The sequence below is a fragment of the Curtobacterium sp. PhB190 genome, assembly GCF_004365385.1.
Classification (GTDB): Bacteria; Actinomycetota; Actinomycetes; order Actinomycetales; family Microbacteriaceae; genus Curtobacterium.
In genome coordinates this window covers 1-114,359 of sequence record NZ_SODN01000011.1, presented here as the reverse complement: position 1 = coordinate 114,359, position 114,359 = coordinate 1, and the positions used below count along the sequence as shown (strand labels likewise).

100 protein-coding genes, 3 tRNA genes, 1 other RNA gene and 1 pseudogene are annotated in these 114,359 nt (G+C 71.1%); 37 read left to right on the top strand and 68 right to left on the bottom strand.

The features are described from left to right. Together EDF47_RS17100 and EDF47_RS17095 are read right to left on the bottom strand one after the other, a co-directional pair. Positions 1 to 382, bottom strand: a 382-nt coding sequence (locus tag EDF47_RS17100) for a response regulator transcription factor (RefSeq protein WP_133985720.1), incomplete at its 3' end; no start/stop codon positions are given. Positions 383 to 513: 131 nt separating this feature from the next. Continuing rightward, positions 514 to 1,773: a TRAM domain-containing protein gene (locus EDF47_RS17095; RefSeq protein WP_133938402.1), complete on the bottom strand. Its 1,260-nt coding sequence runs from the start codon at positions 1,771 to 1,773 to the stop codon at positions 514 to 516. Positions 1,774 to 1,787: 14 nt separating this feature from the next. On the opposite strand from EDF47_RS17095, the gene EDF47_RS17090 reads away from it, so the two are divergent. Then, positions 1,788 to 2,582 (top strand): Maf family protein, encoded by a 795-nt coding sequence (locus EDF47_RS17090; protein WP_133938404.1) that lies wholly within the window; start codon positions 1,788 to 1,790, stop codon positions 2,580 to 2,582. 79 nt (positions 2,583 to 2,661) lie between these two features. Beyond that, positions 2,662 to 4,446 (top strand): biotin carboxylase N-terminal domain-containing protein, encoded by a 1,785-nt coding sequence (locus tag EDF47_RS17085; RefSeq protein WP_133938406.1) that lies wholly within the window; start codon positions 2,662 to 2,664, stop codon positions 4,444 to 4,446. Positions 4,447 to 4,528: 82 nt separating this feature from the next. On the opposite strand, the gene EDF47_RS17080 is transcribed toward EDF47_RS17085, so the two are convergent. The 13 genes from EDF47_RS17080 to EDF47_RS17020 form a co-directional block, all read right to left on the bottom strand. Then, a complete protein-coding gene (locus tag EDF47_RS17080) occupies positions 4,529 to 5,497 on the bottom strand; it encodes a hypothetical protein (RefSeq protein WP_133938408.1) in 969 nt (322 codons plus the stop codon). A gap of 183 nt (positions 5,498 to 5,680) precedes the next feature. Further along, entirely contained in the window at positions 5,681 to 7,357 is a 1,677-nt protein-coding gene (locus tag EDF47_RS17075; protein WP_133938410.1) for a phospho-sugar mutase, read from the bottom strand. Further along, the gene (locus tag EDF47_RS17070; RefSeq protein ID WP_123292190.1) at positions 7,354 to 8,196 is read right to left on the bottom strand and encodes a purine-nucleoside phosphorylase; all 843 of its coding nucleotides are present in this window, start codon (positions 8,194 to 8,196) and stop codon (positions 7,354 to 7,356) included. Before EDF47_RS17070 ends, EDF47_RS17075 begins: the two co-directional genes overlap by 4 nt. 29 nt (positions 8,197 to 8,225) lie before the next feature. Beyond that, entirely contained in the window at positions 8,226 to 8,504 is a 279-nt protein-coding gene (locus tag EDF47_RS17065) for a PTS sugar transporter subunit IIB (protein ID WP_123292189.1), read from the bottom strand. Next, on the bottom strand, positions 8,501 to 8,947 hold the full coding sequence (locus tag EDF47_RS17060; RefSeq protein WP_133938412.1) for a PTS sugar transporter subunit IIA: 447 nt from the start codon (positions 8,945 to 8,947) through the stop codon (positions 8,501 to 8,503). The genes EDF47_RS17065 and EDF47_RS17060 overlap by 4 nt, the downstream gene beginning before the upstream one ends. 3 nt (positions 8,948 to 8,950) lie before the next feature. After that, positions 8,951 to 10,063, bottom strand: a complete 1,113-nt coding sequence (locus tag EDF47_RS17055) for an adenosine deaminase (RefSeq protein WP_131922382.1) — start codon at positions 10,061 to 10,063, stop codon at positions 8,951 to 8,953. A gap of 120 nt (positions 10,064 to 10,183) precedes the next feature. Beyond that, on the bottom strand, positions 10,184 to 11,482 hold the full coding sequence (locus tag EDF47_RS17050; RefSeq protein ID WP_133938414.1) for a thymidine phosphorylase: 1,299 nt from the start codon (positions 11,480 to 11,482) through the stop codon (positions 10,184 to 10,186). A 5-nt stretch (positions 11,483 to 11,487) separates the two neighbouring features. Further along, positions 11,488 to 11,886 (bottom strand): cytidine deaminase, encoded by a 399-nt coding sequence (locus EDF47_RS17045; protein ID WP_123339066.1) that lies wholly within the window; start codon positions 11,884 to 11,886, stop codon positions 11,488 to 11,490. 166 nt (positions 11,887 to 12,052) lie between these two features. Next, positions 12,053 to 13,342, bottom strand: coding sequence for an ABC transporter permease (locus tag EDF47_RS17040; RefSeq protein ID WP_123338926.1), 1,290 nt, complete (start codon positions 13,340 to 13,342; stop codon positions 12,053 to 12,055). After that, on the bottom strand, positions 13,339 to 14,700 hold the full coding sequence (locus EDF47_RS17035; protein ID WP_208320989.1) for an ABC transporter permease: 1,362 nt from the start codon (positions 14,698 to 14,700) through the stop codon (positions 13,339 to 13,341). Before EDF47_RS17035 ends, EDF47_RS17040 begins: the two co-directional genes overlap by 4 nt. Before the next feature lie 55 nt (positions 14,701 to 14,755). Beyond that, positions 14,756 to 16,276, bottom strand: a complete 1,521-nt coding sequence (locus EDF47_RS17030; protein ID WP_123292184.1) for an ABC transporter ATP-binding protein — start codon at positions 16,274 to 16,276, stop codon at positions 14,756 to 14,758. 138 nt (positions 16,277 to 16,414) lie between these two features. Beyond that, on the bottom strand, positions 16,415 to 17,479 hold the full coding sequence (locus EDF47_RS17025; protein WP_111086622.1) for a BMP family ABC transporter substrate-binding protein: 1,065 nt from the start codon (positions 17,477 to 17,479) through the stop codon (positions 16,415 to 16,417). A 198-nt stretch (positions 17,480 to 17,677) separates the two neighbouring features. Continuing rightward, a complete protein-coding gene (locus EDF47_RS17020) occupies positions 17,678 to 18,793 on the bottom strand; it encodes a mannose-1-phosphate guanylyltransferase (protein WP_123672266.1) in 1,116 nt (371 codons plus the stop codon). Between the two features lie 187 nt (positions 18,794 to 18,980). Here EDF47_RS17020 and EDF47_RS17015 point away from each other — a divergent pair, with 187 nt between their 5' ends. From EDF47_RS17015 to EDF47_RS16990, 6 genes are all read left to right on the top strand, one after another. Further along, entirely contained in the window at positions 18,981 to 20,216 is a 1,236-nt protein-coding gene (locus EDF47_RS17015) for a glycosyltransferase family 1 protein (RefSeq protein ID WP_243692439.1), read from the top strand. Between the two features lie 78 nt (positions 20,217 to 20,294). Further along, positions 20,295 to 20,744 (top strand): succinate dehydrogenase, cytochrome b556 subunit, encoded by a 450-nt coding sequence (gene sdhC / locus EDF47_RS17010; protein ID WP_123672267.1) that lies wholly within the window; start codon positions 20,295 to 20,297, stop codon positions 20,742 to 20,744. An 11-nt stretch (positions 20,745 to 20,755) separates the two neighbouring features. After that, entirely contained in the window at positions 20,756 to 21,202 is a 447-nt protein-coding gene (sdhD, locus tag EDF47_RS17005) for a succinate dehydrogenase, hydrophobic membrane anchor protein (RefSeq protein WP_111086628.1), read from the top strand. Positions 21,203 to 21,251: 49 nt separating this feature from the next. After that, positions 21,252 to 23,045: a succinate dehydrogenase flavoprotein subunit gene (gene sdhA, locus EDF47_RS17000; RefSeq protein WP_123338916.1), complete on the top strand. Its 1,794-nt coding sequence runs from the start codon at positions 21,252 to 21,254 to the stop codon at positions 23,043 to 23,045. Position 23,046: 1 nt separating this feature from the next. Continuing rightward, on the top strand, positions 23,047 to 23,817 hold the full coding sequence (locus tag EDF47_RS16995; protein ID WP_123292177.1) for a succinate dehydrogenase iron-sulfur subunit: 771 nt from the start codon (positions 23,047 to 23,049) through the stop codon (positions 23,815 to 23,817). Between the two features lie 52 nt (positions 23,818 to 23,869). Then, a complete protein-coding gene (locus tag EDF47_RS16990) occupies positions 23,870 to 24,514 on the top strand; it encodes a TNT domain-containing protein (RefSeq protein WP_111086631.1) in 645 nt (214 codons plus the stop codon). A 70-nt stretch (positions 24,515 to 24,584) separates the two neighbouring features. Here EDF47_RS16990 and EDF47_RS16985 read toward each other — a convergent pair whose 3' ends face one another. The 5 genes from EDF47_RS16985 to EDF47_RS16965 form a co-directional block, all read right to left on the bottom strand. Next, positions 24,585 to 25,310: a DUF805 domain-containing protein gene (locus tag EDF47_RS16985; RefSeq protein WP_208320990.1), complete on the bottom strand. Its 726-nt coding sequence runs from the start codon at positions 25,308 to 25,310 to the stop codon at positions 24,585 to 24,587. Then, entirely contained in the window at positions 25,307 to 25,885 is a 579-nt protein-coding gene (locus tag EDF47_RS16980) for a DUF805 domain-containing protein (RefSeq protein ID WP_123292176.1), read from the bottom strand. The genes EDF47_RS16985 and EDF47_RS16980 overlap by 4 nt, the downstream gene beginning before the upstream one ends. A 70-nt stretch (positions 25,886 to 25,955) precedes the next feature. Continuing rightward, complete coding sequence (locus tag EDF47_RS16975; RefSeq protein ID WP_133938416.1) at positions 25,956 to 26,501, bottom strand: DUF805 domain-containing protein; 546 nt, start codon at positions 26,499 to 26,501, stop codon at positions 25,956 to 25,958. Between the two features lie 132 nt (positions 26,502 to 26,633). Next, positions 26,634 to 27,566, bottom strand: coding sequence for an NADP-dependent oxidoreductase (locus EDF47_RS16970; RefSeq protein WP_133938418.1), 933 nt, complete (start codon positions 27,564 to 27,566; stop codon positions 26,634 to 26,636). A 10-nt stretch (positions 27,567 to 27,576) separates the two neighbouring features. After that, complete coding sequence (locus tag EDF47_RS16965; RefSeq protein WP_166673256.1) at positions 27,577 to 28,842, bottom strand: ice-binding family protein; 1,266 nt, start codon at positions 28,840 to 28,842, stop codon at positions 27,577 to 27,579. A gap of 186 nt (positions 28,843 to 29,028) precedes the next feature. Between EDF47_RS16965 and EDF47_RS16960 the strand changes: the two genes are divergently transcribed. Continuing rightward, positions 29,029 to 29,988, top strand: coding sequence for a diacylglycerol kinase family protein (locus tag EDF47_RS16960; protein ID WP_133938422.1), 960 nt, complete (start codon positions 29,029 to 29,031; stop codon positions 29,986 to 29,988). Positions 29,989 to 30,060: 72 nt separating this feature from the next. Here the strand turns inward: EDF47_RS16960 and EDF47_RS16955 are convergent, their stop codons facing one another. From EDF47_RS16955 to ptsP, 4 genes are all read right to left on the bottom strand, one after another. Next, positions 30,061 to 31,227 carry a mannitol-1-phosphate 5-dehydrogenase gene (locus EDF47_RS16955; RefSeq protein WP_133938424.1) on the bottom strand — a complete coding sequence of 389 codons (1,167 nt, stop codon included), beginning with the start codon at positions 31,225 to 31,227 and terminating at the stop codon, positions 30,061 to 30,063. Beyond that, a complete protein-coding gene (locus EDF47_RS16950; protein WP_027466426.1) occupies positions 31,224 to 31,661 on the bottom strand; it encodes a PTS sugar transporter subunit IIA in 438 nt (145 codons plus the stop codon). Before EDF47_RS16950 ends, EDF47_RS16955 begins: the two co-directional genes overlap by 4 nt. 90 nt (positions 31,662 to 31,751) lie before the next feature. Then, the gene (locus tag EDF47_RS16945) at positions 31,752 to 33,290 is read right to left on the bottom strand and encodes a PTS mannitol transporter subunit IICB (RefSeq protein WP_165903544.1); all 1,539 of its coding nucleotides are present in this window, start codon (positions 33,288 to 33,290) and stop codon (positions 31,752 to 31,754) included. 65 nt (positions 33,291 to 33,355) lie between these two features. Continuing rightward, entirely contained in the window at positions 33,356 to 35,011 is a 1,656-nt protein-coding gene (ptsP, locus tag EDF47_RS16940; protein WP_123292171.1) for a phosphoenolpyruvate--protein phosphotransferase, read from the bottom strand. A gap of 252 nt (positions 35,012 to 35,263) precedes the next feature. On the opposite strand from ptsP, the gene EDF47_RS16935 reads away from it, so the two are divergent. The 10 genes and pseudogenes from EDF47_RS16935 to EDF47_RS16890 all read left to right on the top strand — a co-directional run bounded on the left by EDF47_RS16935 (position 35,264) and on the right by EDF47_RS16890 (position 44,771). Further along, on the top strand, positions 35,264 to 36,034 hold the full coding sequence (locus EDF47_RS16935; protein WP_111086639.1) for a DeoR/GlpR family DNA-binding transcription regulator: 771 nt from the start codon (positions 35,264 to 35,266) through the stop codon (positions 36,032 to 36,034). Positions 36,035 to 36,103: 69 nt separating this feature from the next. Beyond that, on the top strand, positions 36,104 to 36,376 hold the full coding sequence (locus tag EDF47_RS16930; RefSeq protein ID WP_111086640.1) for an HPr family phosphocarrier protein: 273 nt from the start codon (positions 36,104 to 36,106) through the stop codon (positions 36,374 to 36,376). A gap of 282 nt (positions 36,377 to 36,658) precedes the next feature. After that, complete coding sequence (locus tag EDF47_RS16925; RefSeq protein ID WP_123292347.1) at positions 36,659 to 37,501, top strand: exodeoxyribonuclease III; 843 nt, start codon at positions 36,659 to 36,661, stop codon at positions 37,499 to 37,501. 42 nt (positions 37,502 to 37,543) lie between these two features. Beyond that, on the top strand, positions 37,544 to 38,554 hold the full coding sequence (gene trpS / locus EDF47_RS16920) for a tryptophan--tRNA ligase (RefSeq protein WP_111084195.1): 1,011 nt from the start codon (positions 37,544 to 37,546) through the stop codon (positions 38,552 to 38,554). 2 nt (positions 38,555 to 38,556) lie between these two features. Beyond that, entirely contained in the window at positions 38,557 to 39,114 is a 558-nt protein-coding gene (locus tag EDF47_RS16915; protein ID WP_166673255.1) for a GNAT family N-acetyltransferase, read from the top strand. 120 nt (positions 39,115 to 39,234) lie between these two features. Beyond that, the gene (ribD, locus tag EDF47_RS16910) at positions 39,235 to 40,299 is read left to right on the top strand and encodes a bifunctional diaminohydroxyphosphoribosylaminopyrimidine deaminase/5-amino-6-(5-phosphoribosylamino)uracil reductase RibD (RefSeq protein WP_243834077.1); all 1,065 of its coding nucleotides are present in this window, start codon (positions 39,235 to 39,237) and stop codon (positions 40,297 to 40,299) included. 29 nt (positions 40,300 to 40,328) lie between these two features. Further along, positions 40,329 to 40,982: pseudogene (gene ribA, locus EDF47_RS16905) on the top strand (GTP cyclohydrolase II); the annotation flags it as partial. A gap of 188 nt (positions 40,983 to 41,170) precedes the next feature. Then, the gene (locus EDF47_RS16900) at positions 41,171 to 42,550 is read left to right on the top strand and encodes an MFS transporter (protein WP_131881370.1); all 1,380 of its coding nucleotides are present in this window, start codon (positions 41,171 to 41,173) and stop codon (positions 42,548 to 42,550) included. Between the two features lie 144 nt (positions 42,551 to 42,694). Further along, positions 42,695 to 42,910, top strand: a complete 216-nt coding sequence (locus EDF47_RS16895; protein ID WP_123292166.1) for a hypothetical protein — start codon at positions 42,695 to 42,697, stop codon at positions 42,908 to 42,910. A gap of 7 nt (positions 42,911 to 42,917) precedes the next feature. Beyond that, entirely contained in the window at positions 42,918 to 44,771 is a 1,854-nt protein-coding gene (locus EDF47_RS16890; RefSeq protein ID WP_131879199.1) for an ABC transporter ATP-binding protein, read from the top strand. A 19-nt stretch (positions 44,772 to 44,790) separates the two neighbouring features. On the opposite strand, the gene EDF47_RS16885 is transcribed toward EDF47_RS16890, so the two are convergent. The 4 genes from EDF47_RS16885 to EDF47_RS16870 all read right to left on the bottom strand — a co-directional run bounded on the left by EDF47_RS16885 (position 44,791) and on the right by EDF47_RS16870 (position 49,574). Continuing rightward, positions 44,791 to 46,218, bottom strand: a complete 1,428-nt coding sequence (locus EDF47_RS16885) for an NAD-dependent succinate-semialdehyde dehydrogenase (RefSeq protein WP_243834076.1) — start codon at positions 46,216 to 46,218, stop codon at positions 44,791 to 44,793. Positions 46,219 to 46,352: 134 nt separating this feature from the next. Next, positions 46,353 to 46,973: an isochorismatase family protein gene (locus EDF47_RS16880; RefSeq protein ID WP_131845653.1), complete on the bottom strand. Its 621-nt coding sequence runs from the start codon at positions 46,971 to 46,973 to the stop codon at positions 46,353 to 46,355. A 23-nt stretch (positions 46,974 to 46,996) separates the two neighbouring features. Further along, complete coding sequence (gene dacB / locus EDF47_RS16875; RefSeq protein WP_131879203.1) at positions 46,997 to 48,505, bottom strand: D-alanyl-D-alanine carboxypeptidase/D-alanyl-D-alanine-endopeptidase; 1,509 nt, start codon at positions 48,503 to 48,505, stop codon at positions 46,997 to 46,999. A 73-nt stretch (positions 48,506 to 48,578) separates the two neighbouring features. After that, a complete protein-coding gene (locus tag EDF47_RS16870; RefSeq protein ID WP_131879205.1) occupies positions 48,579 to 49,574 on the bottom strand; it encodes a Gfo/Idh/MocA family oxidoreductase in 996 nt (331 codons plus the stop codon). Between the two features lie 129 nt (positions 49,575 to 49,703). Here EDF47_RS16870 and EDF47_RS16865 point away from each other — a divergent pair, with 129 nt between their 5' ends. After that, positions 49,704 to 51,383, top strand: a complete 1,680-nt coding sequence (locus tag EDF47_RS16865) for an HAD family acid phosphatase (RefSeq protein ID WP_131921715.1) — start codon at positions 49,704 to 49,706, stop codon at positions 51,381 to 51,383. A gap of 3 nt (positions 51,384 to 51,386) precedes the next feature. On the opposite strand, the gene EDF47_RS16860 is transcribed toward EDF47_RS16865, so the two are convergent. The 12 genes from EDF47_RS16860 to EDF47_RS16805 form a co-directional block, all read right to left on the bottom strand. Further along, the gene (locus EDF47_RS16860) at positions 51,387 to 51,827 is read right to left on the bottom strand and encodes a BLUF domain-containing protein (protein WP_123938665.1); all 441 of its coding nucleotides are present in this window, start codon (positions 51,825 to 51,827) and stop codon (positions 51,387 to 51,389) included. A 101-nt stretch (positions 51,828 to 51,928) separates the two neighbouring features. After that, positions 51,929 to 52,732 (bottom strand): glycoside hydrolase family 16 protein, encoded by an 804-nt coding sequence (locus EDF47_RS16855; RefSeq protein ID WP_131921716.1) that lies wholly within the window; start codon positions 52,730 to 52,732, stop codon positions 51,929 to 51,931. A 196-nt stretch (positions 52,733 to 52,928) separates the two neighbouring features. After that, positions 52,929 to 53,001, bottom strand: a tRNA-Thr gene (locus EDF47_RS16850). A 46-nt stretch (positions 53,002 to 53,047) separates the two neighbouring features. After that, positions 53,048 to 53,683 carry a TetR family transcriptional regulator gene (locus tag EDF47_RS16845; RefSeq protein WP_111084208.1) on the bottom strand — a complete coding sequence of 212 codons (636 nt, stop codon included), beginning with the start codon at positions 53,681 to 53,683 and terminating at the stop codon, positions 53,048 to 53,050. Between the two features lie 48 nt (positions 53,684 to 53,731). Continuing rightward, the gene (locus EDF47_RS16840) at positions 53,732 to 54,874 is read right to left on the bottom strand and encodes a DNA polymerase III subunit delta' (protein WP_123292158.1); all 1,143 of its coding nucleotides are present in this window, start codon (positions 54,872 to 54,874) and stop codon (positions 53,732 to 53,734) included. A 61-nt stretch (positions 54,875 to 54,935) separates the two neighbouring features. Then, positions 54,936 to 55,571, bottom strand: coding sequence for a dTMP kinase (tmk, locus tag EDF47_RS16835; protein WP_133938432.1), 636 nt, complete (start codon positions 55,569 to 55,571; stop codon positions 54,936 to 54,938). Beyond that, a complete protein-coding gene (gene topA, locus EDF47_RS16830; protein ID WP_133938433.1) occupies positions 55,568 to 58,375 on the bottom strand; it encodes a type I DNA topoisomerase in 2,808 nt (935 codons plus the stop codon). The genes tmk and topA overlap by 4 nt, the downstream gene beginning before the upstream one ends. Beyond that, a complete protein-coding gene (locus tag EDF47_RS20090; RefSeq protein WP_207913235.1) occupies positions 58,351 to 58,800 on the bottom strand; it encodes a hypothetical protein in 450 nt (149 codons plus the stop codon). The genes topA and EDF47_RS20090 overlap by 25 nt, the downstream gene beginning before the upstream one ends. Positions 58,801 to 58,816: 16 nt before the next feature. Then, positions 58,817 to 59,179, bottom strand: a complete 363-nt coding sequence (locus tag EDF47_RS16820) for a TadE family type IV pilus minor pilin (protein WP_131879217.1) — start codon at positions 59,177 to 59,179, stop codon at positions 58,817 to 58,819. After that, positions 59,163 to 59,375, bottom strand: a complete 213-nt coding sequence (locus tag EDF47_RS16815) for a DUF4244 domain-containing protein (protein WP_123292154.1) — start codon at positions 59,373 to 59,375, stop codon at positions 59,163 to 59,165. Before EDF47_RS16815 ends, EDF47_RS16820 begins: the two co-directional genes overlap by 17 nt. Before the next feature lie 84 nt (positions 59,376 to 59,459). Next, the gene (locus EDF47_RS16810; RefSeq protein ID WP_165932353.1) at positions 59,460 to 60,260 is read right to left on the bottom strand and encodes a type II secretion system F family protein; all 801 of its coding nucleotides are present in this window, start codon (positions 60,258 to 60,260) and stop codon (positions 59,460 to 59,462) included. Positions 60,261 to 60,319: 59 nt separating this feature from the next. Further along, complete coding sequence (locus EDF47_RS16805; RefSeq protein ID WP_243698062.1) at positions 60,320 to 61,216, bottom strand: ATPase, T2SS/T4P/T4SS family; 897 nt, start codon at positions 61,214 to 61,216, stop codon at positions 60,320 to 60,322. A gap of 879 nt (positions 61,217 to 62,095) precedes the next feature. Between EDF47_RS16805 and acs the strand changes: the two genes are divergently transcribed. Beyond that, a complete protein-coding gene (acs, locus tag EDF47_RS16800) occupies positions 62,096 to 64,048 on the top strand; it encodes an acetate--CoA ligase (protein WP_133938437.1) in 1,953 nt (650 codons plus the stop codon). Positions 64,049 to 64,127: 79 nt separating this feature from the next. Here acs and EDF47_RS16795 read toward each other — a convergent pair whose 3' ends face one another. Beyond that, positions 64,128 to 64,589 carry a RidA family protein gene (locus EDF47_RS16795; protein WP_123292150.1) on the bottom strand — a complete coding sequence of 154 codons (462 nt, stop codon included), beginning with the start codon at positions 64,587 to 64,589 and terminating at the stop codon, positions 64,128 to 64,130. Then, positions 64,586 to 64,744: a DUF4177 domain-containing protein gene (locus tag EDF47_RS16790; RefSeq protein ID WP_017888699.1), complete on the bottom strand. Its 159-nt coding sequence runs from the start codon at positions 64,742 to 64,744 to the stop codon at positions 64,586 to 64,588. Before EDF47_RS16790 ends, EDF47_RS16795 begins: the two co-directional genes overlap by 4 nt. A 50-nt stretch (positions 64,745 to 64,794) precedes the next feature. Here EDF47_RS16790 and EDF47_RS16785 point away from each other — a divergent pair, with 50 nt between their 5' ends. The 5 genes from EDF47_RS16785 to EDF47_RS16765 all read left to right on the top strand — a co-directional run bounded on the left by EDF47_RS16785 (position 64,795) and on the right by EDF47_RS16765 (position 70,264). Beyond that, positions 64,795 to 67,356, top strand: a complete 2,562-nt coding sequence (locus EDF47_RS16785; RefSeq protein ID WP_133938439.1) for a transglycosylase domain-containing protein — start codon at positions 64,795 to 64,797, stop codon at positions 67,354 to 67,356. Beyond that, the gene (locus EDF47_RS16780) at positions 67,353 to 68,309 is read left to right on the top strand and encodes a metallophosphoesterase (protein WP_123292148.1); all 957 of its coding nucleotides are present in this window, start codon (positions 67,353 to 67,355) and stop codon (positions 68,307 to 68,309) included. Before EDF47_RS16785 ends, EDF47_RS16780 begins: the two co-directional genes overlap by 4 nt. 91 nt (positions 68,310 to 68,400) lie before the next feature. Beyond that, positions 68,401 to 68,474 (top strand) — tRNA-Pro (locus tag EDF47_RS16775). A gap of 150 nt (positions 68,475 to 68,624) precedes the next feature. After that, positions 68,625 to 69,650, top strand: coding sequence for an ATP-binding protein (locus EDF47_RS16770; RefSeq protein WP_131879231.1), 1,026 nt, complete (start codon positions 68,625 to 68,627; stop codon positions 69,648 to 69,650). Continuing rightward, entirely contained in the window at positions 69,647 to 70,264 is a 618-nt protein-coding gene (locus tag EDF47_RS16765) for a response regulator transcription factor (RefSeq protein WP_133938441.1), read from the top strand. Before EDF47_RS16770 ends, EDF47_RS16765 begins: the two co-directional genes overlap by 4 nt. Before the next feature lie 99 nt (positions 70,265 to 70,363). Here EDF47_RS16765 and EDF47_RS16760 read toward each other — a convergent pair whose 3' ends face one another. The 12 genes from EDF47_RS16760 to ffs form a co-directional block, all read right to left on the bottom strand. Beyond that, positions 70,364 to 71,413: an LLM class flavin-dependent oxidoreductase gene (locus tag EDF47_RS16760; RefSeq protein ID WP_133938443.1), complete on the bottom strand. Its 1,050-nt coding sequence runs from the start codon at positions 71,411 to 71,413 to the stop codon at positions 70,364 to 70,366. 375 nt (positions 71,414 to 71,788) lie between these two features. Then, entirely contained in the window at positions 71,789 to 72,415 is a 627-nt protein-coding gene (locus EDF47_RS16755; RefSeq protein WP_123938650.1) for a thymidine kinase, read from the bottom strand. Then, complete coding sequence (locus EDF47_RS16750; protein ID WP_235035937.1) at positions 72,415 to 73,116, bottom strand: response regulator; 702 nt, start codon at positions 73,114 to 73,116, stop codon at positions 72,415 to 72,417. Before EDF47_RS16750 ends, EDF47_RS16755 begins: the two co-directional genes overlap by 1 nt. Beyond that, positions 73,103 to 74,347, bottom strand: coding sequence for a hypothetical protein (locus tag EDF47_RS16745; RefSeq protein ID WP_133938445.1), 1,245 nt, complete (start codon positions 74,345 to 74,347; stop codon positions 73,103 to 73,105). Before EDF47_RS16745 ends, EDF47_RS16750 begins: the two co-directional genes overlap by 14 nt. Then, complete coding sequence (locus EDF47_RS16740) at positions 74,344 to 75,597, bottom strand: ATP-binding protein (RefSeq protein WP_133938447.1); 1,254 nt, start codon at positions 75,595 to 75,597, stop codon at positions 74,344 to 74,346. Before EDF47_RS16740 ends, EDF47_RS16745 begins: the two co-directional genes overlap by 4 nt. Before the next feature lie 153 nt (positions 75,598 to 75,750). Continuing rightward, complete coding sequence (locus EDF47_RS16735) at positions 75,751 to 76,857, bottom strand: Rv2578c family radical SAM protein (protein WP_133938449.1); 1,107 nt, start codon at positions 76,855 to 76,857, stop codon at positions 75,751 to 75,753. Between the two features lie 46 nt (positions 76,858 to 76,903). Then, positions 76,904 to 78,391 (bottom strand): malate:quinone oxidoreductase, encoded by a 1,488-nt coding sequence (locus EDF47_RS16730; protein WP_133938451.1) that lies wholly within the window; start codon positions 78,389 to 78,391, stop codon positions 76,904 to 76,906. A gap of 112 nt (positions 78,392 to 78,503) precedes the next feature. Beyond that, complete coding sequence (locus EDF47_RS16725; RefSeq protein WP_133938453.1) at positions 78,504 to 79,556, bottom strand: aspartate-semialdehyde dehydrogenase; 1,053 nt, start codon at positions 79,554 to 79,556, stop codon at positions 78,504 to 78,506. A gap of 33 nt (positions 79,557 to 79,589) precedes the next feature. Continuing rightward, positions 79,590 to 80,855: an aspartate kinase gene (locus tag EDF47_RS16720; protein ID WP_133938455.1), complete on the bottom strand. Its 1,266-nt coding sequence runs from the start codon at positions 80,853 to 80,855 to the stop codon at positions 79,590 to 79,592. A 116-nt stretch (positions 80,856 to 80,971) separates the two neighbouring features. Next, on the bottom strand, positions 80,972 to 81,571 hold the full coding sequence (recR, locus tag EDF47_RS16715; RefSeq protein ID WP_111084231.1) for a recombination mediator RecR: 600 nt from the start codon (positions 81,569 to 81,571) through the stop codon (positions 80,972 to 80,974). After that, entirely contained in the window at positions 81,571 to 84,387 is a 2,817-nt protein-coding gene (locus EDF47_RS16710; RefSeq protein ID WP_132100068.1) for a DNA polymerase III subunit gamma and tau, read from the bottom strand. The genes recR and EDF47_RS16710 overlap by 1 nt, the downstream gene beginning before the upstream one ends. A gap of 254 nt (positions 84,388 to 84,641) precedes the next feature. Beyond that, an RNA gene (ffs, locus tag EDF47_RS16705) (signal recognition particle sRNA small type) lies at positions 84,642 to 84,738 on the bottom strand. 37 nt (positions 84,739 to 84,775) lie between these two features. Between ffs and EDF47_RS16700 the strand changes: the two genes are divergently transcribed. Beyond that, positions 84,776 to 85,450: an SDR family oxidoreductase gene (locus EDF47_RS16700; protein WP_131845678.1), complete on the top strand. Its 675-nt coding sequence runs from the start codon at positions 84,776 to 84,778 to the stop codon at positions 85,448 to 85,450. A gap of 309 nt (positions 85,451 to 85,759) precedes the next feature. On the opposite strand, the gene EDF47_RS16695 is transcribed toward EDF47_RS16700, so the two are convergent. Further along, positions 85,760 to 86,956 carry an acetate kinase gene (locus tag EDF47_RS16695; protein WP_133938456.1) on the bottom strand — a complete coding sequence of 399 codons (1,197 nt, stop codon included), beginning with the start codon at positions 86,954 to 86,956 and terminating at the stop codon, positions 85,760 to 85,762. Between the two features lie 66 nt (positions 86,957 to 87,022). Beyond that, positions 87,023 to 89,131 (bottom strand): phosphate acetyltransferase, encoded by a 2,109-nt coding sequence (gene pta, locus EDF47_RS16690; RefSeq protein ID WP_123292134.1) that lies wholly within the window; start codon positions 89,129 to 89,131, stop codon positions 87,023 to 87,025. A 121-nt stretch (positions 89,132 to 89,252) separates the two neighbouring features. Here pta and EDF47_RS16685 point away from each other — a divergent pair. Together EDF47_RS16685 and EDF47_RS16680 are read left to right on the top strand one after the other, a co-directional pair. Beyond that, positions 89,253 to 89,340, top strand: a tRNA-Ser gene (locus EDF47_RS16685). Between the two features lie 292 nt (positions 89,341 to 89,632). Then, entirely contained in the window at positions 89,633 to 90,277 is a 645-nt protein-coding gene (locus EDF47_RS16680) for a hypothetical protein (RefSeq protein WP_133938458.1), read from the top strand. A 19-nt stretch (positions 90,278 to 90,296) separates the two neighbouring features. Here the strand turns inward: EDF47_RS16680 and EDF47_RS16675 are convergent, their stop codons facing one another. Together EDF47_RS16675 and EDF47_RS16670 are read right to left on the bottom strand one after the other, a co-directional pair. Next, complete coding sequence (locus tag EDF47_RS16675; protein WP_133938460.1) at positions 90,297 to 92,315, bottom strand: helicase HerA-like domain-containing protein; 2,019 nt, start codon at positions 92,313 to 92,315, stop codon at positions 90,297 to 90,299. A gap of 64 nt (positions 92,316 to 92,379) precedes the next feature. Then, a complete protein-coding gene (locus EDF47_RS16670) occupies positions 92,380 to 93,636 on the bottom strand; it encodes a multidrug effflux MFS transporter (RefSeq protein ID WP_111084464.1) in 1,257 nt (418 codons plus the stop codon). Between the two features lie 225 nt (positions 93,637 to 93,861). Here EDF47_RS16670 and EDF47_RS16665 point away from each other — a divergent pair, with 225 nt between their 5' ends. Beyond that, positions 93,862 to 94,443: a TetR/AcrR family transcriptional regulator gene (locus EDF47_RS16665; RefSeq protein WP_159573139.1), complete on the top strand. Its 582-nt coding sequence runs from the start codon at positions 93,862 to 93,864 to the stop codon at positions 94,441 to 94,443. Positions 94,444 to 94,499: 56 nt separating this feature from the next. Here EDF47_RS16665 and EDF47_RS16660 read toward each other — a convergent pair whose 3' ends face one another. From EDF47_RS16660 to EDF47_RS16640, 5 genes are all read right to left on the bottom strand, one after another. Then, positions 94,500 to 95,072 carry a substrate-binding domain-containing protein gene (locus EDF47_RS16660; protein ID WP_165932355.1) on the bottom strand — a complete coding sequence of 191 codons (573 nt, stop codon included), beginning with the start codon at positions 95,070 to 95,072 and terminating at the stop codon, positions 94,500 to 94,502. Between the two features lie 31 nt (positions 95,073 to 95,103). Then, positions 95,104 to 96,510 carry an MFS transporter gene (locus EDF47_RS16655; protein WP_131879263.1) on the bottom strand — a complete coding sequence of 469 codons (1,407 nt, stop codon included), beginning with the start codon at positions 96,508 to 96,510 and terminating at the stop codon, positions 95,104 to 95,106. Between the two features lie 90 nt (positions 96,511 to 96,600). Continuing rightward, the gene (locus EDF47_RS16650; protein ID WP_131879265.1) at positions 96,601 to 97,746 is read right to left on the bottom strand and encodes a cystathionine gamma-synthase; all 1,146 of its coding nucleotides are present in this window, start codon (positions 97,744 to 97,746) and stop codon (positions 96,601 to 96,603) included. A 14-nt stretch (positions 97,747 to 97,760) separates the two neighbouring features. Continuing rightward, positions 97,761 to 99,125: a cystathionine beta-synthase gene (locus EDF47_RS16645; RefSeq protein WP_131879267.1), complete on the bottom strand. Its 1,365-nt coding sequence runs from the start codon at positions 99,123 to 99,125 to the stop codon at positions 97,761 to 97,763. A gap of 181 nt (positions 99,126 to 99,306) precedes the next feature. Beyond that, positions 99,307 to 101,199, bottom strand: a complete 1,893-nt coding sequence (locus tag EDF47_RS16640) for an ABC transporter ATP-binding protein (protein ID WP_243698063.1) — start codon at positions 101,197 to 101,199, stop codon at positions 99,307 to 99,309. A 141-nt stretch (positions 101,200 to 101,340) separates the two neighbouring features. Here EDF47_RS16640 and EDF47_RS16635 point away from each other — a divergent pair, with 141 nt between their 5' ends. Further along, the gene (locus EDF47_RS16635; protein ID WP_123338869.1) at positions 101,341 to 102,765 is read left to right on the top strand and encodes an amino acid permease; all 1,425 of its coding nucleotides are present in this window, start codon (positions 101,341 to 101,343) and stop codon (positions 102,763 to 102,765) included. A gap of 186 nt (positions 102,766 to 102,951) precedes the next feature. Beyond that, a complete protein-coding gene (locus tag EDF47_RS16630) occupies positions 102,952 to 103,878 on the top strand; it encodes a hypothetical protein (RefSeq protein WP_131879269.1) in 927 nt (308 codons plus the stop codon). A gap of 135 nt (positions 103,879 to 104,013) precedes the next feature. Here EDF47_RS16630 and rplL read toward each other — a convergent pair whose 3' ends face one another. The 4 genes from rplL to EDF47_RS16610 all read right to left on the bottom strand — a co-directional run bounded on the left by rplL (position 104,014) and on the right by EDF47_RS16610 (position 107,479). After that, on the bottom strand, positions 104,014 to 104,394 hold the full coding sequence (gene rplL / locus EDF47_RS16625) for a 50S ribosomal protein L7/L12 (RefSeq protein WP_123938632.1): 381 nt from the start codon (positions 104,392 to 104,394) through the stop codon (positions 104,014 to 104,016). A gap of 51 nt (positions 104,395 to 104,445) precedes the next feature. Continuing rightward, complete coding sequence (gene rplJ / locus EDF47_RS16620) at positions 104,446 to 104,961, bottom strand: 50S ribosomal protein L10 (protein WP_123292121.1); 516 nt, start codon at positions 104,959 to 104,961, stop codon at positions 104,446 to 104,448. Positions 104,962 to 105,227: 266 nt separating this feature from the next. Then, positions 105,228 to 106,748: a HAMP domain-containing sensor histidine kinase gene (locus EDF47_RS16615; RefSeq protein ID WP_133938462.1), complete on the bottom strand. Its 1,521-nt coding sequence runs from the start codon at positions 106,746 to 106,748 to the stop codon at positions 105,228 to 105,230. Further along, positions 106,745 to 107,479 (bottom strand): response regulator transcription factor, encoded by a 735-nt coding sequence (locus tag EDF47_RS16610; RefSeq protein WP_197068690.1) that lies wholly within the window; start codon positions 107,477 to 107,479, stop codon positions 106,745 to 106,747. Before EDF47_RS16610 ends, EDF47_RS16615 begins: the two co-directional genes overlap by 4 nt. 110 nt (positions 107,480 to 107,589) lie before the next feature. On the opposite strand from EDF47_RS16610, the gene EDF47_RS16605 reads away from it, so the two are divergent. From EDF47_RS16605 to EDF47_RS16585, 5 genes are all read left to right on the top strand, one after another. Further along, positions 107,590 to 108,627, top strand: coding sequence for an acyl-CoA dehydrogenase family protein (locus tag EDF47_RS16605; protein ID WP_133938464.1), 1,038 nt, complete (start codon positions 107,590 to 107,592; stop codon positions 108,625 to 108,627). Further along, positions 108,624 to 109,979 (top strand): bifunctional PIG-L family deacetylase/class I SAM-dependent methyltransferase, encoded by a 1,356-nt coding sequence (locus EDF47_RS16600; protein ID WP_166673254.1) that lies wholly within the window; start codon positions 108,624 to 108,626, stop codon positions 109,977 to 109,979. The genes EDF47_RS16605 and EDF47_RS16600 overlap by 4 nt, the downstream gene beginning before the upstream one ends. Continuing rightward, positions 109,976 to 110,686 (top strand): glycosyltransferase, encoded by a 711-nt coding sequence (locus tag EDF47_RS16595; RefSeq protein WP_165918794.1) that lies wholly within the window; start codon positions 109,976 to 109,978, stop codon positions 110,684 to 110,686. The genes EDF47_RS16600 and EDF47_RS16595 overlap by 4 nt, the downstream gene beginning before the upstream one ends. Positions 110,687 to 110,815: 129 nt before the next feature. Continuing rightward, a complete protein-coding gene (locus tag EDF47_RS16590; protein ID WP_133938470.1) occupies positions 110,816 to 112,393 on the top strand; it encodes an ABC transporter permease in 1,578 nt (525 codons plus the stop codon). A gap of 140 nt (positions 112,394 to 112,533) precedes the next feature. Continuing rightward, complete coding sequence (locus tag EDF47_RS16585) at positions 112,534 to 113,211, top strand: ABC transporter ATP-binding protein (RefSeq protein ID WP_111084468.1); 678 nt, start codon at positions 112,534 to 112,536, stop codon at positions 113,209 to 113,211. A gap of 60 nt (positions 113,212 to 113,271) precedes the next feature. On the opposite strand, the gene EDF47_RS16580 is transcribed toward EDF47_RS16585, so the two are convergent. Beyond that, a complete protein-coding gene (locus EDF47_RS16580) occupies positions 113,272 to 114,213 on the bottom strand; it encodes a hypothetical protein (protein ID WP_133938472.1) in 942 nt (313 codons plus the stop codon). Between the last annotated feature and the right edge of the window lie 146 nt (positions 114,214 to 114,359).

Genomic DNA, 114,359 nt, shown 5'->3' with positions numbered 1-114,359 from the left:
CCATCACCGTCTTCGTGGCGGACGACTTCGGGATGACACCGGCAGCCCCTGCTGCGAGTGCCTCACGGACGTTGGCGACGCGGTCCGCGATGGAGCGCACGAGCACGGCGGAGCCGGTCCCCTGCACGCCCTTGACGTTCTCGGTCACGGTCGAGCCGTCACCGAGGGACAGGTCGAGGACGACGACGTCGACCTCGCGCCCGTCGAGGTTCTGGACGTACTCGGGCACGCTCGCGGCGGTGAGCACCACCTCGAAGCCCTCGTTCTGGCACGCCGCCTGGATCCCGAGTCGCACGGACTCGTGGTCGTCCACGATCGCGACCCGGACCGGCCTGGTGGCCGTGCCCGACGTCTCGGCTGCGGTTGTCGTTCCTGCTCCCACTGTGGCCTCTCGTTCCGATGTGCGTCCCCGGCCCCTGAAACCGGATCGCCATCAGCGCCCAGGATACCCAGGCTGGACTCAGGTCCGGGGAAACCGGACGCGCCACGCGGACGAAACCGCCCGGTTGCCCGTCAGCGCGCGGGCGCCAGGCGCGCCACGGCCTCCATGTGGTGGGTGTGCGGGAACAGGTCGAACGCCCGCAGCGCCTCGAGCTTGTACCCCAGGTCGGCGAACGTCGCGACGTCGCGGGCGAGCGCGACCGGGTCACAGGCGACGTAGACGACCTGCGACGGGTGCAGAGCCGCGATCTGCTCGACGACCTGACGACCGGCACCGGCGCGCGGCGGGTCGAGGACGATCGTGCCGGCGCGGAACCGGTCCTTCTCGGCGCGCGAGGCGTTCGCCACCGTGTTCGCGAGCCAGCGGTCGACCCGGCCGGTCTCGGCGCGCGCGCCGAGCCACTCGGCGAGGTTCTCCTGCGCGTGCTCGGTCGCGCGTGCGGCGCTCTCGACGCTCGTGAGGCGCGCCTTCGGGCCGACGAGGTCGCCGAGTGCGGCGGCGAGCAGGCCGACGCCGCCGTACAGGTCCAGATGGGTGCCCTCGGGGTCGAGCCGGTCGCGGTCGACCAGGTCCTGCACGGCCTCGGTGAGCACCGACGCCGCGGCACGGTGCACCTGCCAGAAGCCGTTGTCGTCCACCGCGAAGGTGCGCTCCCCCACGACCTCGGTCACCACGGTGGGCTTCTGCTCGTCGATGACGAGGCGCGCCCCCTCGGAGCCGCTCGGTGCCAGCACGTCGATGACCGACGAGCCGGGCATCACGCCACGGCCGAGCGGCGCGCTCTCCTGCACGGCGTCGTTCGCGAGCGGCAGGCTGGTGACGGGGATCACCGAGTGCGAGCGCGCGGCGAACGGGCCAGCGGTGCCGTGCTCGTCGACGTGCAGCCGGACCCGGGTGCGCCAGCCGAGGCCGTTCGCGGCGTCGTCACCGGGTGCGGCCTCCACGACGACGTCCGAGCCGAGCACCGATGCCAGGTCCGTGTGCGCGAACCGCGAGAACGAGTCGACGAGCACGTCGTGCTTCAGCGTGCGCTGGTGTGCGAGGGCGATGTGGCCGAACTCGGCACCGCCCGGGCGCGTCTCGGGGTCGCGGTCGAGCGCGGCCTCGGCCCAGACGTGGTCGACGCGGTGCTCGCTCGGGGTGACGACACTGACGGTGTCGGCGCGCCAGAACGACTTCTTCCGGTCCTCGGTCACCCGGGCGACGACGCGCTCCCCGGGGATCGCGTCCGTGACGAAGACCACCCGGCCTTCGTGCCGTGCCACCGAGATGCCGCCGTGGGCGATCCCGGTGACGTCGAGTTCGAGCAGCGTTCCGACGGATTCACCCATGGTTCGATGGTCCCATGCGTCTGTACCTCGCGAGTACATCCCCCGCCCGCCGAGCACTCCTCGCCCAGTCCGGGATCGAGCCCGTGCTCGTGTCGCCCGGGGTCGACGAGGACGCCGCGGCGTCCGGTGCCGCCGCCGCGCTCGACCGTGACCTGACCGGCCCGGAGCTCGTGTCGCTGCTGGCCGTCGCCAAGGCGTCAGCCGTCGCGGACGCCGACGTCGCCGGGTCGCCGGTCGACGGCTTCGTGTTCGGCGGCGACTCCGCCTTCGAGGTCGACGGGCGCCTGTACGGCAAGCCGCACGACCCGTCGGTGGCCCGGGAGCGCTGGCGGCAGATGCTCGCCGCCGGCGGCGGGACGCTGTGGAGTGGACACTGCGTGATCGATCGACGACGCGACGACCGGCGCCGCGACCTGGACCCGGCCACGGGACGGACGGGAGGCCCGGATGCGGCCCGCCCCGTGCCTCCCGTCCGCAGCCTGGTGACGTCTCCTGCCGGCGTGCCGGAGCTGGGGGACGTCGCGCCCGGCGGGTCGGCCCTGGCCGCCGGTGGCGACCGCGTGGTCGCCGTGGACAGCGCCGTGCTGACGTTCGCCGACGACCTGTCCGCCGAGGAGATCGACGCGTACGTGGCGACGGGCGAGCCGCTCGAGGTCGCGGGGGCGTTCACCATCGACGGGCGGGCGGCGGCGTACATCTCGCGCATCGACGGGGCACCGTCGGCGGTGGTCGGGCTGTCCCTGCCGGTGCTGCGGTCGATGCTGCTCCGCGGCTTCGGCGTCCGCTGGCACGAGTTCTGGTCACTGTAGACATCCGCACTTGTTCGGCACGGTTCTTTGTGGGTGCCAGTCAATTCGTGCTCCCGTTGCACGAATACGCTGATGTCTCATGCCCCGTATCAGCAAGGTCCTCATCGCGAACCGCGGCGAGATCGCCGTCCGCATCATCCGCGCGGCCCGCGACGCAGGCAAGGCATCGGTCGCCGTCTACGCCGACCAGGACCGTGACGCCCTGCACGCCCGCCTCGCCGACGAGGCCTACGCGCTGAACGGCACCACGAGCGCCGACACCTACCTCGTCATCGACAAGATCATCTCGGTCGCCCGACGGTCCGGCGCGGACGCCGTGCACCCGGGCTACGGGTTCCTTGCCGAGAACGCCGACTTCGCCCGTGCCGTCATCGACGCCGGACTGACCTGGATCGGCCCGTCGCCGGACTCGATCGAGCGCCTCGGCGACAAGGTCTCCGCGCGCCACGTGGCCGAGAAGGTCGGCGCGCCGCTCGCGCCCGGCACCATCGAGCCCGTCAAGGACGCCTCCGAGGTCATCGCGTTCGCCGACGAGGTCGGCCTGCCGGTCGCCATCAAGGCGGCCTTCGGCGGCGGTGGCCGTGGCCTGAAGGTCGCACGGACGCGCGACGAGGTCGCCTCGCAGTTCGAGTCGGCGACGCGTGAAGCCATCGCGGCGTTCGGTCGGGGCGAGTGCTTCGTCGAGAAGTACCTCGACAAGCCGCGCCACGTCGAGACCCAGTGCCTGGCGGACGAGCACGGCAACGTCGTCGTCGTGTCGACGCGTGACTGCTCGCTGCAGCGCCGGCACCAGAAGCTCGTCGAGGAAGCACCCGCGCCCTACCTGACGGACGCGCAGCAGGAGCGCCTGTACGAGTCGTCGAAGGCGATCCTGCGCGAGGTCGGCTACGTCGGTGCCGGCACGTGCGAGTTCCTGATCGGCGCCGACGGCACGGTGTCGTTCCTCGAGGTCAACACCCGCCTGCAGGTCGAGCACTGCGTGTCCGAAGAGGTCACCGGCATCGACCTGGTGCGCGAGCAGTTCCGCATCGCCGAGGGCGGCGTGCTCGACTACTCCGACCCGACGCCCCGCGGGCACTCGTTCGAGTTCCGCATCAACGGCGAGGACCCGGGCCGCAACTTCTTCCCCGCGCCAGGCCCCGTACACGCGTTCAACGCACCGTCCGGCCCCGGCGTCCGCGTCGACTCCGGCGTCGTGAGCGGCGACGTCGTGTCCGGTTCGTTCGACTCCATGCTCGCGAAGCTCATCGTCACCGGCGCCACCCGTGCCGAGGCGTTGGAGCGCTCGCGTCGTGCACTGGCCGAGTTCGAGGTCACCGGCCTGCCGACCGTGCTGCCCTTCCACCGTGCGGTCGTGTCGGACCCGGCGTTCGCCACGGACGACTCCTCGCCGTTCTCCGTGTACACGCAGTGGATCGAGACCGACTTCGTCAACGAGATCCCGGCGTGGAGCGGTTCTCCGGAAGAACTGCCGGCGCCGGCTCCGCGCGACTCGGTCGTCGTCGAGGTGCAGGGCAAGCGCATCGAGGTCACCATGCCGTCGATCGTCGGTGGCGGTGCCGCCGCCGGTGTCGCCGGTCGTCGTCCGGCCGGTCCCTCCGCTCCCCCGAAGCGCCGCTCGTCGGCGGTCAAGGGCGGCATCGCGAAGTCCGGCGGGTCCGTCGCGTCGCCGATGCAGGCGACCGTCGTGAAGCTCGCGGTCGCCGAGGGTGACACCGTGGTGAAGGGCGATCTGCTCGTCGTGCTCGAAGCCATGAAGATGGAGCAGCCCGTGCAGGCCCACAAGGACGGCGTCGTCACCGGCCTGAACGCCCCGGTCGGCCAGACGGTCTCGTCCGGTCACGTGCTGCTCGAGCTGGCGTAGGGCGCGCGCGGCGGGGTTCGCCCCGCTCGGGTTGCGCCCCGCTGTGGTCATCGCACCCCGACTCTTCGGGGCGCGATGACCGTCAGAGGGCGCGGCTCGCAGCATGACGCCAGGCAGTACCCCAGTTCGGACCGAGCGGCACCCCGGCGTCGTGCAGGATCCGTGGGAGCTGCCCCGCGGGCATCGCGTCCGACCACATCACCCGTGCGAAGCCGTTGACCCCACGGCGGCGGCGGAGACGGTCCTCACGGCGCTTCTCGTCGACCAGGGCGTCTGCCGCTGTGCGTCCTCGCCGCGGGTCGTCGTACTTCACCCGGCCGTCGAACTCGACGATCACCCCGGCTTCCGCGAACCACAGGTCCACCCGGTCGTGCAGCAGGCCGTCGTGCCGGAACTCCTGCTGCAGTACCGGGTCCGGTGCGCCGAGCACGTGCGCACCCCACCGTGTGATGCTCTCCCCCGGTGACTCGGCGAGCGGATCCGCGTACTCGACCAGTTCCCGTGCGCGTCGATGCCCGCGAGCACGGCGACTGCCGAGCGCTTCGAGGATCGTCGCCCGCTCGACGCCGCGCCGCAGGACCGCGTCGAGCACGACGATGGCACGCCACGGGTGTTCGCGAAGGGCGACGTCGACCGCGGTCTCGGTCAACGTCGTGACGGGTACACCGTCGACCTCGACGGAGGACGGTCGCCTGCCGGCGCTGCCGATGCGCTGGATGCTCCGCTTGACCTGGCCCCGGTCCCGGGACGGGTCGGTCACGGTGACACGCTCGCCGAACGCCCCGATCCACGGCAGTCCGAGCACGGCGACCGCTGACCGGTGCGACACCACGACGGAGCCCGTCCCGCCGGCGAGCACACTCCGCACGAGCACACTCCGCACGAGCATGCGATGTCGTTCGCGTTCCGTCATCGACGCCCACTCGCCCGACCCGATGTACGTGCCACGGTGCACCCGGACGAGGGCGCCGGCATCCGCTGCGCGACGGATCGCCGACGCACGACCGGGGTCCTGCGCGAGGCCGACGGTCGAGATGGGTTCGTGTTCCATGCTCCGATGATCGCGACGCACGGTCCGTCGCGAGCGGGGTCTGCGCGATCTGTGGACAGGCCACGGGGCAGCGCACCCGCTTGCAGGCATCGCGCCCCGAAGAGTCGGGGCGCGATGCCCGCAGCGGGGCGCAACACGAACGAGCGCTACCGGGGCGCGACGCGAACGAGGGGGGCGGCGGCGCTACGAGACCAAGGGGCGGACGGACTCCGCGAGGGCGTCGACGAGGCGCTGGGCCTCGGCGGGGGTCTCGGCGACGGTGTCGATGTAGACCTTGACCTTGGGCTCGGTGCCGCTCGGTCGGACGATCACGCGCGCGTCACCGGTCAGGTCGTACCGCAGGATGTCCGACGGTGGGAAGCCCTCCACCCCGTCGACGTAGTCCGTCACGGTGCGGACCTCCAGGCCGCCGAGCGACGACGGCGGCGCAGACCGCAGCGAGGCCATGATCTCGCCGATGCGGGACAGGTCGTCAACGCGGGTCGCGACCTGCCCCGACGCAAACGCCCCGAACTCGGCAGCGAAGGCGTCGAGCTGCCCGGCGATCGACGATCCGGCGGCGGCCAGGTCCGACGCCAACGACAGCAGGGACAGTGCCGCCGAGATGCCGTCCTTGTCGCGGACGACCGACGGGTCCACCAGGTAGCCGAGGGCTTCTTCGTACCCGAAGAGCAGCCCGGGAACCCGCGAGACCCACTTGAAGCCGGTCAGGGTGTCGCGGTACTCCAGACCGTGGCGGGCGGCGACGCGGGCCAGCGCCGGCGACGAGACGATCGACGCTGCGAGGGTGCCCGTGGCGCCGGTCTCCGACGCACGGACGGCAGCCTGCCACCCGAGCAGCCACCCGACCTCGTTGCCGGACAGGCGGCGGTAGGTCGGGTCCCCGGAGTCGGAGACCGCCGGGATCGCGAGCGCGAGCCGGTCGGCGTCGGGGTCGTTCGCGATGACGAGGTCAGCGCCGACGGCGAGCCCGCGGGCGATCGCCAGGTCCATCGCGCCGGGTTCCTCGGGGTTCGGGAACGACACGGTCGGGAACGCACCGTCCGGCTCGATCTGCTCCGGCACGATCGCAGGCGACGCGAACCCGGCGGCGGCGAACACCGCGCGTGCGGTCTCCCACCCGACACCGTGCATCGCCGTGTACACGACCGTCGGCTGCTCCTGCGGCGCCAGGGTCGGGGTCGGCACGATGGCGGCGGTGGCGGCCACGTAGGCGTCGAGCAACGCCGACGACGCGACGGTGTAGTCGGTGCCCCGGGGCAGGTCCGTGATCGACCCGGTAGCGACGGCTTCGATGGCCGCAGCGATCGAGCCGTCGACCGGCGGCACGATCTGCGACCCGTCGTCGTCCTGTCCGAGGTAGACCTTGTACCCGTTGTCGCGGGGCGGGTTGTGGCTCGCGGTGACCATCACCCCCGCGCCGACGTCGAGGTGCCGCACAGCGAACGCGAGCACCGGTGTGGGCAGGGCGACCGGCAGCAGCGTGACCTCGAGCCCGAGGCCACGCATGACCTCTGCGGAGTCGCGCGCGAAGACGTCGGAGTTCACCCGGCCGTCGTAGCCGATCACGACGCTGCGCGACCGGCCCGTGTCGATCAGGAAGCGTGCGAGACCGGCAGCGGCCTGCGACACGACGACCCGGTTCATGCGGAGCGGGCCGTAGCCGAGCTCGGCGCGGAGTCCGGCAGTACCGAACTGCAGCCGGCCGCCGAACCGCGCGGCCAGGGCCTGCACGGCCGGACCGGAGCCGTCGGACGCGGCGTCGATCGCGGCGGTCAGCTCGTCGCGGGTCTGCGGATCCGGGTCCTGCGCGAGCCAGGACCGAGCGGTCCCGAGCACGTGGTCGAGGTCGATCTTCACGACGCCGGCTGCCCGAGGGCGGTCACCACGCGGGCGAGCAGGTCCGCGATCACAGGCTCGGCCTGCTTGCCGGCCTCGAGCACCTCGGTGTGCGACAGCGGCGTCTTCTGGATGCCGGCGGCGAGGTTCGTGATGAGCGAGAACCCGAGGACCTCCATGCCGGCCTGTCGGGCGGCGATGGCCTCGAGCGCGGTGGACATGCCGACGATGTGTCCGCCGATGGCCTTGGCCATCTGGACCTCTGCTGGGGTCTCGTAGTGCGGGCCGCGGAACTGCGTGTAGACGCCCTCGTCCAGGGACGGGTCGACCGACCGCGCCACGTCACGCAGCCGGGACGAGTACAGGTCGGTGAGGTCGATGAACGTCGCGCCCTCGAGCGGGCTGTCGGCGGTCAGGTTGATGTGGTCGCTGATGAGCACGGGCGTACCGGGCGTCCAGTGCTCCTTGATGCCACCGGCACCGTTCGTCAGCACCATGACCGTGGCACCCGTGGCCGCGGCGGTGCGGACGCTGTGCACGACCCGGCGGACGCCGTGGCCCTCGTAGTAGTGCGTGCGTGCGCCGATGACGAGCGCGTGGCGGCCGTCGGCGAGGCGGATCGACCGGATGGTGCCGGAGTGTCCGGGCACGGCCGAGGCGCTGAACCCGGGGACCTGGTCCGCCGGGATCTCGGACACGGTCTCACCGATGATGTCGGCGGCCTTGCCCCAGCCCGAGCCGAGGGTCAGGGCGATGTCGTGCCGCTCGATGCCGGACTTCGCGGCGATGACGGCGGCGGCGTCCCGCGCGACCTCGAACGGGTCGGCAGCGGGGTCGTTCAGCGGGTTCTCGGTGCTCATGACCCAACTCTAAAGGGCGGACAATGCCCTCAGTGCTCGCCGAGCGCCCGGTCCACCGCCGCCGTGATCTCGCCCTGGTCGAAGTGGTTCCGGATCACGATGACCTCGGCGTAGGTGTCGCCGATCGCCTCGACGAACTCCTGGCTGGTGAGGATCACGTTGGCGTCGTCGGACACGTCGCGCACCGAGGCCACGTCGGCTGCGACGACCGATGCCTGCAGGCCGAGGGCCGACAACGCCTTCTCGGCGTTCACCTTGAGGATCCCGCTCGAGCCGATGCCCGCGCCGCAGATGGTCACGATCTTCACGCGGACACCCCCATGATCGTGCGGACCTCGTCCGCCGTCGTCGCGTCGGCGATCCGCCCCGTGACGGCCTGGTCGTTGAACAGGTTCGCGATGTCGCCGATGGACTCGAGGTGCGTCCCCACCCCGGCGACCGCGAGCCCCAGGACCACACGGACCGGGTCGTTGTGCGGGTGGCCGAACGCGACCGGTGTCTCGAGGGTCACCACGGCGAGCCCGTCGCGCAGGACCGCGCCACCCGGTCGGGCGTGGGCGAACGCCAGGCCCGGGGAGATCACGATGTACGGCCCGTGTTCCTCGACCATGCCGATCATGGCGTCCGTGTACTCGGCGGTCGCGGCTCCGGACGCGACGAGCGCGCCGCCGGCCAGGCGCATCGCGTCACGCCAGGTGGGCGCGGTGGCCCCGAGGAGCACGGCGGCGTCCGGCAGCGGCGGCAGTCCCATGCGTCAGGCCTCCGAGTACCCGGAGGTGATGGTCGCGATGATCTCCTCGCGGTCCTCGAGCGGCAGGAAGGAGCCGAGCGCCGCGTTGATCTGGAACGCCGCCAGGTCGTCGAGGTCGTAGCCGAACGTGCCGGCGAGCAGTGCGAGCTCCTTCGACAGCGACGTCCCGCTCATCAGGCGGTTGTCGGTGTTCACCGTGACCCGGAAGCCGAGCTGGTAGAGCACGTCGAAGGGGTGGTCGGCGAGGTCGTCGCCCCAGGCCGCGATCGCACCGGTCTGCAGGTTGGAGGACGGCGAGACCTCGAGCGGGATCTCGCGGTCGCGGACCCACGACGCGACCTCGCCGAGGGAGGCCAGCGTCGAGCCGTCACCGGCGTCGGAGAGGGTGACGTCCTCGAAGATCCGGACGCCGTGCCCGAGGCGCAGCGCGCGGCCGTCGACGAGCGCGGACCGGATCGAGGCGAGCCCGTCGGCTTCGCCCGCGTGGACGGTGACGGGGAACAGCTCGGATGCGAGGTAGTCGAACGCGGCACGGTGGTTCGACGCCGGGAACCCGGCTTCGGCACCGGCGATGTCGAAGCCGACGACCCCGTTGTCACGGTGCCGGACGGCGAGCTCGGCGATCTCGAGCGAGCGGTCGGCGTGGCGCATCGCGGTGACGAGCTGGCCGACCCGGATGCTGCCGCCGGCGGCGTCGACCGCTTCCTCGATGCCGGCCTGCACGGCCTCGACCGTCTCGTCGAGCGTCAGCCCGCCCTGCAGGTGCTGTTCCGGGGCCCACCGGACCTCGCCGTACACGACGCCGTCGGCGACCAGGTCCTCGACGAACTCACGGGCGATGCGCGTCAGCTGCGGTGCCGTCTGCATGACCGAGGTCGTGACGTCGAACGTCTTCAGGTACTCGACGAGCGAGCCGGAGTTCGACTGGTCGGCGAACCACTGCCCGAGCTCGGACGGGTCGGTGGTCGGCAGCGTCACACCCGAAGCAGCAGCCAGCTCGACGATCGTCGCGGGGCGCAGGCCGCCGTCGAGGTGGTCGTGCAGCGAGACCTTCGGCAGGTCGTTGATGACCGCTCCGGCGTCGGGCAGGCGGTAGGTCGGGGCGTCGGCGCTCATGCGACCAGGCTATCGGTGGTCACCGACCACGCGCAGGCACCTGTGCACAACAGACGGACGAACCGACTGGAGGCTCTCCACACGTGTGCAGAGAGCCTCCAGTCGGTCGGACGGTCGCGTTCAGCCCGCGATGCGCTCCCGCACGATCGGCCCGCGGGCCGCCACGGCAGCGTCGGACGAGCCGATCGACCACGCACCCTCGAGCGACTCGAGCGCGCGCGGGATCCGCGACGCGTCGTCGGTGTGCAGCGTCCAGAGCGGCTGCCCCTCGGTCACGGTGTCACCGGGCTTGACGTGCAGCTCGATGCCCGCCCCGGCCTGCACCGGGTCCTGCGCGCGGGCACGACCGGCACCGAGGCGCCAGGCCGAGACGCCGAACGGCAGGGCGTCCTGCTGCGCCAGCACACCGGACGACGGCGCCGTGACGACGTGCTGCTCGCGGGCGACCGGCAGCGCGGCGGAGGGGTCCCCACCCTGCGCGGAGATCATCCGACGCCAGGTGTCCATCGCCCGGCCGTCGGCCAGTGCAGCCGCAGGATCGGCGTCCGGCATCCCGGCGAGCGTCAGCATCTCCGAGGCCAGTGCCACGGTCAGCTCCACGACGTCGGCCGGACCGCCGCCCTCAAGCACCTCGACCGACTCCCGCACCTCGAGTGCGTTGCCGATCGTCAGGCCGAGCGGGACCTCCATGTCGGTCAGCAGCGCCGAGGTCTTCACCCCGGCGTCGTTGCCGAGGTCGACCATCGTCTGCGCGAGCTCGCGCGACGCCTCGTACGTCGGCATGAACGCACCGGAGCCGAACTTCACGTCGAGCACGAGCGCACCGGTGCCCTCGGCGATCTTCTTCGACATGATGCTCGACGCGATGAGCGGGATGCACTCGACGGTGCCGGTGATGTCGCGCAGGGCGTACAGCTTCTTGTCGGCAGGTGCGAGACCCGAGCCGGCGGCGCAGATGACCGCACCGACGTCGGACAGGATCTCCATCATCCGGTCGTTCGACAGCGCAGCCTGCCACCCGGGGATCGACTCGAGCTTGTCGAGCGTCCCGCCGGTGTGGCCGAGGCCACGGCCGGACAGCTGCGGCACCGCGACGCCGAACGACGCCACCAGCGGTGCGAGCGGCAGCGTGATCTTGTCGCCGACCCCACCGGTGGAGTGCTTGTCGACGGTCGTCTTGCCGAGCGACCCGAACGACATCCGCTCCCCCGACGCGATCATCGCGAGCGTGAGGTCCTTGACCTCGCGCCGCTCCATCCCGTTCAGGAAGATCGCCATCGCGATGGCGGCCATCTGCGGGTCCTCGACGTAGCCGCGCGTGTACGCGTCGACGAGCCAGTCGACCTCGGCGGTGCTCAGGGCGCCGCCGGATCGCTTCGTGCGGATGAGGTCGACGGTGTCGAACGGCTCGACGGCCATGGGGATCAGTGCTCCTGCTGGTAGGTGGCGAGGGTGCGCGGCCCGAACGCGTCGGGCAGGACCTCGTCGATGGTGCGGATGCCGGAGACCGTCTCGAGGAGCATGCCCTCGGTCGAGTGCTCGAACAGCAGCTGGCGGCAGCGGCCGCACGGCATGAGGGTCGCCCCGTCGCCGTCGACGCAGGTGAACGCGACGAGCTTGCCGCCGCCGGTCATGTGCAGCTGCGACACGAGCGAGCACTCCGCGCAGAGCGTCACCCCGTAGCTCGCGTTCTCGACGTTGCAGCCGGAGACGATCCGGCCGTCGTCGGTGAGCGCCGCGGCGCCCACCGGGAACGACGAGTACGGCGCGTAGGCGCGCCGCATCGCGGCCGTGGCCGCGTCCCGGAGGGCGCCCCAGTCCACGTCGTCGACCGGGAGGCCCGTGGCTGCGTCCGCCCCGTCGGCGGCGGTGTCGCCGCCTCCCGCGCGCAGGGCCGTGGCCGGGTCCGTCCAGGCGATCGCGTCGGTGGACGCGGCCGTGCCGTCGTCCGCAGCGTGCGTGTCGGTCATGTGCCGTGCCTCCTGGCCGTCAGCTCTTGATGTACGGCTTGCCGGACGCGGCGGGGCCGCGCGACTGCCCGACCAGGCCGGCCACCGCGAAGATCGTCACCACGTACGGCAGCATCAGCAGGAACTCGCTCGGCACGGGCGAGTCGATCGCCCCGAGCGTGTTCTGCAGGTTCGACGCGAAGCCGAACAGCAGCGCCGCCAGCGTGGCCTTGATCGGGTCCCAGCGACCGAAGATGACGGCGGCCAGGGCGATGTAGCCAGCGCCGGCCGTCATGTCCTTCGTGAACGGCCCGACCGCGTCGAGCGTGAAGTACGCACCACCGAGGCCGGCGATCGCGCCGGCGAGCGACACGTTCCAGAACCGGGTGCTCGTGACGTTGATGCCCACCGTGTCGGCCGCCTGCGGGTGCTCGCCGACCGCGCGGAGGCGCAGGCCCCAGCGGGTCTTGAACAGGCCGAAGGTGACGACCGCGACGGCCACGTACGCCAGGTAGACGATGACGCTCTGCTCGAAGAACACCGGACCGATGACCGGGATCTGGTGCAGCAGCGGGATCTCGAACTTCGGGAACCGGACGCCGACGTTCAGCGTGGTCTCGTTCGGGGACAGCACCTGCGAGTACAGGAAGCCGGTCAGCCCCGAGATGAGGGCGTTGATGACGACGCCGACGATGACCTGGTCGACGAGGTACTTGATGCTGAACGCGGCCAGGATGAACGAGACGAGCACACCGGCGACGAGCGCGCCGACGAGCCCGACCCACGCGGAGCCGGTGAGCGACGCGATGAGCGCCGAGGTGAACGCACCCGCGAGGAACTGGCCCTCGATGGCGATGTTCACCACGCCGACCCGCTCGGAGATGACGCCGCCGAGGGCACCGAACACGAGCGGGACGCTCAGCCCGAGTGCGCCGACCAGCAGGCCGGGCAGCGGGATCGTGGCGCCGGCCGCTGCCCACGTCAGGAAACCGACGACGAAGACGATGGCGAAGACCGACGTGACCCAGAGCGGGACGTGCCGGTACGCACGGACCTCGACGAAGGCGTAGACCGTGGCGATCGCCAGGAGCACGACCACGACGTAGCCGGTCGGTGCCGCCGACAGCGGGACGTTCGGCAGCGCGACGAAGTCGCCGGCGTTCGCGAGCCGGAAGGTAGTCGTGCCGGCACGGCTGAGCAGGACGAAGAACACGACCGCGAGCAGCGTGAACACCGCGTACCCGATCGGGAGCTTCCAGCTGCGGGTCGTCTCGACCGGACGGTCGGACAGGGGCGACGCGGGCGCCGCGGTGGGGCTGAGGGTGCTCACGCGGCGACCGCCTTCTTGCTGTTCTTGCTCGTCTTCGTGCGCTGGCGGGCTCCCGGCTGCGGGATCCGGAAGATCGCGCGGACGAGCGGCGGCGCCGCGATGAACAGGACGATGAGGGCCTGGATGACACCGACGATGTCGATCGGGATGCCGTTGGCGGCCTGCATGGCGTAGCCGCCGTTCTTCAGCACACCGAACAGGATCGCGGCCCAGAACACGCCCCACGGCTTCGAGCGGCCGAGCAGCGCGACGGTGATCGCGTCGAAGCCGATGCCGGCGTCGATGCCCGAGGTGAAGCCCGTCGTGACCGCACCCTGCACCTGGTAGGCACCGGCGATGCCGACGAGGGCACCGGAGATGACCATCACCCAGATCGTCAGTGCCGGCACGCTCATGCCGGCGACGCGGGCGGCGCGGGGGTTCTCACCGATGGTGCGGAACCGGAAGCCGAGCGACGACTTGTTGACGAGCCACCAGACCACGACCACGGCGATGATCGCGACGATGAAGCCGAGGTCCACGCCGTACCGCACGCCGAACAGCTGCGGCAGCAGGGCGCTGTCCTTCGTTGCCGGGGAGATCGGGTTGCTGCTGCCCGGAGCCTGGAGCAGACCGGGGGTTCGGAGCAGGTAGCTGACCAGGTAGAGCGCGACGTAGTTGAGCATGATCGTGACGACCACCTCGTTCGCACCCGTGCGCGCCTTGAGGACACCGACGATCCCTCCCCAGACCGCACCGCCGACGATGCCGGCGACGATCGTGAGCGGGATGTGGATCGCGGCGGGTCCGTCGAACGAGAACCCGACCCAGCCGGCGGCCGCGGCCCCCATCAGGATCTGGCCCTGGCCGCCGATGTTGAACAGCCCGGCGCGGAAGGACAACGCGATCCCGAGGCCGGCGACGACGAGCGGCACCGCGTAGTCGATCGACCGGGTGAGCGGGGCGATCGCCTGCTGGAAGCTGGTGGCGCCGAAGTTGACCACCGAGCCCTGGAACAGCGAGGCGTAGGCGCCGCCGACCGCGGTGCCGATGGCCTGGAGCATGTCGGCGGGACGGGCGAAGAAGTAGCCGGCCGTGGCGCGGACGTTCTCGTCGGTCAGGGCGATGAGGATGCCGCAGGCGACGAGAGCAAGGACGACCGCGAGGACCGTGACGAGCACGGAGCCGTTCAGGATGCTCTGCATCGCGGCGTGCCAGCGGTCGGTGCCGGGGGCGCCGTTGCGGCGCTCGGTGTCGTCCGCCGAGTCCGTCATCAGGTGCGGGGTCTCCGGCGCCTCCTGCAGGCGGTCGTCGGTGAGCGGGGCGCCTGCCTCGGTGCCGGCGGTGGGCTGCGTGTTGTCGGGCGTGGGGGTGGTCACGCGGCCAACTCCGTTCCGGTCGTGGATGTGGCTTGGATCTCGCCGGCCGAACCGGTCATGCGGCCAACTCCGTTCCTTCTGGGATCTCGCCGGCCATCATGAGGCCGAGGACGTCTCGCGGGGTGGTCGCCGGCACGATCCCGACGATGCCGCCGCGGTACATGACGGCGATGCGGTCGGCCAGTGCCACGACCTCGTCGAGCTCGGTGGAGACGACGATGACGGGCACACCGGTGTCGCGGGTGGCGACGATGCGCTTGTGCACGAACTCGATCGACCCGACGTCGATGCCGCGCGTGGGCTGCGCGGCGACGAACAGCCGGAGCTCGCGGCTGAGCTCGCGGGCGAGGACGATCTTCTGCTGGTTGCCGCCGGACAGCCGACCGGCAGCGGTTGCGCGGCCCGGCGTGCGGATGTCGAACTCGGCGATCTTCTCGTCGGCGAAGGCGTCGCGCTCGGCGGCGCGGATGGTGCCGGCGCGGACGAACGCGTCGTGGTCGGACCGGTCGAGCATGAGGTTCTCCGCGATGGTGAACTCGCCGACCAGGCCGTCCTCCTTGCGGTCCTCGGGCACGAAGCCGACGCCGGCGTCGAGCACCTGCTTGACGCTGCGGCCGGTGAGCTCCTTGCCGTCCAGTGTGATGCGGCCGGCGTGGACGGGCTCGAGACCGAGGATCGCCTCGGTGAGCTCGGTCTGTCCGTTGCCCTGCACCCCGGCGATCGCCAGGACCTCACCGCGACGGACCGAGAACGACACGTCGTCGACGAGCACGATGCCGGACGGGTCGGTGACGGTGAGGCCCTCGACGACCAATGCGTCCTCGCCGCCGGTCGACGGCGTCTTGTCGACGACGAGGGAGACGGCACGGCCGACCATCATCGCGGCCAGCTCGTTGTTGGTCGCCGCGGGCGAGGCCTCGCCGACGACCTTGCCGAGCCGGATCACCGTGATGCGGTCGGCGACCTCGCGGACCTCGCGGAGCTTGTGGGTGATGAAGACGATCGCGGTGCCGGCTTCGCGGAGCTGCCGCATGATGCCCATCAGCTCGTCGGTCTCCTGCGGGGTGAGGACGGCCGTCGGCTCGTCGAACACCAGCACGGAGGCGTCGCGGGAGAGCGCCTTGATGATCTCGACGCGCTGCTGGACGCCGACGGGCAGGTCCTCGATCTTGGCGTCGGGGTCGACGTCGAACCCGAAGCGGTCGGAGATCTCCTTGACCCGTTTGCGGGCGCCGGCGAGGTCGAGCCGGCCGCCGAAGGTGGTCTGCTCCTGACCGAGCATGACGTTCTCGGCGACGGTGAAGACGGGGACGAGCATGAAGTGCTGGTGCACCATGCCGATGCCGGCGCGCATGGCGTCACCGGGGCCGTCGAAGTCCTGGACCACGTCGTCGAGCAGGATCTCGCCCTCGTCGGCGTCGTACAGGCCGTAGAGGACGTTCATCAGGGTGGACTTGCCGGCGCCGTTCTCACCCAGGAGGCAGTGGACCTCACCCGGCTCGACGGTGAGCGAGATGTGGTCGTTGGCGACCAGGGCGCCGAACCGCTTGGTGATGCCGCGGAGTTCGAGCTTCATGTTCGGGAGTCTATTTCTGTCTCGAGTGCGCCACGCGGGCGCACGGTCGCGTGCACCGCTCGGGCGCACGGTATCGCGTGCACCGCTCGGGCGCACGAGAACGCGGGCGAGGGAAGCCCCTCGCCCGCGTTCGTCGGGTCAGGACTGGGTCTTGACCTTGATCGAGCCGTCGATGATGCCGGCCTTGATGTCGTCCAGTTCGCCCTGCAGGCCCTTGTCGACCTTGGACTCGTAGTCGTGGAACGGCGCGATGCCGACGCCCTCGTTCTCGAGCGTGCCCACGTACGGGGTCTTCGAGAACTTCTTGTCGGCAGCCTGCTCGACGACGTCCTTCACGGCCGGGCGCATGCCCTTCTCGACCGAGGTGAAGGCGATGTCCTTGTAGCGCGGGTCGGCCTCGTAGAGGTCGCTGTCCGCACCGATCAGGACGGAGCCGTTGTCGGCGTCCTTGATGGCCTCGGCAGCCGACTGGTAGATCGGACCGCCGACGGGCAGGATCACGTCGGCGTCCTGGTCGAGGAGCGTCTGCGCGACCGACTTGGCCTGCGTGCCGGCCTCGAAGCCACCGGTGAAGGAGCCCTTGCCGGTGTCGACGTTCCAGCCCTTGACCTGGACGTCCTTGTCCTTCTGCTCGTTGTAGTACTTCACGCCGTCCGCGAAGCCGTCCATGAAGATGGTGACGGTCGGGATCTGCATGCCGCCGAAGGTGCCGACGACGCCGGTCTTCGAGTAGGACGCTGCTGCGTAGCCGGCGAGGAACGCGGCCTGCGAGGTGTCGAACGTGATCGGCTTGACGTTCTCCGCGTCGATCGAGCTGTCGTCGATGATCGCGAAGTCGGTGTCGGGGTTCGCCGCGGCCTGCTTCTTCGTGGCGTCGGCGAGGTTGAAGCCGACGGTCACGACGAGGTTGCAGTTCTGGCCGATGAGCTGCTGGATGTTCGAGTCGTAGACGGTGGCGTCCTTCGACTCGGCTTCCTTGTAGGTGGCACCGAGGTCCTTGGCGGCGTCCTTCATGCCCTCGTAGCCGAGCTGGTTGAACGACTTGTCGTCGAAGCCACCGGCGTCGGAGACCATGCAGGGGCGGAAGTCGGTCTTCTTGGCGGTCGTCGTGTCGGACGGCGCCGAGGCGCAGCCTGCGAGGACGGCGGCGGTGCCGAGGAGCGCGAAGCCGCTGAGGACGACGCGTCGGGTACGAGATGTCACGGGTGGGTTCCTCCGGGGAGCGTGCCCGGACCACGTGCGTTCCGGGCGATCGTGGCGACAGTACACGACCGCCCGGCCGGTACAGGACCCGTTCTGAGCACCGGACGGATCAGTTACGGGATCGCGACCGCGCCGAAACGCGCCCGTAACGCGGGGTCACGCCCGGACCCCCAGTTCGAGGGGGTTGTCGGTGGAGCGCTACAGGACGTCGCCGCGGCCGCTGATCTTGAGCGCATCCACGACGCCCTTGACCCGCTGCGCGTTCGCGCTGGTCGTCACGAGCAACGCGTCGGGGGTGTCCACGACGACGATGTCCTCGACCCCGATGAGCGAGATGAGCCGCTGGCTGTGCGAGATCACGATGCCACTCGACGAGTCGGCGAGGATCCGGGCGCCGTCACCGAGCACGGCGAGGTTGTTCGGACGACCACCGGACTGCAGCTTGGCGAGCGAGGCGAAGTCGCCGACGTCGTCCCAGTCGAAGTCACCGGGGACGACCGCCATGCGTCCGGCCGCGGCGGCCGGCTCGGCGACGGTGTAGTCGATCGCGATCTTCTCGAGCGTGGGCCACACCGCGTCGACGACCGCACCGCGGGCCGAGGTGTCCCAGGCGTCCGCGAGCTCGTTGATGCCGGCCAGCAGCGTCGGGTTGTTCCGGCCGATCTCCTCGAGCAGCACGTCAGCGCGGGCGATGAACATGCCCGCGTTCCACAGGTAGGTGCCCTGTTCGACGTACGAGCGTGCGGTGTCCAGGTCGGGCTTCTCGACGAACGACCGGACGGCGTGCGCGGTCGGTGCGCCCTCGATGTCCAGGGTGTCGCCGTGCGCGTGGATGTACCCGAAGCCGATCGCGGGCTCGGTCGGCGTGATGCCGATGGTGGTGATGTACCCGGCGCGGGCGACGGCGACGGCCTCGCGCACCGAACGGCGGAAGCCGCGGGCGTCACCGATGACGTGGTCGGCGGCGAAGGAGCCGATGACGACGTCGGGTTCGCGCCGCACGAGGATCGCCGCGGCGAGGCCGATGGCCGCTGTGGAGTCCTTCGGTTCGCTCTCGAGCACCACGTTGTGGTCCTCGACCCCCGGCAGTTGCGACTCGACGGCGACGCGGTGCGCCCGTCCGGTCACGACCATGATCCGCTGCTCGCCCGCGAGCGGGGCGAGCCGGTCCCAGGTCTGCCGGAGCAGCGAGGTGCCGGACCCGGTCAGGTCGTGCAGGAACTTGGGTGCGTCCGCGCGCGACAGCGGCCACAGGCGCGATCCGATGCCCCCTGCGGGGATGATCGCGTAGAAGTCTTCGAGAGCGTCAGCCACGCGCTCACCGTACCGGTCCTGCCGCGCGGATCCTGGGTGGTCTCCGCACGATTCCCGCATGCGGGCTCCCGCAGGGCATCGTCGGCGTGCGCGCGGCGACGGCGTCGCGTTGTTCACCCGTCGCCTCCGCCCCGTTCACGTCGTCGGCCCCGCGGGGTCACGTGACGCCCGGAGCATGGGCAGCACCATGAGCGCACGCAGCGTGGAGCGCGGCACGTCCCCCCGGACCGTCGCCGTCGTGACCGAGAGCTTCCTGCCCACCCTCAACGGCGTGACCACCAGCGTCCTGGCGGTCCTCGACCACCTGGAACGCCGAGGCCACCGCGCGGTCGTGATCGCACCGGACACCCCGGGGCTCGCGCAGTTCCGGTCCCGCAGCAGTGTCGAGCGCTACCGCTCCTTCGACGTGCACCGGATCCCCGCCGTCGCGTACCGGCAGTTCCCCGTCGCACTCCCCCACCCCGTCCTCGACACGATCCTCGCCGCCTCCGGCGCCGACGTGCTCCACGCCGCGAGTCCGTTCCTGTTGGGTGGGCGCGCGATCACGGCAGCCGGGAGGCTCGGCATCCCCTCCGTCGCCGTCTTCCAGACCGACGTGGCCGGTTTCGCCCGCCGCAACGGCTTGACGGCGACCGTCCCGTTGGTCCGCAGGATCCTCGGCCGCATCCACGCCGGCGCCTCGCTGACGCTCGCGCCGTCGAGCGCGACCGCCGCGATGCTCGCCGAGGACGGGGTCCCCCGCGTCGCCCGCTGGGGGCGCGGGGTCGACACCGAGCTCTTCCACCCGGCCCGACGGGAGTCCGCCCACGTCCGAGCGCTCCGACGCCGGATCGCGCCGCACGGCGAGACGATCGTCGGCTACGTCGGACGGCTGGCCCCGGAGAAGGAGGTCGAACGGCTCGCCGAGCTCGGCGGGATCCCCGGCATCCGCGTCGTCGTGGCCGGCGGCGGGCCGTCCCGGGCGCTGCTCGAGCGACGCCTGCGACACCTCGACGTCACCTTCACCGGACCGTTGCGCGGCGACGCCCTCGCCGACGCGTACGCCTCGCTCGACCTCTTCGTGCACACCGGTCCGGCCGAGACCTTCGGGCAGACCCTCCAGGAAGCGCACGCCTCGGGGCTGCCGGTGATCGCGCCGGCGTCGGGTGGTCCGCTCGACCTCGTCGCCCCCGGACTCGACGGCGAGCTCTACGACACCGACGCACCACAGGCCCTGCGACAGGCGGTCCTGCGGCTCCACCACGACCGCGCACTCGCGGAACGGATGGGATCGGCGGGCCGTCTCCGGGTCGAGGGCACCACGTGGGAGGCCGTCGGCGACCAGCTCCTGGGCCACCACGACACGGCCAGGACCATCGGCGCGCCGCCCGTCGGTCGGGGCCTGCGGGCCGGTCGGGACGAGAAGGTCAGCACCCGCGCATAGGATGGGACGTGTTCCACACGAACACGAACGGCAAGGGCTCGCCGATCGGGCGAGCCCGTCCTATGGAAGGACGAGCTCATGGCTGAGCCCACCGGCGGCGGTACGGCGACCGCCGTCCCCGAAGTCACGATCGAGGCGCCCCGCGCCTCTCGGAAACTCGAGGGCACGCTGTACCGCGGATCGACCGGCATGTGGTCGTGGGTCCTGCACCGGATCACCGGTGTCGCGATCTACTTCTTCCTGCTCGTGCACATCCTCGACACGGCTCTCGTGCGCCTCTCACCCGAGGCGTACAACGCGGTCATCGGCACGTACAAGACCCCGATCATGAACATCGGCGAGATCGCCCTGGTCATGGCCATCGTGTTCCACGCGTTCAACGGGCTCCGGATCATCCTCGTCGACTTCTGGTCCAAGGGGCCGAAGTACCAGCGGGCCATGTTCTGGGTCGTCATCGTCCTGTGGGCGATCGCGATCGCGGGCTTCCTGCCCCGCCAGCTCATGAACCTCTTCGCGGACTTCAACTAGAGGGGCACCTGATGACCACGCAGATCGTCGAACCTCCGCGTTCCGCCTCGGCCGCCCGCCGCTCCACCAACTGGGAGAAGTGGGGCTGGATCTACATGCGCGGCTCGGGCGTCCTGCTCGTCGTGCTGATCTTCGGCCACCTCTTCGTCAACATGGTGGCGGGCGAGGGTGTCAAGCAGATCGACTTCGCCTTCGTCGCCGGCAAGTGGGCCAACCCGTTCTGGCAGGTGTGGGACTCCCTCATGCTCGTCCTGGCGCTCATCCACGGCTCGAACGGCATGCGCACGATCGTCAACGACTACGTGTCGAAGCCGGGCATCCGGAAGACGCTCCTCGCCGCGATCCTCATCGCGTGCGTCGTGCTGATCGTCCTCGGCCTGCTCGTCTGCTGGACGTTCGACCCGTGCCCCGCCGGCGCAGCCGCCGCGGACCTGCCCTCCTTCTGCCCGGCGCAGTAGCACCATCCCCGCTGCCGACCGCCTTCCCACCGTCTACGGAAAGACCCCTGTGACCGAGACCACCGTGCACCACCACCAGTTCGACATCGTCATCATCGGCGCAGGAGGCGCGGGCATGCGTGCCGCGATCGAGGCCGGCCCGAAGGCGAAGACGGCCGTCATCTCGAAGCTCTACCCGACCCGCTCGCACACCGGTGCGGCGCAGGGCGGGATGGCCGCGGCGCTCGCGAACGTCGAAGAGGACTCGTGGGAGTGGCACACCTTCGACACGATCAAGGGCGGCGACTACCTGGTCGACCAGGACGCCGCCGAGATCCTGGCGAAGGAAGCCATCGACGCCGTCATCGACCTCGAGAACATGGGCCTGCCGTTCAACCGCACGCCCGAGGGCAAGATCGACCAGCGTCGCTTCGGCGGCCACACCCGCGACCACGGCAAGGCACCGGTCCGCCGGGCCTGCTACGCGGCCGACCGCACCGGCCACATGATCCTGCAGACGCTGTTCCAGAACTGCGTCAAGCTCGGCGTCGAGTTCTACAACGAGTTCTACGCGCTCGACCTCATCATGGTCGACGTCGTGGGCGAGGACGGCGTCACGCGCAAGCAGCCGGCCGGCGTCGTCGCGTTCGAGCTCGCCACGGGTGAGCTGCACGTGTTCCACGCCAAGGCGATGATCTTCGCGACCGGCGGCTTCGGCAAGATGTACAAGACGACCTCGAACGCGCACACCCTGACCGGCGACGGCGTCGGCATCGTGTGGCGCACCGGCCTGCCGCTCGAGGACATGGAGTTCTTCCAGTTCCACCCGACCGGCCTCGCGGGCCTCGGCATCCTGTTGACCGAGGGTGCTCGTGGCGAAGGTGCGATCCTGCGCAACGCCTCCGGTGAACGCTTCATGGAGCGCTACGCCCCCACCATCAAGGACCTCGCCCCACGCGACATCGTCGCCCGGTGCATGGTGCAAGAGGTGGCAGAGGGCCGCGGTGCCGGCCCGAACAAGGACTACGTCCTGCTCGACTGCACGCACCTCGGTGCCGAGGTCCTCGAGACCAAGCTCCCGGACATCACGGAGTTCGCCCGCACCTACCTCGGCGTCGACCCCGTCGTCGAGCCGGTGCCCGTCATGCCGACCGCGCACTACGCGATGGGTGGCATCCCGACGAACACCGACGCACAGGTGCTCTACGACAACACCACCGTCGTCCCCGGCCTCTACGCCGCCGGCGAGTGCGCGTGCGTCTCGGTGCACGGCTCGAACCGTCTCGGCACGAACTCGCTCCTCGACATCAACGTCTTCGGCAAGCGCTCGGGCAACAACGCCGCCGAGTGGGTCAAGACCGCCGAGTTCCTCCCGCTGCCCGAAGACCCCGCTGCCGGCGTCCGGGCGATGCTCGACCAGTTGCGCGCCTCGACCGGCACCGAGCGCATCGCCGTCCTGCGCAAGGAGCTGCAGGACGAGATGGACAAGAACGCCCAGGTGTTCCGCACCGACGAGTCCCTCGCCCGCGTCACCGAGACCATCCACACGCTCCGGAACCGCTTCATGCAGGTCTCCGTGCAGGACAAGGGCAAGCGGTTCAACACCGACCTGCTCGAGGCCGTCGAGCTCGGGTTCCTGCTCGACCTGGCCGAGGTGGTCGTCTACTCGGCCCGCAACCGCAAGGAGAGCCGCGGCGGCCACATGCGCGACGACTACCCGAAGCGCGACGACGAGAACTACATGCAGCACACGATGGCGTACCTGACGGGCGACCCGCACTCGTCACTCGCCGACGACCACATCACGCTGGACTGGAAGCCGGTCGTCGTGACCCGGTACCAGCCGATGGAGAGGAAGTACTGAGATGACCGACACCCTGGTCTCCGACGCACCCCGGACCGACACCACCGACGCGCCTCCCGGGTCCTTCTCCGTCACGCTCATCATCCGGCGCTTCGACCCGGACGTCGACGACGAGCCGCGCTGGCAGGACTTCGACGTCATGATGCTGCCGACCGACCGCATCCTCGACGCCCTGCACAAGATCAAGTGGGACCAGGACGGCTCCCTGACGTTCCGACGTTCCTGCGCCCACGGGGTCTGCGGCTCGGACGCGATGCGCATCAACGGCCGGAACCGGCTGGCGTGCAAGACCCTGATCAAGGACCTCGACGTCTCGAAGCCGATCTACGTCGAGGCGATCAAGGGCCTGCCGCTCGAGAAGGACCTCGTCGTCGACATGGAGCCCTTCTTCAAGTCCTTCCGCGAGGTCCAGCCGTTCCTGCAGCCGAAGACGGCGCCCACCCCGGGCAAGGAGCGCATCCAGTCGGTGGCCGACCGCGCACGCTTCGACGACACCACGAAGTGCATCCTCTGCGCTGCGTGCACCTCGTCGTGCCCGGTGTTCTGGACCGACGGGCAGTACTTCGGCCCGGCCGCGATCGTGAACGCGCACCGCTTCATCTTCGACTCGCGTGACGACGCCGCCGAGGTCCGCCTCGACATCCTCAACGACAAGGAAGGGGTCTGGCGCTGCCGGACCACCTTCAACTGCACCGACGCCTGCCCCCGTGGCATCCAGGTGACGAAGGCGATCTCCGAGGTCAAGCAGGCCGTCATGCGGGGCCGCGCCTGACACTCGGGGTCGTCCAAGACTCGACATCGACTCCACCGATAGGCTCCGCTCCATGACGTTCGCGGCCACCCGCCCCATCCTCGACCAGCTCGGCTACACGATCCGCTACGTGCAGCTCCCCGGAGAGACCCTGCACGAGCCGCCGGTCGAGGGTGCGCTCCGCGTGGTCCCGGCCGAGGCGTCCGACGAGTTCGCGCTCGAGGTCGTCGACTACGGCACGGCTCGTCGCCTCGCCACCGCGCGCGGTGAGGAGGACGCGGTCGAGATGCTCCGTCGGTTCCTGAACCGGCCGTTCCCGGCTCCGCGCGACATCGCCCGGCACGAGCTCGACGGGCTCCGTGACCGTGCGGCGTCGACGTACCCGCAGCTGGCGCAGCAGGTGTCGCAGGCTGGAGAACAGGGGTTGACCATCCAGATCCCCGCGGGCGTCCCCGTCGACCGCATCGGTGGTCCGGACGGCTACCTGCTGCACCCGCTCGACACCCCGCTGCCGAGCCGGTCGCTGCCGCCGCACGTCGCCGGCGTCCCGGAGACCCACCGCTACCTGGTCGAGCGCCCGTTCATGGTGAACGTCCGCTTCGTGCAGCCGTGGTTCGAGCAGCCGGGCGGTGCGCTCCGCTTCCAGATCGCCGATCCCACGGTCACCGTGCGCGACCTCGTCGTCGACGGTGCACTGGCTCGACTCCGCGTGGTCTGACCCCGCGCACGACGCAGATCGGCCCGCACCGCGCTTTCGCGCAGTGCGGGCCGATTGCCGTTGTGTGGGGTTACGCCTGGTCGGGGCGGTCGTACTGCGCACCAGCCGGGTTCGGCGGCAGGCAGCCGAACAGGATCGCGGCGATGCCGACGAACATCCCGATGAGCCAGAGCGGACCGGCGAGGTTCGCGTCGTGCACGCGGCGCCACCCCAGTGCGATGTTCGGGATGAGGGTCGCGAGCCACCACAGGCCGTACAGGACGAGCAGGATGAAGATCCACGCCGGGGGTGCACCCTCGGTCTGGGTGTAGCCGTACTCGTCGGTGGTCGAGGCCGAGACGCTCCACGAGATGATGCCGGCGATGAACCCGCCGTACAGAACGAGGGTCACGATCGCGTTCGCCAGGACCCAGTACCAGTACTCACTGCGGCTGGCGCGCCCGTCGAACCGGGCGTACTTCTTGAAGAAGCGCGTGAAGGCGTCGAGGAAGCCGGCACCGTAGAAGGGTGCCCACAGCGGCGGAGCTCCGTCGGGCCCGACCGGGATCGGCGGACCGGCCTGCGGGTACGGGTCGGCGTACTGCTGGCCGTACCCGGGCTGCTGGCCGTACTGGGCAGGCTGCTGGCCGTACTGGGGCTGCTGACCGTACGGACCAGGCTGCTGTCCGTAGGGTCCGGGCTGCTGCCCGTAGGCACCAGGCTGCTGCCCGTACCCCGGCTGCTGTTGCCCAGGGTCAGGCTGCCCCGACGGCTGGTCGCCGCCGGGCTGGCCCCACTGCGGTGTGTCGTTGCTCATCGAGCGCCGGTCGGTCGGTCGTAGCGCTCGCCCTGCGGGTTCGAGGGCAGCAGGCCGAACACGATGCCGACGATGCCGACGAAGATCGCGATGATCCACAGGGCACCGGGCAGGTTCGCGTCGTGCAGGCGTCGCCAGCCGAGGGCGAGCGTCGGGATGATGATCGCGAGACCCCAGAGTCCGAGCAGGATGCCGGCGATCACGAAGAGCGCGGACGGGCTGGTCACCGTCGACTGCACGCTCGCCGAGGTCGCGGTCGACATCGACACCGTCGAGCGCTCCGACGTGGCGAAGCCGATGCCGTACAGGATGCCGAGGACGATGCCGACGATCGCGTTCGCCAGGTACCACCACCAGAACTCGCTGCGGCTCGCGCGGCCACTGAAGGTCGCGTACTTCTTGAAGAAGCGTCCGACGGCCTTGCCGAAGGAGATCCCGTACCAGGGGGCCCAGATCGGCGGCTCGCCGTTCGGGCCGGTCGCCGGCTGCTGGCCGTACTGCGGCGTTCCGTTGTACGGGTTCGGCTGGCCGCCCGGCTGCTGGCCGGACGGGTTCTGCGGGTACTGGTCACTCACGGTGTCCCCCTCGATCGTTGGCTGGTAGTCGGGTCCGAGTCAACCAGAACCGTCGCGCGGCCGTCGCTCGCTACGCGCGGTGGGGTTCGTCGTACCGCTGCCCCTGCGGGTTCGAGCCCATCAGACCGACGATCAGCGAGAACAGGACGCCGAGCGGCGGGATGATGAAGAGGAAGGCGAAGTACCCGCTCAGGTTCACGTCGTGCAGTCGTCGCACCGTCAGAGCGATGAAGCCGAGGGCGCAGGCCAGGGCCCAGAGCCCGCTCAACCCGTTCGACGCGTCGTCGAAGAACGGCAGCACGTTGAAGAACCCACCGACGATGCCGGTGGCCGCCGAGCCGATGACGTACCAGAGGGCCCAGAACCAGAACTCCGACTGGCTGGCGCGGCCGTCGAACCGGACGTACTTCTTCCAGAACCGCGGGAACGCCTGCACGAACGGGATCCCGTACCAGGGCGCCCACAGCGGGGGCTGGCGCGGGCCGGTCGGCTGCTGGCCGTACGGTCCGGGCTGCTGGCTGTACGGTCCGGGCTGCTGGCTGTACGGTCCGGGCTGCTGGCCGTACGGTCCGGGCTGCTGGCCGTACGGGTTCTGCGGCGGGTACTGGTCACTCACTGGTTCGTTCCTTCCGAGGCCGACTGCGATCACCGTCGAGTCTGGCAGCGGCGGCGACCGGACGCGTCCCCCCAGCGGAGGACAGCGCAGCGACTGCGCTGGGACAGCGCTCCGACCGGCGCTTCGACCGACTCAGGGCACCAGCGCCAGCTTGCCGCCGGGGTGCCCGGACTCCAGCAGCTCCGCGGCCGCCTTCGCCTCGGCGAGCGGGAACGTCCGCGCCACCGGGACCTCGAGCTGTCCGGCCCCGGCCAGGTCGATCAGTCGCTGTCGCACCGAGTCGCGGAACGCCTTGCTCGCTGGCTGCGCCCCACCGACGGCGGCGAACCCCGCCTCAGCGGCGCGCGCCTGCGCGGCGATGGTGACGATCCGGTCGCGGTCCGCGACCACCGCGAGCGAGACGTCGACGGCCTCGTCGGTGCCCACGCAGTCCAGTGCCACGTCGATGCCGGAGGGTGCGAGCGACCGGACCCGTGCCTCCAGGCCGTCGCCGTACGCGACCCATTCGCCACCGAAGCGTCGCACGACGTCCGCACCCCGCTCGGAGGCGGTGCCGATGACGCGCGCGCCGAGCAGGTGGAGCTGCTGCAGCAGGCTGACGCCGACTGCTCCGGAGGCACCGTGCACCAGCACGGTGTCGCGCCCCGCGGCACGGGTGACGCGCAGCATGTCGGCTGCGGTGGTGCCCGCGAGCAACAGGTTCGCCGCCTCGGGGAAGCCGAGCCCGACGGGCTTCGCGAAGACGTCCGCGGCCGGGACGGTGAGGGACGACGACCAACCGCCGGCGATCCGGAACGCCAGGACCTCGTCGCCGACCGCTCCCCCGCCGGAGGCGATGGTGGTGTCCGGTCCGAGGGCGGTGAGCACGCCGGCGACCTCGTAGCCGACGGGCACGGGCAGGTCGGCCGGGTCGCCCTGCCGCGTGTGCTTCGTGTCGGCGGGGTTCATGCCGGCGGCGCGGACCGCGATGGTGACCTCACCGGGTCCGGGTGCGGCGACCTCGGTGTCCACGAACTCGAGGACCTCGCTGCCGCCGAACCGCGGTGCCACCCAGTGCTTCGTCATGCGGCCGACGCTACGCCCCGATCCGCCGGCGGCGTGCGCGGAGGGTCCGTGACCGGAGCACCATCACGGCGATGCCGCCGAGCAGCATCGCTCCTGCCGCGGCGAGCGGGATCGTCGGGTCGCTGCCGGTGAAGGCCAGTTCCGTCGTGCCGCCGCCGGTGTCGCCTCCACCGATGACCGGGACCGCGGGTGCTGTCGACGTGGGAGCGGTGGGCACGGGAGCCGAAGCGGTCGGCGTCGCCGTGGGCGTCGGTGCCGGCGCACGGACGGTCACGACGTAGGTCTCGGTGTCCGGCGGTGCCGTGCCGTTGTCGACCGTGATCGTCACCGTCGTGGTGCCGGGCGTGGTCGGCGTGCCGGAGATGACGCCCGTGTCCGGGTTGATCGTGAGTCCGGGCGGGAGGGTGCCGCCATCGGAGTACGTCGGTGCCGGGTTGCCCGTCGCGGTGACGGGGAACGAGTACGGCGTGCCGGCGGTCGCGTCAGTCGGGGTGCCCGAGGTGATCGTCGGTGCGACGCTCTCGGACGGCGTCCCCGCAGCCGGGCAGTTCGTCGGCCGGGTGATGGTGTTGTCGTCGAGCGTCACCGCTGCGTTCCGGGCGAGCAGTCGGCCCACGACCGTCGCACCCGTCGTGGCGGTCACGGACTGGTCGGCGAGGACGGTGCCCTGGAACTGGGCGGCGCTGCCGATGGTCGCTGAGCTGCCGACTTGCCAGAACACGTTGCACGAACTCGCGCCACCGGTGATGACGATCCTCGTGCCGGACCCGATGGTCAGGGTCGACGCGGCCTGGAACACCCAGACGGAGTCCGCGCTGCCGGCCAGGGTGAGCTGGCCGGTGTTCGCGAGCTGCAGCGTGTCGCCGTTGTAGACGCCCGGGCTGAGGCTGAGCCCGTTGAGCTCCTGGAGGCCGGTCTGCGTCGGCGTCAGCGAAGCGGCCACGTCGTAGGCGGTCGTGGTGTCCGACTGGGCCTGCGCGGCCGCCGCGTCGGTCTGGTGCACGGTGCCGTTCACGGTCCCGTTGCCGGTGCCGCCGAAGCCGGTGATCGAGGTACCGGGCGAGACGCCGAGGTCACCGTTGACCACGGTCGGCCCGGTGTTCGTCACGGTCTGCGCGCCGAGGACGCCGTAGCTCGCTGCGGTCCCGAGACCGACGGGGCCGTCGATGATGGTGGCGGCGGACGCGGCCGAGGAGGCGCCGAGGGCGAGCGCTGCGGCCAACCCGATCCCGGTGCTGACGACGATGAGCGGACGGAGGATGGGCGTTCTGGCCACGGAGGCCCCTGCCTGAGATGGCGAAGAGCCGATCGGGCATCGGAGACACCCGGCGTTCACCGTGTCCCGAGTGTGTCCGGATCGCATGTGTTCCGAGGTCTTGACTCCCAGGTTCGCCCGGATCAGCCGATACCGGACAGGACCCGTCCGTTCCGGTCGACGACGGCTGTTCGGTATCGTCCTCACATGCCGCGCGCCGCGATCGTCGTCAACCCGTCCAAGGTCGACCTGCGGGTGCTCCGCAACACCGTCGCGGCTGAGGAGGATCGGACCGGTTGGGCTCCCACGACCTGGTTCGAGACCGCGGCGTCCGACGACGGCCGTGCCGCTGCGGTCGACGCACTCGCCACCGCGCCGGACGTCGTCCTGGTCGTCGGCGGCGACGGCACGCTGCGCGTCGCAGCCGAGGTGCTGCACGGCTCCGGCGTGCCCCTCGCCGTGCTCCCCGTCGGCACCGGGAACCTGTACGCCCGGAACCTGCGCATCCCGCTGAACGACGTCGCCGGTTCGGTCCGAGACGCCTTCACCGGGACGGATCGACGGGTCGACCTCGCGTTCGCCGAGCTCACCGACCCGCAGGGCACGACGACGCGCAACGCCTTCCTGGTGATGGCGGGCATCGGCCTCGACGCGAACATGGCGGCCAACACCAACGCGCGGCTCAAGAAGCGGTTCGGGTGGCTCGCGTACTCCGACCCGATCATGCGGTCCGTCATCGGCAACCGGCAGATCGACCTGCGGTACCGCCTCGACGACGGTGAAACCCGGACGATGCGGGCGCACACCGTCATCGTCGGTAACTGCGGCACCCTGACCGCCGGCGTCCTGCTGCTGCCCGCCGCGAAGCCGGACGACGGGGTGCTCGACGCGGTCGCGTTCCGCCCCGGTCGGACGGTCGGCTGGGCCGGCGTCGGCTACGGCCTGTCGCTGAACCGCTTCTTCCACCGGACCGGGTTCGGCCGGTTCCTGTCGTGGCTCATCCCGGCCACCCGGACGCTGCGGTACACGAGCGCGCGGGTCCTCGACCTCGAGCTGGACCAGCCCGAGCAGGTCCAGCTCGACGGCGACCCCTTCGGCACCGTGGTGGCGGTGCGGCTGACGGTGGACCACGGCGGGCTCACCATCCGGGTGAGGCCGTCGCGGTGACCACGTGAAGACGGGAGGCCCGGTGCCAGCTGGCACCGGGCCTCCCGTCATCACCGGGCCACGTCGAGGGCGTCAGCCGCGCGCGACACGCACCTGGTCCGCGAACGCTGCGTGCAGCGGGTGCTCCGCGGCGAGGCCGGTGATCTGCGTCACCACGTCGGCATCGGACGCGTCCGAGGCCAGGAGCGCCTGCAGCTCGACGCTCTGCTCGTCGTCGGCGACGTCGAAGCGGAGCGCCGCGCCCATCGCGTCGAGCAGCGCGGTCGGCTCGGTGCCGTCCTCGGCCAGCGCCGCGGCGGGCGAGACGAAGCGCTCGTCACGCGACAGCTTGCGGAGCGGCTGCCGGCCGACGCGGGTCACCGTGTCGGGCAGGTGCGGGTTCTCGAACCGGGCGATGATCGCCTGGACGTAGGCGCGGTGCACCTCGGGGTCGAGTTCGTGGCGGCGGACGAGCAGGTCGCTCGTCTCGGCGAGGACGGACTCGAGCTCGGAGCGCACCGCGGGGATCGCGATGGCGTCGGAGATCTTGTCGGCCCCGGCGACGAAGCCGTGGTACGCGACGGTGGCGTGCCCGGTGTTCACCGTGAAGAGCTTGCGCTCGATCGAGGCGGCGAGGCCGTCGACGTAGTGCGCGCCGGGGATCTCCGGCTCGTTGCCGCCGAACGGCGTGCGGTCGATGGCCCACTCGAAGTAGGTCTCGACGGTGACGTCGAGTCCGGCGCCCTCGGGCTGGGCCGGCACGATGCGGTCGACGGCGGTGTTCGCGAAGACGGCCTTCGCGAGCGCCGCGTCACGGCCGTCGGCCGGGAGCGCGTCGACGATGAACTCGCGCAGACGGTCCGTGGCGTTCAGGGCGTTCTCGCACGCCATCACGGCGATGGGCGCAGCGTCCGCGTCGCGCTGCTGCAGCGCCCGCGCGATCACCGGGGCGATGAACTTCAGGACGTTCGGGCCCACCGCGCAGGTGACGATCGCGGCAGTGGCGATCTCGGCGACGACGCCGTCCTCGTCCTGCGCGCTGTTCAGGGCGCGGAAGTTCGTGACCTCGTGGTCCTGCGCTCCGGTGCCGACCTCGTGCACGGTGTACGAGTCGGCGGCGGCGAGGGCGTCGATGAGCGGCGCGGCGACGTCGGCGAAGACGACCTCGTAGCCCGCTTCGTGCAGGAGGAGCCCGACGAAGCCGCGGCCGATGTTGCCGGCACCGAAGTGGACGGCGGTGCCCCGGTCGGTGGTGCTCACTCGTTGACCTCGCCGAGGATCGACAGGATCGCGCTGGTGTCGGCCGCGTCGGTGAGCTTCTGGACTTCGTCCTCGTCGGAGAACACGATCGCGATCTTGGACAGGATGTCGAGGTGCTCGTTGTTCACGCCGGCGATGCCGACGACGAAGCGCACGGGGTTGCCGTCCCAGTCGATCGGGCTGGCGTAGCGGATGAACGACAGCGCGGACGACTTGATGGCGTCCTTCGCGTCGTTCGTGCCGTGCGGGATGGCGAGGAAGTTGCCCATGTACGTGGACACGCTCTTCTCACGCTCGAGCATCGCCGGGTAGTAGTCAGCGGTGACCGCGCCCGCAGCTTCGAGGATCTCGGCCGCCTCCTTCATCGCCTCCGACTTGGTCGGCGCGGTGTCCTCGGTGTGGATCCGGATCTGGCTCTCCTGCAGGACGGGCATCGTGGTTCTCCTTGGTGTTCGAGGACGTGACGGAGGGGACGGGGATGTCCCCGTCCCCTCCGATACTGCACTTCGTTACTGGTGGTGGCGTTACTGGTTCTTGAGCTGGTCGACGACCTGGTCGTACTGCGGCGCGTTCATGAAGTTGCCGACCGACACGTGCTGCGCGTTCGGGTTCTTCTGCTTGGCGCGGTCCGTCAGTTCTTCCTGCGTGATGATCAGGTCCTCGTCACCGGACAGGTTCGCGATCGCCTTGTTGGTGACCGTGACCCCTTCGATGCCCGCCTTCTTGATCTTGTTGCGCAGGACGCTGGCGCCCATGGCGCTCGACCCCATGCCGGCGTCGCAGGCGAACACGAGGTTCTGGACCTTCGTCGCGGTGGCGGTGGTGCCGGCGGCGGCTGCCTCTTCCGAGTTGGCCGGGGCGGTGCCGCCGAAGAGCCCTGCGGTCGCGGCGTTCGCGTCGCGGCCCTTGGTGGCCTGCATCTTGTCGAACGCTGCGGTCATGTCGCCGCCGCCGTTGGCGAGGTCGCGCTTGCGGCTGGCCAGCAGGAAGAACGACGCGACCGCGAAGGTGACCGCTGCGGACAGGATGACCGACAGGATGACGCCGACGTAGCTGTCCTTCGCCGTCGCCGTCAGCACGGCGAAGATCGATCCGGGCGATGCCGGGGCGACCAGGCCGGAGCCGAACAGGACGTTCGTGCCGACGCCCGTCGCACCACCGAGGATGACGGCGATGAACAGGACCGGCTTCTGCAGCACGTACGGGAAGTAGATCTCGTGGATGCCACCGAAGAACTGGATGAGGATCGCACCGGGAGCGGTCGAGCGGGCGATGCCGACACCGAAGAAGGTGAAGGCGAGCAGGATGCCCAGACCGGGGCCGGGGTTCGCCTCGAGCAGGAACAGGATCGACTTGCCGGAGTCCTGCACCTGCTGGGCGCCGAGCTGGTCGAGCACACCGTGGTTGATGGCGTTGTTCAGGAAGAACACCTTGGCCGGCTCGATGATGACGCTGGCGAGCGGCAGCAGCGAGTGCTGGACGAGGAAGTTCACCGCGTCGCCGAGGCCCTCGGCGATGAGCTTGAACAGCGGGGCGAGCCAGAAGAACCCGACCATCGCCAGCCCGAAGCCGAGGATGCCGGCCGCGTAGTTGTTGACGAGCATCTCGAAGCCCGGCTTGATCTTGCCGTCCCAGATCTTGTCGATCTGCTTGATGAGGTACGCGCCGAGCGGCCCGCAGATCATCGCGCCGAGGATCATGATCGTGCCGTTGGCGCCGAGGATGACGCCCATCGCCATGATCGAGCCGACGACGGCGCCGCGGGTCTCGTAGATCATCCGGCCGCCCTGGAAGGCGATCGCGAGCGGGATCAGGTACGTCAGGATCGGGCCGACGAGACCGATGTTGGCCACACCGTCCGTCTCACCGAACCCGCCGAGGATCCCGACGGGGGTCCATCCGGTCTCGATGAAGAAGGCGGTGATCAGGCCCCACGCGATGAAGATCGCGATGTTGGGCATGACCATGCCGGAGAGGAACGTGCCGAACTTCTGAACGGCGACGCGTGCGCCGCCCCGCGACTTCGCGGGTGCGTCGGGCGCTGCAACGGACGACGTTGTCATGTGCGGTGACTTTCTGTGTGGTGGAGCTGCTGCTGGTGCGGACGGGGTGTTGGGGATGGTGCGGCTCAGACGGCGTGCGCGGCCGCCGCGGCGGACTTCGCGGCCGCCGCCGTGGACGCGGCGAGTGCCGCCTGGGCCATCTCCCGGGCCTGTTCGAGCGTGTGCTGACCGAGTTCGGCGCGCACGTCGGCCAGGGCCGCGGGGGTCATGGAGAGGGTGGTGGCGCCGAGGCCGACGAGCACGACGGCGAGCAGCGGGTCGGCTGCGGCCTCACCGCAGATGCCGACGGGCTTGCCCGCGTCGGCACCGGCCGCACCGAGCTGCGCGACGAGGCGCAGGACGGCGGGGTGCCACGGGTCCTGGTAGGACGCGACGGTGCCGAGCATGCGGTCGGCGGCCATCGTGTACTGGGTCAGGTCGTTCGTGCCGATCGACACGAAGTCCGCGTTCTGGAACACCTGTTCGGCCATCAGGGCGAGCGACGGCACCTCGGCCATCACGCCGGCGGTGCGGATGCCGAGCTCGCGAGCCAGGGTGACGAAGTACTCGGTCTCCTCGGCGTCGGCGACCATCGGGGCCATGACCCAGAGGTCGGCCTCGGTCGCGGCGTCCGCCTGGGCCAGTGCGACGAGCTGGTCGCGCAGCACCTCGGGGTGGTTGCGCAGCGCACGGAGCCCGCGACGGCCGAGCGCCGGGTTCTCCTCGTCCTTGTCGGTGAGGAACGGCAGCGGCTTGTCGGCACCGGCGTCGAGCGCACGGACGACGACCTTCTTGCCCGGGAACGCGGCGAGGAGCTGACGGTAGGACTCGGTCTGCTCGTCGACGGTCGGCGCCTTCGGCGAGTCGAGGAAGAGGAACTCGGTGCGGAAGAGCCCCACGCCCTCCGCACCGAGAGCAACGGCGCCCGCGGCGTCGGCGGGGCTGCCGAGGTTCGCGAGCAGGGGCACGACGTGGCCGTCGGCCAGGGCACCGGCGGTGAGCGGTGCGGCCGCCGCGGCGAGCCGGTCGGCGATGCGCTGCTCGACGTCGGCCACCAGGGCCTCGGACGGCTCGGTCACGACGGTGCCGGCGACGGCGTCGACGACGATCGGCTGCCCGTCGGCCAGGTCGTCGGCACCGGTGACGCCGACGATCGCGGTGATGCCCTTGGCGCGGGCGAGGATCGCGGTGTGCGAGGTCGGGCCGCCGTCACGGGTGACCAGCGCGAGGACCTTGTCGAGGTCCAGCAGTGCGGTGTCGGCCGGAGCGAGGTCACGGGCGACGAGGACGAACGGGGTGTCCGACTCGGGGACACCGGGGGCGTGCACGCCGCGGAGCTTCGCGATGATGCGCTGGGCGACGTCGTCGAGGTCGGCTGCGCGCTCCCCCATGTAGCCGCCCATGCCGACGAGCAGGTCGCGGAACTGCGCGAACGCCTCGTACACGGCACGCTCGGCGTTGGTGCCGCCGTCGATGCGCGTGTGCACGTCGTCGAGGAGGGTCGGGTCCTGCGCCATGAGCGCCTGCGCCTCGAGCACGGCCTGGGCGTCGCCGCCGGCGAGCTGTCCGCGCTTGTTGAGGTCCTCGGCCACCGCGGCCAGTGCGTCGTGCACGGCCTGCTTCGCGTCGTCCGCCGAACCGGTCAGGGCGTCCTTCGACGGTTCGCCGAGCGGGTCCGCCATGCGGAGCACGGGGCCGTGGGCGACGCCACGACCGACGCCGGTGCCGAGCAGTTCGGACATTCGAGACTCCTTCATCTCACACGCGCTTGCGGTGGGGTGTTCGTTCGGTGCGCGCACGGCTGAGACGGGACCTCGCCGGTGCGGCTGAGCAGCACACTACCCCGATCCGCGTTGACAAACAAACACATCCGGGGATAAAAATGCAGAAACAGATGCCCGTTTGCGTCTGGCGGCCAGCCGCTCCGGCTCGGTTCCGTCAGGTTCGTGCCCGGTCATGTCCGTTCCGTTCCGACCAGGAGACGACGAGGTCCGATGTACGCACCAGAACGCCACCAGCGCATCGTCGAGCAGGCGCGCGCGCAGGGGCGGGTCGACGTCAAGGACCTCGCCGAGCTGCTCGAGGTCACGCCCGAGACCATCCGCCGCGACCTCACCTCGCTGGAGCGACGGGGACTGGTCCGACGTGCCCACGGCGGCGCCATCCCGGTCGAGCGCATCACGATCCACCCCGGTGTCGGCGACCGGGGCGGCATCAACCAGGCCGAGAAGATGGTCATCGCCGAGGCCGCGCTCGAGGAGCTGCCGGAGAACGGCTCGATCATGATCGACGCCGGCACCTCCACCATCTGCCTCGCCGAGATGCTGCCGACCGACCGCGGACTCACCGTGGTCACCCACTCGCTCCCCGTCGCGATGGCCGTCGCGAACCGCCCGGGCATCGACCTGCACCTGCTCGGCGGCAACATCCGCAGCGACTCCCTGGCCGGCGTCGGCACGTGGACGCACCAGCTCATCGGCATGGTGAGCGTCGACGTCGCCTTCGTGAGCATCAACGGGATCACCCCGGAGCGCGGCCTGACGACCCACAACATGGCCGAGGCCGCGGTGAAGTCGGCGATGATCAAGTCCGCCCGCCGCAGCATCCTGCTCGCCGACCACACCAAGTTCGGTCGCGAGGAGTTCGGCCGCGTCGCACCCCTCGCCGCCATCGACACGATCATCACCGATCCCGCCGTCAACCTCGACCTGGTCCGCGAGGTCGAGGCCGCCGGCACCGAGGTGTTCTGGCCCGGTCGACCCTGACCGCTCGCCCGACCCGCCCATCCGGCGCTCGCTAGCATGAGCGCACCACCCATCGACAGGAGTACATCGATGTCCGAAGCCACCCGCACCGTGACCGTCGCCAGCGCGTCCGGCCTGCACGCGCGCCCCGCGTCCCTCTTCGTCCAGACCGTGACGGCCTCCGGCCACCAGGTCACGATCGCCAAGGGCGACAAGTCCGGCAACGCCGGCAGCATCCTCGCCCTGCTCGGCCTGGGCATCGAGAACGGCGACGAGGTCAGCCTCACCGTGACCGGCGACGACGCCGAGACCACCGCCGACAGCCTGGTCGAGTTCCTGCAGACGGACCACGACGCGGCCTGACGCCGCACTGCGACGGACGGGAGGCACGGTGCCAGCTGGCACCGTGCCTCCCGTCCGTCCTGCGGTCCCCCGCACTGCCGGGCCCGCGCCCGCCCCATCCGTCCGGCCCCGCGCCCACCCCGTCCGCCCCGCCCGTCCGGCCCCGCCGGGGTTCCGAAATCTCGTCATCTCGGCGTCCCCCACGTCGGTCCGTGGAACCTCGGCGGACGGCACGCGGCGAGTCGTGGAACCTCGAACCGGTGCGGTCCGGGGCTGTCGGCGCCCGCCGATAAGGTGGTCGGCATGACACGCCTGCGCCTCGCATCCGTCAACGTGAACGGCGTCCGCGCCGCCTTCCGCAAGGGCATGGGCGACTGGCTCGCCACCCGCGACGTCGACGTGCTCGCCCTGCAGGAAGTCCGTGCGTCGAGCGAGGACCTGGCCGGTCTGCTCGGCGACGAGTGGGACATCGTGCACGACCCCGCGACCGCCAAGGGCCGGGCGGGTGTCGCGATCGCGTCCAGGCACTCGGCCCAGATCCACCGCGTCGCCCTCGGACCGGACGAGTTCGACTCCGCCGGCCGCTGGCTCGAGGCCGACTACGAGATCGGCGGCACCACGGTCACGGTCGTGTCCACCTACGTCCACTCGGGCGAGGTCGACACCCCCAAGCAGGACGAGAAGTGGAAGTTCCTCGACGCCATGACCGAGCGGCTGCCCGCCCTCCGCGCGCACAACCCGCTCGCCGTCGTCGTCGGTGACCTGAACGTCGGGCACGACCAGCGCGACATCAAGAACTGGAAGGGCAACGTCAAGCGAGCGGGCTTCCTGCCGCGCGAGCGTGCCTACTTCTCGCGCTTCTTCGGTGCCGACGGCGAACCGGTCGAGGGCGCTGACGGCTCGACGGGCCCGGGGCTCGGCTGGGTGGACGTCGGGCGTGCGCAGGCCGGCGACGTCGAGGGGCCGTACACGTGGTGGTCCTGGCGCGGCCAGGCGTTCGACAACGACACCGGCTGGCGCATCGACTACCAGATGGCCACGCCCGACCTCGCGGCGAAGGTCACGGAGTACACGGTCGACCGCGCCGCGGCGTACGACCAGCGATGGTCCGACCACGCCCCCGTGGTCGTCGACTACGAACTCTGATCCCCACTCGTTGCGCTCCACCTGACCCACAGGAACACCACCATGACCAAGACCCGCATCTTCTCGGGCATCCAGCCGTCCGCCGGTTCGCTGCACCTCGGCAACTACGTCGGGGCGCTCATGCAGTGGCGCGACCTGCAGGACGACTTCGACGCCATCTACTGCGTCGTCGACATGCACGCGATCACCTCGCCGCAGGACCCGGCCGAGCTCCGCGCGAGCACCCGGGCGACGGCCGCGCAGTACATCGCGTCGGGCATCGACCCGACGAAGTCGACGCTGTTCGTGCAGTCGCACGTGCCGGCCCACGCCGAGCTCGCCTGGGTGCTCAACACCCTCACTGGTTTCGGTGAGGCGAGCCGGATGACCCAGTTCAAGGACAAGTCGGCGCGGCAGGGGTCCGAGGCCGCGTCGGTCGGGCTCTTCACGTACCCGGTCCTGATGGCCGCCGACATCCTGCTGTACGACACCAAGGTCGTGCCGGTCGGCGACGACCAGCGCCAGCACGTCGAGCTCACCCGCGACCTCGCCGGACGCTTCAACTCGCGGTTCGGCGACACGTTCGTCGTGCCCGAGGCGCGGATCGGCACCGAGACGGCGCGCATCTACGACCTGCAGGACCCGACGAGCAAGATGAGCAAGTCGGCGGCGTCCGACAGCGGCTTGATCCGGCTGCTCGACGACCCGAAGCGCACCGCGAAGAAGATCAAGTCGGCGGTCACCGACGACGAGCGCGAGATCCGCTCCGACCGGCAGGCGAAGCCGGGCGTGACGAACCTGCTCGCGATCCTGTCCGCCTTCAGCCGGACCCCCGTCGCCGAACTCGAGGCATCGTTCGCGGGCAAGGGCTACGGAGACCTCAAGGGCGCGGTCGCCGACGCCGTCGTCGCCGAGCTCGAGCCGGTGCGCACCCGCACGCTCGAGCTGCTCGACGACCCCGCGGAGCTCGACCGGCTGCTCGCCGTCGGCGCGGACCGTGCCGAGTCCATCGCGCAGGAGACCCTGGCGCGCGTGTACGACCGGATCGGGTTCGTCCCGCGCTCGCGCGGCTGACCGTGCTGCCGGTCACGCTGGAGTCCGCCCGGGTCCGACTCGACGTCCCGACCCGGGCGGACACCGCGGCGATCACCGACGCCTGTCAGGACCCGGACATCATCCGCTGGACGACCATCCCCACGCCGTACCGCGAACAGGACGCACGGACCTTCGTCGACGCCCTGGTCGGCCCCGGCTGGGCATCGGACCGCGAGTACACCTGGGCGATCCGCCGCAGTGGGTCCTCCTGGCTCGAGGGGATCATCGGGTACCGCACGGCCGGCCGCGACCTCGGCTTCTGGCTGGCGCCCTCGGCCCGCGGTGCCGGGTTGATGCGCGATGCGGTGGAGCTCGTCGTGGACTGGGCGTTCGAGGATGGTGCTCCGGACGTCTACTGGGAGTGCTACGAGGGCAACACGGCGTCGGCCGCGGTCGCCCGCAGCGCCGGGTTCTCGTTCACCGGCGTCGGGCCCGCCCGGATCCCCGGACGCGACGGCGGACCGACGACCGCCTGGACCGCCCTGCGCCGGGCCGACGGTGCGCCCGCATCGGACCTCCCGTGGCCCGACGCTCCGTGACGCAGCGCCCCGTGACCCGGTCCCGCATGACGCCGCGTTCCCGACGATGACGCGTCACCGATCCACCGCCGGTAGGCTCGATCCGTGAGCGACACGGCACGACCCACCGAGGTCCGGGCGATGCGCCGCGGGCTCGAACTCGCGGCCCTCGGGCCCGTCGTGGGCGACCACGCTCGGGTCGGCGCGGTGATCCTCTCCCCCGCCGGCGACGTCCTCGCCGAGGGGTGGCACATGGGTGCCGGAACCCCGCACGCCGAGGTCGACGCGATGGCGAAGGTCGATCCGACTCAGCTGCGCGGCGCGACGGCCGTCGTGACCCTCGAGCCCTGCAACCACACCGGCCGCACCGGCCCCTGCGCCGTCGCCCTGATCGAGGCCGGGGTCGCCCGTGTCGTGTACGCGATCGACGATCCGGGCGCGGACGTGCACGGCGGTGCGGACCGACTCCGCGCCGCCGGGGTCGACGTCGTGTCCGGGGTGCTCGCCGACGAGGCCGAGGCGTTCCTCGAACGGTGGCTCCTGTCGGTTCGACTCGGACGCCCATGGGTGACCGTGAAGTGGGCCTCGAGCCTGGACGGCCGGGCCGCGGCTGCCGACGGGACGAGCAAGTGGATCACCGGCGCCGCAGCCCGGCAGCACGTCCACGAGCAGCGTGCCGCGCACGACGCGATCCTGGTCGGCACCGGCACCGTCCTCGCCGACGACCCGAGCCTGACCGCTCGGGGTGACGCGGGCGAACTCCTCGCCGACCAGCCGCTCGCGGTCGTGCTCGGTGACCGCGCCGTCCCCGACGACGCCGCGGTCCGGCGACACCCCCGTGGGCTCGTGACGCTGCCGGGGCACGACCTCGCCGCGTCGCTCGCCGCGCTGCGTGGGCACGGCGTGCACTCGGTGTTCGTCGAGGGCGGCCCCACCGTCGCGTCCGCGCTCATCGCCGCCGGGCTCGTCGACGAGTACCTCGTGTACGTCGCCCCGATCCTGCTCGGCGGACCCCGGGTCGCCCTCGACGACCTCGGGGTGGGAAGCATGTCCGGGCGTCGGCGGTTGGACGTACTATCGACCACCAGCCTGGGCCCTGACCTGCTGGTCCGAGCCCGACCGCAACGCAGCGCGACACCGCAGCAGCACGACGCAGCACCCGGGTTCGGAGACGACGGGCCCACGAACGACCGGAGCACCCCATGACCGACGCGCTGACCTCCTCCACCCCGGGCAGCCCCGTCCAGTTCGAGGTGTCGACGAACGTCCCCACCACCCACGGCACGTTCCAGATGCGCGCCTACCGCGACCTCGTGACCGGCGCGGAGCACGTCGCGATCATCGGCGCGCTGCCCGACGGGTCCGCCCCGTCCGACGGCGCCCTGGTCCGCGTGCACTCCGAGTGCCTGACCGGCGAGGCGTTCGGCTCGCTGAAGTGCGAGTGCGGGCCCCAGCTCGACGCCGCCCTCGACACCATCGCTGCCGAGGGCGGCGTGGTGGTCTACCTGCGCGGGCAGGAAGGCCGCGGCATCGGGCTCATCAACAAGCTCAAGGCCTACCGACTGCAGGAAGACGGCCTCGACACGCTCGACGCCAACCTGGCGCTCGGGCTGCCGGCCGACTCCCGTGCGTACGGGGGCGCCGCGGGCATCCTCGCCGAACTCGGCATCACCCGCGTGCGACTGCTCTCGAACAACCCCGAGAAGCGTCGCCAGCTGGAGGAGCACGGCATCACCGTCGAGTCGCTCGTGCCGCTGGTCGTCGGTGTCTCGGCGCAGAACGCCGGCTACCTCGACACCAAGCGCGACCGGATGGGGCACCAGCTGCCCGCGCACCTCGAGGCCGGCGCCAGCGCCGGGGCGGGCGCCGGCGCAGGAGCCGCCAGCTGACTCTGGGCTGATTCGCAGGTGGGCGACATCTGTCGTACGATGTTGTCTTCCGTCACAAGCGGTCCCCCACCAACCGAACGCACCCCATCGGTGCCCGCGCCACCCAGCGCGAACCGATCGGTGTCCGCCGTTTCGGGTATCCGTGCTCCCTGCCAGGAGTGCGCACCACGGAAGACCACACGACACCCATGACCGCCGCACCGGCACCAGCAACCCCGACCTCAGCTCCGGCACCAGCAGGCAACCCGCGCTCGCGCGTCGTCATCGCCAGCCTCGTCGGCACCTCGATCGAGTTCTACGACTTCTACGTCTACGCGACGGCCGCGGTCCTCGTCTTCCCGACGCTGTTCTTCCCGAACGAGGACCCCACGGCATCGCAGCTGTCGTCGTTCGTGACGTTCGCCCTCGCCTTCTTCGCGCGGCCGATCGGGTCGATCATCTTCGGGCACTTCGGTGACCGGGTGGGCCGCAAGACCACCCTCGTCGCGTCGCTGCTCGTCATGGGCACCGCGACGTTCCTGATCGGCTGCCTGCCGACCTTCAGCACCATCGGCGTGTGGGCGCCGGTCCTGCTCGCCGTGATGCGCTTCGCCCAGGGCGTCGGCCTCGGCGGCGAGTGGTCCGGTGCGGCACTGCTCGCCACCGAGAACGCCCCCAAGGGCAAGCGCGGCGTCTTCGGCTCGATGCCGCAGCTCGGCGCACCGATCGGCTTCCTGCTCGCGAACGGCCTGTTCATCGCGATCAACGCCGCGATGCCCGCCGGTGCCGACGGCACCCCGAACGCCGACTTCCAGGCGTGGGGCTGGCGCATCCCGTTCCTGCTCTCCTCGGTCCTGGTCATCGTGGGGCTCTACGTGCGCTTCAAGCTCGTCGAGTCGCCGGTGTTCCGCGGCGTGCAGGAGTCCGGCACGGTCGCGAAGATCCCACTGGGCCGGGTGTTCCGCACCTCGTGGAAGGCGCTCATCGTCGGCACGTTCGGCATGGTCGCGACGTACGTCCTCTTCTACTTCATGACCACGTTCACCCTGTCGTACGGCACCACCGGTGCCGAGGCCGGTCCGCTCGTCCCGAAGGTCGGCCTCGGCTACAGCCGCGGTGAGTTCCTGACGCTGCTCATGATCGGCGTCGTGTTCTTCGGCATCTTCACCCCGATCGCCGGCATCCTGGCCGACAAGTTCGGGCGCCGGAAGACACTCATCCCGACCACGATCGGCATCGCGCTGTTCGGTCTGACGTTCCAGTTCTGGTTCGCGGCGTCGCAGGGCCCGATCACGGTGGTGACGTTCCTGATCGTCGGACTGTCCCTGATGGGGCTGACCTTCGGGCCGATGGGTGCGCTGCTGCCGGAGCTGTTCCCGACGAACGTCCGGTACACCGGTTCGGCGATCGCGTACAACGTCGCGTCGATCCTCGGTGCCTCGCTCGCGCCGACGATCGCCCTGGCGCTGTGGCAGGCCGACGGCAACATCTTCCTGGTCGGGCTGTACCTGACGATCGCCGCCGTCGTGACGCTCGTCGCGCTGCTCTTCGTCCGCGAGACGAAGAGCAAGGACTTCACGGACGCCTGAGACGCGACCACCTGTGGGACGGGAGGCCCGGTGCCAGCTGGCACCGGGCCTCCCGTCCCTCGGTCGTCGCGTCCACCGCACGGCGCGACCCTGTCCGTCAACTCAGGTTGACAGATGTCGGGGCGTCAATGTAGGTTGACAGCCATGGACCGACCGACCATCACGAGCCTCGCGGCCGGAGCCTCCGGGGACGACCCGTTCTCCGCCCTCGCCAACGTGCGCGAGCTCCGCCGTGAACTCGACCGGACCGAAGAGCTCGCTGCCCGTGCCGCCCGCAACGCCGGGGCGTCGTGGCAGGAGATCGCGACCCTGCTCGGTGTCAGCCGACAGGCAGTGCACAAGAAGTACGGCAGAAACTAGGAACACGATGAGTCTCCCCTTCGCGCGCCCCAAGAAGACCGACGGCCCCCGCGCCACCTTCGGCCGCCTGTTGTCCTACCTGTTCGAGAACAAGCCGGCGATGGTCGTCATCATCGTGCTGAGCATCCTCGGCGCTGGGGCGTCGCTCGCGCAGCCGCTGCTCGTCAACCAGGTCGTCACGGCGGTGCAGCAGGGCAACACGCTCAGCACGCTCGTCTGGCTGCTCGTCGGGCTCGTCCTGGTCGCCGGCATCCTGAACGGTGTGCAGCACTTCCTGCTCCAGCGTGCGGGCGAGGGCGTCGTGCTCTCCACGCGCCGCAAGCTCATCGCCCGCATCCTCAACCTGCCGATCTCGGAGTTCGACACCCGCCGCACCGGCGACCTGGTGTCCCGTGTCGGAAGCGACACCACCCTCCTGCGCGCCGTCCTGACCCAGGGCCTGATCGAGTCGATCGGCGGCGCCCTCACGTTCATCGGCGCGATCATCGCGATGGCGATCATCGACCCGCTGCTGCTCGTGATCGTGGTCGTCATCGTCCTGGTCGCGATCGTGGTCGTCGGCGGACTGAGTCGGCGCATCCGGATCGCGTCGAAGCGTGCGCAGGAGAAGGTCGGCGACCTGACCGCGGCGGTCGAGCGCGGCATCGGCGCCGTCCGCACCATCCGCGCGGCGGGTGCCACCGAGCGTGAGGTGCACGAGGTCGACGGACACGCGACCGAGGCCTACCAGCGCGGCCTCGACATCGCGAAGATGTCCGCCTTCGTCGTGCCGGTGGCGAGCATCGTCATGCAGGTGGCGTTCATCGCCGTGCTCGGCGTCGGCGGGGCCCAGGTCGCCGCGGGCACCATCACCATCGCCACGCTCATCACGTTCATCCTGCTGCTCTTCATGATGATCATGCCGCTCGGCCAGGCGATGGGCGCCGCCGTCGCGGTCGCCCAGGCGCTCGGTGCGCTCGGCCGGATCGAGGAGATCCTGCACCTGCCGACCGAGGCGCAGGACGACGCCGCTGCACGCCCCGCCGCCGCGGTCGCCTCCGACGACGCCATCACGTTCGAGCACGTCACGTTCCGGTACGCGGCTGCAGCGGATGCGTCCGGTCCGGACGGCGCCGTCGCGTCCGGCGCGGTGGACCGACCGGGAGGCCCGGATCGCCTCGCCGACGAGCGTCCGGCCGACGACGTGGTGCTCCACGACGTGTCGTTCCGCGTTCCCCGCGGCTCGCGGGTCGCACTCGTGGGCCCGTCGGGTGCGGGCAAGTCGACGACCCTCGCCCTGATCGAGCGGTTCTACGACCCGACCGAGGGCGTCATCCGGCTCGGTGGCATCGACGTCCGGGGCATGGACCGCCAGGAGCTCCGCGCCCAGATCGGCTACGTCGAGCAGGACGCCCCGGTGCTCGCCGGCACCATCCGCGCCAACCTGCTGCTCGGTTCGCCGGACGCGACCGAGGACGACTGCGTCCGCGTGCTCGAGGCGGTCAACCTCGGCGAAGTCCTGCACCGCGACCCGCGTGGGCTCGACGCCCAGGTCGGCGAGGACGGCGTGATGCTCTCCGGCGGCGAGCGTCAGCGGCTGGCCATCGCCCGCGCGCTGCTCGCCGCTCCCCCGATCCTGCTGCTCGACGAGTCGACGTCGTCGCTCGACGGCGTGAACGAGCAGAAGATGCGGCTGGCGATCGACGCCGTCGCCGAAGACCGCACCCTGCTCGTCATCGCGCACCGGCTGTCCACCGTGGTCGACTCCGACGTCATCGTCGTGCTCGAGCACGGCCGGGTCGTCGGCGCCGGCACGCACTCCGAGCTGGTCGAGTCGACGCCGCTCTACCGCGACCTGGCGAAGCACCAGCTGCTGGTCTGAGCCCCGCCGTCGGGCCCGTTCAGGCGGCGAACGGGTCCGGGGTGAGCACGTACACGGTCTCGAGGTACTCCTCGATGCCCTCGTGCGAGCCCTCGCGGCCGAGACCGGACGACTTCACCCCGCCGAACGGGAACGCTGCGTTCGACACGACGCCGGTGTTCAGTCCGAGCATCCCGGTCTCCAGGCGTTCGGCGAGCCGCTGCCCGCGCGGGAAGTCCGTCGTGAACGCGTAGGCGATGAGCCCGAACTCGGTGTCGTTGGCGAGCCGGATGCCCTCGTCCTCGGTCGCGAAGCGGGTGATCGACACGACCGGTCCGAAGATCTCGGTCGTCAGGATCTCCGATCCCGGCTGGACGTCGTCGAGCACCGTGGGCGCGTAGTAGGTGCCGGGCCGCTCGACGCGGTGTCCGCCGGTGACGAGCCGAGCGCCGCGGGTGACCGCATCGTCGACGAGTCCGGCGGCCTTGTCCACTGCACGGTCGTCGATGAGCGGCCCCATCGTCGTGCCGTCCTCGGTGCCCCGGCCGATGCGGAGCGCGTCGACCTTCGCGGTGAGGGCGGCCACGAACGCGTCGGCGATGCCGTCCTGCACGAAGAACCGGTTGGCGGCAGTGCAGGCCTCGCCGACGTTCCGGAACTTCGCGAGCATCGCAGCGGTGACGGCGGCGTCGAGGTCGGCGTCGTCGAAGACCAACAGCGGGGCGTTGCCGCCGAGCTCCATGCTCGTCCTGAGCACGTTGTCCGCCGCCTGCTTGAGGAGCGCGGACCCGACCGGCGTCGATCCGGTGAAGGTGAGCTTGCGGAGGCGGCGGTCGGCGATGATCGGCTCGGACAGGCCCTTGGCGTCGAGGGACGGCACCACGTTGAGCACGCCGTCCGGCAGCCCGGCACGGCGGAACAGCTCGACCAGGAACAGCGTGGTCAGCGGCGTGAGCTCCGCCGGCTTCACGACGACCGTGCAGCCGGCCGCCAGTGCAGGGCCGATCTTCCGGGTCGCCATGGCGAGGGGGAAGTTCCACGGGGTGATCGCGTACACCGGGCCGACCGGACGCTTCAGGACGATCGCGCGTCCGGTGCCCTCGGGGTTGGTGCGGTAGTCGCCGCCGATGCGAACGGCCTCCTCCGAGAACCAGCGGAGGAACTCGCCGCCGTAGACCACCTCGCCGCGGGCCTCGGCCAGGGGCTTGCCCATCTCGAGCGTCATCAGGGCGGCAAGGTCGTCCTCGTGCGCGCGCACCAGGTCGAACGCGCGGCGCAGCACGTCGGAGCGCTGGCGCGGTGCGGTGGCCGCCCACTCCTGCTGTGCGGCGACCGCGGCGTCGAGCGCGGCGATGCCGTCCTCGGGGGTGGCGTCGGCGACCTCGGCCAGCACATCGCCGGTCGAGGGGTCGCGGACGGCGAACGTCGCGCCGCTCGCCGACGGGCGCCAGGACCCGCCGATGAACAGGCCCGTCGGGACGCCCTGCACGGTGACGTGGTCGTCGCCCACGGTCGTGGTGAGGTCGCCGGTCGTGGTGCTCGTGTCGGTGCTGGTGTCGGTGCTGGTGTCGGTGTTGGTCTCGGTGTCGGTCTCGGTCTCGGTCACAACTGTGCTCCTCCGGGGTTCGCGAGCCCTTCGTCCATGTCGCTGCGGTCGACGTGCCCACCGGCCGCTCGGATGTCGTCGAGCGCGCGGGCGCTGCGCTCGTCGTCGACGCCGGCGACCAGGTCCTCGTAGACCGCGACGTCGATGCCGGCGGCGCGGGCGTCGAGGGCCGAGGCCCGGACGCAGTGGTCGGTGGCGATGCCGACGATGTCGACGGAGTGAACCCGGTGCTCGGTCAGGATCTCCGGCAACGGCACGCCCGACTCGGTCCGCGCCTGGAACGCCGAGTAGTCCGGCGTGCCCTGGCCCTTGAAGACGTCGACGTCGATCGGCTCGGTGTCGAGCTCCGGGTGGTACTCGGCGCCGGGTGTGCCGGCCACGCAGTGCACGGGCCACGTGTCGACGAAGTCGGGACCCTCGGGTCCGGCGAAGTGTCCGCCGTTGTCGTCGTCGCCGTGGTGCCAGTCGCGGGAGCCGACGATCAGGTCGTACTCCTCGGCGTGCCGGCCGAGGAACGCGCTGATCCGTTCCGCGAGGGCCGCGCCCCCGGTGACACCGAGCGCACCGCCCTCGGTGAAGTCGTTCTGGACGTCGACGATGAGGAGAGCCCGTGCCATGGGCCCATCCAACACCCGGTGACTCAGGAGTCGGTGAGCTTGTTCCCGCACGAGTAGGCCGCCGCGGTCACCGCGTCGAGCGCCGGCAGCGCGGCCGCACGCGACGACCCGATGGCGTAGAACGCGAAGGTCAGGCGCGATCCGTCCGCGGCGTCGATGTACCCGCCGAGGGTGTTCGCGCTGTCGATCCACCCGGTCTTCGCGTGCACCTTGCCGCGGGCGACGGCGTTCGCGCCGGTGAAGCGGCTGGCCAGCGTGCCGGACTGCCCCGACACGGGCAGGGCGTTCGCGAGGGTACCGAGGCCCTTCGCACCGGCGGCGACCTGCACCATGAGGTGGGCGACGAAGTTCGGCGACACCGCGTTCGCGGCGCTCTCGCCCGAGCCGTCCTTGATGACGATGCCGGCCGGGTCGACGCCGTAGGAGCCGAGCGCCGACTGGTACACCGAGGTCAGCGACGCCGCCGACCCGTTCGAGCCGGACTCCTTCGACGACACCCGGGCGAGCATCTCGGCGAGGGTGTTGTCCGAGTTCGGGATCATCTGCCCGATCAGTGTCGACACCGGCTGCGACGACACCGTCGCGATGGTGTCCGTGCTGGTCGTGGCGCGCTTGACGATCTGTGCCGACCCCGCCCCGGCGACCCCGGCGCTCGCGAGTGCCGTCCGGAACGCGGCACCTGCACGGCCGACCGGGTCCTCGGACCGGGGCGAGGTCGCCGCGGCCGGGTTCGCCCGGTCACCGTCGACCATGAGCGCCGTCACCTTCGGCTGGTACCCGATGGTGCGCTCGGACACCGGCCACGTGGGGTCCCACGCGTCGGCGTCGCTCCAGTACGTGTCGTCGGTCACGATCGTGGTGACGGGGGTGTCGCCGACCTTCGCCTTGACCTGCTGGGCGAGCTGCGCGAGCGTCGGGGCCCCCGGGTAGACCGTGCCGTTGCCGGCGGACAGGGTGGCATCACCGTGCCCGACCAGCGCGATGGTCCCGCCGGACTCCTGCGTGACCGTGGTCGGGATGCGGTGGTCGCCGCCGAGCACCGCGAGCGCCGTCGCCGTCGTCAGGGTCTTCATGACGCTGCCGGTCTGGGCAGCCTTGTCGCCGTCCTTCGAGAACAGGACCTCGCCCGTCTTCGCGTCCATCACGTACCCCTCGAACGCGCCGAGACCGCTCGCCGACGCGGCGCCCGCGATCGAGCAGGTGCGCAGGGCGGAAGGGCCGGCCGGGTCCTTCGGCACGGCGCGGGCGTCCGGGGTCGGTGTCGGCGTGCTCGTCGGTCGCTTCGTGGTGGCGGTCGACCGGCTCGGTGTCGAGGTCGCGCTCGACGTGGTCGCCGGCGCGGCCGCCGTGCCCGTGTCCGGTGTCATCGCCGCCGCGACCGCGACGGCCCCGCCCGAACCGACCACGAGCAGGGCCGCGAGGCCACCGGCGATCCAGGGCACCGGGCGGCGCACGGCGGAGGCGCGCGCGGCCGCGACGGCGGCGCGGACACGCTCCGGTACGGAAGGCGGGGTGGGCTGCTGCTCGGACATCGCGACCGATCCTACGGAACTGCGGCAGCAGCCTCCAGGCCGGATCGTCCCGATGTGGACGACGCGACCCGGATCAGGGCGCTGTGGAGGCGTCGTCCGCGGGGTAGCGCACGCCGACCTGGCGGCGGGCTTCGTCCATGACGGCCATGATCGCGACCGACTGTTCGGCGTCCATCGGACCGCCCTCGTGCACGCCGGACGTGACCATCGCCTCGAACGCGCGCGCCTCGTGGCCGTAGCCGGCGAGCTCCTCGCGCGCGTCGAACTCCTCGACCACGACGCCGTCGCGGTCCCGGATCCGCCACGTCGTCGGGGTGTACCAGGTCGAGTCGACGTCGATGCGCCCCGACTCGCCGATCACCGAGGCCGTGTTCGGGCTGCGCACGTCCATCCCGAAGTGGATCACCGACTGTGCACCGCCGTCGTGCGTCAGGACGATGCCCATCTGCGTGTCGACACCCTGCTCGCTCAGCGTGCCGGCCGCGACGAGCGAGGTGGGCACCCCCAGCACGTCGACGGCGAAGGACACCGGGTACACGCCCAGGTCCAGCAGGGCTCCACCGCCGAGGGCGGGATCGCGCAGCCGGTGCGACGGGTCGATGGGCAGGGCCTGGTGGTGCGTCGCCTCGACGAGCACCGGCCGGCCGATGCGCCCCTCGGCCAGGACCTCGCGGATCATCGCCATCTGCGGCAGGAACCGGGTCCACATCGCCTCGGTCACCGCGACGCCCGCTCGACGGGCAGCATTGACCACGGTCCGCGCCTCGGCCGCCGTCATCGTGAAGGCCTTCTCGACGAGGACGTGCTTGCCGGCGCGGATCGCGAGCAGGGCGTCCTCGGCGTGCCGGACGTGCGGGGTCGCGACGTACACGGCGTCGACCGTGTCGTCGGCGACGAGGTCCTCGTAGGAGCCGTGCGCCCGTGGGATGCCGAACTCCGCCGCGAACGCCTCGGCACCGTCGCGGGTGCGGCTGCCGACCGCCGTGAACTCGATGCCCGCGGCGACGCAGTCGCCCACGAAGGACCGGGCGATGCCGCCCGTGCCGATGACTCCCCAGCGAACCGTCATGCGGCCATGTCTACCAGGACTGGCCGCAGCACTTTGGTATGGACTCCACTGGTGATTGCCAGCTAACGTGCTCCACGATCCCCCATCCGGGGGTCACTCCTCCCCGAGTCGAAGGTGTGCAGGTCCTCCATGCGCCGTTCCGTCCTCTCCGTCGTCGCCACCAGCGCCGCGATCGTCCTCACGTCCACCCTCGTCGGCGGTCCGGCCAACGCACACGGGTGGGGCGACCCAGGACACGGACCGGGACACTCGCCGGGGCACTCCGCCGACGCCGGCCTGACGCCGCGGACGCACTTCACGATGGCTGCCGACGGCACGTCCGGTGCGACGCAGGGCGGCGAGGGCATCCCGAACATCGACTCCGTCAAGAAGACCATCGCCACCTACTACGGCGACCCCGGCACGGGCCTGGCGAACCGGACCGACTCCCCCTACATCCGCGAGATGCGATCGATCGTCGCCCGCCAGGGAGCGTCGCTGCAGCGCATCCACGACCATGCCGTCCGGCACGGCGAGAAGCCCGCGATCGTCCTCGACGCCGACGACACCACCCTGTGGACGTACGACATGGAGGTCGCGGACATGCACTTCGTCTTCGATCCCGCACGGCAGGACGAGTGGGTGCAGGACGAGCGCTTCGCCGCCACCCCGTCCATGGTCGGCTTCGTCAACCGCGCCGCCGCGATGGGCTTCACCGTGTTCGGACTGACCGGCCGGAACGACGACCAGAAGACCGCGACCGTGCAGAACCTGTCGAAGGTCGGCTACACCGCCTTCACCGAGGACCGCTTCTTCACGAAGTGGACCGGCAAGGGCGCCTCGCAGCAGCCGTCGTACGTGACCTGCGCCGCCGCGAGCTGCACGACCGTCGAGTACAAGGCGCTGACCCGCAAGCACATCGAGCAGGACCTCGGCTACGACATCACGCTGAACATCGGCGACCAGTGGAGCGACCTGCAGGGCGGGTACGCCGACCGGTCCCTCAAGCTGCCGAACCCCACCTACTCCCTCCCCTCGGCCGACCTGCCCGGCGTCTCCGAGCCCCGGCTCGCGCCCCGCACACAGTTCACGATGGCTGCCGACGGCTCCTCCGGTGCGACCCAGTCCGGTGAGGGCATCCCGAACATCGACTCCGTCAAGAAGACCATCGCCACCTACTACGGCGACCCCGGCACCGGACTCGCGAACCGCACCGACTCCCCGTACATCCGCGAGATGCGGTCCCTCGTCCGGCGGCAGGCCCCCGTCGTCGCCGCCCAGTGCGCCGTCGGCCGCAAGCTGCACCGCAACCCCGCGATCGTGCTCGACGCCGACGACACCACGCTCTGGACCTACGACATGGAGGTCGCGGACATGCACTTCGTGTTCGACCCTGCACTGCAGGACGAGTGGGTGCAGGACGAACGGTTCCCCGCGACCCCGTCGATGACCTCGCTCGTGTCGATCGCACAGCGTTCCGGCTGCACGGTCATCGGGCTGACCGGCCGGAACGCCGATCAGGAGACCGCCACCATCGACAACCTGCAGCGCGTCGGCTCCCCGCAGTTCTCGGCGACGAAGCACGGCACCGAGACGTACTACACGAAGTGGACCGGGGTCGGGGCGTCGCAGCAGCCGTCGTACATCACCTGCGCCACGGCGAAGTGCACCACCGTCGAGTACAAGTCGCAGACTCGGGCGCACATCGAGTCACGATCGGGCGGCCGCTACGACGTGGTCGCGAACTTCGGCGACCAGTACAGCGACCTGCTCGGGGGCTCGGCGGACCGCAGCGTCAAGCTGCCGAACCCGACGTACTACCTGCCCTGACCCTCAGCGCCGGTGCTTGCCGAGTGCGGCGTCGGGCGCGGCCATCGGGTGGGTGCGGAACCAGCGCAGCAACGCTCGCGCCTTGCTGGTGTCCGCACTCCGGTCGCCGTCGGACAGGAACGTGTCGAAGCCATCGGGGAGCGCGGTCTCGTGGTCGCGGTCGAACGCCATCGTCCACTCGCCGAACCGCGGCGTGTGGATCCGCTCCTCGACGAGCAGCCCGACGTCGGTGTGCCGGGGGTCCTCGGTGATGCGCTGGTACGTCTCGAGGACCGCGGCCTCAGGACCCTCGAGCAGCTGCATGAAGCGGCCGTCCTTGTACACGAGCAGGCCGGACAGGCCCGATGCGGCGTTCCGGGCCCTGGCGTGTTCGAGGAGCGCGTCGAGGCGGGGCTGGTCGAAGGGTTCGTCGGCGGCGCTCATGTAGACGAGTGACAGGAGCATGACGACCTTCCGAACGGAGAACACGGCTTCTGTTCGATCGTCCCGCACGATGGAGGTCCGGCGCAGCCCCAGAACGGGGAGCGGGCCGGCGCGGCCCGGCGTCACTGCGCGTCGTAGGTGCGGACCCAGTCGATCTGCAGGTGGCCGGCCTTGCCCCAGTCGCCGACCTGCACCATGTAGCGGTGCGGGGTCGTCGGGACGTTCCGCGCGACCGTGAAGACGAGCTTGCCGTCGAGGTAGTAGTGGATCGCCCGCCCGGGGATCCACTCCGTCGTGTAGGTGTGCCAGTCCCGCCAGGACACCCGGGTGTTGTAGTTGTCCGACGCCTTTTCGTCCCCGGGCAGCATCGAGTGGTGGAACACCCGCGGCGAACCGTCGAAGTTGCCCTCCGGGTAGTTGAGTTCGCCGTCCGCCCAGTCGTTCGACGTCGGCCAGAGCATGATCGCTGCGCCGTTCTTGTCGCCGCCGGTGGCACGGGCGCGGACGCTGAACGACCCCCCGACGTGCGACCAGGCGTCCTCGGGCGTGCCGAACGTTCCGGCCGAACCGTGCTCGCCGTCGAGGGCGATGTCCATGTACCCGTCGTGCGCGCTGACCATCTTGCTCGAGTAGTACTTGCCGCCGGTGCCGTCCGGGTACGGCTGCCACGACTGCGCGTACGTCGCCGCGAACGGGCCGTTCGCCGCAGCCGGCGTGTCGAAGTCCACCGAGAAGGTCGGCGTCCGCCCGATGGTCGGATCGGTGGCCACCGTGGTCGGGTGCGGGGTCGGGCTCGCGCTGCTGCTCGATCCGCCGGCCGGGGCCGCCGATGACGTCGCCCGTGACTCCGGTACCGCGGCTGCCGTGATGGCCAGCGCAGCCGCCGCAGCAGCCACCAGGACGACGGTCGTCGCACGCTTGAACACGGTGCCTCCGTCGGTCGTCCGCCGAGGGGGTACGGGGCGGTGCAGGGTGGTCGGTCGCGGGGATCCCCGCGTCCTGACGAGGCTAACCCGCGCCCTCCCCCGCTGTCTGGTCCGGAGCCAAGGGGTGCGGTTTCCCGCAGATGCAGAAATCCCCGGTCAGGACCTGTTGCAGATCCGTGACCGGGGACGTGTTCTGAGCCGCCTGTCGGAATCGAACCGACGACCTATTCATTACGAGTGAATCGCTCTACCGACTGAGCTAAGGCGGCGCGCGCGCTCCGAACCCGGAGCGGCACGATCAATGACTATACAGGTTCAGACGAGTGAACGCGAAACGAGCACGCCGAGCTCGGCGAAGGACCTGCGGAGCTCGTCGACCAGGTGCGAACCGGCCTCGGACCCGGACCACTCCCACCACGCGTGCCGGAGCGCACCGAGCGCCACGATCGACGCCAGGCGCGCCCGACGACGGAGCGCATCGGGGTCCGCGGCGAGTTCGGGGTCCTCGCGTTCGAGCCGCCGGGCGACCGCCGCCTGGATCTCGGCCTGGAACTCCTTCATCGACTCCATGCGACGGCTGAAGAGTTCGGGGTTCGCCCGGAGCACCTGCTGCCGCTCCTCGATGAGTCCGCGTTCCTCGATGAGCTCCTGCGTCGAGTGGACGAGCAGTGCGCCGAGGTCCGACAGCAGGTCGCCGTCCGGTCCCCCGTCGACGAACTCCTGCAGCGCGGCGTCATCGGGCAGCTCCGGGTCGTCCCCGAGGATCGCCTGTTCCTTGCTCGGGAAGTAGTTGAAGAACGTGCGCGGTGAGACGTCGGCCCGACGCGAGATCTCGTCCACGGTGACCGCACCGAGGCCGTCCTCGATCGCGATGCGGAGCGCGGCCGCCTGGATGGCGCGGCGGGTGGCGCGGCGTTTCCGTTCGCGCAGGCCGGGTTCAGCGTCGGGCATGCCGTGATTGTCCCATGCCCCACTCGTCGCGGGGAGAGTCCGTCACGGTCAGTGGCGGACGCGGGCGATCGTGACGAGCAGCGCCTCGAGCGCGAGCAACGCCGCCACGTTCGCGGCGATCCGCTGCCGGGCGAGGGCGATCGCGTCGAGCACCTCGAGCGCCGCGGCCGGCGTGACCGACTGCAGGGCCTGGTCGAGGTGATCACGCATCGCCAGGTTGACGGGTTCCGCCGGGGCACCGAGACCGAGCAGGAGCAGGTCGCGGTACAGCGAGGACACGTCGACCAGGATGCGGTCGAGACCGTCGCGCAGGCTGCGGGTCGCACGGCGCTTCTGGTCGTCCTCGAGCAGCCGGAGCTGCGAGCGGAGGGCCGGCGGGATCGTCCCGCCGGGTTCGATGCCGAGCGATCGCAGTGCGGCGTCGCGTTCTTCGGAGTCGCGCTGCTGCGTGATCGCCTTGGCGTCTTCGTCGGCGACGGCGAGCAGGTCGGCGGCGGCCATCACGGCGTCGCCGACGCTCCGGACGCCGAGCACGGTCGTCAGGGTGCGGCGGCGACGATCGCGGGCGTCCTCGCTCGTCGCCAGGCGCTGCGCCATGCCGATGTGGCTCTGCGCCTGCCGTGCTGCGTCCATCGCGAGGGCGCGGTCGATGCCGGTGCGGGCGACGAGCAGGTCGGCGACGGACTCGATGCCGGGGACCCGGAGGCGTACGGAGCGGACGCGCGACCGGATGGTGGGCAGCAGGTCGGCTTCACTCGGGGCGCAGAGGATCCAGACGGTGCGCTCCGGAGGTTCTTCGAGCGCCTTGAGCAGCAGGTTCGAGGTGCGTTCCGTCATGCGGTCGGCGTCCTCGATGATGACGATGCGGTACCGCCCGACCGAGGGCGAGTAGTACGACGAGGTCACGAGCTGCCGGATCTCGTCGATCGTGATGATCACGCGCTGCGTCGTGAGCACCGACACGTCGGGATGGGTCTTCGCGGTGATCTGCTGCAGGGTGTGGTCGTCGTCGGGACCGTTGCCCACGAGGGCCGCGGCGAACGCCGTCGCCACGTTCGACCGGCCGGACCCGGGCGGCCCCGTGATCAACCACGAGTGCGTCATGCCGCCGGTGCCGTCGGTCGACTCCGCGGCGTTCCGGAGGGAGGCGACTGCTTCTTCCTGACCGGTCAGGCCGTCCCACACGCTCACGGGACCATCCTGTCAGCGACCACCGTCATGCGTGCTACCACCACCATGCGGGCGACCACGGTCATGCCGGGTCGATCGCGACGAGCGGGGCGACCGCGGCACGGACGGCACGCTGCACGTCCTCGGTGGATCCGCCGGCGTCGACCACCAGGAAGCGGTCGGGCTCGGCCGCCGCCATGTCCAGGAAGGCCCGTCGCACCGACTCGTGGAACGCCTCGGCCTCGGACTCCAGGCGGTCGAACGTGTCGCCACGGGCCGCGGCGACCCGGGCGCGTCCGACCGTCACGTCGAGGTCGAGCAGGATCGTCAGGTCCGGCGCCAGGCCGTCCGCCGCCCACTCCGACACCGAGCGGATGTGTTCGGCGCCGAGGCCGCGCGCGACGCCCTGGTAGGCGACCGACGAGTCGATGTAGCGGTCCTGCAGCACGACCTCGTCGCGGGCGATCGCGGGACGCACGACCGTCTCGACGTGGTGCGCGCGGTCTGCCGCGTACAACAGCGCCTCGGCCCGGGGCGACACGTGCCCGCGCTCGTGCAGCACGATCTCGCGGATCCTGAGGCCCAGGTCGGTGCCGCCGGGCTCGCGGGTGCGCAGGACGGTGCGGCCGTGCTCGACGAGCCACGCCGAGAGCAGCTCGGCCTGGGTCGTCTTGCCCGCGCCGTCGCCGCCCTCGAGCGTGATGAACCGTCCGGTCACTTCTTCTTCGCCGGCGCCCGTCGGGCAGGCGTCTTCTTCTTGACCGGACCCTTGGCGCGCTTGTCCGCGATGAGCTGGACCGCACGGGCGTGGTCGACGGCCTCGACGTCCTCGCCCTTCGGGATCGTCGCGTTCGTCTCGCCGTCGGTGACGTAGGGGCCGAAGCGGCCGTCCTTCATCTTGATCGGCTTGCCGGACACGGGGTCCGCCTCGAACTCCTTCAGCGCGGAGCTCGCGGCACGGTTCCCGCCGTACTTCGGCTGCGAGAAGATCTCGAGCGCACCGGGGAGGTCGATGTCGAAGATCGCGTCCTCGCCCGGGAGCGTCCGGGTGTCCGTCCCCTTCTTCAGGTACGGGCCGTAGCGACCGTTCTGCGCGGTGATGTCGTTGCCGGTCTCCGGGTCCTGTCCGACGACGCGGGGCAGGTCGAGGAGCTTCAGCGCGGTCTCGAGGTCGACGGTCGCCGGGTCCATCGACTTGAAGAGCGAGGCGGTCCGTTCCTTGGGCGCCGCGGCCTTCTTCGTCGTCTTCTTCGCCGGGGCCTTCTTCGCCGGGGCCTTCTTGCCGGTCGTCGTCTCGGCGGGGGCCTCGGCTGCTGCGGGCTCCGGGGCGGCGGCCGCGGCGTCGACGACCTCGCCGGTCTTCGGGTCGACGGTGGGCTCGGGCTCCGGGCTGCGCTCCGTGACGTAGGGGCCGAAGCGGCCGTCCTTCGCCAGGACCTCCTTGCCCGTGTCCGGGTTGATGCCCACGACGCGGTCGCCGATGACGGGGGCGTCGACGAGTTCCTTGGCCTTCTCGACGGTCAGCTCGTCGGGTGCCAGGTCCTCGGGGACGTTGACGCGACGCGGCTTCTCCGGGTCGTCGCTCGGCACCTCGATGTAGGGGCCGTAACGACCGATCCGCAGGGTGAGGCCCGGTGCGAGCTCGACCGAGTTGATCTCACGCGCGTCGATCTCGCCGAGGTTGTCGATGACGGTCCGCAGGCCGCGCTGGTCGTCGTCGCCACCACCGAAGTAGAAGCCCTTGAGCCAGTCGACCCGGTCGGCGTCGCCGCGGGCGATCCGGTCGAGGTCCTCTTCCATCTCGGCGGTGAAGTCGTACTCCACCAGTTCGCCGAAGTACTCCTCGAGCAACCGGACCACGCTGAACGCGATCCAGTTCGGCACGAGCTGGGTGCCGCGCAGGGAGACGTAGCCGCGGTCGATGATCGTCGGGCTGATCGTCGGGTAGGTCGACGGACGCCCGATCCCGAGCTCTTCCAGCGTCTTGATGAGGCTGGCCTCGGTGAAGCGCGGCGGGGGCGTGGTGTCGTGCCCCTTCGCCAGCACGTCGTGCACCTCGAGGTGCTCGCCCTGCTTGACGTCGGGCAGTGCGACGTCCTGACCGGCACGCTCGCTCGACTCGTGGCGGTCCTCGTCGCGGCCTTCTTCGTAGGCGCTGAGGAACCCGCGGAAGGTGATGACGGTGCCGGACGCGGTGAACTCGGCGTCCGTGCCGTTCGCGGTCGACGTGATGCCCTCGACCGACTCGGTCGACGAGATACCGAGCACGATCGATGCGGTCGACCCCTTGGCGTCCGCCATCTGGGAGGCGACGGTGCGCTTCCAGATGAGGTCGTAGAGCCGCCACTCGACACCGGTGAGCGTGCCCTGGAGCTCCTGCGGGGTACGGAAGGAGTCGCCCGAGGGACGGATCGCCTCGTGCGCCTCTTGCGCGTTCTTGCTCTTGCTCGCGTACAGACGGGGCTTGTCCGGCACGGTCGCGGCACCGTACAGGTCGGCCGCCTGCTTGCGGGCCGCGTCGATCGCCTGCTTCGAGAGCGAGACCGAGTCGGTACGGATGTAGGTGATGTACCCGTTCTCGTACAGCGTCTGCGCCGCACGCGCCGTCTGCCGCGGCGACAGGCGCAGCTTGCGCGCTGCCTCCTGCTGCAGGGTCGACGTGGTGAACGGTGCCGCCGGACGGCGGGTGTACGGCTTCGAGTCGACGCTGCGGACGGTGGCGTCCCCGGCGCGCTCGAGCACGGTGGTGAGCGAGGCGGCTGCGGCCTCGTCGAGACGTACGACGTCACCGCTGAGCGCACCGCGGTCGTCGAAGTCGCGCCCCGAGGCGACGCGGGTGCCCTGGATCCGGGCGAGTCGCGCCGAGAAGGGGGACTCCCCCGTCTTCTCGAACCGAGCGGAGAGGTCCCAGTAGTTGGCCGAGACGAAGGCGAGCCGCTCGCGTTCGCGGTCGACCACGAGCCGGGTCGCGGCGGACTGCACACGACCGGCGGAGAGGCCGGGAGCGACCTTGCGCCACAGGACCGGCGAGACCTCGTACCCGTAGAGGCGGTCGAGGATGCGGCGGGTCTCCTGCGCGTCGACGAGGGCGGTGTCGAGCTCACGGGTGGCCTCCTGCGCACGCTGGATCGCCTCCTTCGTGATCTCGTGGAAGACCATCCGCTTGACGGGGACCTTCGGCTTGAGGACCTGGAGCAGGTGCCAGGCGATCGCTTCACCCTCGCGGTCTTCATCTGTTGCGAGGTAGAGCTCGTCGGCATCCTTGAGCGCACGCTTGAGTTCGGCGACCGTCTTCTTCTTGGCGTCGGACACGACGTAGTACGGCTCGAAGCCGTTGTCGACGTCCACCGAGAACTTGCCGAGGGAGCCCTTCTTGAGCTCGGCCGGCAGGTTCTTGGGCTCGACGAGGTCGCGGATGTGTCCGACCGAGGCCTGGACTTCGTATCCGTCACCGAGGTATTGCGCGATCGTCTTCGCCTTCGCGGGGCTCTCGACGATCACGAGCTTCTTCGTGCCTGGCACGTGTCTCCTTGATCCGTGGTGCTGGTCGGCCCTGGACACGAACGTGTCCGGGTCGCCCGGGACATCGGTGACCGGTGGCCGACAGGCACACCATACACACCGTGGTCGGGGTGGTCGTCCGCCGGACCGGCGACCGCGGATGCGCCGACGGCGAACGGTCCGGAGCCGACGACCACCCGCACCCGGGCGGTCGCGGCGGCGAGGTCGCAGGCCACGAGGGCCGAGCCGTTCGCCCGTGCGACCCGCTCGGCGACGGTGCACGGCGACCCCGTGAGGAGTCCGACGGACGTCGCGGCGGCCGAGGTCGCGGCGGCGTCGGCGGCGTCCCCGGCTCGGACCGCCTGCGTGCGGTGTCCGGCGGCGGCGAGCGCTGACGACGCGACGAGCACCCCGACGCCGAGGACGGCGGCGACGAGCACGGTCACCGAACCGCGCTCGGGGTCAGCGTCCCCCGGCCGCAGCACACGCCGTCGCCCGGAGCGGCAGCGCCGAGAACGGACCGGTGCCGCCGCGCGTGGCGTCGACGCACACGAGGTCGTCGGTGCGCCGGATCGTGACGGAGGATCCCGGCGCGATCCGCTCGGCGGCGGCGAGTCCGACGGCGTCGTCCCCGCGCCCGACGCCCCGCGCAGCCGCCGCGGCGGCCGACTGCAGGCGTCCTTGTCCGTCGACGACCAGCACGGCCGCGACGAGCAGGGTGAGGACGAGTGCAATGGTGGGCAGCACGACCGCGAACTCGACCGTGACCGAGCCCCGGTCGGAGTCCCGGTCGGGGCGCCGCGCATGGTCACAGCGAGAGGGCACCGCGGACGAGCTCGGTGAGGATGGTCTGCACCTCGCCCGAGCGCATGACGGCGACGAGCACGCCGGCGAACGCCACGGCGGCGAGGATGACGACCGCGTACTCGGCCGTCGCGGACCCCTGGTCGTCCTGCGCGACGGCGCGGAGCCGGTCGACGACACGGCTGGTGCGACGGATTCGGTTCGGGGTGGTGCTCATTTGTTCGTCCCTTCTGTTGCGGTGATCCCAGCGTGGCGCGTGGCCACCGCACGATCGGGGCCTCGAGCGGCATCTGTGGAGAGGTCATCGCGCACCGACGACGGTGGAGGAGAGGACGCCGACCACGACGGGGACCACCCCGACGAGCACGAACGCGGGCAGGACGCAGACACCGAGCGGCAGCACCAGTCGGACGGCCAGGCGCTCGGCTGCGGCGAGGCCGGCGGCAGCAGCGTCGTCACGGACGTCCTCCGCGGCGCGGCGCAGCAGTCCCGCCGCGGGCACGCCCGCTCGCACGGCCAGGTCGAGGACCTCGCGCAGGCGAGCCACGTCGGCAGCCGGCGGGACGATCCCGTCGGCGGCACGACGGACCGCCTCGCCGGCGGCGATCCACGAACCACCGCCCGAGACGGCCACCGCCCAGGCGTCGAGGACGACCCCGGGCACGCGTCCGTCCGGCGTCGCCGACCGGACGAGCCGCGCGGTCCAGGCACGCCCGGACAGGACGAGCACGGCCGCGAGCGCCGAGCAGACCCAGCCGAGCGGCGAGCTCGTGAGGACCTGCACCGCTCCGGACCCCCACGCGGCCCCGAGTCCGAGGCCGAACAACGGCAGCGCCAGGACGACGCGGGCGCTGGTGCGCGGGCCGGCGAGGGCGACCCGGATCGCCCGGTCCGACGCTGCCGATCGGCGGAGCGCTCCGGCGAGGGCCCCGAGCGTCTCCGCGACGGGGGCGCCGGTCCGGTCCGCGACCCGCAGGACGACGGCGATGTCCGCGGAGGCGGGAGCGGTCCCTGCGGGGAGCCTGCCGACGAGCTCCCAGGCCCGCGGCGGCGGGACCCCGGCGGCGACGAGCGTCGCGACCCGGTCCAGGGTGCCGGCCACGCGCGCCGGGTCGAACGGCACGGGACGCCGGACCCGACGTCCCAGGAGCGACCCCCTGCTCACGGTGCCCCGTCCACCGGGCGCACCCCGAGCCTCCCGTCCGCCCCGACGTGGAACGCGCCCACCGCAGCGAGCCGTCGTCCGCCTGTCCGACGCTCGACGTGGAGCACCAGGTCGAACGCGCTGACCGCTTGTCGGGCGAGCGCCTCGACGCCGAGCCCGGCGAGGGCGCCGAGCGCCTCGAGCCGAGCGGCGACGTCCGCAACACCGTTCGCGTGCACGGTGCCGGCGCCACCATCGTGGCCCGTGTTCAGCGCGGACATGAGCTCGCGGACCTCGGCGCCCCGGCACTCCCCCACGACGATCCGGTCCGGGCGCATCCGCAGGGCCTCACGCACGAGCCGGTCGAGGCCGAGCGCGCCGACGCCCTCGGCGTTCGCCTGCCGCGCCTCGAGTGCGACCACGTGCGGATGGGCGATGCGCAGCTCGGCGACGTCCTCGACCGTGACGATCCGCTCGCCGGCCGGGACGGCGCCGAGCATCGCGGCGAGCAGGGTGGTCTTGCCGCTGCCGGTGGCACCGGTGACCAGGACGTTGCGGCGCTGGTGCACGGCGGCCTCGACGACGGAGCGCGGCACGTGCTCGAAGGTGCCGGCGCGGTCGAGCGCGGCGAGGGTCGGCCGGGCTGGGTGTGGGAGCCGGATCGAGATCGCTGTGCCACCGACCGAGACCGGGGCGAGCACGACGTGCACCCGGATCCCGTCGCCGTGCCGGACGTCGGCGCACGGAGTGGTCTCGTCGACGTGGCGTCCGCCGAGTGCCACCAGCCGCGTGGCGAGCTCCCGGGTGCGCGCCTCGCTCAGACGCGGCGCGGCGGCTTCGAGTCCGCCGCCACGGTCGGTCCAGGTGCCGACGCCGCCGACGACCAGGACGTCGGTGACCCCGGCGTCCGTCACGAGGCCGGCGAGTTCCTCGAACTCGACGACACCGTGCGGTTTGCGCCGAAGAGCGGCAGCGGCAGCCCCGGGCGGAACAGGCCCGGCCCCGGGCAGAAACGGTCCGGCCCTGGGCGGAACAGGCCCGGCCCCGGGCAGGAACGGCGTGGCACGGTGACGGTGCATGACGCCAGAGCGTAGGAGGAGAGCCGTTTTCGGCATCCGGTGCCACAACCAGCCTGTGGAGGGGTAGTGGCCGAAGGCACCAACGGACCGATTTGTCCCCCGAAACAGAAAGCCGTACCCCACTCGGCGAGGAGCGCCCGACGCAGCGCGACGACAGACCACACGAGTAGGTCCCCTCGCTCACGGGCACCGGGACGGAGTAGCAATTGCTACGAGCCCGTCAAACGTTCCATGCGTGAGCATGTACCGGTCTGTCCACTCGACCGGCGTGCCCGTGCGGATCGCCGCCGATCACCGGCGGCCGGCGAGCGCTGATCGCTCGAGCCGGACCCCGGACAAAAGAAGAGGCGGCACCGGTTGGGGGGAACTGGTGCCGCCTGGACATCGAAGGATTGGGGGGAATCCGATTCGATGCCGCCGGAAACGAGTCCAGCAGGAACTACTGTACCCCACGATCCGCCCCTCGGGGCAACCCCCGACCCGACCGCCGGGCGTGCCGCCGCGACCAGGACACACCGGTGTGCGCCGTCGCGGCCCCGCTGCCCCAGACCCGCGCCCGCCGCCGCGGCCTGGCTCCCCCGCACCCGGGCCCGCCGCCGCGGCCTGGCTCCCCCGCACCCGGGCCCGCCGCTCGTCACGCAACCGCGCAGCGCACGGGCCGAGGGGTAGTCTCCGTGGCGCACCCTGAGGACGCAACGACGCGAAAGGACATCGATGTCCACTCCGACCCAGACCGACCACCGCGAGGACGACGGCGCCACCTTCCCGCCGACACCCGAGTTCGTCGCCGACGCCGTCGCGCACGAAGACCTGCACGAGGCCGCCGCCGCCGACCGCGAGGCCTTCTGGGCCGAGCAGTCCCGCAGCCTGCTCGACTGGCGCACGCCGTTCACGCAGACCCTCGACTGGTCCGGCGCCCCGTTCGCGAAGTGGTTCGCCGACGGCTCGCTCAACGTGGCCGAGAACTGCCTCGACCGGCACGTCCGCGCGGGCAACGGCGACCGGGTGGCGATCCACTTCGAGGGCGCACCCGGCGACACCCGCCGGATCACCTACGCCGAACTCACCGCTGAGGTCCAGCGCGCCGCGAACATGCTCACCGACCTCGGCGTCGGGCAGGGCGACCGCGTCGTCGTCTACCTACCGCTCATCCCCGAGGCCGTCGTGACGATGCTCGCCGTCGCCCGCATCGGCGCCGTGCACTCCGTCGTCTTCGGCGGGTTCAGCGCCGAGAGCCTCCGCGCCCGCATCGAGGACGCCGGCGCGAAGCTCGTCGTCACGGCGGACGGCGGCTGGCGCCGTGGCGCGGTGTCAGCGCTCAAGCCCGCGGTCGACGAGGCACTCGAGGGCGAGGGCACCGACAGCGTCGAGCACGTCCTGGTCGTCAAGCGCGGCGGCAACGAGATCGCCTGGAACGACCGTGACCTGTGGTGGCACGACGAGGTCGCGAAGGCCGCCCCGGAGCACACGCCAGAGGCCTTCCCCGCCGAGACCCCGCTGTTCATCCTGTACACCTCGGGCACGACCGGGAAGCCGAAGGGCATCGTGCACACCTCCGGCGGGTACCTGACCCAGGCGGCGTACACGCACAAGAACGTGTTCGACATGCACCCGGAGAAGGACGTCTACTGGTGCACCGCCGACATCGGCTGGATCACCGGGCACTCGTACGTCGTCTACGGCCCCCTGGCGAACGGCGTGACGCAGGTGCTCTACGAGGGCACGCCCGACGAGCCGAAGCCCGGCCGCTGGTGGGACATCGTCGACTCGTACGGCGTCACCGTCCTGTACACCGCGCCGACGGCGGTCCGTGCGGCGATGAAGGCCGGCCGCGAGATCCCCGAGGCCCGCAGTCTCGAGACCCTGCGCCTGCTCGGCAGCGTCGGCGAACCGATCAACCCCGAGGCGTGGAACTGGTACCGCCAGGTCATCGGCCACGACCGCACGCCCATCGTCGACACGTGGTGGCAGACCGAGACCGGCGCGATCATGATCTCCGCGCTGCCCGGTGTGACGAAGCTCAAGCCCGGCGCCGCGCAGACACCGCTGCCCGGCATCGTCGCCGAGATCGTCGACGACGACGGCAACCGCGCCGACCCGGGAGAGAGCGGCTACCTCACGATCACGGAGCCGTGGCCGTCGATGGCGCGCGGCATCTGGGGCGACCCGGACCGCTTCGTCGAGACGTACTGGTCGCGGTTCCCCGGCCGGTACTTCGCCGGCGACGGAGCGCGGCTCGACGGTCAGGGCGACATCTGGATCCAGGGCCGCGTCGACGACGTCATGAACGTCTCCGGGCACCGCCTGTCGACGGCCGAGATCGAGTCCGCCTTGGTCGGGCACGAGGGCGTCGCCGAGGCGGCCGTCGTCGGAGCCGCCGACGAGACCACCGGACAGGCGGTCGTCGCGTACGTCATCCTCACCGCCGAGGCCGCTGCCGACGTCGACCGCGAATCGGCCTCGACCGAACTCCGCAACTGGGTGGGCAAGCGCATCGGTGCGATCGCGAAGCCCCGCCAGGTGGTCATCGTCCCCGAACTGCCCAAGACGCGCTCCGGCAAGATCATGCGGCGCCTGCTCCGCGACGCGGCCGAGGGGCGCCGCATCGGCGACACGACGACGCTGGCCGACCCGACGATCATGGCGACCATCGCGGAACTCATGTAGTCCGTGTCACGCAGGTGGGGCCTCCAGTCCATGTCGGACGGGAGGCCCCACCTGCGTTCGCTTCACTGCTGACGGTCCGTCAGGACGTCAGTTCCACCACCAGCTCGACCTCCACAGGAGCGTCCAGCGGCAGCACCGCCACGCCCACCGCGCTGCGCGCGTGGACGCCGGCGTCACCGAAGACCTCGCCGACCAGGGTGGAGGCGCCGTTCGCGACCCCGGGCTGGCCCGTGAAGGACGGCTCCGACGCGACGAACACGGTGACCTTGACGACCCGGGCGACGCGGTCGAGCGAGCCGGCGACCGACTCGACGGCGGCCAGTGCGTTGAGGGCGGCCACGCGGGCCTGCGCGGTGGCGGTCTCGGCGTCGACCGACGCTCCGACCTTGCCGGTGACGGGCAGTGCGCCGTCGACGAACGGCAGCTGCCCGGCCGTGTAGACGTACTGGCCGGTGACGACCGCGGGGACGTAGGCGGCGACGGGTGCGGCGACCGGCGGGAGCGTCAGCCCCAGCTCGGTCAGGCGGTCCGCGACGCTCATGCGTCGGCCTTCGGGCGCTTGAGGTACGCGACGAGCCCACCCTCGGGGCCGGTGACGATCTGGACCAGCTCCCAGCCCTCGTCCCCGTAGTTGTTGAGGATGGCGGTGGTGTTGTGGATCATCAGGGGCGTGGTGAAGTACTCCCAGCGAGTCATGCGGTTCCTTGCCAGCCTTTCAGTCGTGGGTGTCGTTTAGGCTGCATCCTATGTCTGCCCAGAAGACGTCTGCCTCGCGGACCAAGCCCGTCTCAGCAGTCGGCGCCTTCATCGGATTCGTCGGGTTCAGTGCCCTCGCCGGCCTGCTCGTCACGATCGGGGTCACCCCGGCCATCGCGGTCGCCGGTGTCACGACGACGTCGACGATCGGTGTGTTCGAGTCGCTGCCGGAGTACATCGAGATCGGTGACCTGCCGCAGCGCAACGAGCTGTACGCGTACTCGGGCGGCAAGTCGGTGCACTTCGCGACGCTGTACGACCAGAACCGGCAGGAACTGAAGTTCGACCAGATCAGCGACCAGCTGAAGAACGCCGCCATCGACGGCGAGGACAAGCGCTTCTACAGCCACGGCGGCGTCGACATGACCTCGCTCATCCGCGCCGGCGTGGGCAGCATCGCCGGTGGACTCGGCGACTCGGGCGGTGGGTCGACGTTGACCATGCAGCTCGTCCGCAACATCAAGATGAACGAAGCGCTGAACCTCCCCACGAAGAAGGAGCAGCAGAAGGCCTACAACGAGGCCGTCGAGCAGACCATCCCCCGCAAGCTCGAGGAGATGAAGCTCGCGATCGGGCTGGCGAAGAAGTACTCCAAGAAGGAGATCCTCACCGCCTACCTGAACATCGCCTACTTCGGTGACCAGACCTACGGCGTGCAGGCCGCCGCGCAGCACTACTACAACAAGAGCGCGACGAACCTGACCCCGGCCGAGGCTGCCTCGCTGATGGCCATCGTGCAGTACCCCGAGGCGCGCAACCTGTCGACGCCGAAGAAGTACGACGCCAACGTCGCTCGACGCAACGTCATCCTGCGCTCGATGTACGACCAGAAGAACCTGACCGAAGCCGAGTACCGCACGGCCCGCCTGTCGAAGCCGGCGGACTACGTGCACCTGACGCAGCCGTCGCAGGGCTGCCGGGCATCGGTCGGCGACGGCTCGCAGTTCTTCTGCGACTACGCCAAGAAGGTCGTGCTCGAGATGTCGCAGCTCGGCTCGTCGCAGAAGGCTCGCGACACCGCGTGGCGGAACGGCGGCTACAAGATCCAGACGACGCTGAACATCGACCTGAACGCCGAGCAGAAGCAGCTCCTCAACACGTACGACAACAAGGCCGAGACGAACCTGGCGCTCGGTGCGACACTCAACTCGATCGAGGCCGGCTCCGGCCGCATCGTGACGATGGCGCAGAACAAGGACTTCGACGAGTCGCTGAAGTCGGCACCGACGTCGACCTCGTTGAACTACAGCGTCGACTACAAGTACGGCAACTCCGGCGGGTTCCAGACCGGCTCGACCTACAAGCTCTTCACGCTGCTGGATTGGATCAAGGCGGGCCACGGGCTCAACGAGACCGTCAGCGGTGCTGAACGTGTGGTCACGCCGTGGACCATCTGCGGTCAGACCGACTACACGAAGTTCGACGTCTCGAACGATGCTCCGGGCGAGGGCGGTAACTGGAGCGTGCTCGGGGCCACCGCTGGCTCGATCAACGGCGCGTTCGCATCGATGGCCCAGAAGCTCGACCTCTGCGACATCCGCGACATCGCGCAGTCGCTCGGCGTGCACCGTGCTGACGGCGGCGAGCTGCAGTACCAGAACCCGTCCGCGATCCTCGGCACCAACGAGATCGCCCCGATGACGATGGCCGCCGCGTACGCCGCTGTTGCGAACAACGGCATCTACTGCAAGCCGATCGCCATCGACCAGATCACCTCGCCGTCCGGCAAGCAGCTCGGCGGACAGACGAAGGACTGCCAGCAGGCAGTTGACCCGGCGTTCGCGCAGGCTGCGATCTACGCCATGAAGGGCACGATCACCAGCGGTACCGCGCGCGGTGCACAGACGCCGGACGGCACCCAGATGTTCGCCAAGACGGGCACCACCGACGAGGCGGACCAGATCTGGCTCGTCGGTGCAAGTTCGCGCGTCGCGACCGCCTACTGGCAGGGCAACACCGACGGTAAGAAGAACAACCTCCGGCACTACAGCAACGGCGTGGGCGGGACCTACGCCGGCTCCCGTGCCGACGTCTGGCGTCAAGCGATGACCGCGGTCAACGCCACCTACCCCGCCGGTGCCTTCACGGACCCGCAGCCGACGGCGATCCGAGGCAACGCCAAGGCACTCCCGAACCTGCAGGGGAAGACCGCTGACGAAGCCCGCGCAGCGATCTCCGGCGCCGGCTTTACCTACGTCGACGGTGGCGCCCGCCCCGGCACCGGCAACCCCGGTTCGGTGTCGTCGACCTCGCCGTCCGCCGGTGCGCTCCTGTCCTCCGGATCGAGCGTGACGGTCTACACCTCGGACGGGTCGCAGGCCAACGTGCCCGAGATCGGCGGCGACTCACTCGGCGACGCCCGCTCGGCGCTGAACGACGCCGGCTTCGGCAACGTCAACGTGTCGGACGACTTCGCGAAGGGCGGCGGCAACAAGACCTGCAAGGTCGCAGCCGTCGAACCCGCGATCGGTGCCGCCGCCGACAAGAACGCCGACGTGAACGTCCAGTTGTACGGCGACAAGAACGGCAAGGCGCCCAAGGACTGCAAGTGACCCGCGGTCGCGCCGCGCTCGGGGTCCTCGCAGCCGGCGCGGCCGTCGGCGCTGCCTCGTTCGCCTGGGGCTCGCTCGTCGAGCGTCGACGCTTCGGCATCCGGTGGGAGACCGTCCCGGTCCTCCCGCCGGGGTCGCGTGACGTGACGGTCCTGCACCTGTCCGACATCCACATGGCCCCGTGGCAGGCCGACAAGCAGCAGTGGCTGCGCGACCTGTCCCTGGTGGAGCCGGACTTCATCGTGAACACCGGCGACAACCTCGGGCACCCCACGGCGAACGCGGCCGTGGAGTACGCACTCGAGCCGTTCCGGGGTGTCCCCGGCGTGTTCGCGTACGGGTCGAACGACTTCTTCGGACCGTCGCCGCGCAACCCGCTGAAGTACTTCTCCGGCCCGAGCCGCATGCACAGCGAGGCGAAGCCCGTCGAGCTCGACATCGACCGGCAGACGGCGTTCTTCGAGTCCCTCGGGTGGCTCGACCTGAACGACCACGCTCGCGCCATCGAGCTCCGCGGCTCGCGGTTCGAGCTGTTCGGCACCTCGGACGCGCACCGCGACTGGGACCGGCTCGACCTGCTCCCCACGAACGTCGACGAGATGCGCGGCGAGGTGCCCTGGTCCGAAGACGAGGACGGCCCAGCTCCCGTCGCGATCGGTGTCACGCACGCGCCCTACCGCCGCGTGCTCGACGCCTTCGTCACCCAGGGTGCGGACATCATCTTCGCTGGCCACACCCACGGTGGCCAGGTCCAGGTGCCCGGGGTCGGTGCCCTCGTCACGAACAGCGACCTCCCCCGCCGGTACGTCAGCGGGCTGCACAAGTGGGAGCACCGGAACCACTGGTCGTGGCTCGAGGTCTCGGCCGGTCTCGGCACCTCGATCTACGCGCCGGTCCGGTTCGCCTGCCGGCCCGAAGCGGTCGTCGTCACCCTCACCGCCCGCACCTCCTGACGACGCGCCCGGGAGTTCGCCGGATGGTCGTGAGCACCCCCGATCATCGGATAGTATTGTCGGGTTGCTCCGGTACGGAGTGATCACACCGCGGGGTGTGGCGCAGCTTGGTAGCGCGCCTCGTTCGGGACGAGGAGGTCGCAGGTTCAAATCCTGTCACCCCGACACTGTGTTGAGACAGTACGAAGAAGGCCCTGGTTCTCCGGAACCGGGGCCTTCTGCTTTTCCACGGTCGAGCGCTCGGCACTACACCTCCCGACACACGACGTGGCCGCCGCTCCGCCGGCTGCGACGACGCAGATACCCTCGACAGCGATGTCACGCGCCGACCACTTCCGCCCGGTCCTCGAACGGATCGCCGCACAGTTCCCCGAGCTCGCCGACGACCCGGTCCTGACGCAGAACCTCGTCGACAACGTGACGTCGATGATCGCCGAGGCACACGCGCGCTACGCCGCCGGTGCCGAGGACAGCGTGGTGAGCGGCGCGTACCTCGATCCGGAGCACCTGGCCTCCGGCTCCCTGCACGCCGAACAGTCCCAGCACCCCGCCGGCGCGATGCTCGCCGCGGAGATGCTCTTCGACGCCTACCTGCCGCTCTTCGTGGACGAGGTCGGCGCGGAATCCACCGCCGAGGTCCTGCGTGCCACCAGGGCGCTCCACGCGGGCATCTGGAGCCGGTTCCCCGCCGGGGCCGTCGCCTACACGGAAGCGCTGCGCCAGCGCGCCACGACGGCGCACCTGGACTCCCGCACGCAGATCGCCCGTGACCTGCACGACCGCGTCGCGCACGGCATCCTCGCCGGGCTCCAGCGGCTCGACCTCGTGCTGCTGACCGATCCCCCGGCCGGTGAACGAGCCGACCAGCTCGACGACGCCGCACGGCTGCTGCGCGGAGCACTCGGCGACGTGCAGGACCTCGCGGTGAGCCTGCACGCCCGCGTCGGCGACGCCCTGCTCGACGATGCGCTCGCCCGGCACGCCAGGGACCTGTTCTCCGACGACGACCGTTTGTCGTTCAGCACCACGGGTACGCCCGAGCACCTGCCGAACTGGCAGGCGGAAGAAGCACTGACGATCCTGCTCGAGGCGCTCACGAACCGCCGGAAGCACGCTCCGCACTCCACCGCCGAGGTGCACTTCGCGTGGACCACGGCATCCCTCGTCGTGACGGTCTCCGACGACGGTCCGGGCTTCGACCCCGATGCCGACGCCGACGGACGCCTCGGGCAGCAGACCATGCGCGAGCGGGCCGCGGTCATCGGCGCGCGACTCGACGTCGAGAGCACCCCAGGCACCGGCACCACCGTCCGCCTGACGATCCCGAGGGGCACGCTTTGACCGTCACGCACGTCGCCATCGTCGACGACCACCAGCTGTTCCGCGAAGGACTGGCCACGATCCTCGCCGCCGTCCCCACGATCCGCGTGGTCGCGCACGGCGAGCGTCCGTCCGACGTCCTCGACTCCCCCGAAGCTGCCGCCATCGACGTCCTGCTCCTCGACGTCGAGCTCGACGGTCCGCCGGCACGCACGACGATCGCCACGGTGCGCCGCACCCGTCCGGACGTCCGCGTGGTGGTGCTCACGATGCACCGCGACGCCGTCCTGCGCCGGACGCTGCTCGACGCCGGCGCGGTCGACTTCGTCACGAAGGACACCCCGAGCCGCGAGCTCGTCGACCGCATCGCCCGGGCCGCGCACGCCGATGCCGGGCCGGTGACGTTCCCGGTCGACCTGGTCACCGAGGCCCGCGCGGGATCACCGCTCAGCGACCGCGAGCTCGAGGTCCTGCGGCTCCTCGCGGCTGCGCGCACCAACGCCGAGATCGCGGCGGACCTCCAGCTCGCGATCGGCACCGTCAAGCGACACGTCTACAACGTGTTCCGCAAGCTCGACGTCGGTTCGCGGGTCGGCGCCGTGGCTGCGGCGACGCGCCTCGGTGTGCTCACCTGAGGCTCCGCTCCACTTGGTGAGCAGAAATGGTCGGGTGCCCGACGGCGACCCGACCATTTCTGCTCACCAAGCGAACGAACGAGCGAGCGAGCGAGCGAGCTAGACCGACGCCGACGCCGACGCGCCAGCGCGCACGAGCCGCCCCGCGGCATGCAGCCCCGCGACGACGTCGAGCGCCTGGTGCCGGTACCGCGCCTGCGCAGCACCCGGAGCGACGATCACGCCGTTCGCCCCGGTGGACGCCACGAGCGCGTTGATCTTGTCCGCCACCTGGTCGGCGGTGCCGTACGCCTGGCGCTCGGTGCGGGCGGCGATGAACCGACGCTCGAGGTCGGTGAACTCGTACGCGCGGGCCTCGTCCATCGAGACCGGCTCGGGCTTCCGTCCGGAGCGCATCCGGATGAACGAGATCATCCCGGGAGCGCTCTGCTCGTCGACGACGGCCGGGTCCTCGTCCGTGACGACCTGCACGCCGATGAGGGCGTTCGGCGTCTGGCGGAACCGCGAGGGCCGGAACGAGTCACGGTACAGCGCGAGCGCCGCCTCGGTGTTGTCCGACGCGAAGTGGTGGGCGAAGGCGAACGAGACGCCGAGCGCCCCGGCCACCTGCGCGCTGTACCCGGAGGAACCGAGCAACCAGAACTCCGGCACGTCGCCGTAGCCGGGCACCGCGCGGATGCGGGACAGCGGGTTCGACTTGTCCATGCCGGTGAAGAACCCGATCAGGTCGGCGAGGCGGTCGGGGAAGTCGTCGACGTCGAGCCGGTCGGTACGGCGCAGCGCCATCGCGGTCGCCCCGTCGGTACCCGGCGCGCGGCCGAGCCCGAGGTCGACGCGGTCGCCGTACAGCGCACGGAGCGTGCCGAACTGCTCGGCGATGACGAGGGGTGCGTGGTTCGGCAGCATGACGCCGCCGGAGCCGATGCGGATGGTCGAGGTGGCCGCGCCGACGGCGCTCAGCAGCACCGCGGGGGCCGACGAGGTGATGCCGGGCATGCCGTGGTGCTCGGCGACCCAGAACCGCTCGTAGCCGAGCTTCTCGGCGTGGACAGCCATGTCGATCGAGCCCTGCAGGGCTTCGGTGTTGGACTGGCCGTACTCGCGCGTCGCCAGGTCCAGGACGGACAGGTGCAGGGTGTCGTCGCTCATGTGGTCACCAACGCGCGCCGCGGCGCACGCATTCCACGAGGAGACCGCCTCCACCACCAGTCAGGACACGCCGTCGTCCGCCGGCCGACCGGTCACCAGGCGTCGCCCGGACGTCGCACAAGCGACGGTTCGCGACCGGACGGCGGACGCATGCGGCGCGCCGTGGACGTCAGGCGCGACGGCCGGGAGGCCCGTGGCGGGGCTGCACCGGGCCTCCAGGCCGTCTGCGGTCGCGTCTCGAGCGCCGAGCGGTCACGACCTGCCGCGCGCACCTCGCGGACTGGTCGCGTCCGGTCGCCCGACGGGCGCACCGGCGACGCGACGTGTCCGCTCGACGAACGCGAGCGGTGTGTGCCGATCTGCCGGCAGCGCGGGTCAGGCGCCGTCGAGCCGGCCGCCGGACTCCGTCAGGTAGCAGTTGGCGCAGAGCGACTCGTAGGCGACGTCGACGCCGTCGATGGCGACCTGCGAGCCGTCGAACACGAACCGGCCGTCGACGGTGCGGGCGTTGAAGACCGCCTTGCGACCGCACCGGCAGATCGTCTTGAGCTCTTCGAGCGAGTGCGCGACCTCGAGCAGGCGGGCGCTGCCCGGGAACGCCTCGGTGCGGAAGTCGGTGCGGATGCCGTACGTGATCACCGGGATCTCGTCGAGGACCGCGATGCGCAGCAGGTCGTCGACCTGGCGCGGGGTGAGGAACTGCGCCTCGTCGACCAGGACGCAGCTGACGGCGCGGACCATGCCGTCGAGGCGGTCGGACTCGGGGTCGACGGCGCCGGCCGCGGCGACCGCGGACCGGACGTCGGCGTCGGGGGCGAAGACCAGGTCGACGGTGCGGGTCACGCCGAGGCGGGACACGATCTCACGGTCGCCCTTGGTGTCCACCGCGGGCTTCGCGAGCAGCACCCGGTGGCCGCGCTCCTCGTAGTTGTAGGCAGCCTGCAGGAGCCCCGTGCTCTTGCCGCTGTTCATCGCGCCGTAGCGGAAGTAGAGCTTCGCCACTACGCGAGGAACCCGTCCTCGGCAGCCCGCCGGATCAGGTCGGACTTCTTCGAGGCGGGACGGCCGACCTTGCTGTACTTCTCGCGGACCCGGCGCAGGTAGGTCTTCGCGGTCTCGTACTGCACGTTCATCTGCGCGGCGACCTCGTTGGTCGAGTAGCCGGACACGTACAGCCGGAGCGCTTCTTCCTCGCCGTGACTGAGCTTCGGACGCTGGTGCGCGGCCGCTCCGGTGGGCAGCGGACGCCACTCGCGCGGCTGCGGGGTCTCGCGGGCGACGCCCATGATCTCGCGGGCGACGTCCATGACCTCACGCATCGGCAAGGACTTCGACAGGAACGCCGCGGCGCCTGCTGCCAGGGCACGGTCGCGGGACTCGCGGCTGTCGACGCTGGAGAGCACGATGACCTTCGCGCCGGCGGCACGGCAGGTGCGGACACGGGCCTCGATCGAGACGGGTTCCTTGAGCTGGAAGTCGAGGAACACCAGGTCGGTCGGGAAGCTGTCGCTGTGGACCATCTCGAGCCAGGTGTGCGCGGTCAGGGCCAGGTCGAAGTCGAACGCGTTCACCGCGATCCAGCTCGACAGGCTGTCCAGCAGCACCTCGTGGTCGTCGAGGATGGCCAACCGCACACGTCGTGCCCCCGGGTTCGGGAGGGACGGGGACCCCTCCGAGAGCCTGTTCGGGTCAGTGCTGGTCATAGGAGAACCTTAGTGCGAGGGCGGACGGACGAACCGCGACGTCGAGGTCGGGGAACGTCACACGGAGGACGGCGAAGTAGGGGTCGAAGGTGCGGTGGATCCCGATGTCGGAGTCGGCCACGGCGAGGTCGAGTTCGAGCAGCACGCGGGCATCGCGGGCCGGGTCGGTGCGGGCGGGGTCGGTGCGGGCCGGGTCGGTGCGGGCCGGGTCGGTGCGCGCTGCATCGCCGCGTGTGGCCGCGTCGTCCTGCCCGTCCGCGCGTCGGAGCGTTGCCCGGAACCCGGCCGGGTCGACGGTCGAGGCACGGAAGGCGGCCCGCAGGAACGTCCGCACCACGGAGCGCTGGTCGGCGTCGAGCATCGCGGCGAGCCCGTCCGGGTCGTCGACCACTGGGGCCTCCCCGCCCTCGACCCGCACGGCCTGCTCGAACCAGGTGCGGTCCGCGTCGGCGACCATCGCCCGGCGGATGCCGTCGGCGATCAGTCGTGCCCGCTCGCGGTCGGCATCGGTGATGACCTCGCGCGTGCGCAGCTCGGCGAAGAACGGTGCGACGTCGCGGGCGAGGATCGTCGACCGGTCCTGCTGCACGCTCGCCGCGATGCCGTCCCGCTCCGCACGCTCCACCGAGTAGGAACCAGCCCGGATCTGCACCCGCTCGGCCAGACCCGCGAACGTCCACGCGAAGACGGCCGACGCAGCGGTCAGCACCAGGGTCGGTGCCGCCGCCAGGAAGGCCGCGACGGCGACGGGGATCTCGTGCGGGAACGTCGCTGCACCGACGCCCCAGGTCGCGGCGTTCACGACGGCGAGCAGGGCGCCGCCGATGGTCAGGTCCGTCCAGGGCCGGTACGGCGCCACCATCACGATGCCGGTCGCCGTGATGAGCGACATGAAGTCGTTCAGCGCGCTGCGGTCGGGTCCCCACTGCGCGGCGACGCTCGTCACCGACGCCAGGCCGAGCAGCCCGACGTGCGCGACGAACGCCCACCGCGGGAAGGGTGCGCGGAACGGGCTCGAGGCGGTGAACACGACCGCTGCTGATGCAGCGACCAGGATGACGGTGAGCGCGCTGAGGGTGGGGCTGCCCACGACGTCACGGTCGAACACGGACACCAGGAGCGCCCAGACGATGCTGGCGGCGCCGAGCCCGATCGCGAGCGGACGCGACCCCATCGCGCCGAGCGGGTCGTACTGCTGCGCGGTCCGACGGGCCTCGGTCGTGGCGCTCACCGGTCGGCTCCGTGCACGCCGCCGACCTCGTCGCGCACCACGGTGCCGACGTGATCGGTGGCCGCGGCGTCGGTCGTGGCGGTGACCGGTCCGAACGGCACCGTCATCATCACGCTCGTCCCCGAACCGGGCGACGACCAGATCTGGACGTCGCCGCCCACCCGACCGATGCGGTCGCGGACGGAGCCACGCAGGCCCATCCGGTCGGAGCCCGTGGAGTCCTCGTCGAAACCGCGACCGTCGTCGACCACCATCACGGTGCACGACGCACCGTCGTCGAAGACGCTGACCTCGGCCGCGTCGACACCGGCGTGCTTGCGGACGTTGGCCAGACACTGCCCGACGGCGCGGACGAGCGCGGTGACGGCGCGCTGGTCGAGCCGGTCGAGGGCGGACGGATCACCGGAAACTGTGACATCGAGACCGGCCGCACGGTGCTCGTCGACCATGACGGCGAACGCGTCGACCGCTGCACCGGGTCGCTGCCGGGCGGCCGGTGCCAGCCACCCCTTGCCGGTCAGGACGGCGACGTCGGCCTCGACGGTCCGCGCCAGGTGCGGGTCCATCGGGCCGTCGGGAGCCAGGGCGATCGCGTTGAGGTGGTTCAGGACGGTGTCGTGCAGGATCGCAGCCGCCTCGGCCTCGACCCCGGCACGGTACGCGGAGACGTGCTCCTCACGCGCCGACCGCAGCAGCTCCGGTTGCACCCGCTCCGACCGACCGGTGCTCCGGCTCGTGAACAGCACCAGCACGACCACGAACCCGAGCGTCACCCAGGCGAGCACGAGCGGACGCGGTGGGCCGTCTGCCTGGACGACCGCGATCCACGTCGCCGCCCGTCCGGTCAGGAACCCGAGGAAGGACCACAGCACGACGCGGCTCGGCACCGCGCCGGCCCCGCCGACCAGGATGAGCGGGATGACCGCCAACGACAGCAGGTACGAGGTGACCCAGCCCAACGGGACCTGCTGCTGCACGACCATCGCGAACCACCACGCACAGACGCCGCCGACGACCAGGAACGCGACCGCGGAGCGCCAGGTGCCGAACTGCACGTGCACGCCGATCATGCCGAGCATCGGGACGAGCGCCAGGACCGCGCTGATCACCTGCACGTCGGGCTCGGACAACCGGTACAGCAGCAGCGCGATCGCCGCCGCCACCAGCGATCCGATCGCACCGGCGTGGAAGGCCCGCACCGTCGACCACGCGTTCACTCGCGGAGCGAGGTGCGTGGGGATGCCGAGCACGAGATGGGTCCTTCCGGGTGGCGGGAATGCCGCCCACGATCAAACACCTCGGTGCTGACCGTGTACCCCGAAACAGCGTCCGTTCGGCGACCCGGCCGATGATACCGGCCCCCACCAAGCACCGATGTCCCCCGAACGCGCAACCTTCGTTGCTCAGAACAACGTCTGCGGCGCCACCGGTCGGCGCAGACGGCGGTCGAAGCCCGGATCCGCGCGCTTGAGCGGCGACGTCGTGGGGATCGACTGTTCCTGCGGCACCGTCGAGGGGTCCGAGAAGCCCATCGACCCCGTCGCCGGGTCAACGCGTCCGACGCCGACGTCGTGCGCCGCCAGGATCGGTCGGATGCGCTCCGACAGCCACCGGCGGTAGTCCTTCGGCGCGAAGGTGTTGTCGAGGTACATCGCCCGGTAGCGCGCCACCAGGTCCGGCCGTTCGCGTCCGAGCCACTCGAACCACCACGGCTTCACGCCCGGCCGCAGGTGCAGCGCGGAGTACATGACGCTCGTGGCACCGGCCGCCGCAGCCCGACCGACGGCGTCGTCGAGGTGTGCACGGGTGTCGGTGATGTACGGCAGCACGGGCATGAGGAACACCGCGCAGTCGAGCCCGGCGTCGCGGATCGCCCGCACGGTGGCGAGCCGCGCAGCCGTCGTGGGCGTGCCGGGCTCCACCGACTGCTGCAGGTCGTCGTCGTACACGGCGATCGACATCGCGAGGTCGACCGGCACCACCTTCGCCGCCTCGGCCAGGAGCGGCAGGTCGCGCCGGAGCAGCGTGCCCTTCGTCAGGATGCTGAACGGCGTGCGGCTGTCCGCCAACGCCTGGACCACCCCGGGCATCAGTCGGTACCGACCCTCGGCACGCTGGTAGGGGTCGGTGTTCGTGCCGAGCGCGATCGGGTGGCGGTCCCACGTGGGCTTGCCGAGCTCACGCCGCAGGACGTCGGCCACGTTCGTCTTCACGACGATCTGCTGGTCGAAGTCGGCTCCGCCGTCGAACTCGAGGTAGGTGTGCGTCGGCCGCGCGAAGCAGTACACGCACGCGTGACTGCACCCCCGGTACGGGTTGATGGTCCAGCCGTAGGTGCCGGAGCCGTCAGCGCTCGGCACCCGGTTCAGCGCGCTCTTCGCCAGCACCTCGTGGAACGTGACACCCGCGAACTCGGGCGTCGTCAGACTCCGGACGAACCCGCTGTTCGACTCCATGCCCGGCAGTGCGTCGCTCTGCTCGGCATCGATCGCCTGTCCACTCCACCGCATGGCGCCATTCGAACACATGTTCGAACAGGCCGCAAGCCGGAGCTGGTCAGTGGTGCAGGCCGAGCACCTTCGCCGTGCGCTCGAGGGTGGCGTCGGCCAAGGCGGGGTCGTCACCGAGGTCCTGCCCGTAGGTCGGGACCATCTCGTGGACCGCGTCCTGCCAGCCGTCCCACCGGTCGGGGAAGCACTTCCGGAGCAGGCCGAGCATGATCGGCACGGCGGTCGACGCCCCCGGCGAGGCCCCGAGGAGCCCGGCGATCGAACCGTCGGCGGCCGTGATGACCTCGGTGCCGAACTGCAGCACCCCGCCCTTGTCCTTGTCCGGCTTGATGACCTGCACCCGCTGGCCCGCGATGATCTTGTGCCAGTTCTCGGGCTCGGCGCTCGGCATGAAGTCGCGCAGCGCGTCGAACTTGGTCTGCTTCGAGGCGAGCAGCTGGCCGATCAGGTAGCGCACCAGGTCGAAGTTCGAGAACGCGACGCTCAGCATCGGGCGCAGGTTGTGCGGTCGGATCGACTTGAACAGGTCGAGCATCGACCCCTGCTTCAGGAACTTCGGGCTGAACCCGGCGTACGGCCCGAACATCAGCGATGCGTTGCCGTCGACGATGCGGGTGTCCAGGTGCGGCACCGACATCGGCGGCGCCCCCACGCTGGCCTTGCCGTAGACCTTGGCTGCGTGCTTCTGCACGACCTCGGGGTCGTCGGTGCGCAGGAACTCGCCGGAGACCGGGAAGCCGCCGTACCCACGGATCTCCGGGATGCCGGACTTCTGCAGCAGCTGCAGGGCCCCACCGCCGGCACCGACGAAGACGAACTTCGCGGCGATCTTCTGCGTCGACCGACCGACCTCGTTCAGGACGTCGAGCGCCCAGCCGTCGAAGTCCTTGCCCCGCGAGATGTTCTTGACCTGGTGGTTCGGTTCGAACTCGAGCCCGTCGAGCTCGAGCTGGTCGAACAACTGCCGGGTGAGCGACCCGAAGTCGACGTCGGAGCCCGCCGCCGAGTAGGTCGCCGCGATCGGCTGGTCCTTTTTGCGACCGGGGATGAGCGCGGGCGCCCACTTGCGGATCTGAGCGGGGTCGTCGGAGAACTCGATCCCGGCGAACAGCGGGTGCCCCCGCATCGCCTCGTACCGCTTGCGCATGTACTCGACGTTGTCCGCGCCCCAGACGAAGGAGATGTGCGGGGTCGGGTTGATGAAGTTGGACGGGTCGGGCAGCGTCCCGATCTCGACCAGGTGCGACCAGAACTGCCGCGAGACCTGGAACTGCTCGTTGACCGTGACGGCCTTCGCGATCTCGACGCGACCGTCGGCGAGCTCGGGCGTGTAGTTCAGCTCGCAGAGCGCGGAGTGCCCGGTGCCGGCGTTGTTCCACGGGTTCGAGGACTCCTGCGCGACGGCGCCGAGACGCTCGTACACGCGGATCTTCCACGAAGGCTCGAGCCGGTGGATGATCGCGCCGAGGGTGGCGCTCATGATGCCTCCCCCGACGAGGACGACATCGATCGGGTCCACCTGCTTCACTGCCACTCGTCGATCCTACCGGCGTCGACCGACAGGCCGGTCAGCCGCGCGCGGTGACCGTGCGGCGCGGGGCCGTGCCGCTCCGCGGCGATTCTGCCGCTCCGCGGCGACGGTACGGCTACGCGGCGACGGCGCGGCGCGCGACGATCGCCTCGGCGATCTGCACCGCGTTGAGCGCTGCACCCTTCCGCAGGTTGTCGTTGCTGACGAACAGTGCGAGCCCACGCCCCTCGGGCGCGGACTGGTCGGCACGGATGCGCCCGACGAACGTGGGGTCCTGACCGGCGGCCTGCAGCGGCGTCGGAACGTCCGACAGCTCCACGCCCGGTGCGCTCGACAGGATCTCGGTCGCACGCTCGGGCGACAGCGGACGCTCGAACTCGGCGTGCACCGAGATGGAGTGGCCCGTGAAGACCGGCACACGCACGCACGTGCCGGCGACGAGCAGGTCGGGGAGCTCGAGGATCTTGCGGCTCTCGTTGCGGAGCTTCTTCTCTTCGTCGGTCTCCCCCAGGCCGTCCTCGACGATGCTGCCGGCGAGCGGCACGACGTCGAAGGCGATCGGGCGGACGTACTTGACCGGCTCCGGGAACGTCACCGCGGAACCGTCGTGGGTGAGCGCTGCGGTGTCCTGCTCGAGGGCGGCACGCGCCTGGCCGAGCAGTTCCTCGACGCCGGCGAGCCCGGAGCCGGAGACGGCCTGGTAGGTCGTCGCGACCAGACGGCGGAGCCCGGCCTCGGTGTCCAGCACCTTGAGCACCGGCATGATCGCCATGGTGGTGCAGTTGGGGTTCGCGATGATCCCCTTGGGGGCCTCGTCGATCGCGTGCGGGTTGACCTCGCTCACGACGAGCGGGACCTCGGGGTCCATGCGCCAGGCGCTGGAGTTGTCGACGACGAGTGCCCCGGCGGCGGCGAACTTCGGCGCGAGGGCCCGCGAGGCGGTGGCACCGGCCGAGAACAGGGCGATGTCGATGCCCGACGGGTCGGCCAGCTCGGAGTCCTCGACCACGATCTGCTCGCCGCGGAACGGCAGGGTCGTGCCGGCGGACCGGGCGCTCGCGAAGAACCGGACCTGGTCGGCCGGGAACGCGCGCTCTTCGAGCAGACGACGCATCACGGCGCCGACCTGTCCGGTGGCGCCGACGACGGCGACGGTGAGGGTGCTCATGCGGTGCTCCTGGTTCAGCGGGTCAGCGTGGGGTCAGCGGCCGGTGCCGGCGTGGACGACGGCTTCGGCATCGGCGTCGAGGTCGAACGCGTTGTGCACGACCCGCATCGCCTCGTTGAGGGTGTCGGCGCGGGTGACGACCGAGATGCGGATCTCCGAGGTGGAGATCATCTCGATGTTGATCGACGCGTCGTGCAGCGCGCGGAAGAGCTTCGCCGAGACGCCGGCGTTCGTGCGCATGCCGGCACCGACCAGGGCGAGCTTGCCGATCTGGTCGTCGTACTGGATGCTCTCGTAGCCGATGTCGGACTTCGCGACCTCGAGCGCCGTGAGCACGGTCTGGCCCTGGTCCTTCGGCAGGGTGAACGAGATGTCCGTCCGCCCCGTCGACGCCGCCGACACGTTCTGGACGATCATGTCGATGTTCGCCCCGGCGCGTGCGACGTTGGTGAAGATCTCGGCGGCCTTGCCCGGCTGGTCCGGGACGCCCACGACGGTGATCTTCCCCTCGGAGAGGTCTCCGGCGATCCCGGTGATGATCGGTTCTTCCACGGTTTCCCCCTCGGCAGGGTTGTAGACGATGGTGCCCTCGGTGTTGTTGAACGAGGACCGGACGTGCAGGGTGACGCCGTGCCGGCGGGCGTACTCGACGGCACGGATGTAGAGGACCTTGGCGCCGGACGCCGCGAGCTCGAGCATCTCCTCGCTCGTGATGCGGTCGACCTTGCGGGCCTTCGGCACGACACGAGGGTCGGCGGTGAAGATGCCGTCGACGTCGGTGTAGATCTCGCAGACGTCGGCGTCGAGCGCGGCGGCGAGGGCGACGGCCGTCGTGTCCGAGCCGCCCCGGCCGAGCGTGGTGATCTCGCCCGTCGTGCGGTTGAACCCCTGGAACCCCGCGACGATCGCGACGTGGCCGGAGTCGAGCGCCTCGCGCACGCGCTTCGGGGTGACGTCGACGATGCGCGCCTTGCCGTGCTGCGCGTCGGTGAGCATGCCCGCCTGGCTGCCGGTGTACGACGAGGCTTCGACCCCGAGGCTCTTGATCGCCATCGCGAGCAGCGCCATCGAGATGCGCTCCCCCGCGGTCAGGAGCATGTCGAGTTCACGGCCGGCGGGGATCGGGGTGACCGAGTGCGCCAGGTCGACGAGCTCGTCGGTGGTGTCGCCCATCGCCGAGACCGCCACGACGACGTCGTTGCCGGCCTTCTTCGTCTCGACGATCCGCTTCGCCACGCGCTTGATGCTCTCGGCGTCCGCGACGGAGGATCCACCGAACTTCTGCACGATCAAGGCCACTGGCTGGTACTCCCGGAGACGGCGACACCGCGAGGTCACGCGGTCTCACAATGGTAGTCGGTGTTTCGAGGATGTTGCGTGCGAGCCGCCCCAGACGCAACGATCCTGCGTGGGGCTCAGCCGCCGACGACGCGACGGCCCTCGAACGCACGGCCGAGCGTGACCTCGTCGGCGTACTCGAGGTCGCCGCCGACCGGCAGGCCCGAGGCCAGCCGGGTCGTCCGGATGCCCATCGGGACGAGCAGCCGGCTCAGGTAGGTCGCCGTCGCCTCGCCCTCGAGGTTGGGGTCGGTCGCGATGATGACCTCTTCGACCGTGCCGTCGGCCAGGCGCGTCATGAGCTGCTGGATCCGCAGGTCGTCCGGGCCGATGCCGTCGATCGGGCTGATCGCGCCACCGAGCACGTGGTAGAGCCCGCGGAACTCACGGGTGCGTTCGATCGCCGCGACGTCCTTCGCCTCTTCCACCACGCAGATCGTGGCCGGCGACCGGCGCGGGTCGCGGCAGATGCTGCACTGGACGTTCTCGGTGACGTTGCCGCAGATCTCGCAGAAGCGCACGCGCTCCTTGACGTCCGCCAGCAGCTCGGACAGCCGCGACGGGTCGAACGACTCGGTCTGCAGGATGTGGAACGCGATGCGTTGCGCCGACTTCGGGCCGATGCCCGGCAGGCGACCGAACTCGTCGATGAGGTCCTGGACGATCCCGTCGTACATCAGGCACCATCCTGGTGGAGAGCGGTCTCCTCGATGAACTGGGCATTGAGGATCTCACGCACGACGGCCTCGCCGTAGCGACCGGCGACCGGCGCACGACGCGCCGGTGGTGCGGTCCGCGGCGCGGCCGGCGGGGCGGTCTGCGCGCGCGGGGCGGTCTGCGCGCGCGGGGCGGTCGGCGCCTGCGCGGGCGCTGCAGCGGATCGGCCGTGACCGGGGTCCGGGAACGGCGCGCCGTCGTCGTACGGTTCGTCGTCCAGCGGGTAGTCGTCGACGGGCACGCCCGGTACGACGGGTCCTCCGGGAGGCGCGGCGACCGTCGACGACGCCGCCTGCGGTCCGACGTCGGTCGGCTCCACCCCCTGCGGTGCGGTGGCACCGGCGGGTTGCGCTGGCGCCTCGGACCGGGGCTGCTGCGGGTCGACGGACTCCGCCGGGGCGACGGGCGCGGCGGCCGGAGCGGTGCCGAAGGGGGCCGCCCAGCCGGGTTCGACGGACTCGGGCACGGCGTCGGCGGTGGGGTCGCTCGCGGGGATCGTCGCGACCGCCCAGTCGGTGACGGGTGCGCCGGACGGTGCGGGCGCCTGCGCCGGGGCGGGTGCCTGCGCCGGGGCGGGTGCCGACGCAGCAGCGGGAGCCGACGCCGACGCCGGAGCGGGTGCCTGCGCCGGACGGGGCTCCGGCTCGGTGGCGGCGGGACCGGACTCCGGCGTGGACGCCGCGGGTTCGGGTGCCGCCGTCGTGTCGGGCGCTGCGGAGGCGGCGGCCTCAGCAGGGGCGGCCGGACCGTCCCCGGTGGCTGCAGCGGCCTCGGAGGCCGGGGCCGGGGCCGACGTCGGAGCGGGCGCGGCGGACTGCGGCGCCGACGACGTCTGCGGCTGCGGCTGCGACTGCGGCTGCGCCTGCTCAGCGGGCTGGCTCGCCGGCGCCGGACGGCCGGCCGGGGCGGACGGCTGCTGCGTGGGGACCGGGGTGCGCTGTTGACCAGGCCCCCCGGGACCGCGGGCGACGAACTTCACGCGGAGCCCGATGACGTCCATGATCGCGGCGCGGAGCAGTTCGCTCACACTGGCCGAGGGGTCGGACATCTCCTTGAACGAGGCGACGTCCTGCTGGCTCGGGAAGGTCAGGGTCAGCACGTCGTCGCGCAGCGCGGTCACCTGTGCGGTGACGACCACCGACCACGCCGACCGCTTGGCGTGCTGCACGTGCTCGACGATCTGCGGCCAGGCGTCGCGCATCTGCTGGAAGCCCACGGCGCCGACGGTCCGGACCGCCGGCTCGTCACCGATCGTCGTGCCCTGGCCCGTGGACGAAGCACTGACTTGTTCGGTGGTCGGAGCAGCGGGCTCGGGAGCGCTCGGGACGGCTGCAGCCCAGGAGGCTGCGGCGTCACGTGCCGCACTTCCGGCGTCGGACTGAGCCGCCGCAGCCGCGTTCGCCGACGCCGCGGCGGGCTCCTGCTGCGCCGCTGGGGCCTGCTGGACGGCCGGGGCCTGCTGGGCGGCGGGGATCTGCTGCGCTGCGGGCTCCTGCCGACGCGGTGCCGCAGCCGACGACGGGGCCGGTGCGGGCGCCGTGCTGGTGGCGGCCGGCTGGGTGGACCCCGGCGCCGCGACTGCGCCGGACGGTGCCTGGTGTCCGCCGGCGTCCCCGACACCGACGCGGCGCTCGAGCCGCTCGACCCGGGCGAGGGCACCGCGCTGGGTGTCGTCGGCCTCGGGCACGAGCATGCGCGCCGTCATGAGCTCGAGGTGCAGCCGGGGCGAGGTCGCTCCGGTCATGTCGGTCAGCGCCTTGTTCGCGATGTCCGCGCCACGGGACAGCCCGGTGGCACCGAAGACACCGGCCTGCCGGGTCATGGTGTCGAGCTCGTCCGGCGAGACACCGCGCAGGACCGCTGCGGCGCTCTCGTTCGTCGCCGCGACGACGATCAGGTCGCGCAAGCGCTCGAGCAGGTCCTCGACGAACCGACGCGGGTCCTGACCGGTCTGAACGACCCGGTCGATCGCAGCGAAGGCGGAGGCCGGGTCGGCCACGGCGAGGGCGTCCACGACGTCGTCGAGCAGCGCGGCGTCGGTGTAGCCGAGCAGGGCGACCGCGCGTTCGTAGGCGATCGCGCCGTCTTCGCTGCCGGCGATGAGCTGGTCGAGCAGGGACAGGGTGTCGCGGACGGAACCGCCGCCGGCGCGCACGACCAGGGGCAGGACGCCGGGTGCGACCGTCACGGACTCCTGCGTGCAGAGCTGCTCGATGTACTCGAGCATGACGGCGGGCGGCACGAGCCGGAACGGGTAGTGGTGGGTGCGCGACCGGATGGTGCCGATGACCTTCTCCGGCTCGGTCGTCGCGAAGATGAACTTGACGTGCTCCGGCGGTTCTTCGACCAGCTTGAGCAGCGCGTTGAACCCCTGCGGGGTGACCATGTGCGCTTCGTCGAGGATGAAGATCTTGTAGCGGTCGCGCGCGGGGGCGAACACGGCGCGGTCACGGAGGTCTCGCGCGTCGTCGACACCGTTGTGGCTCGCGGCGTCGATCTCGATGACGTCGAGCGAGCCGCTGCCGTCACGGGCGAGCTCGACACAGCTCGGGCAGACGCCGCACGGAGTGTCGGTCGGCCCCTCGGCACAGTTGAGGCACCGCGCCAGGATGCGGGCCGAGGTCGTCTTGCCGCAGCCGCGCGGGCCACTGAACAGGTAGGCGTGGTTGACGCGGTTGGTGCGGAGCGCCGTGCGGAGCGGGTCGGTGACCTGCGACTGCCCGATGAGCTCGGCGAAGTTCTCGGGCCGGTAACGGCGATACAGGGCGGTGACCACGCGACCAGGGTAGCCGGGACGACCGACACCCGCGTGCCCCTCCACAGGTCCACGGGCACTGGACCGGACCGCCTGCGCGGGCTGGGCCGAGCGCACGGACGGCACCGCGCCTCCCGGCCGACACGGGGTCGGACAGGAGGCGCGGTGCGGGACGCTGCTCGGGCTCAGCCGCGGCTCCCCCTGCGGAGACAGAAAAGACTCCTCACGCACCCGCGCCGGAGACGGACACAGCCCCGGCTCCCCCCCGCGGAGACAGAAAAGACTCCCCACGCACCCGCCAGAGCCCGGCTACCCTTGCTGCGTTTCCGCCCTGGGGGAGTTCACCTGGATGGCGTCACGTGAGGAGCCGCCGACAACTCTACCGGATGCGACCGGGCAGGATTGACACATGAAGATCGCCATCGCCGGAGGACACGGCCAGATCGCACTGCTCCTCGCCCGCCAGATCACCGACGCCGGACACGACGCCGTCGCGATCGTCCGCAACCCTGCACACGTCGCCGACGTGGAGCAGCAGGGTGCCACGGCGATCGTCGCGGACCTCGAACAGCTCGGCGACGACGACCTGGCACTGCGCCTCCGCGGGGTCGACGCTGTGGTGTTCGCCGCCGGCGCCGGGCCGAACAGCGGTGCGGAGCGCAAGCTCACCGTCGACCGGGACGGCGCGATCCTGCTCGCGGACGCCGCGGAGCGCGCGGGCATCGACCGCTACGTGATGGTGTCGGCGATGGCGGCGGACACCTACGACCCGGAGGCCGCGGTGGTCCCCGCGAAGGACGACGCCGCCGTGTTCCAGGTCTACCTCCGGGCGAAGGCCGAGGCCGACGCGAACCTGCGCGCCCGACGGCTGCGGTGGACGATCGTGCGTCCGGGAGGCCTGCTCGACACGCCGCCGCAAGGAACGGTCGACGTCGGGCGCACCGTCCCACGCGGCTCGATCCCCCGTGCCGACGTCGCCACGGTCGTGCTGCACGCGCTGCTCGACGACTCGGCCGTCGGGGTCCAGTTCGAGGTCACGAGCGGGAACACGCCGATCCCCGCGGCCCTCGACGCCCTGTCCTGAGGCGCGCGCGCCGTCCGCACCGTGCGAGCTTGCACGCTCCGTGCCGCGCCACAAGCGCGCACCCAGCCACCAACCCCGCACCAGCCCACGCAGGCCACACCGTGCGGTGACCGCGACCCAGCGCCGGACGGGAGGCACGGCGCCAGCCCGCCCCGCGCCTCCCGTCCGCACCGTGCGCACCTCGACACCCCGTGCGAACTTGCACGCTCCGTGCCGCGCTACAAGCGCGCACCCAGCCACCAACCCCGCACCAGCCCACGCAGGCCGCACCGTGCTGGCACCAGGCCGCGCAGCGCACCGCGCAGCGCGTCAGAGCGCGACCGCAGCCGACTGTCGGGCGATCTCCAGTTCCTCGTTCGTCGGGATCACGAGCACCGCGACACGTGACGTGTCCGTGGAGATGACCCGGGCCTCCCGGGATCCCAGCTCGTTGCGGTCCGCGTCGATCTCGATGCCCAGGTGCTCGAGCCCGGCGAGCACGCGCCGGCGCAGCAGCGCGTTGTTCTCGCCGACGCCGGCGGTGAAGACCAACGCGTCGAGCCCGCCGAGCTGCGCCGTGTAGGCGCCGACGTAGCGACGGATGCGGTGGCGGTACACGGCGAGCGCCGCTTCGGCGACCTCGTCGCCGTTGAGGGCGGCGTCCTGGACGTCGCGCATGTCGCCGTTGCCGGTCAGGCCGAGCAGCCCGGACTGCTTGTTGAGCATGGTGTCGAGCTCGTCGAAGGACAGCCCGGCCTCGCGGTGCAGGTGCAGCAGGACGGCGGGGTCGAGGTCGCCGGAGCGGGTGCCCATGACGAGGCCCTCGAGTGGCGTAAGGCCCATCGATGTCTCGATCGACTTCCCACCGTCGATCGCTGCGGCCGAGGCACCGTTGCCCAGGTGCAGCACGATGGTCTTCAGCTCGGACAGCGGGCGGTCGAGGAAGACCGCGGCCTGCTCGGAGACGTACTTGTGGCTCGTGCCGTGCATGCCGTAGCGGCGGATGGAGTACTTCGACGCCAGGTCGGCCGGGATCGCGTAGGTGTAGGCGTGCGGCGGCATGGTCTGGTGGAACGCGGTGTCGAACACGGCGACGTGCGGCACGTCGGAGAACACCTGCTTCGCGGCCCGGATCCCCTCGAGGTTCGCCGGGTTGTGCAGCGGCGCGAGGCTGTTGAGCGCCTCGATCTGTCGTTCGACGTCGTCCGTCACCACAGTCGCGCGGTCGAAGGTGGTGCCGCCGTGCACGACGCGGTGGCCGACGACGGCCGGCGGGTGCTCGTCGAACGACGGACCGACCTTGGCGAACGCGTCGATCATCGCCTGGAACCCGGCGGCGTGGTCCGGCACGGACGCGGCGTCGTTCGACGACGACTCCCCCGTCAGCGCGTTGGTGTGCTTCCACGCGCCGGCCGACTCGCCGATGCGCTCCACGAGCCCGGAGGCGAGCGTGCGCTCCCCCTCGAGTTCGATGAGCTGGTACTTGAACGAACTCGATCCGGAGTTCACGACGAGGGCTGCGGTCACGGGTGGTGTCGCTTTCTGCTCATGGCCTGGTCGGCCGGACGGGAGGCGCGGTGTGCGTCGCGCAGGTCAGGCCGCGTCGGACGCGGTGCCGGCCTGGATCGCGGTGATCGCGACGGTGTTCACGATGTCGCTGACGAGGGCGCCGCGGGAGAGGTCGTTGATCGGCTTGCGCAGTCCCTGCAGGACGGGCCCGATGGCGACCGCGCCGGCGGAGCGCTGCACGGCCTTGTAGGTGTTGTTGCCCGTGTTGAGGTCCGGGAAGATGAAGACGGTCGCCTTGCCGGCCACCGGGGAGTCCGGCATCTTCGTGCTCGCGACCGTCGGGTCGGCAGCGGCGTCGTACTGGATCGGGCCCTCGACGAGCAGGTCGGGACGGCGCTCACGGACGAAGGCGGTGCCGGCACGGACCTTGTCGACGTCGGCGCCGGTGCCGCTGTCGCCGGTCGAGTAGCTGAGCATCGCGACGCGGGGGTCGATGCCGAACTGGGTCGCCGTCTCGGCCGACGAGATCGCGATGTCGGCGAGCTGCTCGCTCGTCGGGTCCGGGATCACCGCGCAGTCGCCGTAGACCAGGACGCGGTCCGCGAGCGCCATCAGGAACACGCTCGACACGATCGACGTGTCCGGACGGGTCTTGATGATCTCGAAGGACGGCCGGATGGTGTGCGCGGTGGTGTGCTTCGCACCGGAGACCATGCCGTCGGCGAGTCCGAGCTGGACCATCATCGTGCCGAAGTACGAGACGTCGGTCACGGTGTCGCGCGCGAGCTCGATCGACATCCCCTTGTGGGCGCGGAGCCGGGTGTACTCCTCCGCGAAGCGTTCCCGGAGCTCGGGGTCGAACGGCGACACGAGCTGGGCGGCGTCGAGGTCGAGTCCGAGCTCGGTCGCGCGGGTGCGGATCGCAGCGGGGTCGCCGAGGATCGTCAGCTCGCAGACCTGGCGGGCGAGCAGCGTCGACGCCGCGCGGAGGATGCGGTCGTCCTCGCCCTCGGGCAGCACGATGTGCTTGCCGTAGCCCCGTGCCCGGTCGAGCAGGCCGTGCTCGAACATGAGCGGCGTGACGACGCCGGACGGCGTGAGCTGCAGGCGGTCGCGCAGCGACTCGGCGTCCACGTGCTGCTCGAACAGGGCGAGCGCGAGGTCGGCCTTGCGGGGCGAGTCCGCCGCCAGGCGCCCGCGGGTCTGCGTGATGCGGAGGGCGGTGTCGTACGTGCCCAGGTCGTTCTGCGCGATCGGCAGCGAGCTCGACAGGCCCTCGAGCAGCCGGGAGATCTGCGGTGCGGTCTCGAACCCGCCGTTCAGGATGACGCCGGCCAGGCTCGGGAACGTGTCCGACTGGTTCGCCAGCAGGGTCGCGATGAGGACGTCGCTGCGGTCGCCCGGGACCACGACGATGCCGCCCTCGATCAGGCGGGGCAGGACGTTCTCCATGCTCATGCCGGCGACGACGGTGCCGAGTGCCTCGCGGTCGAGCAGGGCGTCGTCCCCGCGCACCAGGGTCGCGTCGGTCGCCTGCAGCAGCGCACGGACGGTCGGGGCGACGAGGACGCGGTCCTCCGGGATCGCCCACACGGGCACGTCCGGGTGGTCGTCGTGCACGGCCCGCTCGACACTCGCCACGATCGCGGCGAGGGCCTCCGGGTCGGCGCGGTTCACGACGACACCGAACAGCTGCGCGTGTGCCGCTCGCAGCTCGCTCGTCGTGACGTCCGCGACCTGCGCCATCCCCTCGGGCGTGCGGGCACCGCGCTCGGCTGCGTCACGACCACCGAGGACGAGGAGCACCGGGGCACCGAGGTTCGCGGCGACCTTCGCGTTGAACGACAGCTCGGTGGGGCTGCCGACGTCGGTGTAGTCGGACCCGAGCACGACCACCGCGTCGCACTGCCGCTCCACCTGGGCGAAGCGGTTCACGATGGTGCCGAGCGCTGCGTCCGGATCCGCGTGGACGTCGTCGTAGGTGACCCCCACGGCGTCGTCGTACGAGATCCCGACCGCGGTGTGCTGCAGCAGCAGTTCGAGCACGTAGTCGGGTTCGGCGACCGAGCGGGCGACGGGGCGGAACACGCCGACGCGGCCGACGGAGCGCGCGAGGGTCTCGAGGACACCGAGGGCGACGGTGCTCTTGCCCGTGTGCCCTTCTGCTGACGTGATGTAGATGCGGGTCGACACGCGCCCCAGGGTAGTCGCCGGACATGTCACGACAACTGGGAGCACCCGCCTCGACGACACACGGTCGTGAGCACCCCTGGGAACCTGTACCATTGGGTGTCGCCGTCGCGAGACAGCACAAGGAGAATTCGCCTAGTGGCCTATGGCGCACGCTTGGAAAGCGTGTTGGGTGCAAGCCCTCGGGGGTTCGAATCCCCCATTCTCCGCCAGCAAGGCCCCGCACCGAGTGCGGGGCCTTCGTCGTTCCGGGCGGCGCGCGTCGTGGTCGCGCCGGCTGGTCCCCCACGCGGCGGACCCACCTGTCCCCTGTTCGCCAAGGACTGGCCGTCAAACGCCGATCCGGGGTGGAACGTGCTGTCCCCGGTCCCCGTCGTGCACCTATGCTTGCCGGAGCGGACGACTCCGGGACGAGTCGACCGCGGTGCATCGAGCGGCAGGGGCGTCGCTCGCAGGGCGGCCGATTCGGCGTGCCCGGGAGACCCGAGGGTTCAGGAGAAGCGCATGGGGGACATGACGGTGCCAGCGACGCCGCACCTCCGTGCCACCGTGTACGACGTCGTCCTCCGCCCCCGTCGGTCCCTGGTCCGTTCGACTGCGCTGAGCATCGTGTTCTCGGCCGTGCCGCTCGCCGTCGCCCTGGTCTGGGTGTCGTTCCCGTTCCGGACGTGGGCGATGGTCGCGACCGTGGTCGTCGCGCTGGCGGTCCTCGTGGGCGTCGTGTTCGTCCGACTGAGCACGGCGTACATCGGCATCGACCCTGACGGCCTGACGATCCGGGGCGTGGTCACCGCGCACCGTCGGATCCCCCGCGACCGCGTGCACAATCTGGTGCTCGCCACCACCTACGGCAGCTCGGTCGACCGCACCATGCGCGAACTCGTGGCGTTCGACGCGACGGGTGCGCACCTGTTCCGCATCCGTGCCGACGTGTGGGGCGACGACGGGCTCGCCCAGGTCGTCGACGCCCTGGGCGTCCAGGTGACGGAAGAGGCACGTCCGGTCTCGGCCCGGGTCTTCGCGAAGCGCTACCCCTCGAGCCGCGCCTGGTACGAACAGCGGCCGGCCTACCTGCTCGTCGGCGGAGTGGCAGCACTCGTCGTCCTGGGTCTGCTCGTCGTCGAGTTCACCGGCCTGCTCGGTCGCTGACGCTCGGAGCCGCTGGACGTCACCGACGTCGGCGCAGCGTCGAGAAGATCCCCTGCACGACCTCCTTCGCGATCGTGCCGCCGAGCCGTGACCCGAGCAGGTCCGACAGCGGGTCGTCCGCCTTCCGTGAGGTCGTCGTCCGCGTGCTCCGCCCCGACCGGCCCGAACGCCGCGACGCCGCAGCCCGCTCGGCCTTCTCGAACTCGCGCTGCGTCCGCTCGTACTCCTTCTGCGCAGCAGCCCGCTCGCGTTCCTCCTGCTTGGCCTGCGCCGCGGCCTCCTTGGCCGCGGTCGCCGCCGCCCGCGCGGCTTCCTTCTCGGCCTCGGCCGCCGCGATGGCTGCGTCCTTCTGCGCGTCCGCCGCCGCGGCCTCGGCAGCAGCTGCCTCCATCCGGCGCGCGAGCATCTCGTGCGCCGAGTCCGGATCCACCCGGGTGCCGTACGTCGCGAGCAACGGCGATGCCTGCACCCGCGACAGCATCTCGGCGGCGGGCATCGGGTCCATCGACCCCTGCGGCGCGCGCAACCGGGTCCACGCGACCGGCGTCGGCGCACCCTTCTCGTTCATGACGGTGACGATCGCCTCGCCGGTCGCCAGCGAGGTCAGTACCTCACCCAGGTCGTAGTCGCTCGACGGGTAGGTCGACACCGTCGCCCGGAGCGCCTTCGCGTCGTCGGGGGTGTGCGCCCGCAGCTGGTGCTGGATGCGCGACCCGAGCTGCGCCAGGACGTCGTTCGGCACATCCTTCGGGGTCTGGGTCACGAAGAAGATCCCGACGCCCTTCGACCGGATCAACCGCACGGTCCGCACGATCTGGTCCGTGAAGTCCTTCGACGCCCCGCTGAACAGCAGGTGCGCCTCGTCGAAGAAGAACACCAGCTTGGGCTTGTCCTGGTCGCCGACCTCTGGCAGTTCGTTGAACAGGTCGGCCAAGAGCCACATCAGGAACGTCGAGAAGACCTCGGGCTGGTCCTGCACGCCCGGCACCTCGAGCAGGCTCACGATCCCCCGGCCGTCCGCCGCCGTGCGCAGGAACACCTGCGTGTCGATCTCGGGCTCGCCGAAGAACTGGTCGGCACCCTTGTCAGCGAACGTGATGAGCTCGCGCAGGATCACCCCGGCGGTCTGCTTCGACAGACCACCGAGCTCGGCGAGCTCGCCCTTGCCCTGGTCGCCCACCAGGAACGTCAGCACGCTCCGCAGGTCGGCCAGGTCGACGAGCGGCAACCCGGCCTGCTCCGCGTAGTGGAACACCAGTCCGAGCGAGGACTCCTGGGTGTCGTTCAGGCCGAGCACCTTCGACAGCAGCAACGGCCCGAACCCGGACACCGTCGCGCGGATCGGCACGCCCGTGCCCTGACCACCGAGCGAGAAGAGCTCCGCCTGGCTCGCGACGCCCTGCCACTGCTGGCCGATGCCCGCGGTGCGCGCGAGCAGCTTCTCGTTCCCCTGCCCGACCACCGCGAGCCCGGACAGGTCGCCCTTGATGTCGGCCGCGAAGACCGGCACGCCGTTCGCCGCGATCTGTTCGGCGAGGACCTGCAGCGTGCGGGTCTTGCCGGTGCCGGTCGCACCGGCGACCAGCCCGTGCCGGTTCAGCATGCCGAGCGGGATGCGGACCTGGACGTCGGGCTGCGCCTCGCCGTTCACCAGGGCACCGAGTTCGAGCGCCTGCCCCTTGACGGTGTAGCCGGTGCGGATCGCGGCGACGGCGTCCGGCCCGAGCGGGGCTGCGCCACTGCCGGGAGGCGCGGTGCCGGCCGCAGGGGCGTCCGCCGGTGCCGGGACGGCCGCGTCGGGAGCCGCCGTCGCGTCGTCCGGGACGGCTGCGGTGGGTCCTGCGGCGGTGGGCTCTGGAGCCGGTGGGGTGGCGGAGGCGGGCTCCGCGTCGGGGGCGAGCCGGGCCTCCTGTCCGGCGAGTGCGGCGGCGAGCTCCTCGGCCCGCTGCACGGCTTCGTCGGCCAGCCGGCGTGCCTCGTCCGCTGCCTGCCTGGCGGCCTCGGCCGCTGCCCGTGCCTGCTCCACCGCGTCGCTCATGGGCACAGCCTATGGACGCGCGGGGGCCGCTGTCCGGCTGATCCGGGCAGCTGTGGAGAACCCGTCAGTGCGTGAGCTCGGGGACCGTCCGGGGCCGCACCACGAACCACAGGATCAGGATGGCCATCACCGAGGTCGAGGCCATCACGATCGCCATCGGGGTCGCGGTGGTGATGCCGAGCCAACCGACGATCGGCGAGATCAGGCCGGCGACGCCGAAGTTCAGGGCGCCGAGCAGCGACGCCGCCGTCCCGGCCTCCTTGCCGTGCGCAGCAAGGCCGATGACCTGGACGAGGGGGAACGAGAACCCGCAGGCCGCGATGAAGAACCACAGGGGCACGAGCACGCCCACGAGCCCCGCACCGAGCTGGTCGAGCACGATGATCGCGATCGACGCCAGGAACAGGGTCGCCGTCGAGCACGCCAGGATCCACTGCGGCCCGACGCGCTGCGCCAACCGCGCGGAGATCTGCACACCGAGCACGACGCCCACCGAGTTCACCGCGAAGAGCAGCCCGTACTGCTGGGCGTCGAGTCCGTAGACACCCTGGAACAGGAACGGCGACGAGCTGAGGTACGAGAACAACCCGCTGAACACCATCGCCCCGATGAGCGCGACCCCCACGAAGATCCGGTCGGAGAACAGCGCCTTGTACCGCTGACCGATCGTGGAGTGGCCGGCCTCGCGGCGACGGGCAGGGGGCAGGGTCTCGACGATGAGCAGGATCGACGCGATCACCACGGCCAGGCCGTAGCAGGCGAGGAAGACGAAGATGCCGCGCCAGCTGGTGAACTGGAGCATCTGCGAGCCGATGAGCGGCGCGAGGATCGGCGCCAGCCCGTTCACCATCGCCAGGCGGGACAGCATCCGGACGAGCGGCTTGCCGCCGAACAGGTCGCGGACGGTGGCCATCGCGACGACACCGCCGGCGGCAGCACCCATGCCCTGGAGCACGCGGAACACCGCGAGGAGCTCGATGTCGGGAGCGGTCGCCGCGCCGATCGACGCGGCGATGTGCACCGTCGTCGCGATGATGAGCGGCAGCCGGCGGCCGACCTTGTCGCTCCACGGGCCGACGAGCAGCTGCCCGAACGCGAACCCGAGCGTCGTCGCCGTGAGCGTCAGCTGCACGGCGCCGTCGGTGACGCCGAACTGCTCCTTGATCGCCGGGAACGCCGGCAGGTACAGGTCGATCGTGAACGGCCCGAGCGCCGTCAGGGCGCCCAGGACGAAGACGTAGACGAGTCGCTGCCCACGGGAGAGTGAGTCTCCGGGGTGCAGGACGACCCGGAGCGAACCGGTGGTGGCGGGCGCGGTCACGAGCAGGAGTCCTTCGGCGGTGAGGGGCGGGGAGGTGATCGCGGCGTCGATCGAATCGATTCGTCCGCGGAACCATCCTACGGGCCGCAGGAGCGCTCCCGACGCCCTCGGCTCGGATTGCCCGCGTGTTGCCACACGCCGTCCGCGTGCCGATCCCGTGCCATGCGGTACCGTCGGACTGCTCGGGGGCCTCCGGGTGAACCGGATCAGAAGGGGGTGGGCGTCATGGTGGATGCCCGGATCCTGCACACGACCGCCGCCCTGCGCGAAGCGATCCTGCGACTGGCGGCCGACCGCCCCGTCTCCGAGATCACCGTCGCGGACGTCACCCGTGCCGCCGGCATCAACCGCGCGACGTTCTACTCGCACGCGGTCTCCCCCGGATCGCTGCTCGCCGACGTGCTGACGCCGGAGCTCGACCGCATCCGGCAGGACGACGCCGACGACCGACGGGCCGCAGCCGCCCGCGGAGCCGACGCGGCCGAGCTCGCGACCATCACACGGCGGGGCATCAACGCGGTCGTCGAGCACGTGACCACCCACCGCGACATCTACGCCAAGGCACTGCCGGACCCGAACGACGCGTCACTGCACCGGCTGCTCGTGGGCCACTTCACCGAGTCGAGTGCCCTGCACATCCGCGAACTCGACGCCGACCGCCGCCCGGAGCTCCTCGACGACGTGGCCGCCGGCTACGTCGCGCAGGGCTTCGTCGGAGCGATCGAGGCGTGGCTCGCCGGACCCCGACGGTCGCGGAAGGCGCTGGTCGAGACGATCACGCTGTCGTTCCCGGCCTGGTGGAGCTGAGCTGAGCCGCCTGGTGGCACGGCGCTGACCGGCCTGGTGGCGCGGCTCGCCTCGGCTCACTCGGCGTCGGTCGAGTCGCCGTCGCTCGGTTCGGTCTCCGGCTTCTCGCCGCGCTGCAACGACTGCACGACCTCGACCGCGGTGGCCGCCAGGTCCGCGTCGTCCGCCGCTGCGGGCACCCGGTAGTCGGCCGACACACCGTCGCCGCCGGTACCGCTCGCCGGCAGCGGATCGCCCAGGGACACCACCACGACACCGGCGTCGTGCGCGGTCTGGATCACCCCGGTGAGCGCGGACGGCCGAGCCGCGTGCACGAGCAGGGCCTTGGCGCCCTTGCGGACGAGCTGGGCGACCGCGGTCCGCTGGGACGCCGCCGCACCGGACGCGGGTGCGACCCGGACGTCGGGACGGAACCCGGCATCGGACAGGCCGGTCCGCAGGTCCTCGCCCAGGGCCGCGTCGTCGTCGACCAGCACGACGCCGATGACGGCCTGCTTGTCGAACCCGCCGTCGGAGCTGGTCAGGTCCGTGCTCTGCACCGGCGTGGGCGCAGCGGACGTCGTGCCCTGGCAGCCGGCCAACGCGAGGGCGGCCGTCAGGATGACGGCTGCAGCGACGATGCGCACCACGGGTGTCTCCTCTTCGGTCCGGTCTGCCACGCTACCCGGCTGCGCGGTCCGACGACGCCGACGACACCGGCGCGGGGACGGGGACGGGTCCGAGCCGCCGGACCGCGGCGATCGCCAGTGCGGCGAAGCAGATCATCGCCGCGAAGACCAGCGGGAAGGACACCGTGCCCTCGGCGCCGCCGGTCGCGGTGAACAGCAGCCCGGTGACCGCCAGGCCGATGACGCTGCCCGCGGCGTCGGCGATGGTGAGCGCCGAGCTCGCGAAGCCGTCGTCGCCCTCGCCCGAGAACCGCAGGGTGAGCATCGACGTCCGCGGGTAGATCGCCCCCATGCCCGCGCCGCCGACGAACCAGCCGGCGACGAGCACCCACCACGGCAGGTCGAGCGTCGCCACCGCGAAGGCCGCCAGCAGGCTCACCAGGACGAGCACGAGTCCGACACCGAAGGTCCGACGTGCGGTCAAGCGCTGCTCCCCCAGCCGACCGTGCGCCCAACTCGACGCCGCCCAGCTGAGCGCGGCGACGGTCAGCGCGAGCCCCGCAGCCGAAGCGGACAGGCCGTGCTTCGCCTGCAGCAGGAACGGCACGTACGCCTCGCTGCCGAAGAACGACGCCGCCACGAGCCCGCGCAGCAGCACCACCGAGGGCAGGCCCGCGGCGGCGCGGAAGGTGCCGGTCGGCAGCAGCGGGCGCAGCGCGAACCACGTCCCGACCAGGCCGACCACGACCGCGGCCACCATCCCCCGCGGGGTCAGGTCCGGCGCGACGTTCAGCAGCAGGATCGACACGGCCGCGGCGACCGACCACCCGATCCGGATCCGCTGCCACGGCGGTCGCAGCTCGACCGCCGGTGCCTGCAGCCGCCCGAGCGTCGGCACGAGCACGGTGAACGCACCCACGGCGATCACGAGCGCCCCCGCGAAGACCCAGTGCCAGTTCCAGGTGTCGGTGACGATGCCGGCGATCGCCGGGCCGATGAGCGCCGGGACCACCCACGCGGCCGCGAACCCGGCGAACACCGGTCCGTGCAGCTCGGCGGGGAAGATCCGGGCGACGAGCACGTACAGCACGACGTCGATCGAGCCGGCACCGAAGCCCTCGACCAGTCGACCGACGAGGAAGACCTCCATCGTCGGCGCGAGCATGACCACGGCGGTCCCGACGGCGAACAGCAGCGCGGAGACCCAGGCGACGATCCGGCCGCCCGCGCGGTCGGTCCAGTTGCCGGCGAGCACCATGCCGGGCACCCCGGCCGCGAGCGGTGCCGCGAAGGCCAGGGCGTACAGGGCCTCGCCGTCCAGGTCGCGACTGATCACCGGCATGATCGTCGTCATCGCCAGGTTCTGGAACGCCGCGACGCCCACGATGGCGACCATGCCGATCGTCGCGAGGGCGTACCGCCCGCTCAGCAGGCCCGTCCTCGTCGCCGTGGTGCTCACCCGCTCATCGTAGGGGCGAGGGGCGACACCGCCGACGTCGCGGGGCGCGGACCACGCGCGATGCGCGTCAGCGCGTGCTGCAGGTCCGCGTCAGCGCGTCAGCGCCTGCTGCAGGTCCGCGATCAGGTCGCCCGCGTCCTCGATGCCGACGGACAGGCGCACCACGTTCTCGGGCACCGCGAGCTCCGTGCCCTTCACCGAGGCGTGCGTCATCTCGCTCGGGTACCCGATGAGCGACTCCACTCCCCCGAGCGACTCGGCCAGCGCGAACAGCTCCGTGGACTCCGCGAAGCGCCGGGCAGCGTCCGGGCCGCCGGACAGTGCGACGGACAGCATCCCGCCGAACCCGCGCATCTGGCGGGCGGCGATGTCGTGCCCCGGGTGGTCGGCGAGCCCCGGGTAGTAGACGCGCTCGATGCCCGGCGCTGCGACGAGCCCCTCGGCGACGGCCTGCGCGTTCGTGGAGTGCCGCTCCATCCGGACCGCCAGGGTCTTGATGCCGCGGGTGGTCAGGAAGGCGTCGAACGGCGACGAGATCGCACCGGCGCCGAACTGCAGGAACTGCACCTTCGCCGCGAGCTCCTGGTCGGCGAGTACGACGGCCCCACCGACGACGTCGGAGTGGCCACCCAGGTACTTCGTCGTCGAGTACACGACGACGTCGGCACCGAGCGACAGCGGCTGCTGCAGGTACGGCGACGCGAAGGTGTTGTCCACGACGACGAGTGCACCGGCCTCGTGCCCGAGGGTCGCGAGTCCGGCGATGTCGGCGATCTTCATGAGCGGGTTGGTCGGCGTCTCGACCCAGAGCACGGTGTCCTCGGGGGCGCCCTGCAGCGCGGCCCGGACCTGGTCGAGCTCGCTCATGTCGACGACGACGAGCTCGACGCCCCACGGCACGTGCAGTCGGCTGACCAGACGGTGGGTCCCGCCGTACACGTCGTTCCCCATCACGACGCGGGCCCCGGGACGGAGCGCCGCCCGGAGCAGGGCGTCCTCGGCGGCGAGACCGGAAGCGAAGGAGTACGCGGCCACGCCGCCGTCCAGGTCGGCGAGCAGCGTCTGCAGGGAGTCGCGCGTCGGGTTGCCGGCACGGGAGTACTCGTAGCCGTTCCGCATCCCGCCGATGCCGTCCTGCACGTAGGTGGACGTCAGGTGGATCGGCGGGATGACGGCGCCGGTGGGGCCGTCGGGCTCCTGGCCGGCGTGGACGGCGCGGGTGCTGAACTCGGTCATGCTGGCTGCGTTCCTTACTCGGAGAGGTAGGTCAGGAGGTCGTGGCGGGTCAGGACCGTGACCGGCTTGCCGTCCTCGACGACGAGCAGGGCGTCCACCGTCTCGAGGGCTCGACGCGCTGCGGACACGGACTCGCCCACGCCGATCAACGGGAGCGACTCGCCCACGAAACCGGTCAGGGCGTCCGTCATCTTCGCGGCACCGGTGAAGACCTGTTCGAGCAGGTCCTTCTCGGCGACGGCGCCGATGACCTCGCCGATGACGACCGGCGGTTCCGCGCTGAGCACGGGCATCTGGGACACCCCGTACTTGGTCATGATGTCGACGACCTCGCGCACGGTGTCCGCCGGGTGCGCGTGCACCAGGTCGGGCAGACGTCCGTCCTTGCCGGCGATGAGCGAGCCGACGGTGCGCGCCTCGTCGGTCTCGGCGAAGCCGTACGAGCGCATCCACCGGTCGTTGAAGATCTTGCCGAGGTAGCCGCGACCGCCGTCGGGCAGCAGCACCACGACGACGTCGTCCTCGGTCAGGTCGCGGGCGGCCCGCATCGCGGCGACGACCGCCATCCCGCTGGACCCGCCCACGAGCAGGCCCTCTTCCCGCGCCAGGCGGCGGGTCATCGCGAACGAGTCGGCGTCCGACACCGCGATGATCTCGTCCGGCACCTCGGGGTCGTACGCGGTCGGCCAGAAGTCCTCGCCCACACCCTCGACCAGGTACGGCCGGCCGGTGCCGCCGGAGTAGACCGAGCCCTCGGGGTCGGCCCCCACGATGCGGACACGGCCGTCGGACGCCTCCTTCAGGAAGCGCCCGGTGCCCGAGATGGTGCCACCCGTCCCGACGCCCGCGACGAAGTGGGTGATCTGCTGCTCGGTGTCGCGCCAGATCTCCGGACCGGTGGTCTCGTAGTGGCTGCGGGGGCCGTTCGGGTTCGCGTACTGGTTCGGCTTGTAGGCGCCGGGGATCTCGCGGACGAGCCGGTCGGACACCGAGTAGTACGACTCCGGGTGCTCGGGCGCCACTGCCGTCGGTGTGACGACGATCTCGGCGCCGTACGCCGTCAGGACGTTGCGCTTGTCCTCGCCGACCTTGTCCGGCAGCACGAACACGCACCGGTAGCCGCGCTGCTGAGCGACGAGCGCCAGCCCGACCCCGGTGTTGCCCGAGGTGGGTTCGACGATCGTCCCGCCGGGTCGCAGGTCACCGGAGGCCTCGGCAGCATCGATGATGCGCGTGGCGATGCGGTCCTTCGACGATCCGCCGGGGTTCAGGTACTCGACCTTCACCAGGACGGTCGCGCGCACCCCCTCGGTGACGCGGTTGAGCTTGACGAGCGGGGTGTCGCCGACGAGGTCGACCACGGAGTTCGCGTAACGCACGGGGCCGAGTCTAGGACGCCGACACCGCGTTCTGCTGGGTCGTGACGTGCGCCTCGCCCTGGTCGTGCCCCGTGTCGGACGGGAGGCCCGTGGCGGGGCCGCCACGGGCCTCCCGTCCGGTCTGGGGGCGCGTGTCCGATCGGCGCGCCCGCCCGCAGGTCGGTGGCCGTGATCGGCGGGGTCAGCGGCCGACGGCGTCCGCCGGGGCGTTCTGCTGCCGGTGCAGGAGCGCGTAGGTGCCGTCGAGCGCGAGGAGTTCGTCGTGCGTGCCCTGCTCGACGATCCGCCCGTGGTCGAGCACGAAGATGACGTCGGCGTCCCGGATCGTCGACAGCCGGTGCGCGATCGAGATGGTGGTGCGCCCCGCGGCGGCGGTGTCGAGCGCGGTCTGCACCACGCGCTCCGAGATCGAGTCGAGCGCGCTCGTGGCCTCGTCGAGCACGAGCACGGGAGGGTCCTTCAGGAGCACCCGCGCGATCGCGATCCGCTGCTTCTCGCCGCCGGACAGTCGGTACCCGCGTTCCCCCACGACCGTGTCGTAGCCGTCCGGGAACGAGGCGATCGTGTCGTGGATGTTCGCCGCGCGTGCCGCCCGTTCGACCTCGTCGTCGGTCGCGTCCGGCTTGGCGTAGCGCAGGTTGTCGCCGATCGTCGCGTGGAACAGGTACGTCTCCTGGCTGACGATCCCCACGTGGCGCATGAGGTCCTCGTGCACGAGGTCGCGGACGTCCTGTCCGGCGAACCGCACGGAACCCTCGGTCGCCTCGTACAACCGTGGCACCAGGTACGACACGGTGGTCTTGCCCGCGCCCGATGGACCGACGAAGGCGGCGAACTGCCCGGGTCGGAGGTCGAACGAGACCCCGCGGAGCGTCGGCTTGTCGGCCTCGCCGTCCGGGTACGTGAACGTCACGTCGTCGAACGCGACGTGACCGACCATGGTGTCGTCGACGGGCTTCGCCGTGGGCGAGTCGGTGATCGCGGGCTTCAGGTCGAAGTACTCGAAGATCCGAGCGAACAGCGCTCCGGAGGTCTGCAGGTCGAGCACCACCCGGAGCAGGCCGACCGTCGGGAACAGCAAGCGCGACTGCACCGTCGTGAACGCGACGATGGTGCCGGCGGTGATCGGGACGTCGCCGATGATCAGCCAGGCCGCGACGAGGTAGATGATCGCCGGGATGATCGACAGGAAGATCTGCACGATCGCGAAGAACCACTGCCCGGACATCTGCTGGCGGACCTGCAACTGGATCTGGTTGCGGTTCTCGTCCCCGTAGCGGCGGGTCTCACTGCGCTGCTGGTTGAAGCTCTTGGCCAGCAGGATGCCGGAGACGCTCAGTGCCTCTTGCGTGATCGCCGTCATGTCGGACAGCGACTCCTGCGTCTGCCCGGCGATGCGGGCACGGACCTGCCCGACCCGACGCTGCGCGATGACGAGCAACGGCAGCAGCACGACCGCGACCAGGGTCATCTGCCAGCTCAGCAGCAGCATGGCGACGATGGCGGCGATGACCGTGACGGTGTTGCCGAGCACCGACGAGATCGTGTTGTTCAGCACGCTCGCGACGCCGCCGACGTCGTTCTGCAGGCGGGACTGGATGACCCCGGTCTTCGTGCGGGTGAAGAACGCGAGTTCCATGCGCTGCAGGTGCCCGAACAGGCGCATCCGCATGGCACCCATGACCTTGTTGCCGACCGTCGCCGTCAGGTAGGTCTGCCAGACGCCCACCCCGGCGCTCGCGATCCAGAGGAACACCATCGCCGACACGAGCTCGACCAGCACCGGGACGTCGGGGCTGCCGGAGGGTGGGAACAGGCCCCGGTCGAACGCCTGCTGCGTCAACAGCGGCGGGATCACCGAGATCGCAGCACCGACCAGCACGAGGACGACCGTCAGGACGATCGACCGCCGGTGCGGGACGAACAGCCCGGCGATCCGCTTCACCAGGTGCGGGATCTTCGGCGCTTCGGCGTTGGCGGCCTTCTGCGCACGGAAGTCACCGCTGGAGATCCGGCCGCCGCCGCGCGGACCACCGCCACCGCCGCCCCCGCGCATCCCGCCGCCCATGCTCATGCAGCAACCGTATCCCCGCGGTCGGACATCGGCGCGCGCTCGACGACCGCCGTTCCGCAGTGCAGTCCGACGGCCGTATTTGACCCCGTTCAGGGGGCGTGCGAGCATGTGCCGTCCCCGCCCCCGCACCACCGAGGTCCCATGACGTCCGCGCCGTCCCGTCCCACGTCCCTCCGCCAGCAGCTCGCCCGCCGCAAGCCGATCGAGCAACTGCAGTCCGAGGCGGCCGTCGGCGTCAACGGCGAACCGCTCCGCCGGTCGCTCGGTGTCTGGCACCTGACGATGATCAGCGTCGGCGCGACCCTCGGGACCGGCATCCTCGTGGTGCTCGGCACGGCCGTGCCGCTCGCGGGTCCCGCCGTGTGGATCTCCTTCGTCGTCGCCGGGATCGCGGCCCTGCTCTCGGCACTGTCCTACGCCGAGATGGCCGGAGCCGTCCCGACCTCGGGGTCAAGCTACTCGTACACCTACGCCACGATGGGCGAGGGCATCGCGTGGGTCTGCGGATGGTGCCTCGTCCTCGAGTACGCCGTCTCGGTGGCCGCGGTCGCGGTCGGCGCGAGCGAGTACGTGGACGAGACCCTGCGCGTGTTCGGGTTGCACCTGCCGACGGCACTGTCCGCGCCTCCGGGCGACGGCGGCGTCGTGAACCTGCCGGCGGCCGTCCTGGTCCTGCTCGCCACCGTCGTCCTGATCCCTGGTGCCCGCGAGAGCGCCTGGGTGAACACCGTCATGGTCGTCGTGAAGATCGCACTGCTCGTGTTCTTCGTGGTCGTCGCCTTCACGGCCTTCCAGGCGCAGAACTTCGAGCCGCTGGCGCCGATGGGTGCCGCTGGGGTGACGGCCGCGGCGTCTAGGCTCTTCTTCTCGTACATCGGTTTCGACGCCGCCTCCACCGCCGGCGAAGAGGCGAAGAACCCGCGCCGCGACCTCCCCCGGGCGATCATCGGTTCGATCGCGCTCATCACGGCGCTGTACATCCTCGTCGCCATCGCCGCGATCGGTGCCCGTTCGTGGACGGACTTCTCGTCGTCCGAGGCCTCGCTCGTCCGCATCGTGGTCGACGTCACCGGACAGCCCCTCGTCGCGCTGGTGTTCTCGATCGGCGCGGTGATCGCGATCGCGAGCGTCGTGCTGACCGTGCTCTACGGTCAGACCCGGATCCTGCTCACCATGGCCCGCGACGGCCTGGTCCCGAAGGTCTTCGGTCGGGTCTCCCGGCGCACCGGCACCCCCATCGCGAACACGTTGATCATCGGCATCGCGGTCACGATCGTCGCCGCCCTGGTCCCCCTGGGCGAGCTCGCCGACGCCACCAGCATCGGCACCCTCGTCGCGTTCGCGCTCGTCAACGTGTCGGTCATCGTGCTCCGTCGCTCGCAGCCCGACCTCGAGCGCTCGTACCGCGTCCCGCTGTTCCCCGTCGTGCCGATCCTCGGCGCCCTGAGCTGCGTGCTCCTGGCGGTGTTCCTCGGCGCCACGACGTGGATCGCCTTCGGCATCTGGATGGTCGTCGGCGCCGTGCTCTACCTGGCCTACGGCCGCCGTCACAGCACCTTGCGCTGACCCGCGCCTCCCTCCGGCGACTTCGCGGGCCCAGCGACAGTTCACGCGCCCCACTGCCCGTGAGACGTCGCTGAGCCCGTGAACTCGATGCTGGCTCATTCCTCCACAGGGACGGCGCCGGGGCTCCAGGTCCACAGGTGTCCGACGGGCAGACACGGCACGGACCGCCTCGACGATCATCACGGCATGAACGAGAGCACCCACCGGCCACGCCTGCTCCGGGCGACAGCACTGGATCCGGCGAACGCAAGACTCCTGCAACGCAAGCATGCGTCGGGCACACTCGTCCGCCTGCTCGCTGGCGTGTACATCCCAGCGGACGAATGGGAGGCCCTCAGCCCTGTCGGCCAGCACCTCGCTCGCGCACGGGCGATCGCACCACGGCTCCGAGTCGGGTCGGTGTTCTCGCACGTCACCGCCGCATTGATGCACGGGTGGCCGCTGGTCGGGACCGCTCCAGATCGCGTCCACGTCATCGACCCGGCGGTCCCGTCGATCCAGCACCGAGCAGGTCTCGTCCGGCACCCCTGGCCAGGGCCGCCCCTGAACGACTCGGTCGCCTTCGACGGTGTGCCGGTCACCGCCGCACTCGACACCGCGCTCGCGCTCATCACCTCGAGTGCACCCCACACCGCAGCGGTCGCCGTCGATGCGGCAGTCCGGCAGGGAGCGATCGCTCGCGACGACCTCCGCCGGTCTGTCCCGATCCGTCCAGCGCGCGGATCCGTGCGTGCGGAGACCGTGCTCGCTGCGTTGGACGCTCGACACGAGTCGGTCGGCGAGTCGTTCGCCGCGATCCGGTTCGTCCAGCTCGGACTCCCGCCGTGCGAGCCACAGGCCGAGTTCCGACACCGAGACGGCACCGTCGACCGCGTCGACTTCTGGTTCCCGACGTTGGGCGTGATCGTCGAGTTCGACGGGCGACAGAAGTACGTCGACCCGTCCATGCTGCGGGGGCGCGATCCTGCGGACGTGCTCTGGGCTGAGAAACGACGTGAAGACCGGCTCCGTGCGCTCCCCATCGTCCGCGCCGTCATCCGCGTCACCTGGTGGCACCTGGTCGAGCCCGATCGCCTCCGCGCGCTCTTCCGCTCGCACGGCATCTCTTTCTGAGCAGTGCGACCTCACGCGCTGTGCGACACCTCACGCCACCGGCGACCCGCGAACTGTCGCTGAGCGCGAAAGGTCGCGCACGACGAAGGCCGCCACCCCGAGGGGCAGCGGCCTTCGTGAACCGAACGGTCGAGACTACGCGAGCTCGATCGTGGCGCCAGCGGCCTCGAGGGTCGCCTTCGCCTTCTCGGCGGTCTCCTTGTTCGCACCCTCGAGGATCTTGGCGTCGGCGGTCTCGACGAGCGCCTTGGCCTCACCGAGGCCGAGCGACGTCAGGCCACGGACCTCCTTGATGACCTGGATCTTCTTGTCACCAGCGGACTTGAGGATGACGTCGAACTCGGTCTTCTCCTCAGCGGCCTCGGCCGGGGCAGCGGCGGCCGGAGCGGCAGCAGCGGCCGGGGCAGCAGCGGTGACCTCGAAGACCTCTTCGAACTTCTTCACGAAGTCCGAGAGCTCGATGAGCGTGAGCTCCTTGAAGGCCTCGATGAGCTCGTCCTGCGAAAGCTTCGCCATGATTTTCTCCTACTACTCAGTAATACGTGTGGTTGTGGAACGCGAGCCTGATCAGGCCGCGGACTCCTGCTTCTCGCGAAGGGCGTCCACGGTGCGGACGGCCTGCGAGAGGGGGGCCTGGAACAGGTACGCAGCACCGAACAGCGAGGCCTTGAAGGCGCCGGCGAGCTTGCCGAGCAGAACTTCACGGGACTCGAGGTCGGCGAGCTTGTCCACCTCGGTCGCGGTGAGCGGGTTACCGTCGAAGTAACCGCCCTTCACTACGAGCTCGGGGTTCGCCTTGGCGAATGCACGCAGCGACTTCGCGACGGCGACGGTGTCACCGTGGACGAAGGCGAGAGCGGACGGACCGGCGAGTTCCTCGTCGAACGAGGAGATGCCGGCGTTGTTCGCCGCGATCTTGGTCAGCGTGTTCTTCACCACGGCGTACGTGGCGTGCTCACGGATCGAGTTGCGGAGCTCCTTGAGCTGCGCGACCGTGAGACCGCGGTACTCGGTGAGCAGAACGGCGTTCGAGCTACGGAAGGACTCCGTGAGCTCGGCGACCGCAGCTTCCTTGTTCGCCATGGTTCTCCTTGGGGGTTTCTTGCCGGTAGCCCCAGGTCCACGAACGAAAAAAGCTCCGGCGCAGAGGCTCGGAGCTGCTCTCACCAGATGGTGGGAGTGGTTCGGAACACCTGCGCGGGATGCCTCACGAGTGAGGACCTTCGGTCATGCTGCACGCAGCACGACATCCGGCGGTCTTTGGCTTCGAGAACAGTAGCAGATGCCGTGGACGAGACCAAACGGCGGACGGGAGGCGCGGTGCGGGCCCGCCCCGCACCTCCCCAGCGTCAGTGGGTCGCGTCCACCGCAGCGGGCGTCCCCGACCAGTCCGCGGACACCGCAGCAGCGGCCGACGCGGCCGACGCGGCCGACTCCGACTCCGACGCGGCCGACGGGTCCACCGGCAGGTGCACCGTGAACACGGTGTCGCCCGGCACGCTCGCCACCTCGACGCTGCCGCCGTGCGCCTGCACGACCGCGTCCACGATCGCGAGCCCGAGCCCGGTCGACCCCACGGTGCGCGACCGGGAGCTGTCGGCACGGGCGAACCGCTCGAACAGCTTCGGCAGGAACTCCGGGTCGATGCCCTGCCCGGTGTCCCGCACGGTCAGGTCGACACCGGGGCCCGACGGCGACGGCGCGAGGCCCACGGTGATGCGCGTGCCCTCAGGGGTGTGGGTCCTGGCGTTCGTGACGAGGTTCACGATGACCTGGTGCAGGCGCGCGGCGTCCCCCACAACCACGACGGGCGACGACGGCACGTCGATCTCGATGACGTGCTCGGGCGATGCGGCGTGGGCGTCGTTGACGGCGTCGAGCACGAGGCCGGTCAGGTCGACCTCGTCGAACTGGATCTCGCGCCCCTCGTCGAGGCGGGCGAGGAGCAGCAGGTCCTCGACCATCGACGTCATCCGGATCGACTCGGACTCGATACGGCTCATGGCGTAGACGACGTCCTTCGGCAGGTCACCGCCCATCCGACGGGTGAGCTCGGCGTACCCGCGCACCGAGGCGAGCGGCGTGCGGAGCTCGTGCGAGGCGTCCGCGACGAACTGCCGGACCTTCTGTTCGGACCGTTCCCGCGCCTGCATGGCGCCTGCGATGTGTCCGAGCATCCGGTTGAAGGCGCTGCCGACGCGGCCCACCTCGGTACGGGGGTCGGTGTCGGGCACGCGGACGCCGTCCAGGGCGTCACTGCGGTCGAGGGGCATCCGGGCCACGGTCGAGGCGGTCTCGGCGACGCGCTCGAGCGGGCGCAGCGAACGCCGGACCACGACGGCGGCGACGATCGACGCGGCGAGCAGGGCGGTGCCGACGACGATGACGACCACCCAGAACAGCGACCAGACGCTGGCGTAGACCGGGGCCATCGGCAGTCCGACGACCAGGACGGCGGGACCGACGGTCACGGCGGTGAGCCGGTAGCGCCCGATGTCCGAGCCGAGGTCGACCGTCTCCGGGTCGCCGCCCACGCGCACCTGGCCGAGGGCCGCGGCACTCGACTGCGTGATGGAGCTCGGTCGCCCGTAGTCGTCGAGGACGTTCGCGATGACGACCTGCCCGTCCACGAAGTAGGCGGTCAGGGTCCCCGCGGCCTGCCCCGACGGACGGGACAGGTCGATGCTCGGCTGCCCGCTCTGGTTCTGCTCGAGGTAGCGCTGCGCACGGTGGGTGGCGCTCGTGATCTGCTTGTCGATCGCACCCGTCTGGATGGACGAGAGCGCGATGATGCTCACCGCCCCGATCACCGCGCTGACGACGACGACGAGCGCGACGATGCTCAGGACGAGCCGACGCCGGAGGGTCACGAGGTGGGCTTGATGACGTACCCGACGCCGCGCACCGTGTGGATCATCGGGGTCTCACCGGCGTCGATCTTCTTGCGCAGGTAGGAGATGTAGATCTCGACGACCGAGGACTTGCCGCCGAAGTCGTACGACCACACGCGGTCCAGGATCTGCGCCTTCGACAGCACGCGACGAGGGTTGCGCATCAGGAAGCGGAGGAGCTCGAACTCGGTGGCGGTCAGCTCGATCGGCCGGCCGGCACGGTGCACCTCGTACGACTCCTCGTCGAGCACGAGGTCGCCGACGACGATGCGGGAGTCGCCGGCCTCGGAGATCGAGATCTGCGAGCGGCGGATGAGGCCTCGCAACCGGGCTACGACCTCTTCGAGGGAGAACGGCTTGGTGACGTAGTCGTCACCGCCGGCGGTGAGCCCGGTCACGCGGTCCTCGACCGAGTCCTTCGCGGTGAGGAACAGCACCGGGGTGTCGTCGTTGTTCTGCCGCAGCCGGCTGAGCACCTGCAGACCGTCGAGGTCCGGCATCATCACGTCGAGCACCATCGCGTCGGGCTTGAACTCCCGCGCCGTCGTCAGGGCGTCCTGCCCGCCGTTCGCGCTCTTGACGTCCCAGCCCTCGTAGCGGAGCGCCATGGACAACAGGTCGGTGAGGCTGGCTTCGTCGTCGACGACCAGGATGCGCAACGGGGTTCCGTCGGCACGCGTGAGGCGCGGGGCTGCTGCAGGCTGGGAGATGGTCACGTCTTCGAGTATCGAGGAATTCCTATGAGCTGTCTGTGGACCGCCCCTCCGCGCTCTGTGGATCGCTCCGAGTGCACTCGGCCGCTCCTTCGTAGGTTGGGGGGATGCTGCGATCCTCCGCTTGGCCACCGTCCGCCAGGCACGTCGACACCGCGGGGATCGAGGAGACGGCCGGGAGGCCCGGCTCGAGCCCGGCAGACCGTCTGACGGCCGCGCGCACGCTCGCCACCACCACCCCGCTCCTGTCCGCGGGGACCGCCGGCGGGTTCCTCGCCACGCTCGCCGCCGTCGCCGCGGGTGACGTCGCGACCGCGCGCACCGTCGAACCCCACCTCGACGCGCTCGGCATCCTGCAGCAGGCCGACGTGCCGGTCCCCGCTGATTCGACCTGGGGCGTCTTCGCCGCCGAGGGCCCGGGACTCCAACTCGAGGCCGCGCTCCAGGACGACGGCACGGCGCTCCTGACCGGCACGAAGCCGTGGTGCTCCCTCGCGTCGACGCTGTCGCACGCGCTGGTGACCGCGCACGCCGGCGACGACCGTGTCCTCGTCGCCGTGGACCTGCGCCAGGACGGCGTCACCGCGCACGACGATGCCTGGGTCGCCCGGGGCATGCCCGACGTGCCGAGCGGCCCGGTGGACTTCGACGGTGCCACGGCACGGCTCGTCGGCGCACCCGGCTGGTACCTGCAGCGACCGGGCTTCGCGTGGGGCGGCATCGGCGTCGCCGCATGCTGGTGGGGCGGTGCGGTGGGCCTCGGCAGGGTCCTGCGCGCGCTGGCCGCGGCCCACCCGGAGTCCGAACTGCTGCAGGCCGCGCTCGGTGCGACCGTGCTCGACCTCGCGGACGCCGAGGACGTCCTCGCCGACGCCGCCGCCCGGATCGACCGGTCCGAGGCCGCCGATGCTCCGGACGCCGACTGGCCGCTGCTCGCCCAGACGGTGCGCTCCCGGGTGCGCCGAGCGGTGGACGCCGTGCGCGAGCGGGTCGTCGCCACCGTCGGCCCGGCTCCCCTGACCTCGGACCCCGCGGTCGCGGCGCGGGTCGCCGACCTCGAGCTCTACGTGCTGCAGGACCACGGGGCCCGTGACCTCGCCCGGATCGGCCGCATCGTGACGGAGCGCGGCGGTGTCGCGTGGTGAGTTTCGACCACCGCGAGCCGGGCACCGATCCCGCGGTGTGGACGCCGTTCCTCGACACACGGTCGGCCGCACCCGTCGACCTGGACGGCATCGGCTCCGTGGTCGTCCTCGCGCCGCACCCCGACGACGAGACCCTCGGTGCCGGCGGGCTCATCGCGACCGCAGCCGACGCGGGACTCCCCACCCACGTCGTGCTCCTCACCCGCGGCGAGCGCTCGCACCCGGACTCCCCCACCACGACGGCGTCGGAGCTGGCCACCGTGCGCGACGACGAGTTCACCCGGGCCCTCGCCACGCTGCACCCCGGGGCGACGGCGTCGTCGGTCGGGATCTCCGACGGCGGGACGCGGGAGCACCGGGACGAGGTCACCGACGCCCTGCGGCGAGCGCTCGACGACGCCGTGCGACCGACGCTCGTGGTGGCGCCGTGGCGCGGGGACGGTCACCGGGACCACCGCATCGCGGGCGAGGTCGCCGAAGCGGTCACCGCCGAGGCCGCCGGGGTGTCGCTGCTGACGTACCCGATCTGGGCGTGGCACTGGGACGACCCGTCCGCGTCCGCACAGCCGTGGGACCGAGCCCGGGTCCTGCCGTTGGCCGACGCCGTCCGTGAGCGGAAACGCGCCGCCCTCGACGCCTACGCCTCGCAGGTCCGCCCGCTGTCCGGTGCCGCCGGGGACGAGGCGATCATCGACGACCGGCACGCCGCGCACCACCTGCGGTCGACCGAGTGGTTCTTCGTGCCGGAGCCGACGGCGTCGCGCTCGCGGGAGTCGTTCGACGCGCACTACGAGCGGAAGCCGGAGGGCTGGGACTTCGAGCGCTCCTGGTACGAACGCCGCAAGCGGGCGGTGACGCTCGCCGCGCTCCCCCGCGAGCGGTACCGGTCCGCGCTCGAGCTCGGCTGCGCCACGGGCGTCCTCACCGCAGCGCTCGCCGAACGGGCCGACGCCGTGCTCGGCACCGACATCTCGGCCGCACCGTTGGCCCGGGCTGCCGTCCGTGCGCCGGGGGCCCGGTTCGTGCAGGCCTCGTTGCCCGCCGAGTGGCCGGCGGGTCGGTGGGACCTCGTCGTGATGTCCGAGGTGGGCTACTACCTGTCCCCCGATGACCTCGACGAGACGATCGACCGGGTGCTGGCGTCGCTCGACGACGACGGCGTGCTGGTCGCCTGCCACTGGCGCCACCCCGACGACGAGGCGGTGTCGAGCGGTGACGCGGTGGACGCCCGGCTCGCGGAACGGTGGCCACGACCGGCGCTCGTCCGCCACGTCGAACCGGACTTCGTGCTGAGCGTCCTGCCCGGCCCCGGCGTCGTGTCGGTCGCACGGGCCGAGGGACTCGTCCGGTGACCGCGCCCTCCGGCGTCACGCGGATCGACGTCGTGCTGCCCGCCCACGACGAGGAAGACCGCATCGCCGCCTGCCTCGACGCCCTGCTCGCCGCCCGCGCCCGACTCGCCGAGGAGCACCCCGACGTGGCGGTCTCGGTGACGGTCGTGCTCGACGGCTGCACCGACGACACGGCGACCGTCGTCGAGCGCTTCCCCGTCGACGTCGTCGCGACCGCCCACGTCGGCGTCGGTCGGGCGCGCACCATCGGGGCCACGCACGCGCTCCGGCAGCATCCTGCCGACCCGGCGTCCCGCTGGCTCGCCCACACCGACGCGGACTCGCGGGTGCCGGAGGGCTGGCTGGTCCAACAGGCCGACGCCCTCCGCTCCGGGGCGCACGTGCTCGTCGGCGCCGTCGTCCCCGACCCGGACGACCTGGACCCGGTCGTGCTCGCCCGGTGGACGCAGGCGCACCCGCCCGGCGCCGCGCTCGGGCACGTGCACGGCGCGAACCTCGGCGTGCTGGCATCGGCGTACCTGGCGCTCGGCGGGTTCGACCCCGTCCCCGAGCACGAGGACGTCCGGCTCGTCGAGCGGGCGCACGCTATGGGGTTCCGCGTCGACGCGACGGTCGACCTGCCGGTGGTGACGAGCGGTCGGTTCGCCGGCCGGACGCCCGGCGGCTACGCGGAGCACCTGCGCCGGGAGTACGGCGACGCGAGCTGAGGGCCCCTTAGACAGCTCATAGGCTGCCGATGGGGCGGCCACTGACCGGCTGCCTACGTTCTCCTCCGTCGGCCCCGCCGTGCGCTCTGCGCGGCCGGTGACCCCAGCCGGCCACCACCGAGGAGAACCATGTTCCTGACGTACCTCAGGCGCGAACTCACGAACCGCAAGAAGCAGACCGTCATCATCGCGATCGGCATGGCGTTGGCCATCGCCCTCGTGGTCATCGTGTCCTCGATCGCGGGCGGCGTGAAGGCGGCCCAGTCCAGCGTCCTGCAGTCCGTGTACGGCGTCGGCACCGACATCACCGTCACGAAGACGACGACCCCGAGCGCTTCGGGCTCCGGTCGGCCGAGCTTCGACTTCGGCAGCCAGAGCGGTGACGACAGCGACAGCAGCGGTTCGACCGACCTGTCGCAGTCACGGCTCGCCGTCGCCCGTGGCACGAGCACGCTCAGCGCCGCGAACCTCACGACCGTGACGGGCACCGACGGCGTCAAGGCGGCGACCGGTGTCCTGACCCTCGAGAACAGCACGTTCTCGGGGCAGGTCCAGCAGTCGACCGACGGCAGCAGCACGGACAGCAGCAGCTCCGACAGCAGCAGCACGGACAGCAGCAGCACGGACAGCTCCACCCAGCAGGGCCCGCCGAGCGGCGACTCCGGCCAGGGCGGCGGCGGCTTCGGCGGCGGCTCGTTCAACGTCGACTCGTTCACCGTGACGGGCATCCCGGTCTCCGGCGACGCCGTCGGCCCCCTGACCAGCACCGAGCTCACCAAGGGCCGCACGTTCACCGCGAAGGACGCCGGCAAGGACGTCGTCGTGCTGGACGCGTCCTACGCGAAGAGCGAGTCGAAGGCGGTCGGCGACACGGTCGACATCGGCGGCACCGACTTCGAGGTCATCGGCATCGTCACCTCGACCGGCTCGTCGTCGACGACCGGCTCGAACACCTACATCCCCCTCGACACCGCGCAGGCACTGGCGGACCTCGACGGCAAGGTCACCTCGATCTACGTGTCCGCCGAGTCCTCGTCGGACGTCAGCGCGATCAAGACCGCCCTGCAGCAGAAGCTCACCACCGCCACGGTCTCCACCGAGTCCGACCTGGCGTCGAGCGTCTCCGGTTCGCTGAGCACCGCGTCGAGCCTCGTCTCGAACCTCGGCACCTGGCTGTCGATCGTGGTGCTGGCGGCGGCGTTCCTCATCGCGATCCTCTTCACGATCTCCGGCGTCACGAGGCGCACCCGCGAGTTCGGCACCCTCAAGGCCATCGGCTGGTCGAACGGCCGCATCACCCGGCAGGTCGCCGGCGAGTCCCTCGTGCAGGGCCTCATCGGCGGTGTCCTCGGCGCAGCAGCCGGTCTGATCGGCATCCTCGTGGTGAACATCATCAGCCCTACCATCTCGGCGAGCGCCTCGAGCACGACCGGTGACGGCGGCGCAGGTGGCGGCGGTGGCATGCCCGGTGGCGCGGCGACCGCGGCCGCGGGCAGCGGTACGACAGGCGGTGCCCCGGCTGGCGGCTTCGGCGGCGGTGCGAGCACCGCGTCGACGACCGACGTGGTCCTGCACGCCCCGGTGACCGTCGAGGTGATCCTGCTGGCGATCGGCCTCGCGATCCTCGGTGGCCTCATCGCCGGCGCACTCGGCGGCTGGCGCGCGAGCAAGCTCCGTCCGGCCGAGGCCCTGCGGAGCGTGGCCTGATGCCCGGCCCCGCCACCGGCGCGGTGCCGACCACCGGACCCGCACCGACCCCGAGCACGCGACCAGAAGGAGTGACCGTGACCAGCACCGACACCGACACCGCACCCGGCCAGGCGGAGGCGAGCCGCGCCTCCAGTCCGATGTACCGGCTGACCAACGTCAGCAAGACGTACAAGCAGAAGAACCGCACCGTCACCGCCCTGACGAACGTGGACCTGACGATCCCGCAGGGACAGCTCGTGGCGATCCAGGGGCCGACCGGCGGTGGCAAGTCGACGCTGCTGCAGATGCTCGGGGCGCTCGACCGGCCGACGGCCGGCTCGATCCACCTCGGTGGCGACCGCGACGTGGCGAAGCTCGGCGACCGTGCGCTGACCGACCTGCGGGCGACGGAGATCGGCTTCGTGTTCCAGAGCTTCAACCTCATCCCGACGCTGACGGCGCTCGAGAACGTCGAGACGGCGTTCGCGGGGTCGCTCGCGAACCGGGCACGTTCGGAGATCCGCGAGCGGGCCACGGCGGCGCTCCGCGAGGTCGGGCTCGGCGAGCGGATGGAGCACCTGCCTGCCGAGCTCTCCGGCGGGCAGCAGCAGCGCGTGGCGATCGCCCGTGCCCTGGTGAAGAACCCGAGCGTCCTGCTGGCGGACGAGCCGACCGGCGCGCTCGACGAGGGCACCCGCGACGAGATCATGGGGCTCATCGAGAAGCAGTGGAAGGAACGCGGGCTGACGGTCGTCATCGTCACGCACGACTCGTGGGTGGCGAAGCGGGCCGAGCGTCGCCTGCACCTCAAGCAGGGGCAGGTGCGCGAGGTCTGAGGTGACCCGAGTCTCGCGGCGGGCGACAGTCCTCGTGGCCACGAGCCCGAGGACTGTCGCTCAGACCGAGTCTCGACCCACGGGGTAGTCGCAGTAGGCGAACCAGCGGGAGTCCGGGGACCACGGCGGGACGTTGACCGTGCCCTGGCCGCCGTCGAGCACGACGAGGGTCTCCGGCACCGGCATGATCCGGGCGCCCCGGACGAGCACCCCGGGCAGCCGCCGCAGCTCCACGCGGTGGTCGGCCGGGTGGCCCTGCACCCCCGGTTCGTAGGACAGGTAGAGCAGGTGCTCCCCGTCCGGCGAGACGTGCGGGAACCAGTTCACCCGGTCGTCGTTCGTGATCCGGACCGGGTCGGTCGCCCCTGGCCACAGCGCGACGAGCTGCGCGGTGCCCGGCGTGAACCGCTCCGAGTTCCACACGAGCATCTCGCCCGCGAACGAGACGCCGTCGTCGGGGTGCTCGTCGCGGGTCAGGAACGTCGGTTCGCCGGTCGCGGGGTCGACGAGTGCGACGTCGGTGGTCCAGACGCCCGCCTCGGTGCGCTCCCCGACGATCGCCGCGAGGGTCTCCCCGTCCGGGGCGATGCCGTGCAGGTAGAACTTCCGGACGACCGGCAGCGCGGAGGTGACGTCAGTGAGGGTCGCGGCCGCTCCCCCGGCCGGCACGGGCACCCGGTAGAGGTCCCCGTCGCGGCCGCTCACCACGACCGAGTTGCCCGAGGGGTCGAGCACGTGGTCGTTGTTGATCTCGGGGACGCCGGGCATCGGCACCGGGACGACCGCGGTCTCGTCGAGCACCTGCCCGCCGTCGGCGAGCGGCAGCAGCCACAGGTCGCCGTTCCCGTTCAGCACGAGGGTGCCGTCATCGAGCACGTTCGGCGCCTCGACGAGCACCGTCCTCGACTCGAACACCAGCCGCGATCTCCGCGACTCGAGGTCGTACACGTGCACCCGGCTGGTCTGTCCTGGCAGCAGTTGCCGCCCGCGCGCTCCACTCATGCGCCCCATCCTGCCCGGCGGCACGGACCGGTACGCGAAAGCGACAGATTCCCGGCTTGGGTTCAAGGGGTGGTTGCAACACCTTGAGTGGTGAGGTGTTGGTGTGGGTCGTTGGCACACGCGTGAGGACAAGCGACGGTTCTGGG

Excerpts from the sequence above, each read along its gene's own strand:
- EDF47_RS17095 (WP_133938402.1), bottom strand. The coding sequence starts at position 1,773 with ATGGGTGAATCCGTCGGAACGCTGCTCGAACTCGACGTCACCGGGATC.
- EDF47_RS17090 (WP_133938404.1), top strand. The coding sequence starts at position 1,788 with ATGCGTCTGTACCTCGCGAGTACATCCCCCGCCCGCCGAGCACTCCTC.
- EDF47_RS17085 (WP_133938406.1), top strand. The coding sequence starts at position 2,662 with ATGCCCCGTATCAGCAAGGTCCTCATCGCGAACCGCGGCGAGATCGCC.
- EDF47_RS17080 (WP_133938408.1), bottom strand. The coding sequence starts at position 5,497 with ATGGAACACGAACCCATCTCGACCGTCGGCCTCGCGCAGGACCCCGGT.
- EDF47_RS17070 (WP_123292190.1), bottom strand. The coding sequence starts at position 8,196 with ATGAGCACCGAGAACCCGCTGAACGACCCCGCTGCCGACCCGTTCGAG.
- EDF47_RS17060 (WP_133938412.1), bottom strand. The coding sequence starts at position 8,947 with ATGGGACTGCCGCCGCTGCCGGACGCCGCCGTGCTCCTCGGGGCCACC.
- EDF47_RS17055 (WP_131922382.1), bottom strand. The coding sequence starts at position 10,063 with ATGAGCGCCGACGCCCCGACCTACCGCCTGCCCGACGCCGGAGCGGTC.
- EDF47_RS17050 (WP_133938414.1), bottom strand. The coding sequence starts at position 11,482 with ATGGCCGTCGAGCCGTTCGACACCGTCGACCTCATCCGCACGAAGCGA.
- EDF47_RS17030 (WP_123292184.1), bottom strand. The coding sequence starts at position 16,276 with ATGAAGCTCGAACTCCGCGGCATCACCAAGCGGTTCGGCGCCCTGGTC.
- EDF47_RS17015 (WP_243692439.1), top strand. The coding sequence starts at position 18,981 with ATGAGCGCACGCAGCGTGGAGCGCGGCACGTCCCCCCGGACCGTCGCC.
- sdhC (WP_123672267.1), top strand. The coding sequence starts at position 20,295 with ATGGCTGAGCCCACCGGCGGCGGTACGGCGACCGCCGTCCCCGAAGTC.
- sdhD (WP_111086628.1), top strand. The coding sequence starts at position 20,756 with ATGACCACGCAGATCGTCGAACCTCCGCGTTCCGCCTCGGCCGCCCGC.
- EDF47_RS16995 (WP_123292177.1), top strand. The coding sequence starts at position 23,047 with ATGACCGACACCCTGGTCTCCGACGCACCCCGGACCGACACCACCGAC.
- EDF47_RS16990 (WP_111086631.1), top strand. The coding sequence starts at position 23,870 with ATGACGTTCGCGGCCACCCGCCCCATCCTCGACCAGCTCGGCTACACG.
- EDF47_RS16985 (WP_208320990.1), bottom strand. The coding sequence starts at position 25,310 with ATGAGCAACGACACACCGCAGTGGGGCCAGCCCGGCGGCGACCAGCCG.
- EDF47_RS16970 (WP_133938418.1), bottom strand. The coding sequence starts at position 27,566 with ATGACGAAGCACTGGGTGGCACCGCGGTTCGGCGGCAGCGAGGTCCTC.
- EDF47_RS16960 (WP_133938422.1), top strand. The coding sequence starts at position 29,029 with ATGCCGCGCGCCGCGATCGTCGTCAACCCGTCCAAGGTCGACCTGCGG.
- EDF47_RS16950 (WP_027466426.1), bottom strand. The coding sequence starts at position 31,661 with ATGCCCGTCCTGCAGGAGAGCCAGATCCGGATCCACACCGAGGACACC.
- EDF47_RS16945 (WP_165903544.1), bottom strand. The coding sequence starts at position 33,290 with ATGACAACGTCGTCCGTTGCAGCGCCCGACGCACCCGCGAAGTCGCGG.
- ptsP (WP_123292171.1), bottom strand. The coding sequence starts at position 35,011 with ATGTCCGAACTGCTCGGCACCGGCGTCGGTCGTGGCGTCGCCCACGGC.
- EDF47_RS16935 (WP_111086639.1), top strand. The coding sequence starts at position 35,264 with ATGTACGCACCAGAACGCCACCAGCGCATCGTCGAGCAGGCGCGCGCG.
- EDF47_RS16930 (WP_111086640.1), top strand. The coding sequence starts at position 36,104 with ATGTCCGAAGCCACCCGCACCGTGACCGTCGCCAGCGCGTCCGGCCTG.
- EDF47_RS16925 (WP_123292347.1), top strand. The coding sequence starts at position 36,659 with ATGACACGCCTGCGCCTCGCATCCGTCAACGTGAACGGCGTCCGCGCC.
- trpS (WP_111084195.1), top strand. The coding sequence starts at position 37,544 with ATGACCAAGACCCGCATCTTCTCGGGCATCCAGCCGTCCGCCGGTTCG.
- ribD (WP_243834077.1), top strand. The coding sequence starts at position 39,235 with ATGCGCCGCGGGCTCGAACTCGCGGCCCTCGGGCCCGTCGTGGGCGAC.
- EDF47_RS16900 (WP_131881370.1), top strand. The coding sequence starts at position 41,171 with ATGACCGCCGCACCGGCACCAGCAACCCCGACCTCAGCTCCGGCACCA.
- EDF47_RS16895 (WP_123292166.1), top strand. The coding sequence starts at position 42,695 with ATGGACCGACCGACCATCACGAGCCTCGCGGCCGGAGCCTCCGGGGAC.
- EDF47_RS16890 (WP_131879199.1), top strand. The coding sequence starts at position 42,918 with ATGAGTCTCCCCTTCGCGCGCCCCAAGAAGACCGACGGCCCCCGCGCC.
- EDF47_RS16880 (WP_131845653.1), bottom strand. The coding sequence starts at position 46,973 with ATGGCACGGGCTCTCCTCATCGTCGACGTCCAGAACGACTTCACCGAG.
- dacB (WP_131879203.1), bottom strand. The coding sequence starts at position 48,505 with ATGTCCGAGCAGCAGCCCACCCCGCCTTCCGTACCGGAGCGTGTCCGC.
- EDF47_RS16870 (WP_131879205.1), bottom strand. The coding sequence starts at position 49,574 with ATGACGGTTCGCTGGGGAGTCATCGGCACGGGCGGCATCGCCCGGTCC.
- EDF47_RS16865 (WP_131921715.1), top strand. The coding sequence starts at position 49,704 with ATGCGCCGTTCCGTCCTCTCCGTCGTCGCCACCAGCGCCGCGATCGTC.
- EDF47_RS16860 (WP_123938665.1), bottom strand. The coding sequence starts at position 51,827 with ATGCTCCTGTCACTCGTCTACATGAGCGCCGCCGACGAACCCTTCGAC.
- EDF47_RS16845 (WP_111084208.1), bottom strand. The coding sequence starts at position 53,683 with ATGCCCGACGCTGAACCCGGCCTGCGCGAACGGAAACGCCGCGCCACC.
- EDF47_RS16815 (WP_123292154.1), bottom strand. The coding sequence starts at position 59,375 with ATGAGCACCACCCCGAACCGAATCCGTCGCACCAGCCGTGTCGTCGAC.
- acs (WP_133938437.1), top strand. The coding sequence starts at position 62,096 with ATGTCCACTCCGACCCAGACCGACCACCGCGAGGACGACGGCGCCACC.
- EDF47_RS16795 (WP_123292150.1), bottom strand. The coding sequence starts at position 64,589 with ATGAGCGTCGCGGACCGCCTGACCGAGCTGGGGCTGACGCTCCCGCCG.
- EDF47_RS16790 (WP_017888699.1), bottom strand. The coding sequence starts at position 64,744 with ATGACTCGCTGGGAGTACTTCACCACGCCCCTGATGATCCACAACACC.
- EDF47_RS16785 (WP_133938439.1), top strand. The coding sequence starts at position 64,795 with ATGTCTGCCCAGAAGACGTCTGCCTCGCGGACCAAGCCCGTCTCAGCA.
- EDF47_RS16770 (WP_131879231.1), top strand. The coding sequence starts at position 68,625 with ATGTCACGCGCCGACCACTTCCGCCCGGTCCTCGAACGGATCGCCGCA.
- EDF47_RS16760 (WP_133938443.1), bottom strand. The coding sequence starts at position 71,413 with ATGAGCGACGACACCCTGCACCTGTCCGTCCTGGACCTGGCGACGCGC.
- EDF47_RS16750 (WP_235035937.1), bottom strand. The coding sequence starts at position 73,116 with ATGACCAGCACTGACCCGAACAGGCTCTCGGAGGGGTCCCCGTCCCTC.
- EDF47_RS16735 (WP_133938449.1), bottom strand. The coding sequence starts at position 76,857 with ATGCGGTGGAGTGGACAGGCGATCGATGCCGAGCAGAGCGACGCACTG.
- EDF47_RS16725 (WP_133938453.1), bottom strand. The coding sequence starts at position 79,556 with ATGAGCACCCTCACCGTCGCCGTCGTCGGCGCCACCGGACAGGTCGGC.
- recR (WP_111084231.1), bottom strand. The coding sequence starts at position 81,571 with ATGTACGACGGGATCGTCCAGGACCTCATCGACGAGTTCGGTCGCCTG.
- EDF47_RS16700 (WP_131845678.1), top strand. The coding sequence starts at position 84,776 with ATGAAGATCGCCATCGCCGGAGGACACGGCCAGATCGCACTGCTCCTC.
- EDF47_RS16680 (WP_133938458.1), top strand. The coding sequence starts at position 89,633 with ATGGGGGACATGACGGTGCCAGCGACGCCGCACCTCCGTGCCACCGTG.
- EDF47_RS16675 (WP_133938460.1), bottom strand. The coding sequence starts at position 92,315 with ATGAGCGACGCGGTGGAGCAGGCACGGGCAGCGGCCGAGGCCGCCAGG.
- EDF47_RS16665 (WP_159573139.1), top strand. The coding sequence starts at position 93,862 with ATGGTGGATGCCCGGATCCTGCACACGACCGCCGCCCTGCGCGAAGCG.
- EDF47_RS16650 (WP_131879265.1), bottom strand. The coding sequence starts at position 97,746 with ATGACCGAGTTCAGCACCCGCGCCGTCCACGCCGGCCAGGAGCCCGAC.
- EDF47_RS16640 (WP_243698063.1), bottom strand. The coding sequence starts at position 101,199 with ATGAGCATGGGCGGCGGGATGCGCGGGGGCGGCGGTGGCGGTGGTCCG.
- EDF47_RS16635 (WP_123338869.1), top strand. The coding sequence starts at position 101,341 with ATGACGTCCGCGCCGTCCCGTCCCACGTCCCTCCGCCAGCAGCTCGCC.
- EDF47_RS16630 (WP_131879269.1), top strand. The coding sequence starts at position 102,952 with ATGAACGAGAGCACCCACCGGCCACGCCTGCTCCGGGCGACAGCACTG.
- rplL (WP_123938632.1), bottom strand. The coding sequence starts at position 104,394 with ATGGCGAAGCTTTCGCAGGACGAGCTCATCGAGGCCTTCAAGGAGCTC.
- rplJ (WP_123292121.1), bottom strand. The coding sequence starts at position 104,961 with ATGGCGAACAAGGAAGCTGCGGTCGCCGAGCTCACGGAGTCCTTCCGT.
- EDF47_RS16605 (WP_133938464.1), top strand. The coding sequence starts at position 107,590 with ATGCTGCGATCCTCCGCTTGGCCACCGTCCGCCAGGCACGTCGACACC.
- EDF47_RS16590 (WP_133938470.1), top strand. The coding sequence starts at position 110,816 with ATGTTCCTGACGTACCTCAGGCGCGAACTCACGAACCGCAAGAAGCAG.
- EDF47_RS16585 (WP_111084468.1), top strand. The coding sequence starts at position 112,534 with ATGTACCGGCTGACCAACGTCAGCAAGACGTACAAGCAGAAGAACCGC.
- EDF47_RS16580 (WP_133938472.1), bottom strand. The coding sequence starts at position 114,213 with ATGAGTGGAGCGCGCGGGCGGCAACTGCTGCCAGGACAGACCAGCCGG.